General features: G+C 68.8%; 108 protein-coding genes (2 of these 108 running past the window's edge). 67 read left to right on the top strand and 41 right to left on the bottom strand.

Translation table 11 applies throughout. The features are described from left to right. Both ACV7NO_RS01105 and ACV7NO_RS01100 read right to left on the bottom strand, forming a co-directional pair. Positions 1-478: the beginning of a M14 family metallopeptidase gene (locus ACV7NO_RS01105; protein ID WP_463404197.1), read on the bottom strand. Its footprint begins 644 nt before the window's first position; 478 of the gene's 1,122 nt are visible here — the first part of the coding sequence; its start codon is at positions 476-478; its stop codon lies beyond the left edge, outside the window. 4 nt (positions 479-482) lie between these two features. Beyond that, positions 483-1,097, bottom strand: coding sequence for a DUF4136 domain-containing protein (locus tag ACV7NO_RS01100; protein ID WP_463404196.1), 615 nt, complete (start codon positions 1,095-1,097; stop codon positions 483-485). Positions 1,098-1,255: 158 nt separating this feature from the next. Between ACV7NO_RS01100 and ykgO the strand changes: the two genes are divergently transcribed. Next, positions 1,256-1,381 carry a type B 50S ribosomal protein L36 gene (gene ykgO, locus ACV7NO_RS01095; RefSeq protein WP_003046794.1) on the top strand — a complete coding sequence of 42 codons (126 nt, stop codon included), beginning with the start codon at positions 1,256-1,258 and terminating at the stop codon, positions 1,379-1,381. Positions 1,382-1,482: 101 nt separating this feature from the next. Beyond that, positions 1,483-2,097, top strand: a complete 615-nt coding sequence (locus tag ACV7NO_RS01090) for an HAD family hydrolase (protein WP_463407245.1) — start codon at positions 1,483-1,485, stop codon at positions 2,095-2,097. 158 nt (positions 2,098-2,255) lie between these two features. Here ACV7NO_RS01090 and pyk read toward each other — a convergent pair whose 3' ends face one another. Further along, entirely contained in the window at positions 2,256-3,707 is a 1,452-nt protein-coding gene (pyk, locus tag ACV7NO_RS01085) for a pyruvate kinase (protein WP_463404195.1), read from the bottom strand. Between the two features lie 71 nt (positions 3,708-3,778). Here pyk and ACV7NO_RS01080 point away from each other — a divergent pair, with 71 nt between their 5' ends. The 4 genes from ACV7NO_RS01080 (at position 3,779) to ACV7NO_RS01065 (ending at position 6,281) form a co-directional block, all read left to right on the top strand. Continuing rightward, positions 3,779-4,072 (top strand): DUF1244 domain-containing protein, encoded by a 294-nt coding sequence (locus tag ACV7NO_RS01080; protein WP_463404194.1) that lies wholly within the window; start codon positions 3,779-3,781, stop codon positions 4,070-4,072. Positions 4,073-4,170: 98 nt separating this feature from the next. Beyond that, entirely contained in the window at positions 4,171-5,478 is a 1,308-nt protein-coding gene (locus ACV7NO_RS01075; RefSeq protein ID WP_463404193.1) for a metal-dependent hydrolase family protein, read from the top strand. Between the two features lie 123 nt (positions 5,479-5,601). Further along, complete coding sequence (locus tag ACV7NO_RS01070) at positions 5,602-5,868, top strand: DUF2312 domain-containing protein (protein ID WP_254290349.1); 267 nt, start codon at positions 5,602-5,604, stop codon at positions 5,866-5,868. Between the two features lie 71 nt (positions 5,869-5,939). After that, positions 5,940-6,281, top strand: coding sequence for an endonuclease domain-containing protein (locus ACV7NO_RS01065; RefSeq protein WP_463404192.1), 342 nt, complete (start codon positions 5,940-5,942; stop codon positions 6,279-6,281). Positions 6,282-6,330: 49 nt separating this feature from the next. Here ACV7NO_RS01065 and ACV7NO_RS01060 read toward each other — a convergent pair whose 3' ends face one another. After that, on the bottom strand, positions 6,331-7,788 hold the full coding sequence (locus ACV7NO_RS01060) for a helicase HerA domain-containing protein (protein ID WP_463404191.1): 1,458 nt from the start codon (positions 7,786-7,788) through the stop codon (positions 6,331-6,333). A gap of 114 nt (positions 7,789-7,902) precedes the next feature. Between ACV7NO_RS01060 and ACV7NO_RS01055 the strand changes: the two genes are divergently transcribed. The 20 genes from ACV7NO_RS01055 to ACV7NO_RS00960 all read left to right on the top strand — a co-directional run bounded on the left by ACV7NO_RS01055 (position 7,903) and on the right by ACV7NO_RS00960 (position 28,805). Beyond that, entirely contained in the window at positions 7,903-8,448 is a 546-nt protein-coding gene (locus ACV7NO_RS01055) for a DUF1003 domain-containing protein (RefSeq protein WP_463404190.1), read from the top strand. 29 nt (positions 8,449-8,477) lie between these two features. Then, positions 8,478-9,221 (top strand): YebC/PmpR family DNA-binding transcriptional regulator, encoded by a 744-nt coding sequence (locus ACV7NO_RS01050; RefSeq protein WP_463404189.1) that lies wholly within the window; start codon positions 8,478-8,480, stop codon positions 9,219-9,221. A gap of 145 nt (positions 9,222-9,366) precedes the next feature. Next, the gene (ruvC, locus tag ACV7NO_RS01045; protein WP_463404188.1) at positions 9,367-9,876 is read left to right on the top strand and encodes a crossover junction endodeoxyribonuclease RuvC; all 510 of its coding nucleotides are present in this window, start codon (positions 9,367-9,369) and stop codon (positions 9,874-9,876) included. After that, complete coding sequence (gene ruvA / locus ACV7NO_RS01040; protein WP_463404187.1) at positions 9,873-10,469, top strand: Holliday junction branch migration protein RuvA; 597 nt, start codon at positions 9,873-9,875, stop codon at positions 10,467-10,469. The genes ruvC and ruvA overlap by 4 nt, the downstream gene beginning before the upstream one ends. Continuing rightward, positions 10,466-11,209 carry a ParA family protein gene (locus ACV7NO_RS01035; RefSeq protein WP_463404186.1) on the top strand — a complete coding sequence of 248 codons (744 nt, stop codon included), beginning with the start codon at positions 10,466-10,468 and terminating at the stop codon, positions 11,207-11,209. The genes ruvA and ACV7NO_RS01035 overlap by 4 nt, the downstream gene beginning before the upstream one ends. Beyond that, positions 11,206-12,243: a Holliday junction branch migration DNA helicase RuvB gene (gene ruvB, locus ACV7NO_RS01030; RefSeq protein ID WP_463404185.1), complete on the top strand. Its 1,038-nt coding sequence runs from the start codon at positions 11,206-11,208 to the stop codon at positions 12,241-12,243. The genes ACV7NO_RS01035 and ruvB overlap by 4 nt, the downstream gene beginning before the upstream one ends. 27 nt (positions 12,244-12,270) lie before the next feature. Next, positions 12,271-13,323: a TSUP family transporter gene (locus tag ACV7NO_RS01025; protein WP_463404184.1), complete on the top strand. Its 1,053-nt coding sequence runs from the start codon at positions 12,271-12,273 to the stop codon at positions 13,321-13,323. A gap of 117 nt (positions 13,324-13,440) precedes the next feature. Beyond that, positions 13,441-15,714 carry a phosphoenolpyruvate--protein phosphotransferase gene (ptsP, locus tag ACV7NO_RS01020; RefSeq protein ID WP_463404183.1) on the top strand — a complete coding sequence of 758 codons (2,274 nt, stop codon included), beginning with the start codon at positions 13,441-13,443 and terminating at the stop codon, positions 15,712-15,714. Between the two features lie 104 nt (positions 15,715-15,818). Then, positions 15,819-16,778 carry a helix-turn-helix domain-containing protein gene (locus ACV7NO_RS01015; RefSeq protein WP_463404182.1) on the top strand — a complete coding sequence of 320 codons (960 nt, stop codon included), beginning with the start codon at positions 15,819-15,821 and terminating at the stop codon, positions 16,776-16,778. A gap of 251 nt (positions 16,779-17,029) precedes the next feature. Then, entirely contained in the window at positions 17,030-17,947 is a 918-nt protein-coding gene (locus ACV7NO_RS01010; RefSeq protein ID WP_463404181.1) for a hypothetical protein, read from the top strand. A 175-nt stretch (positions 17,948-18,122) separates the two neighbouring features. Beyond that, entirely contained in the window at positions 18,123-19,079 is a 957-nt protein-coding gene (tilS, locus tag ACV7NO_RS01005; RefSeq protein WP_463404180.1) for a tRNA lysidine(34) synthetase TilS, read from the top strand. A 103-nt stretch (positions 19,080-19,182) separates the two neighbouring features. After that, positions 19,183-21,162, top strand: coding sequence for an ATP-dependent zinc metalloprotease FtsH (gene ftsH / locus ACV7NO_RS01000; protein ID WP_463404179.1), 1,980 nt, complete (start codon positions 19,183-19,185; stop codon positions 21,160-21,162). After that, entirely contained in the window at positions 21,159-21,530 is a 372-nt protein-coding gene (locus ACV7NO_RS00995; protein WP_463404178.1) for a hypothetical protein, read from the top strand. The genes ftsH and ACV7NO_RS00995 overlap by 4 nt, the downstream gene beginning before the upstream one ends. Positions 21,531-21,736: 206 nt before the next feature. Then, entirely contained in the window at positions 21,737-22,321 is a 585-nt protein-coding gene (locus ACV7NO_RS00990) for a F0F1 ATP synthase subunit delta (protein ID WP_463404177.1), read from the top strand. Between the two features lie 6 nt (positions 22,322-22,327). After that, the gene (atpA, locus tag ACV7NO_RS00985; RefSeq protein ID WP_463404176.1) at positions 22,328-23,857 is read left to right on the top strand and encodes a F0F1 ATP synthase subunit alpha; all 1,530 of its coding nucleotides are present in this window, start codon (positions 22,328-22,330) and stop codon (positions 23,855-23,857) included. Between the two features lie 131 nt (positions 23,858-23,988). Further along, positions 23,989-24,870 (top strand): F0F1 ATP synthase subunit gamma, encoded by an 882-nt coding sequence (locus tag ACV7NO_RS00980; RefSeq protein ID WP_463404175.1) that lies wholly within the window; start codon positions 23,989-23,991, stop codon positions 24,868-24,870. Positions 24,871-24,951: 81 nt separating this feature from the next. After that, positions 24,952-26,427, top strand: coding sequence for a F0F1 ATP synthase subunit beta (gene atpD / locus ACV7NO_RS00975; protein WP_463404174.1), 1,476 nt, complete (start codon positions 24,952-24,954; stop codon positions 26,425-26,427). Continuing rightward, positions 26,427-26,978 carry a hypothetical protein gene (locus ACV7NO_RS00970; protein WP_463404173.1) on the top strand — a complete coding sequence of 184 codons (552 nt, stop codon included), beginning with the start codon at positions 26,427-26,429 and terminating at the stop codon, positions 26,976-26,978. Before atpD ends, ACV7NO_RS00970 begins: the two co-directional genes overlap by 1 nt. Before the next feature lies 1 nt (position 26,979). Beyond that, positions 26,980-27,231, top strand: a complete 252-nt coding sequence (locus tag ACV7NO_RS00965) for an ATP synthase F1 subunit epsilon (protein ID WP_463404172.1) — start codon at positions 26,980-26,982, stop codon at positions 27,229-27,231. A 128-nt stretch (positions 27,232-27,359) separates the two neighbouring features. Next, positions 27,360-28,805, top strand: coding sequence for a hypothetical protein (locus ACV7NO_RS00960; protein WP_463404171.1), 1,446 nt, complete (start codon positions 27,360-27,362; stop codon positions 28,803-28,805). Between the two features lie 49 nt (positions 28,806-28,854). Here ACV7NO_RS00960 and ACV7NO_RS00955 read toward each other — a convergent pair whose 3' ends face one another. Together ACV7NO_RS00955 and ACV7NO_RS00950 are read right to left on the bottom strand one after the other, a co-directional pair. Next, a complete protein-coding gene (locus ACV7NO_RS00955) occupies positions 28,855-31,026 on the bottom strand; it encodes a primosomal protein N' (protein WP_463404170.1) in 2,172 nt (723 codons plus the stop codon). A gap of 41 nt (positions 31,027-31,067) precedes the next feature. Then, positions 31,068-32,552: a diguanylate cyclase domain-containing protein gene (locus ACV7NO_RS00950; protein ID WP_463404169.1), complete on the bottom strand. Its 1,485-nt coding sequence runs from the start codon at positions 32,550-32,552 to the stop codon at positions 31,068-31,070. Positions 32,553-32,662: 110 nt separating this feature from the next. On the opposite strand from ACV7NO_RS00950, the gene ACV7NO_RS00945 reads away from it, so the two are divergent. Then, entirely contained in the window at positions 32,663-33,574 is a 912-nt protein-coding gene (locus ACV7NO_RS00945; RefSeq protein WP_463404168.1) for a tyrosine recombinase XerC, read from the top strand. Positions 33,575-33,614: 40 nt separating this feature from the next. On the opposite strand, the gene ACV7NO_RS00940 is transcribed toward ACV7NO_RS00945, so the two are convergent. The 4 genes from ACV7NO_RS00940 to rsmI form a co-directional block, all read right to left on the bottom strand. Further along, positions 33,615-34,220, bottom strand: coding sequence for a DedA family protein (locus ACV7NO_RS00940; RefSeq protein WP_463404167.1), 606 nt, complete (start codon positions 34,218-34,220; stop codon positions 33,615-33,617). 148 nt (positions 34,221-34,368) lie between these two features. Beyond that, positions 34,369-35,322, bottom strand: coding sequence for a glutathione synthase (gene gshB / locus ACV7NO_RS00935; protein WP_463404166.1), 954 nt, complete (start codon positions 35,320-35,322; stop codon positions 34,369-34,371). A gap of 47 nt (positions 35,323-35,369) precedes the next feature. Further along, entirely contained in the window at positions 35,370-35,723 is a 354-nt protein-coding gene (locus tag ACV7NO_RS00930) for a YraN family protein (protein ID WP_463404165.1), read from the bottom strand. Then, on the bottom strand, positions 35,720-36,565 hold the full coding sequence (gene rsmI, locus ACV7NO_RS00925; RefSeq protein WP_463404164.1) for a 16S rRNA (cytidine(1402)-2'-O)-methyltransferase: 846 nt from the start codon (positions 36,563-36,565) through the stop codon (positions 35,720-35,722). The genes ACV7NO_RS00930 and rsmI overlap by 4 nt, the downstream gene beginning before the upstream one ends. Between rsmI and ACV7NO_RS00920 the strand changes: the two genes are divergently transcribed. Next, a complete protein-coding gene (locus ACV7NO_RS00920) occupies positions 36,564-37,766 on the top strand; it encodes a penicillin-binding protein activator (RefSeq protein ID WP_463404163.1) in 1,203 nt (400 codons plus the stop codon). The two genes, rsmI and ACV7NO_RS00920, sit on opposite strands and share 2 nt — an antisense overlap. Before the next feature lie 111 nt (positions 37,767-37,877). Here ACV7NO_RS00920 and hemW read toward each other — a convergent pair whose 3' ends face one another. Further along, a complete protein-coding gene (hemW, locus tag ACV7NO_RS00915) occupies positions 37,878-39,059 on the bottom strand; it encodes a radical SAM family heme chaperone HemW (protein ID WP_463407244.1) in 1,182 nt (393 codons plus the stop codon). Between the two features lie 195 nt (positions 39,060-39,254). On the opposite strand from hemW, the gene ACV7NO_RS00910 reads away from it, so the two are divergent. Continuing rightward, a complete protein-coding gene (locus ACV7NO_RS00910; protein ID WP_463404162.1) occupies positions 39,255-39,794 on the top strand; it encodes a CAP domain-containing protein in 540 nt (179 codons plus the stop codon). Continuing rightward, entirely contained in the window at positions 39,746-40,219 is a 474-nt protein-coding gene (locus ACV7NO_RS00905) for an NUDIX domain-containing protein (RefSeq protein ID WP_463404161.1), read from the top strand. Before ACV7NO_RS00910 ends, ACV7NO_RS00905 begins: the two co-directional genes overlap by 49 nt. A gap of 107 nt (positions 40,220-40,326) precedes the next feature. Here the strand turns inward: ACV7NO_RS00905 and rdgB are convergent, their stop codons facing one another. Together rdgB and rph are read right to left on the bottom strand one after the other, a co-directional pair. After that, entirely contained in the window at positions 40,327-40,953 is a 627-nt protein-coding gene (rdgB, locus tag ACV7NO_RS00900; RefSeq protein WP_463404160.1) for an RdgB/HAM1 family non-canonical purine NTP pyrophosphatase, read from the bottom strand. Then, positions 40,950-41,666, bottom strand: a complete 717-nt coding sequence (gene rph, locus ACV7NO_RS00895; RefSeq protein WP_463404159.1) for a ribonuclease PH — start codon at positions 41,664-41,666, stop codon at positions 40,950-40,952. The genes rdgB and rph overlap by 4 nt, the downstream gene beginning before the upstream one ends. A gap of 211 nt (positions 41,667-41,877) precedes the next feature. Here rph and hrcA point away from each other — a divergent pair, with 211 nt between their 5' ends. The 3 genes from hrcA (at position 41,878) to ACV7NO_RS00880 (ending at position 45,008) form a co-directional block, all read left to right on the top strand. Then, the gene (gene hrcA, locus ACV7NO_RS00890) at positions 41,878-42,921 is read left to right on the top strand and encodes a heat-inducible transcriptional repressor HrcA (protein WP_463404158.1); all 1,044 of its coding nucleotides are present in this window, start codon (positions 41,878-41,880) and stop codon (positions 42,919-42,921) included. A 35-nt stretch (positions 42,922-42,956) separates the two neighbouring features. Beyond that, positions 42,957-43,511, top strand: a complete 555-nt coding sequence (gene grpE, locus ACV7NO_RS00885; protein ID WP_463404157.1) for a nucleotide exchange factor GrpE — start codon at positions 42,957-42,959, stop codon at positions 43,509-43,511. Positions 43,512-43,778: 267 nt separating this feature from the next. Further along, positions 43,779-45,008, top strand: coding sequence for a threonine synthase (locus ACV7NO_RS00880; protein WP_463404156.1), 1,230 nt, complete (start codon positions 43,779-43,781; stop codon positions 45,006-45,008). Positions 45,009-45,044: 36 nt separating this feature from the next. On the opposite strand, the gene ACV7NO_RS00875 is transcribed toward ACV7NO_RS00880, so the two are convergent. From ACV7NO_RS00875 to ACV7NO_RS00865, 3 genes are all read right to left on the bottom strand, one after another. After that, positions 45,045-45,500, bottom strand: coding sequence for a hypothetical protein (locus tag ACV7NO_RS00875; protein ID WP_463404155.1), 456 nt, complete (start codon positions 45,498-45,500; stop codon positions 45,045-45,047). A gap of 100 nt (positions 45,501-45,600) precedes the next feature. Beyond that, a complete protein-coding gene (gene acs / locus ACV7NO_RS00870) occupies positions 45,601-47,535 on the bottom strand; it encodes an acetate--CoA ligase (protein WP_463404154.1) in 1,935 nt (644 codons plus the stop codon). Between the two features lie 67 nt (positions 47,536-47,602). After that, positions 47,603-49,039: a helix-turn-helix domain-containing protein gene (locus tag ACV7NO_RS00865; protein WP_463404153.1), complete on the bottom strand. Its 1,437-nt coding sequence runs from the start codon at positions 49,037-49,039 to the stop codon at positions 47,603-47,605. Between the two features lie 113 nt (positions 49,040-49,152). Here ACV7NO_RS00865 and ACV7NO_RS00860 point away from each other — a divergent pair, with 113 nt between their 5' ends. From ACV7NO_RS00860 to ACV7NO_RS00825, 8 genes are all read left to right on the top strand, one after another. After that, positions 49,153-50,679, top strand: coding sequence for an acyl-CoA carboxylase subunit beta (locus ACV7NO_RS00860; protein ID WP_463404152.1), 1,527 nt, complete (start codon positions 49,153-49,155; stop codon positions 50,677-50,679). Between the two features lie 84 nt (positions 50,680-50,763). Further along, positions 50,764-51,183 (top strand): methylmalonyl-CoA epimerase, encoded by a 420-nt coding sequence (mce, locus tag ACV7NO_RS00855; RefSeq protein WP_463404151.1) that lies wholly within the window; start codon positions 50,764-50,766, stop codon positions 51,181-51,183. Positions 51,184-51,231: 48 nt separating this feature from the next. After that, positions 51,232-52,020 (top strand): enoyl-CoA hydratase-related protein, encoded by a 789-nt coding sequence (locus ACV7NO_RS00850; RefSeq protein WP_463404150.1) that lies wholly within the window; start codon positions 51,232-51,234, stop codon positions 52,018-52,020. Positions 52,021-52,107: 87 nt separating this feature from the next. Further along, positions 52,108-54,261, top strand: a complete 2,154-nt coding sequence (gene scpA / locus ACV7NO_RS00845; RefSeq protein WP_463404149.1) for a methylmalonyl-CoA mutase — start codon at positions 52,108-52,110, stop codon at positions 54,259-54,261. 14 nt (positions 54,262-54,275) lie between these two features. Then, positions 54,276-54,830, top strand: a complete 555-nt coding sequence (locus ACV7NO_RS00840) for a TlpA family protein disulfide reductase (protein ID WP_463404148.1) — start codon at positions 54,276-54,278, stop codon at positions 54,828-54,830. A gap of 71 nt (positions 54,831-54,901) precedes the next feature. Continuing rightward, positions 54,902-55,954, top strand: coding sequence for a biotin synthase BioB (bioB, locus tag ACV7NO_RS00835; RefSeq protein ID WP_463404147.1), 1,053 nt, complete (start codon positions 54,902-54,904; stop codon positions 55,952-55,954). After that, positions 55,945-56,319 carry a lysozyme inhibitor LprI family protein gene (locus tag ACV7NO_RS00830; RefSeq protein ID WP_463404146.1) on the top strand — a complete coding sequence of 125 codons (375 nt, stop codon included), beginning with the start codon at positions 55,945-55,947 and terminating at the stop codon, positions 56,317-56,319. Before bioB ends, ACV7NO_RS00830 begins: the two co-directional genes overlap by 10 nt. A 396-nt stretch (positions 56,320-56,715) precedes the next feature. After that, positions 56,716-58,713 carry an ATP-binding protein gene (locus ACV7NO_RS00825; RefSeq protein ID WP_463404145.1) on the top strand — a complete coding sequence of 666 codons (1,998 nt, stop codon included), beginning with the start codon at positions 56,716-56,718 and terminating at the stop codon, positions 58,711-58,713. Between the two features lie 86 nt (positions 58,714-58,799). Here the strand turns inward: ACV7NO_RS00825 and ACV7NO_RS00820 are convergent, their stop codons facing one another. From ACV7NO_RS00820 to ACV7NO_RS00795, 6 genes are read right to left on the bottom strand one after another with little or no spacing between them, the layout of a single operon-like run. Continuing rightward, positions 58,800-59,417 (bottom strand): nucleotidyltransferase family protein, encoded by a 618-nt coding sequence (locus ACV7NO_RS00820; protein WP_463404144.1) that lies wholly within the window; start codon positions 59,415-59,417, stop codon positions 58,800-58,802. After that, positions 59,404-60,327: an XdhC family protein gene (locus tag ACV7NO_RS00815; protein ID WP_463404143.1), complete on the bottom strand. Its 924-nt coding sequence runs from the start codon at positions 60,325-60,327 to the stop codon at positions 59,404-59,406. Before ACV7NO_RS00815 ends, ACV7NO_RS00820 begins: the two co-directional genes overlap by 14 nt. 11 nt (positions 60,328-60,338) lie before the next feature. Continuing rightward, the gene (locus tag ACV7NO_RS00810) at positions 60,339-62,546 is read right to left on the bottom strand and encodes a molybdopterin cofactor-binding domain-containing protein (protein WP_463404142.1); all 2,208 of its coding nucleotides are present in this window, start codon (positions 62,544-62,546) and stop codon (positions 60,339-60,341) included. Between the two features lie 53 nt (positions 62,547-62,599). Continuing rightward, a complete protein-coding gene (locus ACV7NO_RS00805; RefSeq protein WP_463404141.1) occupies positions 62,600-64,840 on the bottom strand; it encodes a xanthine dehydrogenase family protein molybdopterin-binding subunit in 2,241 nt (746 codons plus the stop codon). After that, positions 64,840-65,826, bottom strand: a complete 987-nt coding sequence (locus ACV7NO_RS00800; RefSeq protein ID WP_463404140.1) for an FAD binding domain-containing protein — start codon at positions 65,824-65,826, stop codon at positions 64,840-64,842. The genes ACV7NO_RS00805 and ACV7NO_RS00800 overlap by 1 nt, the downstream gene beginning before the upstream one ends. Then, positions 65,823-66,335, bottom strand: coding sequence for a 2Fe-2S iron-sulfur cluster-binding protein (locus tag ACV7NO_RS00795; protein WP_463404139.1), 513 nt, complete (start codon positions 66,333-66,335; stop codon positions 65,823-65,825). The genes ACV7NO_RS00800 and ACV7NO_RS00795 overlap by 4 nt, the downstream gene beginning before the upstream one ends. A 44-nt stretch (positions 66,336-66,379) precedes the next feature. Here ACV7NO_RS00795 and ACV7NO_RS00790 point away from each other — a divergent pair, with 44 nt between their 5' ends. After that, positions 66,380-67,450 (top strand): glycerophosphodiester phosphodiesterase, encoded by a 1,071-nt coding sequence (locus tag ACV7NO_RS00790; RefSeq protein WP_463404138.1) that lies wholly within the window; start codon positions 66,380-66,382, stop codon positions 67,448-67,450. Further along, on the top strand, positions 67,450-67,728 hold the full coding sequence (locus ACV7NO_RS00785) for a hypothetical protein (RefSeq protein WP_463404137.1): 279 nt from the start codon (positions 67,450-67,452) through the stop codon (positions 67,726-67,728). Before ACV7NO_RS00790 ends, ACV7NO_RS00785 begins: the two co-directional genes overlap by 1 nt. A gap of 87 nt (positions 67,729-67,815) precedes the next feature. Here ACV7NO_RS00785 and ACV7NO_RS00780 read toward each other — a convergent pair whose 3' ends face one another. Next, positions 67,816-68,472, bottom strand: coding sequence for a TIGR02117 family protein (locus ACV7NO_RS00780; RefSeq protein WP_463404136.1), 657 nt, complete (start codon positions 68,470-68,472; stop codon positions 67,816-67,818). A 47-nt stretch (positions 68,473-68,519) separates the two neighbouring features. Here ACV7NO_RS00780 and phhA point away from each other — a divergent pair, with 47 nt between their 5' ends. Continuing rightward, positions 68,520-69,386 (top strand): phenylalanine 4-monooxygenase, encoded by an 867-nt coding sequence (phhA, locus tag ACV7NO_RS00775; RefSeq protein ID WP_463404135.1) that lies wholly within the window; start codon positions 68,520-68,522, stop codon positions 69,384-69,386. A 96-nt stretch (positions 69,387-69,482) separates the two neighbouring features. On the opposite strand, the gene ACV7NO_RS00770 is transcribed toward phhA, so the two are convergent. The 5 genes from ACV7NO_RS00770 to ACV7NO_RS00750 all read right to left on the bottom strand — a co-directional run bounded on the left by ACV7NO_RS00770 (position 69,483) and on the right by ACV7NO_RS00750 (position 74,539). Beyond that, positions 69,483-70,052 carry a hypothetical protein gene (locus ACV7NO_RS00770; RefSeq protein ID WP_463404134.1) on the bottom strand — a complete coding sequence of 190 codons (570 nt, stop codon included), beginning with the start codon at positions 70,050-70,052 and terminating at the stop codon, positions 69,483-69,485. Beyond that, a protein-coding gene (locus ACV7NO_RS00765) for an IS630 family transposase (RefSeq protein ID WP_463404102.1) occupies positions 70,052-70,994 on the bottom strand; the annotation gives its coding sequence in 2 pieces (ribosomal slippage) (positions 70,052-70,649 and positions 70,648-70,994; 945 coding nt in all). The genes ACV7NO_RS00770 and ACV7NO_RS00765 overlap by 1 nt, the downstream gene beginning before the upstream one ends. Positions 70,995-71,399: 405 nt before the next feature. Then, the gene (locus ACV7NO_RS00760) at positions 71,400-72,380 is read right to left on the bottom strand and encodes a 50S ribosomal protein L11 methyltransferase (protein WP_463404133.1); all 981 of its coding nucleotides are present in this window, start codon (positions 72,378-72,380) and stop codon (positions 71,400-71,402) included. After that, positions 72,370-73,065, bottom strand: a complete 696-nt coding sequence (locus tag ACV7NO_RS00755) for an SDR family NAD(P)-dependent oxidoreductase (RefSeq protein WP_463404132.1) — start codon at positions 73,063-73,065, stop codon at positions 72,370-72,372. The genes ACV7NO_RS00760 and ACV7NO_RS00755 overlap by 11 nt, the downstream gene beginning before the upstream one ends. 163 nt (positions 73,066-73,228) lie before the next feature. Continuing rightward, the gene (locus ACV7NO_RS00750; RefSeq protein WP_463407243.1) at positions 73,229-74,539 is read right to left on the bottom strand and encodes a methyl-accepting chemotaxis protein; all 1,311 of its coding nucleotides are present in this window, start codon (positions 74,537-74,539) and stop codon (positions 73,229-73,231) included. A gap of 225 nt (positions 74,540-74,764) precedes the next feature. On the opposite strand from ACV7NO_RS00750, the gene sdhC reads away from it, so the two are divergent. Genes sdhC through sdhA form a run of 3 tightly spaced genes read left to right on the top strand, consistent with a single transcriptional unit; the run spans position 74,765 to position 77,396 of the window. Beyond that, positions 74,765-75,196: a succinate dehydrogenase, cytochrome b556 subunit gene (gene sdhC / locus ACV7NO_RS00745; RefSeq protein WP_463404131.1), complete on the top strand. Its 432-nt coding sequence runs from the start codon at positions 74,765-74,767 to the stop codon at positions 75,194-75,196. Between the two features lie 14 nt (positions 75,197-75,210). Further along, positions 75,211-75,594 carry a succinate dehydrogenase, hydrophobic membrane anchor protein gene (gene sdhD / locus ACV7NO_RS00740; RefSeq protein ID WP_463407242.1) on the top strand — a complete coding sequence of 128 codons (384 nt, stop codon included), beginning with the start codon at positions 75,211-75,213 and terminating at the stop codon, positions 75,592-75,594. Beyond that, positions 75,594-77,396 carry a succinate dehydrogenase flavoprotein subunit gene (sdhA, locus tag ACV7NO_RS00735; protein WP_463404130.1) on the top strand — a complete coding sequence of 601 codons (1,803 nt, stop codon included), beginning with the start codon at positions 75,594-75,596 and terminating at the stop codon, positions 77,394-77,396. The genes sdhD and sdhA overlap by 1 nt, the downstream gene beginning before the upstream one ends. Positions 77,397-77,660: 264 nt before the next feature. Here the strand turns inward: sdhA and ACV7NO_RS00730 are convergent, their stop codons facing one another. Together ACV7NO_RS00730 and ACV7NO_RS00725 are read right to left on the bottom strand one after the other, a co-directional pair. Beyond that, positions 77,661-77,981, bottom strand: coding sequence for a type II toxin-antitoxin system PemK/MazF family toxin (locus tag ACV7NO_RS00730; RefSeq protein ID WP_463404129.1), 321 nt, complete (start codon positions 77,979-77,981; stop codon positions 77,661-77,663). A 7-nt stretch (positions 77,982-77,988) separates the two neighbouring features. Beyond that, on the bottom strand, positions 77,989-78,246 hold the full coding sequence (locus ACV7NO_RS00725; RefSeq protein WP_463404128.1) for an AbrB/MazE/SpoVT family DNA-binding domain-containing protein: 258 nt from the start codon (positions 78,244-78,246) through the stop codon (positions 77,989-77,991). Between the two features lie 111 nt (positions 78,247-78,357). On the opposite strand from ACV7NO_RS00725, the gene ACV7NO_RS00720 reads away from it, so the two are divergent. The 5 genes from ACV7NO_RS00720 to zapE all read left to right on the top strand — a co-directional run bounded on the left by ACV7NO_RS00720 (position 78,358) and on the right by zapE (position 82,471). Further along, a complete protein-coding gene (locus ACV7NO_RS00720; protein ID WP_463404127.1) occupies positions 78,358-79,332 on the top strand; it encodes a C13 family peptidase in 975 nt (324 codons plus the stop codon). A 46-nt stretch (positions 79,333-79,378) separates the two neighbouring features. After that, on the top strand, positions 79,379-79,966 hold the full coding sequence (locus ACV7NO_RS00715) for an ATP-dependent Clp protease proteolytic subunit (protein WP_463404126.1): 588 nt from the start codon (positions 79,379-79,381) through the stop codon (positions 79,964-79,966). Between the two features lie 88 nt (positions 79,967-80,054). Beyond that, positions 80,055-80,837: a succinate dehydrogenase iron-sulfur subunit gene (locus ACV7NO_RS00710; protein ID WP_463404125.1), complete on the top strand. Its 783-nt coding sequence runs from the start codon at positions 80,055-80,057 to the stop codon at positions 80,835-80,837. A gap of 13 nt (positions 80,838-80,850) precedes the next feature. Beyond that, positions 80,851-81,303: a PaaI family thioesterase gene (locus ACV7NO_RS00705; protein WP_463404124.1), complete on the top strand. Its 453-nt coding sequence runs from the start codon at positions 80,851-80,853 to the stop codon at positions 81,301-81,303. Between the two features lie 73 nt (positions 81,304-81,376). After that, positions 81,377-82,471: a cell division protein ZapE gene (zapE, locus tag ACV7NO_RS00700; RefSeq protein ID WP_463404123.1), complete on the top strand. Its 1,095-nt coding sequence runs from the start codon at positions 81,377-81,379 to the stop codon at positions 82,469-82,471. Here the strand turns inward: zapE and ACV7NO_RS00695 are convergent. Then, entirely contained in the window at positions 82,410-83,507 is a 1,098-nt protein-coding gene (locus tag ACV7NO_RS00695) for an acyltransferase family protein (protein WP_463404122.1), read from the bottom strand. The genes zapE and ACV7NO_RS00695 overlap by 62 nt on opposite strands. Continuing rightward, the gene (locus ACV7NO_RS00690; RefSeq protein ID WP_463404121.1) at positions 83,504-84,628 is read right to left on the bottom strand and encodes an acyltransferase family protein; all 1,125 of its coding nucleotides are present in this window, start codon (positions 84,626-84,628) and stop codon (positions 83,504-83,506) included. Before ACV7NO_RS00690 ends, ACV7NO_RS00695 begins: the two co-directional genes overlap by 4 nt. A 173-nt stretch (positions 84,629-84,801) precedes the next feature. Here ACV7NO_RS00690 and mdh point away from each other — a divergent pair, with 173 nt between their 5' ends. The 8 genes from mdh (at position 84,802) to ACV7NO_RS00650 (ending at position 94,489) form a co-directional block, all read left to right on the top strand. Then, positions 84,802-85,764, top strand: a complete 963-nt coding sequence (mdh, locus tag ACV7NO_RS00685; protein ID WP_463404120.1) for a malate dehydrogenase — start codon at positions 84,802-84,804, stop codon at positions 85,762-85,764. A gap of 53 nt (positions 85,765-85,817) precedes the next feature. Continuing rightward, a complete protein-coding gene (locus tag ACV7NO_RS00680) occupies positions 85,818-86,114 on the top strand; it encodes a GIY-YIG nuclease family protein (protein ID WP_463404119.1) in 297 nt (98 codons plus the stop codon). Between the two features lie 54 nt (positions 86,115-86,168). Beyond that, positions 86,169-87,053: a succinate--CoA ligase subunit alpha gene (gene sucD, locus ACV7NO_RS00675; RefSeq protein WP_463404118.1), complete on the top strand. Its 885-nt coding sequence runs from the start codon at positions 86,169-86,171 to the stop codon at positions 87,051-87,053. A gap of 154 nt (positions 87,054-87,207) precedes the next feature. After that, a complete protein-coding gene (locus ACV7NO_RS00670; protein ID WP_463404117.1) occupies positions 87,208-90,141 on the top strand; it encodes a 2-oxoglutarate dehydrogenase E1 component in 2,934 nt (977 codons plus the stop codon). 113 nt (positions 90,142-90,254) lie between these two features. After that, complete coding sequence (odhB, locus tag ACV7NO_RS00665) at positions 90,255-91,469, top strand: 2-oxoglutarate dehydrogenase complex dihydrolipoyllysine-residue succinyltransferase (RefSeq protein WP_463404116.1); 1,215 nt, start codon at positions 90,255-90,257, stop codon at positions 91,467-91,469. Between the two features lie 118 nt (positions 91,470-91,587). Then, the gene (gene lpdA, locus ACV7NO_RS00660) at positions 91,588-93,003 is read left to right on the top strand and encodes a dihydrolipoyl dehydrogenase (RefSeq protein WP_463404115.1); all 1,416 of its coding nucleotides are present in this window, start codon (positions 91,588-91,590) and stop codon (positions 93,001-93,003) included. A gap of 267 nt (positions 93,004-93,270) precedes the next feature. Continuing rightward, positions 93,271-94,209: a helix-turn-helix domain-containing protein gene (locus tag ACV7NO_RS00655; protein ID WP_463404114.1), complete on the top strand. Its 939-nt coding sequence runs from the start codon at positions 93,271-93,273 to the stop codon at positions 94,207-94,209. A gap of 31 nt (positions 94,210-94,240) precedes the next feature. Further along, positions 94,241-94,489 carry a hypothetical protein gene (locus ACV7NO_RS00650; RefSeq protein ID WP_463404113.1) on the top strand — a complete coding sequence of 83 codons (249 nt, stop codon included), beginning with the start codon at positions 94,241-94,243 and terminating at the stop codon, positions 94,487-94,489. Here the strand turns inward: ACV7NO_RS00650 and ACV7NO_RS00645 are convergent. Then, positions 94,458-95,606 carry a serine hydrolase domain-containing protein gene (locus tag ACV7NO_RS00645; RefSeq protein ID WP_463404112.1) on the bottom strand — a complete coding sequence of 383 codons (1,149 nt, stop codon included), beginning with the start codon at positions 95,604-95,606 and terminating at the stop codon, positions 94,458-94,460. The two genes, ACV7NO_RS00650 and ACV7NO_RS00645, sit on opposite strands and share 32 nt — an antisense overlap. A gap of 86 nt (positions 95,607-95,692) precedes the next feature. Between ACV7NO_RS00645 and ACV7NO_RS00640 the strand changes: the two genes are divergently transcribed. Beyond that, complete coding sequence (locus tag ACV7NO_RS00640) at positions 95,693-96,358, top strand: peptidylprolyl isomerase (protein ID WP_463404111.1); 666 nt, start codon at positions 95,693-95,695, stop codon at positions 96,356-96,358. A gap of 75 nt (positions 96,359-96,433) precedes the next feature. On the opposite strand, the gene ACV7NO_RS00635 is transcribed toward ACV7NO_RS00640, so the two are convergent. From ACV7NO_RS00635 to ACV7NO_RS00615, 5 genes are all read right to left on the bottom strand, one after another. Next, positions 96,434-97,285 carry a helix-turn-helix domain-containing protein gene (locus ACV7NO_RS00635; RefSeq protein ID WP_463404110.1) on the bottom strand — a complete coding sequence of 284 codons (852 nt, stop codon included), beginning with the start codon at positions 97,283-97,285 and terminating at the stop codon, positions 96,434-96,436. A gap of 189 nt (positions 97,286-97,474) precedes the next feature. Continuing rightward, complete coding sequence (locus ACV7NO_RS00630; protein WP_463404109.1) at positions 97,475-98,572, bottom strand: helix-turn-helix domain-containing protein; 1,098 nt, start codon at positions 98,570-98,572, stop codon at positions 97,475-97,477. Continuing rightward, complete coding sequence (locus tag ACV7NO_RS00625) at positions 98,569-99,816, bottom strand: MFS transporter (RefSeq protein WP_463404108.1); 1,248 nt, start codon at positions 99,814-99,816, stop codon at positions 98,569-98,571. Before ACV7NO_RS00625 ends, ACV7NO_RS00630 begins: the two co-directional genes overlap by 4 nt. 118 nt (positions 99,817-99,934) lie before the next feature. After that, positions 99,935-100,276 (bottom strand): hypothetical protein, encoded by a 342-nt coding sequence (locus tag ACV7NO_RS00620; protein ID WP_463404107.1) that lies wholly within the window; start codon positions 100,274-100,276, stop codon positions 99,935-99,937. Between the two features lie 67 nt (positions 100,277-100,343). Then, entirely contained in the window at positions 100,344-101,414 is a 1,071-nt protein-coding gene (locus tag ACV7NO_RS00615) for a helix-turn-helix transcriptional regulator (protein ID WP_463404106.1), read from the bottom strand. A 68-nt stretch (positions 101,415-101,482) separates the two neighbouring features. On the opposite strand from ACV7NO_RS00615, the gene ACV7NO_RS00610 reads away from it, so the two are divergent. Both ACV7NO_RS00610 and uvrA read left to right on the top strand, forming a co-directional pair. Continuing rightward, positions 101,483-101,662, top strand: coding sequence for a hypothetical protein (locus ACV7NO_RS00610; protein ID WP_463404105.1), 180 nt, complete (start codon positions 101,483-101,485; stop codon positions 101,660-101,662). 369 nt (positions 101,663-102,031) lie between these two features. Further along, entirely contained in the window at positions 102,032-104,929 is a 2,898-nt protein-coding gene (gene uvrA / locus ACV7NO_RS00605; RefSeq protein WP_463404104.1) for an excinuclease ABC subunit UvrA, read from the top strand. A gap of 21 nt (positions 104,930-104,950) precedes the next feature. Here uvrA and ACV7NO_RS00600 read toward each other — a convergent pair whose 3' ends face one another. Continuing rightward, entirely contained in the window at positions 104,951-105,481 is a 531-nt protein-coding gene (locus tag ACV7NO_RS00600; RefSeq protein ID WP_463404103.1) for a BRCT domain-containing protein, read from the bottom strand. A 230-nt stretch (positions 105,482-105,711) separates the two neighbouring features. Here ACV7NO_RS00600 and ACV7NO_RS00595 point away from each other — a divergent pair. Continuing rightward, a protein-coding gene (locus ACV7NO_RS00595; protein ID WP_463404102.1) for an IS630 family transposase occupies positions 105,712-106,654 on the top strand; the annotation gives its coding sequence in 2 pieces (ribosomal slippage) (positions 105,712-106,058 and positions 106,057-106,654; 945 coding nt in all). Between the two features lie 73 nt (positions 106,655-106,727). Then, positions 106,728-107,054: a hypothetical protein gene (locus tag ACV7NO_RS00590; protein ID WP_463404101.1), complete on the top strand. Its 327-nt coding sequence runs from the start codon at positions 106,728-106,730 to the stop codon at positions 107,052-107,054. A 263-nt stretch (positions 107,055-107,317) separates the two neighbouring features. On the opposite strand, the gene ACV7NO_RS00585 is transcribed toward ACV7NO_RS00590, so the two are convergent. Both ACV7NO_RS00585 and ACV7NO_RS00580 read right to left on the bottom strand, forming a co-directional pair. Then, a complete protein-coding gene (locus tag ACV7NO_RS00585) occupies positions 107,318-108,106 on the bottom strand; it encodes an SDR family oxidoreductase (RefSeq protein WP_463404100.1) in 789 nt (262 codons plus the stop codon). A gap of 113 nt (positions 108,107-108,219) precedes the next feature. Then, complete coding sequence (locus ACV7NO_RS00580; protein WP_463404099.1) at positions 108,220-109,365, bottom strand: acyl-CoA dehydrogenase family protein; 1,146 nt, start codon at positions 109,363-109,365, stop codon at positions 108,220-108,222. Positions 109,366-109,514: 149 nt separating this feature from the next. On the opposite strand from ACV7NO_RS00580, the gene ACV7NO_RS00575 reads away from it, so the two are divergent. Both ACV7NO_RS00575 and ACV7NO_RS00570 read left to right on the top strand, forming a co-directional pair. Then, entirely contained in the window at positions 109,515-110,342 is an 828-nt protein-coding gene (locus ACV7NO_RS00575) for an SDR family NAD(P)-dependent oxidoreductase (protein WP_463404098.1), read from the top strand. Then, positions 110,339-111,363: the 5' portion of an MFS transporter gene (locus tag ACV7NO_RS00570; protein WP_463404097.1), read on the top strand. Its footprint extends 463 nt past the window's final position; only the first 1,025 of its 1,488 coding nucleotides appear in the window; its start codon is at positions 110,339-110,341; its stop codon lies beyond the right edge, outside the window. The genes ACV7NO_RS00575 and ACV7NO_RS00570 overlap by 4 nt, the downstream gene beginning before the upstream one ends.

Genomic DNA, 111,363 nt, shown 5'->3' with positions numbered 1-111,363 from the left:
GCGTCGTGCCGCTGCCGATGCGCAGATAGTCGATCGCCTGCCCGTCGAGCGTGACGCCGAGTTCGCGGTGGACGACGCCCGGCGCGGCGGCGGTGCGCGCGATCAGGTCCGCGTGCATCTCCATGGTATAGGGTTCGAAATAGGCGAACCAGACCGGTGTCGCCGCTTCCGTCTTCGTATCAGGGGGCCAGTCGAACGATAGCACGCCGTCCTCGTAGCGTGTCTCGATCATCCGCCACGCCTTGCGATCGGTCGAGGCGCGGACCTTGTAGCCCGGCCAGCCTCGCGGATAGGCGGAGCTGCCCGCGTTGAGGATGCGAAACGTCGTCGGCCCCGCCACCTCCGCGGCGCGGAACGAGAACCATTGGTAGAAGTCCGAATCCGTGTCGCGGACGATCTCGAGGTCGATCGTGTCGCCGTCCTGCGCGACGACACGGATGTTGCCGCCGTCGAATGCGGCGTTGATGCTGACGGTCATCCTCTTACTTCACTTCGATCGTGCGGCCCGATTCGCCGGGGAAACCCTTGAACAATGCGCCGGCCAGCCGTGCGGCGATCGAATCGACGTCAGTGCCGGGGCGCGACGTGTCGGTGAGCGACTGCGCCTGGCCTTCCCAGATCGCGTCGCCGCCGTGGCGGATGCGCACCGACAGCTCGGTGACGACGCCGTTGCGCACGCCCGACCCGCCGACGGGGAAGTTGACGCCGCCGCCCAGGCCGACGCCGCCGCCGCGCCCGCCCGAAATCCCGCCGCCGCCGATCCCGATCGATACGGGCGAGCGACGGGGCGGGAGCGCGCGGACCGCGCGGGTGAAGCCGACGGTGGCGAGATATTCGGCCTTCGCGCCGGGGGCGGGGGCGGTGAAGCCCTGGCGCAGCAGCTCGGCCTGCACCGCGGCGGCATAGCTCTTGTACTCGATGCTGGCGGGCGCGGCGCCGGCGAGCGGCTCGACCGCGATCGTCCCGCGCTGCGCCACCGCGTCATAGTGGAAGCGCGTCGCCTGGACGGGAAAGCTGGTCGGCCCGGTGGCGCAGGCGGACAGCGTCGCCGCGAGCAGCAGCGCCGAACCGGCGGGCAGGAGGGTACGCATGGTCATGATCGGGTCGACCCTTGATGAGAGATTTCGTTGCGGGGGAGTAACGCCCGATCCGGCGCGACGTTTCAACCCCGCGCGCGAACCTTGACGAATCGCGTGCCGCTCTCTAGGCGCCGCCTCTTTCCCAGATACTCCAGACACTAGAAACGAAGGCGATCATGAAGATCCGCAATTCCCTGAAGTCGCTCAAGGACCGCCACCGGGACAACCGCGTGATCCGTCGCCGTGGCCGCACCTACGTCATCAACAAGACGAACCGCCGTTTCAAGGCCCGCCAGGGCTGATCCGGTGTCGGCCGGCACCGGCCCGCTCCCCCACCCGACCGCCTACAGGGTAGTCTGGCTGGGCGGTCGGGTGGGGGAGCGGGCCGGTGCGGTTGACTGACATGCGCCCGACGTCGGTGATCTTCGACATCGGGCACGTCCTCTACGACTGGGACCCGCGGGTCCTCTACCGGCGCCTCATCGACGACGATGAGGCGCTCGACGTGTTCCTGCGCGACGTCGCGACGTGCGAATGGCATTTCCAGCACGACGCCGGACGGCCGTTCGCGGAGACGTCGGCGGAGCTGACGGCGCTGCATCCGCAGTTCGCCGACGCGATCGCGGCATGGGGGCCGCGCTTTTCCGAACAGATCCCGGGGCCGATCGCGGGCATGCCCGAGCTGGTCGCCGAGCTCGATGCGTCGGGCGTGCCGCTGTACGCGATCACCAATTTCTCGGGCGAGTTCTTCGCGCCCTTCCGTGCGCAGGAAGCGGCGCTGTTCGATCGGTTCCGCGATATCGTCGTGTCCGGCGACGAGAGACTGATGAAGCCCGACGCCGCGATCTATCGACTCGCACTCGCCCGGTTCGGGGTGGCGGCGGGGGAGACGGTGTTCGTCGACGACAATGCGGCGAACGTCGCGGGCGCGGAAGCGGTGGGGATACGGGCGATCCGGTTTACCGACGCGGTGGCGTTGCGGGGGGCGTTGCAGGCGTTGGGGGTGTTGGGGGGCTGACTCCGCGAGTGGTCGGTGCGGATCAAAGATAACCCGTCACCCCGGACTTGATCCGGGGTCCCGCTATCTTCCGGTGAAGTTCGGGAAGAAAGAAGCGGGACCCCGGATCAAGTCCGGGGTGATGAAATCGGGAAATGTCGTGCGCTATGACATGGCCCTCAATACCCCTTCAGCTCGTCCCCGGCGATCCGCACGACATGCAGCACGTTGGTCGAGCCCGGGGTGCCGAAGGGGACGCCGGCCATCACGACCACGCGGTCGCCCGCCTCGGCGATGCCGTGGCGCAGTGCCATCCGCTTGGCCTTGGCGACCATTTCCTCGAACGACGCGACATCGCGGGTGTGGACCGCATAGGTGCCCCACAGCAGCCCCAGGCGCCGCGCGGTGTCGATCCGGGGGGTGAGGACGAGCAGCGGCACGCCGGGACGCTCGCGCGCGATCCGCCGGGCGGTCGAGCCCGAATTGGTGAAGCAGATGATCGCTTTCGCGTCGATCGTCGCGGCGATGTTCTTCGACGCCTCCGACAGCGCGTCCGCGGTCGTGGGATCGGGACGCATCACGGTGAAGTGGATGCGATCGCCGTGCATCGGATCGCGCTCCACCGCATCGCCGATCGCGTTCATCATCGCGACCGATTCGACCGGGAAGTCGCCCGCCGCGCTTTCCGCGGACAGCATGATCGCATCGGCGCCGTCATAGATCGCGGTCGCGACGTCGGACACTTCCGCGCGGGTCGGCGAGGGCGACTTTATCATCGATTCGAGCATCTGCGTCGCGACAACGACGGGGCGGCCCATCCGGCGCGATACCTCGACGATACGCTTCTGCAGCGGCGGCACCGATTGCGGCGGGAGCTCGACGCCGAGATCGCCGCGCGCGACCATCACGCCGTCGCACGCCTCGACGATCTCCTCCAGCCGCTCGATCGCGGCGGGCTTCTCGATCTTGGCGAGCAGCGCGGCCTTGCCCTCGATCAGCTTGCGCGCCTCCCACAGATCCTCGGGGCGCTGGACGAACGACAGCGCGATCCAGTCGACCCCCTGGTCGATCGCGAAGGCGAGGTCGCTGCGGTCCTTCTCCGTCAGCGCGGCCATCGGCACGACGACGTCGGGGACGTTGAGGCCCTTGTTGTTGCTGAGCACGCCGCCGACCTCGACGACGGTTTCGATCCGGTCCGCGTCGTGTTCCATCACGCGCAGCACCAGCTTGCCGTCGTCGAGCAGCAGGCGCGCGCCGGGCTCGATCGCGGCGAAGATCTCCTTGTGCGGCAGTTCGACGCGGCGCGCGTCGCCGGGTTCGGGCGAGCGATCGAGGACGAAGGTGGCGCCCGATTCGAGCAGCACGCGCCCCTCGGCGAAGCGGCCGACGCGCAGCTTGGGCCCCTGGAGATCGGCGAGGATCGTCGTCGGGCGGCCATAGGTGGCTTCCATGCTGCGGATCGCCTGGATCACCGCGATCTTCGACTGCTGATCGCCGTGGCTCATGTTGATGCGGAACGCGTCGGCGCCCGATTCGAACAGGGTGGAGATCATCTCGACGCTGCTGCTCGCGGGGCCGAGCGTGGCGAGGACGCGGACCTTGCGCGAGCGGGGGCTGATGGCCTTGGTCATGAAATCGGTTCCTGCCGTTGTCGCGGCTGCCTTAAGGCCTATCTCGGGCCGATCAACCTTGGAGCAGACGAATGGACCCGATCGACACGATCGACGACGCTACGGCCGCCGCCGCCTTCCGCCGGCTGGTGCGCCACCTGCGCCACCGCGACGACGCGCAGAATGTCGACCTGATGGGGCTGGCGGGGTTCTGCCGCAACTGCCTGTCGGACTGGACCGCGGAGGCGGGGGGGCTGGAGAAGGACGCCGCGCGCGAGGCGATCTACGGCATGCCCTACGCACGGTGGAAGGCGGAGCATCAGCGCGACGCCACGCCCGAGCAGCTGGCGCGGATGGCGGAGAGCGTGAAGAAGAACGCGGCCTGACCCTTGACCTCCCCTCCCGTTCGGGCTGAGCCTGTCGAAGCCCGCCGGCATGACCGGGGGACGCCCTTCGACAGGCTCGGGGCGAACGGGGAGAGACCATGAAGACGTTGCTGATGGCCGCACTCGCGGCATCGCTGGCCGTGCCGGCGCTGGCGCAGGCCGCTGCGCCCAGGATCACCTATATCCATGCCGGGCAGTTGCTCGACCGCCCGGGCAGCGCGCCGCGGGGAAACAGCACGATCGTCGTGCGCGACGGCAAGGTGGCGGAGATCCGCGACGGCTTCGTCGCGCCCGTGGCGGGCGCGACGCTGGTCGACCTGAAGGACCGCTTCGTCCTGCCGGGGCTGATCGACATGCATGTCCATCTGTGGGGGATCGGTGGCGATCCGATGCGCGCGCGGCTTGTCGAGGCGACCAACGACGTGGGCGACGACATGATGCAGGCGGTGGTCAACGCGAGGACGACGCTGCGCGCGGGCTTCACCACGGTGCGCGATCTGGGCGGCAACCCGCGCGGCATCCGCGCGCTGCGCGACGGCATCGCGCGCGGCGACGTAGAGGGGCCGACGATCGTCAATGCGGGCACCATGATCTCGATCACCGGCGGGCACGGCGACGGCACCAACGGGCTGGCGGAGGAATTCGCGGATGCGGTCCATGCGCATCAGATCAACACCTGCGACGGGCCGGACGACTGCCGTCGCGCGGTGCGCGCGCAGATCGGGCTGGGTGCGCAGGTCATCAAGTTCGCCGCGACGGGGGGCGTGCTGTCGAACGTCGCGGGCGGGCTCGGTCGTGCGATGACGCCCGAGGAGATGAAGGCGATCGTCGACACCGCGCATGGGTTCGGCCGCAAGGTGGCGGCGCACAGCCATGCGGCGGAGGGGACGAAGGCGGCGCTGGAGGCCGGCGTCGATTCGATCGAGCACGGCACCTTCCTCGACGACGAGGCGATCCGGCTGTTCAAGGCGAAGGGCGCGTATCTGGTTCCGACCGAGATCGCCCCGGTCGCAGCGCTCGCGCAGGCGCGCGCCGGCGCGCTGCCCGCCGCGACGATCCCCAAGGCGGAAGCCGCGGCGGCGGCGATGCAGGCGAACCACCGCAAGGCCTATGCCGCCGGCGTGAAGGTGGCGTTCGGCACCGATACCGGCGTGTCGAAGCACGGCGACAATGCGAGCGAGTTCGCGCTGCTCGTCGCCAACGGGCTGACGCCGATGCAGGCGATCCGCGCGGCGACCGTCTCCGCGGCGGACCTGCTCGGGCGCGACGACCTGGGCACGCTGGAGCCGGGCAAGGCGGCGGACGTGATCGCGGTGACGGGATCGCCGCTGGAGGACGTGCGCCGGCTGGAGAAGGTCGACTTCGTGATGCACCGCGGCGTGGTGGCGCGCAGGACGGGCGAGTAAGGCTTGAGCGGGGCGGCGCGGACGATTAGACGCGCCGCCTCACCCAGCAGGGTTAACGAAGCCGCCCCCTCGCGCGAATCACGGCGTCGCGAGGCGCGGGCGGCGCATCACGGGGACGAACACATGGCGGACGAACGGCAAGAGGGCATGGGCGGCGGTCAGGTCGCGGCGGACGAGCTGCGCCTGCTGATCGAGCGCGCCGAGCGGCTGGAAGAAGAGAAGAAGGGCATCGCCGACGACATCAAGGACGTGATGGCGGAGGCCAAGGGCCGCGGCTACGACCCCAAGGCGATCCGCAAGATCCTGTCGATCCGCAAGAAGAAGAAGGAAGAGTATCAGGAGGAGGAGGCGATCCTGGAGGTGTACATGCAGGCGCTGGGGATGATCTGACCTTGATCCGCCCTCTCCCGCCTTCGCGGGAGAGGGTTGGGTGAGGGCCTTCTTCTGCCGATGCTGCGGCGATGTACCCGCTTCGTCGACAGACCAGTCCGCATGCCGCGCGCCTCCGCCGCGAGGCGACGGATGGGGAGCGCGCGGTGTGGGCCGCGGTGCGCAACCGCCAGCTGGGCGGATTCAAGGTTCGGCGGCAGGTGACGATCGGGCGGTACGTCGTGGATTTCCTATGCGTCGAGGCGTGGTTGATCGTCGAGCTGGATGGCGGCCAGCATGATGTGGTGGTCGATGCGGAGCGGACGGCGCTGCTCGAGTCGCTCGGGTATCGTGTGGTGCGGTTCTGGAACCACGATGTCGCGGCAAATCTGGAGGGCGTTCTGGAGGCGATCCTCGGCGAATTGAAGACGTAAGGCCCTCACCCAACCCTCTCCCGCGAAGGCGGGAGAGGGTTGGGTGCGCCTACGCCGCTTCGGCGGGCTCGGTCGTCCAGCCCAGCCGGGGGATCGTGATCGAGCGTTTGCCCGACAGGTCGGTCCGCGTCACGAACAGTTCGCGCTGTTCGATATAGCCGATCAGGCGGCGGACGCGGCCGAGCGAACTGGTGCCGTAGGTGGTCGCGAGTTCGGCGTCCGACGGGCAGGGGCGCGCATCCTTGGCGGCGCGGGCGACGAGGAGGAAGGCGCCCATCATGTCATCGGGGAGCGTGCCCGCGAGTGCGAGCGCCTCGGCCCATTCCTCGGCATGGACGTCGAAGATTCCCGCGCGCGCGCAACTCAGCCGGCGGGTGAAGCCGGGCAGGTCGAGCGGCGGACGCGCGAGCCCGGCCATGCGGCAGCGGACCTGGAAATCCTGGAACAGCACCGAGGCGGGGCGGAACGCGGCCTCGCCGTCCGCGACGATCGCGCGCAGCGTGTCGGCATAGATCGCCTCGATCTCGTCGGCGTCCTTGGCGGGCGTGGGGGAGAGCGGCACGGGGGCGGGCGTCGCGATGGTCGCGGCGAGTTCGTCGGCGGGGACGAGGCGCGGGCGCGAATCGAACGCCATCGGGAGCATCGGCGCGTCGACCACCGGTTCGGCGAGCATGTCGGCGAGGTCGAACGGCTTCGCTTCGGGGAGCGGCGTCAGCTTGGGGCTGCTGCTGCGCGCGGAGGTGTCGACGGTGCCGATCTTCACCGTGATCGGGCGGCGCGAGACCGCGGGGCCGAGCGCCATGAAGGTGCCGCGCGGCAGGTCGCGGATCGCCTCGGCCTGGCGGCGCTCCATGCCGAGCAGGTCGGCGGCGCGCGCCATGTCGATGTCGAGGAAGGTGCGCCCCATCAGGAAGTTCGACGCCTCCGCCGCGACGTTCTTGGCAAGTTTCGCCAGCCTCTGCGTCGCGATCACGCCGGCCAGCCCGCGCTTGCGGCCGCGGCACATCAGGTTCGTCATCGCGCCCAGCGACGCGCGGCGGACCTCCTCCGCCACCTCGCCGCCGGTGGTGGGGGCGAACAGCTGCGCTTCGTCGACGACGACGAGGGCTGGATACCAATGCTCGCGCGGGGCGTCGAACAGGCCGCTGAGGAACGCGGCGGCGCAACGCATCTGCCCCTCCGCCTCCAGCCCCTCGAGGCTGAGGACGACCGAGGCGCGGTGCTCGCGGATCCGTGTCGCGAATCGCGCGACCTCCGCGACCGAATAGTCCGCCGCCTCGATCACGACATGGCCGTAGGGGCCCGCGAGCGTGACGAAGTCGCCCTCGGGATCGACCACCACCTGCTGGACCTGCCCGGCGGAACGCTCGAGCAGCCGGCGCAGCAGATGCGACTTTCCCGAGCCGGAATTGCCCTGGACGAGCAACCGGGTGGCCAGCAGTTCCTCCAGATCCATACCGACCGGCGTACCGCGCTCGTCGGTGCCCATGTCTACGCGAACGGTCATCGCCCAGCGTTTGGCCGATAGGGGGGACCGGGGGCAAGCGGTTTGCGGTGCTTGGCGGATCGTTCAGGTGCGTCTAGGCGCGCGATCGATACGGGAGCGATCAGGAGAATCACGATGGGCCTGCGCCCCAGCCAGATCACCGACCTCGCGCAGCGGCTGCTGGGCAAGCGCGACGATGCGCTCGATCCCGAGGAGCGGCGCGTCCTCGACAGCATCCATTCGGGCGCGATCGTCAGCCGCGATGCCGCGGACGAGGCCGACGCGCGCGCCAGCTTCGGCGAGCGGCTGTCGGACCGGGTGGCGGCGATCGGCGGATCGTGGGGGTTCATCATCGCGTTCACCGCGGTGCTGCTGGGCTGGATGCTGCTCAATTCGGACATCCTGACGCATTTCGGCGCGGCGTTCGATCCCTATCCCTACATCTTCCTGAACCTGATGCTTTCGACCGTGGCGGCGATCCAGGCGCCCGTCATCATGATGAGCCAGAACCGGCAATCGGCGAAGGACCGGTTGGCCGCCAGCCTCGACTACGAGACGAACCTGCGCGCGGAGCTCGACATCCTCAGGCTCCACCACAAGCTGGACGTCGTGGTGATCGAGCGGCTGGCGGCGCTGGAAGAGAAGATCGACGGTCTGGCGAAACTGGCGGAGCGGCCCTAAGGGGGAAGCCATCACGCAAAGAGGCACCGATGGCAGGCCATTCCAAGTTCAAGAATATCATGCACCGCAAGGGCGCGCAGGACAAGAAGCGCTCCGGCATGTTCTCCAAGCTCAGCCGCGAGATCACCGTCGCGGCGAAGATGGGGCTCCCCGATCCCGACATGAACCCAAGGCTCCGCGCCGCGGTGAACGCCGCCAAGGCGCAGTCGGTGCCCAAGGACAACATCCAGCGCGCGATCGACAAGGCCTCGCGCGGCGATGCGGAGAATTACGAGGAGATCCGCTACGAGGGGTTCGGCCCCGGCGGCGTCAGCCTCATCATCGAGGCGCTGACCGACAACCGCAACCGCACCGCGACCAACGTGCGGACCGCGGTGTCGAAGAACGGCGGCAACCTGGGCGCGAGCGGATCGGTGAGCCACGCGTTCGACCGCGTCGGTCTGATCGCCTATCCCGCGACCGCGGGCGATTCGGAGAAGGTGTTCGAGGCGGCGCTGGAAGCGGGCGCGGAGGACGTGACCTCGACCGAGGAGGGCCACGAGATCTGGACCGCGGTGGCGGATCTGCACGAGGTCGCCAAGGCGCTGGAGCCGGTGCTGGGCGAGGCCGAAGGCGCGAAGCTGGCCTGGCGCCCGCAGGTGATGGTCGACGTCGCCGAAGGCGATGCGGCGACGCTGTTCAAGCTGATCGACGCGCTCGACGACGAAGACGACGTACAGACGGTGTGGGGCAATTACGAAGTGTCCGACGCGGTTATGGAGAAGCTGGGTTGACGATCGATCCTCCCCAAGCACGCTTGGGGAGGGGGACCAGCCGCAGGCTGGTGGAGGGGGCTGGCGCGCCAGCGACGGCGATGCCGTCACCCCTTCCACCACGCTTCGCGTGGTCCCCCTCCCCATCTGCGATGGGGAGGACCACGTGACCGTCATCCTCGGCCTCGATCCCGGGCTCGGCACGACCGGCTGGGGAGTGATCCGTGCGGACGGCAACCGCATCTCGCACATCGCCAACGGCCAGATCCGTACCGATCCGTCGATGCCGTTGCCGCGCCGGCTGGCGGCGCTCCACGGTGCGCTGGGCGACGTGATCCGCGCGGAGAAGCCCGACGGCGCGGCGGTGGAGGAAGTGCTGGGCAATTCGAACCCGCAATCGACGCTCAAGCTGGGGCAGGCGCGCGGCGTCGTGCTGCTGGCGGCGGCGGGCGCGGGGCTGGTCGTCGGCGAGTATCATCCGTCGACGGTCAAGAAGGCGGTGGTCGGCACCGGCGGCGCGGAGAAGCGGCAGATCCAGGCGATGATGGCGGTGCTGCTGCCCGGCGTGAAGCTGACCGGGCCCGATGCGGCGGACGCGCTGGCGGTGGCGATCACGCATGCGCATCATCTGGCGAGCGCGCAGGCGATCGCGCGGCGCGTGGTGCCGATAGCATGATCGCGCATCTGAAAGGGCGGCTCGATTCGACGGGCCTCGACCATGCGGTGATCGATGTCGGCGGGGTGGGCTATCTCGTCGGCGCGTCGTCGCGGACGTTGGCGGCGATTGGGCAGGTGGGCGAGGCGTGCACGCTGTTCACCGAAATGCTGGTGGGCGAGGATTTCCAGCGCCTCGTGGGCTTTTCGAATGCCGCGGAGCGCGACTGGTTCCGGCTGCTGACCGGGGTGCAGGGCGTCGGCGCGCGGGTGGCGCTGGCGATCCTGTCGACGCTGGAGCCGGTCGACCTGGCACGCGCGGTGGCGGCGCAGGACAAGGCGATGGTGGCGCGCGCCAACGGCGTCGGCCCCAAGCTGGCCGAGCGGATCGTGCGCGAGCTGAAGGACAAGGTGGGCGGCGTCGCGATCGGGCTCGCGGGGAGCGCGATCGCGGCGCCGGTGGGGGCGGGCGCGGACGCGGTGTCGGCGATGCTCAACCTGGGGTTCCGTCCGGCCGAGGCGGCGGCGGCGGTGGCGTCGGCGGAGGAGGAGCTGGGCGAAGGCGCGACGCTCGACGCGCTGGTCCGGCTCGCGCTGCGGAAGGCGGCGAAATGAGCGGGAAGATCGTCGCGGTCTATAGCCTGAAGGGCGGGGTGGGGAAGACGACGCTGGCGGTGAACCTCGCCTGGGCGGCGGCGACGCTGTCCGCGCGGCGGACATTGCTGTGGGACCTCGACGGGCAGGCGGCCGCGTCTTGGATCATGGGCGACGATGGCGGCGAGGGAAGCGCGGCGCATGCGGCGATCACCCGTGACGTCGATCCCAAGCGGCTGATCCGCGCGACCGCGACGCCGCGGGTCGACCTGCTGCCTGCCGACGCGTCGCTGCGCAATCTCGACGTGGCGTTCCACGAGCTCGATCGCAAGAAGCGGCTCGCGAAGGTCGCCGAAGGGCTGGCGGGGGCGTATGACCGGATCGTGATCGATTGTCCGCCGGGGCTGACCGACACGTCGGACCAGATCATGCGCGCCGCCGACCTCGTCGTGGTGCCCGTCATCCCCGCGCCGCTGTCGCGGCGGGCGCTCGACGTGATCGCCAGCCATGTCGCGCGGCGGAAGGGGCCGCGCGTCGTGCTGGCGCCGGTATTCTCGATGGTCGATCGGCGGCGCGTGATCCACCGGGAGGCGCTGGCCGCGCACGCCGACTGGCCGGTGATCCCGATGGCGAGCGCGTTCGAGGCGATGACCGACCGGCGCGCGCCGCTGGGCGCGTTTGCGCCGCCGTCGTCGCCCGCGCTGGAGGCGGTGGCGACGCTGTGGCGCAGGGTCGACCGCGCGCTGGTGGGGCAGGCATGACCGATTCGGTGGACGACGACGACCGCATCATCACCCCGGCGCGACGCCCCGAGGACGTCGACGCCGCGCTGCGTCCGCGGCATCTCGACGAGTTCGTGGGGCAGAAGGCCGCGCGCGAGAATCTGCGCGTGTTCATCCAGGCGGCGAAGGCGCGGGGCGACGCGCTCGATCATGTGCTGTTCTTCGGCCCGCCCGGCCTCGGCAAGACGACGCTGGCGCAGATCGTCGCGCGCGAGATGGGGGTGGGGTTCCGGGCGACTTCGGGGCCGGTGATCGCGAAGTCGGGGGATCTCGCCGCGCTGCTGACCAATCTCGAGGATGGCGACGTGCTGTTCATCGACGAGATCCACCGGCTCCAGCCCGCGGTCGAGGAGGTGCTGTACCCCGCGATGGAGGATCGCGCGCTCGACCTGATGATCGGCGAGGGGCCGTCAGCGCGGTCGGTGCGGATCGATTTGCCGCGCTTCACGCTGGTGGGCGCGACGACGCGGCAGGGGCTGCTGACGACGCCGCTGCGCGACCGGTTCGGGATTCCGGTGCGGCTGCAATTCTATACCGTCGACGAACTGGAGCGCGTGGTGACGCGCGCCGCGGGGCTGCTGGGGCTGGCGATCTCGAAGGACGGCGCGACCGAGGTCGCGCGGCGCTCGCGGGGCACGCCGCGGATCGCGGGACGGTTGCTCAGGCGGGTGCGCGACTTCGCGAACGTGGCGGGGGTCGAGACGGTCGATGCGAAGGCGGCGGACGCGGCGCTCAACCGGCTCGAGGTCGATTCGATGGGGCTCGACGCGATGGACCGGCGCTATCTGATGATGATCGCGGACATCTATCGCGGCGGGCCTGTCGGGGTGGAGACGCTGGCGGCGGGCCTGAGCGAGCCGCGCGACACGATCGAGGAGGTGATCGAGCCGTACCTGATCCAGCTCGGGCTGGTCGCGCGGACGGCGCGTGGGCGATGCCTCAACGCGCTGGGGTGGAAGCATCTGGGCCTGAACCCGCCGGCGGGGGCGCAGGACGGGTTGTTCGATACCTAGGCGCGGAAGGGCGATAGGGGCGCTACCATGGTGGTTCTTCTCGTCTTCGTCGCTGCGATCCTGGCATTTCTGGTCAGTGCGGTGGCGGGGGGCGGCGCGGGACTGGTCCTCGTGCCGCTGCTGCGCCTGATCCTTCCGGTTGCCTCGATCCCGGGTGCGCTGTCGATCGGCACTGCGGCGAGTTCGGTGTCGCGCATCCATCTGTACCGCTCTTCGATACGCTGGGACGTGGTGCGCCGGTTCGTGCCTACCGCGCTGCCCGCCGCGGCAGCGGGCGCGTGGCTGCTGACGCTGTTCGCGCCGGTCTATGTCGAATTCCTGCTGGGGTGCTTCCTGCTCCTGAACCTGCCCGCGCTCTTTCGTCGCGATACCGGCGTGGATGCGCCGCCGATGCCGTTGGGGCGATTGCCGGTCCTTGGCGCGCTGGCGGGGCTGCTTTCGGGGTTTACCGGTGCAGTGGGCGTGGTGTTCAACCGCGCCTATTATCGGATGGGGCTGACCAAGACCGAGATCGTCGCCACGCGTGCGACCAACGAGGTCCTGCTCCACCTGCTCAAGATCGCGCTGTACGCGGCGTTCGGGCTGTTGCCGCGATCGGCGTTGATCGCCGGTGCGCTGATCGCGACCGCGGCGCTGATCGCGTCGCTGGCGTCGCGCTGGCTCCTGCCGTTGATGCGCGAGAGCGTGTTTCGCCGGATCGGCCTGCTCGCCATGGTGGCGTCGGGGATCGCGATGTTCAGCCTGTCAGGCAGCCAGATCCTGCGCATCCACGACGCCTGGGTCGCCTATGTCGCGCCGGGGGACGAACGCGAGATCCAGCTGTATTGGGGCGGCGCGCGCCTGTTCGCGGTCGAGCGCGAGACCGAGGGCCAGATCGTCGTCGAGCGCGTGGTTTCGCTGCGCCGCCTGCCCGCTGCCGTACGCGCGGCCCTTGCCACGCGCGCCCAGGGCCAGGCGGTCGCGATGGTCGAGGAGGTGTCGGGTCCGGGAATCCGATACTACGAGGTCTATTACGGGCAAGGGCCCGGACAGACGAAAGTCGAGATCGACCCGGACGGGCGGCCCCATCATAGCCGATAGACGCGGCCGACCTGCCCAGGCGAGACGCCAGCTGGTCGCCGCCTTTCGACACCGATGGCATCCGCGCAAGTTTTTGTTGCGTGGCACCCAGGCCCCCGGCCTGCTAACCGTTCGCATATGCCCTTGTCCGCCGCCGCTTCCGCCCGCGAGATCCTCGTCAACCTCCACGACGTGATGGCGGCGCGCACCAATGCGCAGGCCAAGCTCAATTCGGTCGTCCAGATCATCGGCGAGGCGTTGGATAGCGAGGTGTGCTCGATCTACCTGCTGCGCGAGGGCGTGCTGGAGCTGTTCGCGACGCGCGGGCTGGCGGAAGAGGCGGTGCACGTCACCAAGCTGGCGATGGGCGAGGGGCTGGTGGGGACGATCGCCGAGGAGGTCGAGGTGCTGAACCTCGACGAGGCGGCGAGCCATCCCGACTTCGTCTACAATCCCGAGACGGGCGAGGAGCGGTTCAGGAGCTTCGCGGGCGTGCCGATCATCCGGCGCGAGCGGGCCGTGGGCGTGCTGTCCGTCCAGCATGTCGATCCGCGCAAATATGCCGATGTCGAGATCGAGGCGCTGCAGACGGTGGCGATGGTGTTGAGCGAGCTGATCGCGAATGCGGGGCTGATCGACGCGCCCGGTGTCGCGGGATCGCGGGTGCAGTCGACCGCGGCGGAGCGGCTGCCAGGGCAGAAGCTGGTCGACGGGATGGCGGCGGGGTGCGCGGTGTTCCACCAGCCGCGCGTGACGATCGAGCATACCGTCGCGGAGGATACCGAGGCGGAGCGCCACCGCGTCTATGCGGCGTTCGACAAGATGCGCGAGGGCATCGACCGGATGGCGCGCGAGGCCGAGTTCGGCGTGGCGGGCGAGCATGTCGAGGTGATCGAGACGTACAAGATGTTCGCCTATGACGAGGGCTGGGCGCGGCGGATCAACGAGGCGATCGATTCGGGGCTGACCGCGGAGGCCGCGATCGAGCGCGTCCAGCAGCGTACCCGCCAGCGGATGCGCCAGATCGACGATCCGTTGCTCGCGGACCGGATGCACGACCTGGAGGACCTGTCGAACCGCCTGCTGCGGATCGTGTCGGGCCAGATGGGGACCGCGGCGCAGATGGGCCTGCGGCAGGACACGATCCTGATCGCGCGCAACCTGGGGCCGGCCGAACTGCTGGAGTATGACCGGCGGCGGCTGAAGGGCGTGATCCTCGAGGAAGGCTCGCTGACTGCGCACGTCACCATCGTCGCGCGCGCGATGGGGGTGCCGGTGCTGGGGCGGGTGCGCAATGTGCGCCGGGTGATCGCGGAGGGCGACATGCTGCTGCTCGACGTAACCGCGGGCAACGTGTTCGTCCGACCGTCGGGCGCGATGGAGGAGGCGTTCGACGCCAAGCTGGTGCTGCGCCAGAAGCGCAAGGCCGCCTATGCCGCGCTGCGCGACGTGCCGCCGGTGACGAAGGACGGCGACCGCATCACGCTGATGGTCAATGCCGGGCTGCGCGACGACGTCGCCGCGCTCGACCTGACCGGGGCGGACGGGATCGGCCTGTTCCGCACCGAGTTCCAGTTCCTCGTCTCCGCCACGCTGCCGCAGCGCGAGCGCCAGCAGAAGCTGTACAAGGACGTGCTCGACGTGGCGGGAGACCGCCCGGTGATCTTTCGCACCGTCGATATCGGCGGCGACAAGGCGCTTCCCTATCTGAAGGAAGAGGCGGAAGGGGAAGAGAATCCCGCAATGGGGTGGCGCGCGCTGCGGCTGAGCCTCGAGCGCGACGGGCTGATGAAGGCGCAGGCGCGCGCACTGCTGGAGGCGGCGGCGGGGCGCACGCTCCACGTGATGTTCCCGATGGTGAGCGAGGCGTGGGAGTTCGACGAGGCCAAGGCGCTGTTCGAGGCGCAGCGCGACTGGATCTCCGGACGCAACCGGCGACTGCCGAACGAGATCAAGTACGGCGCGATGCTGGAGGTGCCGGCGCTGGCGTACCAGCTCGACCTGCTGCTGCCGAACATCGATTTCCTGTCGGTGGGGACGAACGACCTGACGCAGTTCCTGTTCGCGGCCGATCGCGCGAACCCCAAGCTGGCGGACCGCTACGACTGGCTGAGCCCGTCGATCCTGCGGTTCCTGCGGCGGATCGTCGTGCCGACGCGCGATGCGGGGGTGACGCTGGGCGTGTGCGGCGAGATGGGCGGGCGACCGCTGGAGGCGATGGCGCTGATCGGGTTGGGCATCGAGCGGCTGTCGATCACCCCGGCGGCGGTGGGGCCGGTGAAGGCGATGATCCGCAGCCTCGATCGCGCGAAGCTGGCGGCGGCGATGGCGCCGTTGCTGGCGACGCCGCCGCGCGACATGCGCGGGGCGCTGGCGGCATGGGCGGCCGCGGAGGGCGTCGAACTGGCCTGATCGCCCGACCAAAACCCCGTTCGGCTGATTGACAGCAAGTTTGGGCTCTGTGAGACGGGGCGCACGGGGCACTTCCTTACAACCTCAAAAGTGCGGAGACTGGAATGAGCGACGCCGGACCCGGCGACGACACGGCGCGGCTTCCCGACACGGTCGGGGTGCGGCTGCGTGCGGCCCGCGAGGCGCAGGGGCTGTCGCTTGCCGAGATCGGGGCGCGGACCCGCGTTCCGCTCCGCCATCTCGAGGCGATCGAGGCGGCGAACTATGCGGGCCTGCCGTCGGCGACTTATGCGATCGGATTCGTGCGCGCCTATGCCCGCGTCGTCGGCGCGGACGAGGTGGAACTGGCGCGCGACGTCCGCGCCGAGATCGCAGCGACCCCGCGCGTCACCCCGCAATACCAGCCCTATGAGATCGCGGACCCCGCGCGGGTGCCCTCGCGCGGGCTGGTGATCGTGGCGGCGGGTCTGGGCCTTGCGGTGCTGGTGCTGGCGATCCTGTATTTCGCGACCGGATTGTTTCGCGGGACGGGCGGTGCGAGCGCGCCCGAGGCGGCGACGCCGCCGGTCGCGGTGGGCGTGCCCGCCGCCGCGCCGGTCGCGGCGCCCGCTGCGCCGACCGGCGGGCAGGTGCGGCTGACCGCGAACGGCGAGGTGTGGCTGCGCGTCTACGATGCGGACAACAAGACCTTGTATCTGGGTACGATGAAGCCCGGCGAGTCGTTCGACGTGCCGCAGGACGCCAAGGCGCCCAAGATCAATGTCGGCCGCGCGGACAAGCTGGTGGTGACGCTGAACGGTGCCGCGGTGCCGGCGCTGGGCACCGGGGAGCGCGCGATCAAGGACGTCGCGGTCGACGGCGCATCGATCGCGGCGCGACTGGGCGGCGCGACGCCGGTGGCCGCGCCGTCGCCGAGCCCCTCGGCAGCCTCGACCACCCGCGCGACGACGACGCGGCGACCTGCGACGACCAGCGCGCGCGAAACGACACCGCGGCCGCGCGCGAGCGCCTCGCCCGACGCGCCCGAGAACCTGCTGCCGCCGGCGTTCCGCAACGGGGCCTGATCGGGCTGGCGTAGGCGTCACCCTGGACCTGGTCCGGGGCCACTCATCCGGTGAGGCTGCGGCCTGAGGTTCGGGCGGGAGCGATCGCGGCAAGCTGGACCCCGGATCAAGTCCGGGGTGACGGGGTTTGTGTCTCGTTATCGCCTGACGGCAGCATTGCATCATGCGACCGGCGTCCTCGCCTTAAGGCTGGCGACAGCTTCGCGTTTCTAGCTATAGCGGGACAAACCACTGCACCGGGGGGTGATCCTATGCGCCAGTTCCTTTTCGCCACCGCCGCTCTCGCGACCGTGGCCGCCGCGATGCCCGCCGCCGCGCAGACGGGGCTCGACGGGCGCGTCGGCAAGCTGGAGAGCGAGATGCGCGCGGTGCAGCGCAAGGTGTTCCCGGGCGGGGGCACCTATCTGGAGCCGCAGATCACCCAGAGCCAGGCGCCCGCACGCGAGATCGGCAGTGCCGCCTCCGCGCCGATCGCGGACCTGACGCAGCGGGTGACCTCGCTGGAGGGGCAGATCGCGACGATGACGGGGCAGATCGAGCAGAACCAGTTCCGCCTGCGCCAGCTGGAGGACAGGTTCGCAGCGTACAAGCGCGAAACCGACGCCAAGCTGACGGAGGCGCAGCGCGCCGAGCCCGCGCCGATCGTGTCGTCCGGCCGCGACGCCGCCAGCGTCGCCGCACCGATCGCACGGCCGACGGTGAAGCCGGGTGCCGCTGTCGCCGTCAAGGAGACGGCATCGGCCGCACCGATCGCGGGGTTCGAGCGTCCGTCGACCGGGGACGCGGCGGAGGATGGCTACCTCTATGGCTATCGCCTGTGGCAGGCGAAGAAATATCCCGAGGCCGAGGCGGCGCTGAAGAAGGTGGTGGCGGACCATCCCAAGCATCGCCGCGCGAGCTATGCGCAGAACCTGCTTGGCCGGGCGTATCTCGACGAGGGCAAGCCGAGCCTCGCGTCGATCGCGTTCTACGACAGCTACAAGAAGTTTCCCGAGGGCGAGCGTGCGCAGGACAGCCTGGTGTATCTCGCGCAGGCGCTGGTGAAGCTCAAGAAGCCGGCGGATGCGTGCAAGGTCTATGGCGAGCTGAGCGACGTCTATGCGGGCAAGCTGACCGCGGCGCAGCAGGCCGAGATCGTGCGCGGGCGCGCGGCGGCGGCGTGCAAGTGACTGCGGCGCCCAATTGACGCCCTGTCCGTCATCCCGGCGAAGCATGTCCTGAGCGCCTGCTTGCAGGCAGTCGAAGGGGCCGGGATCCACGCCGTCTATCGAACCGAGACTGGCGGACTTGCGGCGAGGTGGATCCCCGGCATTCGCCGGGATGATGGACAGGAGTGAAGCGTAGATGAGCGACGACATCGCCCGCTTCGCCGCCGATGTCGAACGGCTGGTCGGCCCGCCCGACGGCGTTGCGCTCGCGGTGTCGGGCGGGCCGGACAGCATGGCGCTGCTGACGCTTGCCGCGGCGACGTTTCCCGGGCGGGTGAGCGCGGCGACGGTCGATCATCGGCTGCGCGGCGGGAGTGCGGACGAGGCGGCGATGGTCGCGGCGCACTGTGCCGCGATCGGGGTGCCGCACGCGACGCTCGTCCCCGATGCACCGATCGCGGGGGCCAGTTTGCAGGCGCAGGCGCGGGCGGCGCGCTATGCGGTGCTCGCGCGCTGGGCTGACGGCGCGCCGATCGCGACCGCGCATCATGCCGACGACCAGGCGGAGACGTTCCTGATGCGCGCCGCGCGAGGCAGCGGGCTGTCGGGGCTCGCCGGGATCCGCGCCGACGTGGCGATCGGCGCCGCGCGGGTGATCCGGCCGCTGCTCGACTGGCGGCGCGCGGAGCTGCGCGCGATCGTGCGACGGGCGGGGGTGCCCTTCGTCGACGATCCCGCCAATGCCGACGACCGGCACGACCGGACGCGGTTCCGCCAGCTGCTGGCGGGGCATGAGTGGCTCGATCCACCGCGGCTCGCGCGCGCTGCGGCGGCGCTGGCGGAGGCGGATGCGGCGCTGCGTGCGACCGCGGACTGGGTGTGGGATGCGCACGCCGAGATCGGCGACGCGAGCGTGACGCTGCGGGTCGACGGCGTGCCGCGTCCGCTGCTGCGGCTGCTCGCCAGGCGCGCGATCGGCGTGGTGCGCGCTGCTGCCGCGATCGACGCGCCCGCCTGGTCCGACGCCGCCAATATCGAGCCCCTGCTCGACGCGTTGGCGGGCGGCAGGCGTGCGACGCAGGCGGGGCTGCTGGTGTCGCCGGGCAAGCGTGGGTGGCGGTTTCGCCCCGCCCCGCCGCGTCGGGCGAATTGACGCCCGCCGCGGCGATCGCACCGATCGACGGTCCCTGCGTCGCTGTTCCATTGCCATTAACCTGCCTCCGCCTACATAGTGCGGTGTGAAAGGTCCCTCGCGCATGAACGACAACGACAAGCCCAACCCCGGCGGTAACGACAATGGGGGCGGCGGCGGCCAGAACCCGTGGATGAAGAGCCTGCTGGTGTGGGTCGGCATCCTGCTGGCGCTCGCGGTGGTCGTGACGCTGTTCGACGGGCGGTCGACCGCGGCGGCGGGGAATACGATCGCCTACTCCACCTTCCTCGACAAGGTCGACGAGGGGACCGTCAAGGACGTGACGATCTCGCGCGATACGATCGCGGGGACGCTGTCGTCGGGCGACAAGTTCCGCACCGATCCGGTCAGCGATCCGCAGTTGACCGACCGGCTGCGCAAGGCGGGCGTCCAGATCTCGGGCAAGCGCGACGAGGGCCCGTCGATCTGGATGGTGCTGTTGTATCAGTCGCTGCCGTTCATCCTGATGATCGGGCTGGCGTTCTTCGTGTTGCGCCAGATGCAGAAGGGCGGCGGCGCGGGCGGCGCGATGGGGTTCGGCAAGAGCCGCGCGAAGATGCTGACGCAGAAAGAAGGCAAGATCACCTTCGAGGACGTGGCGGGCATCGACGAGGCGCGCGAGGAGCTGGAGGAGATCGTCGAGTTCCTGAAGGACCCGACGAAGTTCGCGCGGCTGGGGGGCAAGATCCCGAAGGGTGCGCTGCTGGTCGGCTCGCCGGGCACCGGCAAGACGCTGCTGGCGCGCGCGATCGCGGGCGAGGCGGGCGTGCCGTTCTTCACCATCTCGGGCTCGGACTTCGTCGAGATGTTCGTCGGCGTCGGCGCGAGCCGCGTGCGCGACATGTTCGAACAGGCCAAGAAGAGCGCGCCGTGCATCGTCTTCATCGACGAGATCGACGCGGTCGGCCGTCATCGCGGCGCAGGGCTGGGCAACGGCAATGACGAGCGCGAGCAGACGCTGAACCAGCTTCTCGTCGAGATGGACGGATTCGAGGCGAACGAGGGCATCATCATCATCGCCGCGACGAACCGCCCCGACGTGCTCGATCCCGCGCTGCTGCGTCCGGGCCGGTTCGATCGCCAGGTCGTGGTGCCGCGGCCGGACATCGACGGGCGCGTCAAGATCCTCGAAGTCCATATGAAGAAGGTGCCGCTGGCCCCCGACGTCGATTCGCGCACGATCGCGCGCGGCACGCCGGGCTTCTCGGGTGCGGATCTCGCCAACCTCGTCAACGAGGCGGCGCTGACCGCGGCCCGCAAGGGCAAGCGGCTGGTCGCGATGGCCGAGTTCGAGGAGGCCAAGGACAAGGTCATGATGGGCGCGGAGCGGCGTTCGATGGTGATGACCGACGACGAGAAGCGGATGACCGCCTATCACGAGGCGGGGCATGCGATCGTCTCGATCCACGAGCCCGCGTCGGACCCGATCCACAAGGCGACGATCATCCCGCGCGGTCGCGCGCTGGGCATGGTGATGCGCCTGCCCGAGCGCGATTCGTACAGCTATCACCGCGACAAGATGTATGCGAACCTGGCGGTGGCGATGGGCGGGCGCGTCGCCGAGGAAATCATCTTCGGCTATGACAAGGTATCGTCGGGCGCGTCGGGCGACATCCAGTACGCGACGGGCCTCGCGCGCGACATGGTGACGAAGTGGGGCATGTCCGACCGGGTGGGCCCGGTCGAATATGCGCAGCCCGAGGGCGAATCGTTCCTGGGCTATTCGTCTTCCCAACCGGTGCGCATGTCCAACGCGACCGCGCAGCTGATCGACGACGAGATCAAGTCGATCGTCGAGGGCGGTCTGGCGCGCGCCAAGCAGCTGCTGACCGACCATGTCGACCAGCTCCACCTGCTGGCGGGCGCGCTGCTCGAATACGAGACGCTGTCGGGCGACGAGATCAAGCGGCTGATCGCGGGCGACACGATCGGACGGATCGACAGCGGCCCGAAGGCGCCGCAGGTGCCGTCGGCGGGGACATCGATCCCCAAGACGCGGCGGCCGTCCGGCCCGTTCGGCAACCCGGCACCGGCGGGCGCGTGAAGCCGGTTGCCGCGACGGTCGTCGCAGCCTCGATCGCGGTCGTCGCGACGCCCGCGGCGGCGGCGATCGACGTGTCGACCTTCCTCGCCAAGGCCAATGCGCTGAAGGCGAAAGGGCCGATGGCGCTGTTCTCGTCGGACCTTGGCCTGTTGAAACGCGAATCGGCGGCGGCCGCAGAAGCGCTCAAGGCGGACAAGGCGCGGCGCAAGGCGGCCGGACAGCCGCCGCTCTATTGCACGCCCGAGGGTGCGAAGATGGGCGCCGGCGAGTTCCTCTTCGGGATGGAGACGATCCCCCCGGCAGAGCGCGGAATGAGCCTGCAGGCCGGGATGGCACGGATGCTGGCAGCGAAATATCCCTGCCGCTGACCGCGGCGGCCGAGCGCTCCGAACGCGCATCGACGCCACCGCCCGGTTGCATCCCCCGCCCCCCGATGCTACGCGCCCGCCATCCCAGCGGTCCGCGCCCCACCCGGCGCGCGATTTCGCGCGGGGGCCATAGGAGTGGCCGGGGAGGGGACGATCTTCTCGCCGACACTTGCCCAACCCTTGTCGGTACGAGGAATTGACGTCGCGTGGAGACATCCAGCGGTAATCACGGCAGCGCCAATCAAGGCGGTAGCATTCAGGCGAGCCTGGGCGGTCGGTACGCGACCGCGCTGTTCGACATCGCGCGCGATTCGAAGACGATCGGCGAGGTCGAGGCCAGCCTGCGTGCGGTGCAGGGTGCGCTCGACCAGTCGGCCGAGTTCAAGGCGCTGACGCTGTCGCCGCTCGTCGCGCGCGACGCCGCCGCCAAGGCGATCGCCGCCGCCGCCGAGGCGATGGGGGTCGACCAGACCACCCGCAATTTCCTGGGCGTGCTCGCGGAAAACCGGCGGCTGGGGCAGCTGCCGCAGATCATCCGCGCGTTCCGCACGCTGGCCGCGCAGCATCGCGGCGAAGTCGCCGCCGAGGTGACGAGCGCGCATCCGCTCGACGACAACCAGGTGATCGAGCTCAAGCACCAGCTGCGCCAGCGCGTGGGGCGCGACGTCTCGGTCGATCTGTCGGTCGATCCCGCGCTGCTGGGCGGGCTGGTCGTCCGCATCGGCTCCCAGATGATCGATTCGTCGATCCGTACCCGTTTGAATGCGCTCGCCAGCGCGATGAAAGGCTGACGTAAGATGGACATCCGCGCCGCAGAAATCTCGAAGATCATCAAGGACCAGATCGCCAATTTCGGCACCGAGGCCCAGGTCAGCGAGACCGGCCAGGTGCTGAGCGTCGGCGACGGCATCGCCCGCATCTTCGGGCTCGACAACGTCCAGGCGGGCGAGATGGTCGAGTTCTCGAACGGCGTGCAGGGCATGGCGCTCAACCTCGAGGCCGATAACGTCGGCGTCGTGATCTTCGGGTCGGACTCGGAGATCAAGGAAGGCGACACCGTCAAGCGCACCGGCACGATCGTCGACGTCCCCGTCGGCAAGGGCCTGCTCGGGCGCGTGGTCGACGGCCTCGGCAACCCGATCGACGGCAAGGGCCCGATCGTCGCCGAGAAGCGCAGCCGCGTCGAGGTGAAGGCGCCGGGCATCATTCCGCGCCAGTCGGTCAGCGAGCCGATGCAGTCGGGCCTCAAGGCGATCGACGCGCTGGTGCCGGTCGGCCGCGGGCAGCGCGAGCTCATCATCGGCGATCGCCAGACCGGCAAGTCCGCGGTCGCGATCGACGCGTTCATCAACCAGAAGACCGCGAACGCGGGCGACGACGAGAAGAAGAAGCTGTACTGCGTCTATGTCGCGGTCGGCCAGAAGCGCTCGACCGTCGCGCAGCTCGTCAAGACGCTGGAGGAGAACGGCGCGATGGAGTATTCCATCGTCGTCGCCGCGACCGCATCGGAGCCCGCGCCGCTCCAGTTCCTCGCGCCCTATACCGGCACCGCGATGGGCGAGTATTTCCGCGACAACGGCATGCACGCGCTGATCGTGTTCGACGATCTGTCGAAGCAGGCGGTCGCGTATCGCCAGATGTCGCTGCTGCTGCGCCGTCCGCCGGGCCGCGAGGCGTATCCGGGCGACGTGTTCTATCTCCACTCGCGCCTGCTCGAGCGTGCGGCGAAGATGTCCGACGCGAACGGCGGCGGCTCGCTGACCGCGCTGCCGATCATCGAGACGCAGGCGGGCGACGTGTCGGCCTACATCCCGACCAACGTGATCTCGATCACCGACGGCCAGATCTTCCTCGAGACCGACCTGTTCTTCGCGGGCATCCGCCCGGCGATCAACGTCGGCCTGTCGGTCAGCCGCGTCGGCTCGGCCGCGCAGACCAAGGCGATGAAGAAGGTGTCGGGCTCGATCAAGCTGGAGCTGGCGCAGTATCGCGAGATGGCGGCGTTCGCGCAGTTCGGTTCGGACCTCGACGCGTCGACGCAGAAGTTGCTCAACCGCGGCGCGCGGCTGACCGAGCTGCTCAAGCAGCCGCAGTTCAGCCCGATGCCGTTCGAGGAGCAGACCGCGTCGATCTTTGCTGGCACGCAGGGCTATCTGGACACGGTGCCGGTCGAGGCGGTGGTGCGCTACGAGGCGGCGATGCTCGCCGATCTCCGCGCGAACCATGCGGGCGTGCTGACCAAGATCCGCGAGACGCGCGACCTGGGCGACGAGGCGAAGGCGGGGCTGAAGGCTGCGCTCGACGCGTTCGCCAAGACGTTCGCATAAGGCGACCAAGGACCGTACCCAACCCCGTTCGCCCTGAGCTTGTCGAAGGGCTGCACTTCTTGCTCGTCGAGTAGAAGAAAGAAGGACAGGGCTTCGACAAGCTCAGCCCGAACGGGACCAGTGGATTAGACATGGCATCACTCAAAGCCCTCAAGGTCAGGATCAACTCGGTCAAGTCGACCCAGAAGATCACCAAGGCTATGAAGATGGTCGCCGCCGCCAAGCTGCGCCGTGCGCAGGAAGCGGCGATCGCCGGGCGCCCCTATGCCGAGCGGCTCGAGGGGGTGATGGCGCGGCTCGCGTCGACGATCACCGTCAGCGAATCGAGCCCCAAGCTGCTCGCGGGCACCGGCAAGGATCAGGTCCACCTGATCGTCGTCGCGACGTCGGAGCGTGGACTTGCGGGTGCGTTCAACACCAACATCGTCCGTGCCGCGCGCAAGAAGGCGGAAGAGCTGGAGCGTGCGGGCAAGACGGTGCGCTTCTATCTGGCGGGCAAGAAGGGGCGCGTGCTCAAGCGCTTCTACCCCAATGGCATCGTGGTCGATCATGAGCTCGGGCAGCACAAGGTGCTCGGCTTCGAGCAGGCGCGCGAGATCGCGGACGACCTGATCCGCCGGTTCGAGGCGGGCGAGTTCGACGTGGCGCACCTGTTCTACGCCAAGTTCCAGTCCGCGCTGGTCCAGATCCCCACGGGGATGCAGATCATCCCCGTCGCGGTGCCGACCGGGTCGGTCGCTGCTGCCAACGATGGTGGCGCCGCGGTCGAGTACGAGCCGGACGAGGAGTCGATCCTGGCGGACCTGCTTCCGCGCAACGTCGCGATCCAGATCTTCCGCGCGATGCTGGAGAATGCGGCGTCGGAGCAGGGCAGCCGGATGAACGCGATGGACAATGCGACGCGCAACGCGGGCGACATGATAAATCGCCTGTCGATCCAGTATAACCGCACCCGCCAGGCCGCGATCACGACCGAGCTGGTGGAAATCATTTCCGGAGCCGAGGCGCTCTAAACTCCATTGTGCTCCCGCGAAGGCGGGAGCCCAGACTGGACCCCCGCCTTCGCGGGGGTACAACAAGAAGGCAGACGACCGATGGCAACCGCCGCTGAAGATATCCGCCAGACCACTGGCACGACCAACAATACCGGCCGCATCAGCCAGGTGATCGGCGCGGTCGTCGACGTGCATTTCCCCGATGCGCTGCCCGCGATCCTGTCGGCGCTCGAGACCGACAACAACGGCAACCGCCTCGTCCTCGAGGTCGCGCAGCATCTGGGCGAGAACACCGTCCGCACGATCGCGATGGACGCGACCGAGGGGCTGACGCGCGGCCAGACCGTGACCGACACCGGCGCGCAGATCACGGTTCCGGTGGGTCCTGCGACACTGGGCCGCATCCTGAACGTCATCGGCGAGCCGATCGACGAGCGCGGACCGGTCAACTCGGCGCACCATTCGCCGATCCACGCCTCGGCGCCGCTGTTCGTCGACCAGTCGACCGAATCGTCGATCCTCGTCACCGGCATCAAGGTGATCGACCTGCTTGCGCCCTATGCGAAGGGCGGCAAGATCGGCCTGTTCGGCGGCGCGGGCGTCGGCAAGACCGTGCTGATCCAGGAACTCATCAACAATATCGCGAAGGGCCATGGCGGCACCTCGGTGTTCGCGGGCGTCGGCGAGCGGACGCGCGAGGGCAACGACCTGTATCACGAGTTCCTCGACGCCGGCGTCATCGCCAAGGATGCCGAGGGCAATCCGCAGTCGGAGGGCTCGAAGGTTGCGCTGGTGTTCGGCCAGATGAACGAGCCCCCCGGGGCACGCGCCCGCGTGGCCCTTTCCGGCCTGACGATCGCGGAGTATTTCCGCGACGTGGAAGGCCAGGACGTGCTGTTCTTCGTCGACAACATCTTCCGCTTCACGCAGGCGGGCGCGGAAGTGTCGGCACTGCTGGGCCGCATCCCGTCGGCGGTGGGCTATCAGCCGACGCTGTCGACCGACATGGGCGCGTTGCAGGAGCGGATCACCTCGACCAACAAGGGCTCGATCACCTCGGTGCAGGCGGTGTACGTGCCCGCGGACGATCTGACCGATCCGGCGCCGGCGACGTCGTTCGCGCATCTCGATGCGACGACGGTGCTCAACCGGGCGATCTCGGAGCTGGGCATCTACCCGGCGGTCGATCCGCTCGACTCGACGAGCCGCGTGCTCGAGCCGCGCGTCGTCGGGCAGGAGCATTACGAGACCGCTCGTGCGGTCCAGTCGCTGCTCCAGCGCTACAAGTCGCTGCAGGACATCATCGCGATCCTGGGCATGGACGAGCTGTCCGAGGAGGATAAGCTCACCGTCACGCGCGCGCGCAAGATCCAGAAGTTCCTGTCGCAGCCGTTCCACGTCGCGGAGGTCTTCACCGGCATCTCGGGCAAGTTCGTGGCGGTCGAGGACACGGTCCGTTCGTTCAAGGCGGTGGTCGACGGCGAATACGATCATCTGCCCGAAGCGGCGTTCTACATGGTCGGCGGCATCGACGAGGCGGTCGCCAAGGCCGAGAAGATGGCGCAGGAGGCGTAATGCTCGCGCTGGCCCTGACGGTGGTGGCGATGCAGGCGGTGACGCCTGCGCCCGCGCCGTCGGGTCAGGGTGGGGTCGCCGTGGCAATCGATGCGTGCGACGCGTGGATCGAGCGGCCGGCGACATGGTCCGGTGCGATCGAGGCGTTCCCGGACAAGGCGGGATTCGCTGGGCGGATCGTTGCCGTCCCCTCGATCCCGCCCGCCGCGATGCCACCGGCGGACTGGCTGGTGGCGTCGCATTACTGGTACGCGGCGACCGAACAGGGCGGTATTTTCGTCACTGTGTCCGATCGCAAGCCGCTGTGTAACGCGGTCGGCGGCGCGGCGGGCGATGTCCAACCGGAGGTCGAGGCGGCGCTGGCACGGCCCGGCTTCGTTCGGCGCTGGACGGTCGTATCGGATACGGTCACGGACGACATGCGCAGCACGCGCTATGCCAGCAAGGCCACCCCAAAGCTGTGGATGATGGTGACGCGCGCGGTCAAGGCCGGGGAGCGTCGGGATCGACCGCAGGTGGCCGTCACTCTTCAGATGGATAGCGAAAAGTAAGATGCTCCACTTCGAACTCGTGACCCCCGAAAAGCTCGTGCGTTCGGAAGAGGTCTATATGGTCACCGTCCCCGGCTCCGAAGGTGATTTCGGCGTTCTCGAGGGGCACGCGCCGGTCATGTCGACGATCCGCGACGGCGACCTGCTCGTCCAGACGTCCGCGACCAGCGCGCCCGAGCCGATCGCGATCCGCGGCGGGTTCGCGGAGGTGAACGCGCGCGGGCTGACGGTGCTGGCCGAGCATGCGGGCTGAGGCCTTCGTCTTGCGATTGTCGCCGGGATCTGGTCATCCGCAGCGTATCAGTAGTGAGCGCCCCGGCTTTCGCTGGGGTGACGGTTTCCGGGCGGTTGACTTAACCCGCCGCTAACCAAGCGTGCAGCATGGTCCGCACCGTGCGCGACGCGTCCTCTTTTCCGACCCCGGCCGTCACGACGCTGCTGATCGCGGCCTTCGCGATCGCGCTTCGCGTCCATCTGCTCGGCGATCCGATCGCGGGGGTGGACGAGCAATTCTACCTTCTCGTCGGTGACCGGATGTGGGACCGGGCGGTCCCCTATGTCGACCTATGGGACCGCAAGCCCGTCGGGCTGTTCCTGATCTATGCCGCGTGCCGGGCGCTGCCCGGCGACGGGATTCTCGCCTACCAGCTCGTCGCCACCGCGTGCCTCGCCGCGACCGGATGCATCGCGGCGGCGATCACGCGGCGCGTGGTGTCGCCGCTGGCGGCGCTGGCGGCGGGGCTGGTGGTCGTGCTGTACGGCGTGCTGATCGGGGTCGGGTTCGGAGAGGCGCCGATCTTCTATGACCTGCCGATCGCGGGGGCAGCCTTTTTGCTGGCGTCGCGGGGCGATCCCGCGCGCGCGCGCGGCGTGGCGGCGATGGTGCTGGCGGGGCTGGCGATCACGATCAAGCCGACCGCGGCGTTCGAGGGGGTGGCGTTCGGACTGTATCTGCTCGACGCGGGGCGGCGCGCCGGGCTGACGCGCTCGGCGCTGGCGCGTCGCGCGGCGGTCGCGATCGCGGCGGGGCTGGCGCCGATGCTGGCGATCGCGGCGTGGTATACGGCGGCAGGGCAGTTCGATGCGTTCTGGTTCGCCAACATCGAATCGATCTTCCGCAAGCAGGGTGGCACCTCGCGCGAGAGCATGGCGGCGCTGGTGGCGTGCCTGATCGTTCTCGTGCCGCTGGCGGTGCCTGCGATCGTGGGAGCCCGGCGGATGGCCGGGCCCGCGCGACACCTGCCGGTCGCGTGGCTGGCAGCGAGTGCGGCGGCGTTCGTCGCGATCGGATTCTTCCATTTTCATTATGCGCTGCCGATGGTGACGCCGCTGGCGATCCTGGCGGCGGCAGGGCTCGGGCGGTGGAGCGCGCGGGGCGTCGTCGCGGCGGCGGGGGCGTTCGCGCTGGTGTCGGTCGCGTATGACAGCGGGCAGCGGGGACGGGACAGGGGAGACGTGGCGGCGCTCGCGGCGATGCTTCCGGCCTCGGTGCGGCGCGACTGCCTGTTCGTCTATGAGGGACCGACGATCCTGTATCATCGCACCGAAGCGTGCCTGCCCGGGCGCTATGTCTTTCCGGGGCACTTCACCGATCCGGCGGAGGCGGCGGCGCTGGAGCGTCCCGCGGCGGAGATCCTGCGCGCGACGCTGGCGCGCGCGCCGGCGGCGATCGTATCGGTTCCGCGTCTGCGCGAGGGCGGGGAGGCGACCGCGAACGACCGGATCCTGTCGGCGGCGCTGGCGCGGGACTATCGCGCGGTGGGCGCGCGATCGGTGCGGTTGTATGGCGGGCGGCGGGTCGAGGCGGTCGTCTGGGTGCGGCGATAGCGCGCGTGATGACGGAGCGATCCCGGCGTTCGCTGGGATGACGGGTGGCTTACAGGAAGCTGTAGGGATCGACGTCGACCGCGACGCGGACCTTTGCGGGCCAGTCGATCGTCGCGAGCCACGCGCGGATCACGTCCTGCACGTCGAGCGCGCGGCGGGCGTGGACGAGGAGGCGGTAGCGGTGGCGGCCGCGGAGCATCGCGAGGGGGGCGGGGGCGGGGCCGTAGACCGCCATGCCGTCGACCGCGGGCGCGGCGCGACCGATCGCGCGCGCGGTGTCGTGCGCGGCGTTCTGGTCCTCCGACGAGACGACGATCGCGGCGTAGCGGCCGAAGGGGGGCGCGCCCGCCTCGCGCCGTGCCTCGGTTTCCGCGGCGTAGAAGGCATCGGCATCGCCGGTGACGAGCGCCTGCATCACCTGCGCCTTGGGGCTGTGCGTCTGGATGAAGACGTGCCCCGGCTTCTCGCCGCGGCCGGCGCGGCCCGACACCTGCCGGATCTGCTGGAAGGTGCGCTCGGCGGCGCGCAGGTCACCGCCGTCAAGCCCGAGATCGGCGTCGACCACCCCGACGCAGGTGAGGTTGGGGAAGTGATAGCCCTTCGTCACCAGCTGCGTGCCGACGACGATGTCGATCGCGCCCGCCTCCATCCGCGCGACGAACTCGCCGGCCTTTGCCGGGCTCCAGATCGTGTCGCTGGTGACGATCGCGGTCTTCGCCTCGGGCCAGAGCGCCGCGACCTCGTCCGCGATCCGCTCGACGCCGGGGCCGCAGGCGACGAGCGACTCCTCGTCCTTGCATTCGGGGCACGCGCGCGGGGTCGGCTCGACATGCCCGCAATGGTGGCAGGCGAGCCGGCGGACGAGGCGGTGCTCGACCATCCACGCGGTGCAATTGGGGCACTGGAAGCGGTGCCCGCACGTCCGGCAGAGCGTAAGCGGGGCGTAGCCGCGACGGTTGAGGAACAGCAGCGACTGCTCGCCGCGCGCCAGCGTCGCGTCGATCGCCTGGACCAGCGGGGGGGCGAGCCAGCGCCCGCGCTCCGGCGGATCCGCGATCAGGTCGATCGCCGCGATCGTCGGCATTTCCGCAAGGCCGTAGCGGCCGGGCAGCTTCACCTCGGCATAGCGGCCGATCTCGACCTGCTGGCGCGTCTCGATCGCGGGGGTGGCGCTGGCGAGGATGACGGGGCACGCCTCGAACAGCCCGCGCATCACCGCGACGTCGCGCGCGTGGTAATGGACGCCCTCCTCCTGCTTGAAGCTCGTCTCGTGCGCTTCGTCGACGACGATCAGGCCGAGCCGGGCGTAGGGGAGGAACAGCGCGGAGCGCGCGCCGACCGTCACGCGTGCCTCGCCGCTGGCGATCGCGCGCCAGGCGCGGCGGCGCTGGGTGGAGCGCAGGCCCGAATGCCATGCGACGGGCTCGCAGCCGAACCGGTCGTGGAAGCGCTTGAGGAACGGCTCGGTCAGCGCGATCTCGGGGAGGAGGACGAGGACCTGCCGGTCGTCGCGGATCGCCTGTGCGACGGCTTCGAAATACACCTCGGTCTTGCCCGATCCGGTGACGCCGTCGAGCAGGGTCGGACGGAAGGCCTGCGCGGCGACATCGGCGGCGAGCGTGGCGGCGGCGGCGCGCTGGTCGTCGGACAGGACCGGGGGCGCGTGCTCGGGATCGGGGACGGGGAAGGGCGCGTCGATATCGACCTCGACCGCCTCGAGTGCGCCTGCGTTCACCAGCCCGCGGATCACCGCGTCGCTGACCTCCGCCAGCGCGGCGAGCTCGCGGATCAGGCCCTGCCGCTCGCCGATCTTCTCCAGCGCCTGCGTGCGTTGCGGGGTCGCCCGTGCGGGCGCCTCGCCGGTCGCGCGATACTCGACCGTGCGCCGGGCGCCCTCGAGCGCGGCGGTGGACGACAGCGCCATCCGCACCACCGCGGCGGGGGAGGCCAGGTAATAATCGGCGGTCCATTCGACCAGCCGGCGCAGCGGCGCGGCGATCGGAGGGGCGTCGGCGACCGCTAGCAGGTTGCGCAGGCGGTTGTCGCCGACCTCTGCATCGGACGGCATCCGCTCCGCCTCCCACACCACGCCGGTCAGCTGGCGGGGGCCGAGGGGGGCGACGACGATCGAGCCGGGCTCGACCTGCATGCCGTGCGGCACGCGGTAATCGAGCGGGCCGAGCGCGGCGTTCAGGACCAGGACACGGGCACGGCTGCTCATCGCACCGCATATGGGCGCTGTCGGCGGTCGCGGGAACCCCGTCAGACGCGGGCGACGAGCCGCGTCAGCGTGCGGATCGCGGATCGTGGCGGGCGGCCGCGACGTTCGCCGACACGCGCGCGCTTCGAGGCATAGAGCGCGGTGTCGGCGCGGTGCAGGAAATCGCGTGCCGATCCGTCGCCCTCGCCGTGAAACGCCGCGCCCACGCTGCCGCCGCACGCGATCGTCAGCCCGTCCGCGCTGGCGGATCCGCGCAGCGCGGCTTCAAGCCGCAGCACGAATCCGGCGGGATCGGCCGCCAGCGCTGCATCCTCGACGATCAGCGCGAATTCGTCTCCGCCAAGCCGCGCGGCGAAGCTGCCCGCCAGCCACGGCTCGCGCAGCCGGGCTGCGGTGCTGCGCAGCACGTCGTCGCCCGCGATGTGGCCGAGCGTGTCGTTGACCGCCTTGAACCCGTCGAGATCGACCAGCGCGAGCATCAGCGGAGTCGCGTCCGCATCGGCGCGCGCCATCGCGGCATCGAGCGCGCGGTTGAACGCGGCGCGGTTCGCGATCCCGGTCAGCGCATCCTCGTCGGCGGCCCGGCGCAGCGCCTGCTGGAGCCGATACGAATCGGTCACGTCCTGGACGATGCCGACGATCGCGACGGGACTGCCGTCGACGATTTCCATCTCCGCGTGCGAGCGCACCCGGCGGAGTGCGCCGTCGGCGCTGATGAAGTCGGTTTCGATGTCCGCAGGCTCGCCGCCGTCGCTGAGGCGGGCCAGCGCCGCCTCCACGACCCGGCGCGCATCGGGTGGATAATAGCTCAGCGCGGTCGACAACGACGGCTTGCTCCCGATTTCCAGCCCATGGATCCGGTAGACGTTATCCGACCATTCGACGGTCTGGTTCGCGAGGTCGAACCGCCACGATCCGATCATCGCCATGCGTTCGGCCTGGAGCAGTACGCGTTCCTGCCGCGCGAGCCGGATCGTCTGGAGATCGCTCTCAGCCGCGAGACGGACGGCGTCGCGAGCCAGCGCGCGCGCGGCGATCAGCGCCTGCGCCACGGCCGCGAGTTCGGCGAGCATGGTCCGCTGGCCTTCGGTCAGCGTGCGCGGGCGGGTGTCGATGACGCACAGCGTGCCGACCGACTGGTCGACGCCGTCGCGCCCCGCGACGCGCAACGGCGCGCCGGCGTAGAAGCGCGCGCCGGTATCGCCGGTGACGGCGGGGAAATGCGCGAACCGCGCATCGAGCGTCGCGTCCTCCACGACGAACGGATCGATGCCGCGGATCGTCGAATCGCAGAAGGTATCCTCGCGAGGCAGGGAAGGCGGGAAGTCGGTCGTGCTCGCGGTGACCCACAGGCGATCGCGATCGAGCATCGACAGCATCGCGACCGGGCAGCCGAACAGCCGCCCTGCCAGCCGTACCAGCATTTCCAGTTCGCGATCGGGCGCGCTGTCGAGAATCCCCAGCGCATCGAGTACCGCGAGCCGGTCCGCTTCTTCGCGTTCGGTGGGAGGGGTGAACGGAATCATCGGGCAACATCTAGAGAGGAAAGATTAATTTTGCTTGGATGGACCGTCCCGGGTCGCATCAGCACGCCGCATCCGGTTCCCTCACGGGGCGCGACCGGATAGACGGGTCCATGATGGATCCGCCGCCTACGCTACCCGCCGGCTATGCCGCGCATCTCGCGCGCGACCGGCGGCGTTCACCGCATACGGTGCGCGCCTATCGCGCCACGGCGGAGCGGTTCGTGGCGTTCCTGACGGAGCATCTGGGCGCCGTGGTCGATCGCGCGGCGCTCGGGCGGCTGACGGCGGCGGACGTGCGCGCCTATCTGGCGTGGCGGCGCGGGGCGGGGAGCGGCGACGGACTGGGCAACGCGTCCGCGGCGCGCGAATTGTCCGCGGTGCGCGGTTTCGTCGCCTGGGCGGCGGCGGGCGATGCGGTGTTGCCGCGGGTGAGGGGGCCGCGGGTGAAGGCAGGCGTGCCGCGCCCCGTCTCGCCGGACGAGGCGATCGCGCTGGCGGGGCAGGTTGCCGATAGCGCCCGGTTGCCGTGGGTCGGCGAGCGCGACTGGGCGATCCTGCTGCTGCTGTACGGCGCGGGGTTGCGGATCGGCGAGGCGATGGCGCTGACGGGTGCGGTGTTGCCGCTGGGGGCGACGCTGGCGGTTACGGGCAAGCGCGCGAAGACGCGGGTGGTGCCGCTGCTGGGGGCGGTGCGCGATGCGATCGAGGCCTATGTCGCGGCCTGCCCCTGGCCGGCGGCGCGCGAGGCACCGCTGTTCCGCGGGGTGCGCGGGGGGGCGTTGCAGCCTTCGGCGGTGCGCGCGGCGGTACGCGTGGCGCGCGGCACGCTGGGGCTGTCCGACCGGACGACGCCGCATGCGCTGCGGCACAGTTTCGCGACGCACCTGCTGGGGCGGGGGGCGGATCTGCGCGCGTTGCAGGAGCTGCTGGGGCATGCCAGCCTGTCGTCGACGCAGGTGTATACGCAAGTCGACGCGGCGCACCTGATGGACGTATATCGCGCCGCGCATCCGCGGGCCTAGCGCTGCACGCGCCTGCGGGTCAGCGCTTTGCCAGCCTAAGTCAACGCTTTGCGCGGGGCTTCCACGTCGCGACGCGCCAGGCATAGCCCGCGACGATCGCCACCGTGATCGCGATCGCGACCGGGCCGACATAGCGATCGAGCTGCGCGAACCGCGAGCCCAGAAGGATGCCCGCGCCCGCGAGGATGCTGTTCCATATGAGGCTGCCCGCGAACGTCCATACCAGGAAACGCCACAGCGGCATCCGCGTCATTCCCGCGGGAAGCGAGACGATCGTGCGGAAGGTGGGCATGAAGCGGAAGACGAAGACCACCCAGCCGCCGCGCTTCGCGAAGAAGCGGTGGAGCGCCTCGACGTCCGCCCATTCCATCGTCAGCCAGCGGCCATGGCGCTCGACGAAGGGACGGAAGCGTTCGTAGCCGATGTTGCGGCCGATATAGTACCAGAAGTAATTGCCCGCGGTCGTTCCCGCGGTGCCCCAGAGCACCAGCGGCACGACCGCCATGTCGCCGCGCGCCACCGCCATGCCGCCAAGCCCCATGATGACCTCGCTGGGGACCGGCGGCACGATGTTCTCGAGCGCCATCAGCAGGAAGATGCCGAAATAGCCGCCCCAGGCGATCAGATCGAGGATGAAGTCGGTCATGTGTGGGGATCAAGTCCGGGGTGGGGCGAGTCGTTCCCGTACCCCGGCGAAGGCCGGGGTCCAGACCCGGCACGGAGCGCCGAATACGCTGCCGCGCATGTTTCTTGATGGGGCTGGGCACCGGCCTTCGCCGGGGTCCGGTAGCGGCTTAACGCGCCGCGACCCGCGCCTCGATCGCGTCCCAGATCAGCGCGGCGACGTCGGTGCCGTCGAAGCGTTCGATCGCGACGATGCCGGTTGGGCTGGTGACGTTGATCTCGGTGAGCCATTCGCCGCCGATCACGTCGATCCCGACGAAGATCAGCCCGCGCTTCTTCAATTCGGGGCCAAGCACGTCGCAGATCTCGCGCTCCTTCGCGGTCAGCACGGTCTTCTCCGCCGAACCGCCGACCGCGAGGTTCGAGCGGATCTCGCCCTCGCCGGGCAGGCGGTTGATCGCGCCCGCGACGACGCCGTCGACCAGCACGATCCGCTTGTCGCCCTTCGCGACGTCGGGGAGGAACGCCTGCACCATGTGCGGCTCGCGCCACGTCTGGTTGAACACCTCCATCAGCGCGGACAGGTTCTCGCCCTCCGGCCCGACGCGGAAGATCGCCTTGCCGCCATTGCCGTGGAGCGGCTTCACGACGATCGCGCCGTGCGACTTCAGGAAGGCGCGCGTCTCGTCGAGCGAGCGGGTGACGAGCGTCGGCGGCATGAAGCGCGCGTAATCGAGGACGAACACCTTCTCCGGCGCGTTGCGGACCTGCGCGGGATCGTTGGCGACCAGCGTCTTGTGCGCGATCCGCTCGAGCAGGTGGGTGGCGGTGATGTAGCCGAGATCGAACGGCGGATCCTGCCGCATCAGCACCACGTCCGCCGCGTCGCCGAGATCTAGGTTCACCGCCTCGCCGAACGCGAAATGATCGCCGTCGACGCGCTGGACGGTCACCGGATGCGCCGTCGCCCAGAGCCGCCCGTCGGACCAGTTGAGATCCTCCGCGGCATAATGGAATAGCCGGTGCCCGCGCGCTTGAGCGGACAGCATCAGCGCGAAGGTCGAATCGCCCGCGATGTTGATCGAATCGAGCGGGTCCATCTGGACCGCGACGGTGAGGCTCATGCGTATCTCCCTGATCCCGGGCTATCTAGGGACGGCGCGGGGGGAAGTCACCCGATCCACGCATTCTCGATGTGCCGCGGCCGGATGCCGGGCGCGAGCAGGATCACGTCGATGCGGACATCCTCGCCGTTCGTCGCGTAACGCGGAACGAGCATCTCCGCCGCCGCGGCGACGCGGGCAAGGCGGCGCTCGTCGATCGCGAAATCGAGTTCGCCCGCCGAGGCGCGTGCCTTCACCTCGACGAATGCGACCAGCGCGCCCTTCCGCGCGACGAGATCGACCTCGCCGACCGGGGTGCGCACCCGCCGGTCGAGGATCTGCCACCCCTTCAGCCGCAGCCACCACGCCGCCAGCCGCTCCCCGCGACGGCCCGCCGCCTCAGCGACGCGGCGGTCCCTCATCCTTTTAGCACCAGCGCGCGCGCGTAGAGTTCGCGGCGGTCTACGCCGAGCGCCTTGGCCACCTCCCCCGCAGCCTTCGAGGCGGGGAGCCGGGTGAGCGCCTCCAGCAGCGCGGCGTCGGCGTCGTCGGCGGAGGCGGGGGGCGCTTCGCCGGGCGGGGCGACGACGACGACGATCTCGCCCTTCGGTGCGGCCTCCGCATAGCGCTCGGCCAGTTGCGAGAGCGTGCCGGTGACCGCCTCTTCGAACCGCTTGGTGATCTCGCGCGTCACCGCGGCCTCGCGGTCGCCGAGTTCCGCCGCCAGCGTGGCGAGACATGCGGCGAGGCGCGGCCCCGATTCGTAGAGCACCAGCGTCGCGCGGATCGCTGCGATCTCGCGGATCGCATCGGCGCGGGCCTTTTCCTTCGGCGGCAGGAAGCCGACGAACAAAAACCGGTCGGTGGGCAGCCCGGCCAGCGTCAGCGCCGCTACCGCCGCACAGGGACCCGGCACCGTGACGACGAGGTGCCCCGCGGCGCGCGCGTCACGCACCAGCTTGTAGCCGGGATCCGAGATCAAGGGCGTGCCCGCGTCGGAGACGAGTGCCACCACTTGCGTTCCCATCCGCGCGATCAGGCCGGGGCGGACCCCTTCCGCATTGTGATCGTGATAGGGCGTCATCGCGCGCTTCGTGCCGATGTGGCGGAGGAGGCCGGCGGTGACGCGGCTGTCCTCCACCGCGATCACGTCCGCGTTCGACAGGATATGCGCGGCGCGCGGCGACAGGTCACCGAGATTGCCGATCGGGGTCGCGACGATGTAGAGACCGGGCGGGAGAAGTTTTTCCACAGGGGATGTCATGGCAGAGGCCGCATACGCACCGCAACGGGTGACGTCGGTGATTCGGGGTCTTGCGATCGCAGGCGCGCTGCTTCTTGGCGCGTGCCAGACGATCGTTCCGCGTGGGCCCGTCGCCGCGCCCGACCAGCGCCCGACGCGCCCGACGACGACCCGCCCGGACCAGACCGGGGTGGAGGCGGGCATCCCGCGCGATGCGCAGCGCAACCGCGTCGCGCTGCTGGTGCCGCTGTCGGGGAGCAATGCGGGCGTCGGCCAGAGCCTCGCCAACGCGACGATGCTCGCGCTGCTCGACACCGGCAGCGACAAGGTGCGGATCACCAATTACGATACCGCGACCGGCGCGGGTGCCGCGGCGACGCGCGCGATCGCGGACGGTGCGCAGCTGATCCTGGGGCCGCTGCTGGCGGAGGACGTCCGCGCGGTCGCGCCGATCGCGCGTCGCGCCGGGGTGCCGGTGCTCAGCTTCTCGAACGATGTCGGGGTGGCGGGCGACGGAGCGTATGTGCTCGGCTATGCGCCGACCCAGTCGATCGACCGCGTCGTCGGCTATGCCAAGTCGAAGGGGGTGACCAACTTCGCCGGGCTCGTGCCCAACGCGCTGTACGGCACGCGCGCATCGACCGCGTTCCTGCGCGCGGTGGAGGGTGCGGGCGGGCGCGTCGTATCGCTCCAGACCTATGATCGCGGCGCGGGCGCACTGGCGGCGGCGGTGACGCGGATGGCGAAGGACGCGCCGTTCGACGCGGTGCTGATCGCGGACGGCGGCGGGACGGCGGCGACCGCGGTGCCGCTGCTGCGCCGCGCGAGCCCGTCGACGCGGGTGCTGGGGACCGAGCTGTGGAACTCCGACAGCGCGGTGGCGACGAAGGCGGCGCTGAACGGCGCGTGGTTCGCGAGCGTCTCCGACACGCTATACCGGCAATATGCGGCCAAGTATCGTTCGCGGTTCGGCAGCGCGCCGTACCGGCTGTCGAGCCTCGGGTACGATTCGGTGTTGCTGACGGTGCGGATCGCACGCGACTGGCGTGTGGGGGCGAAGTTCCCCGAGGCGCGGCTGCGTGCGGCGGACGGGTTCTCGGGGATCGACGGCGCGTTCCGCTTCGGCGCGAGCGGGGTCGCGGAGCGCAGCCTCGAGGTGCAGGAGATCCGGGGCGGGACGACGACGGTGGTGTCGCCCGCGAGCGGCGCGTTCGGAGGGTAGGTTTTCCTGCTACGAGGAAGGGGCCGCTGTCGTTTCGACTATCGTCGTTTGGGGCGAGCCCCCTCCACCACTCGCTGTGCGAGCGGTCTCCCTCCCCGCGTGCGGGGAGGATCAGGCGGCGATCCTGTCCCCCGCGCGGACGACGACGGGGAGGATCGAGTCGAGCAGGAGCATCCCCGCCTCGGTGACGGTCAGCTGGTCGCCGTCGCGCGCGATCAGCGCGGGGAGCCGGGCGATTGCGGGTTCGTCGACGAGGTCGGCGATCGCCATCGCGCCCAGCGTGGCGATCCGCGTCAGGTCGACGCCTTCGCGCAGCCTCAGGCCCATCAGCAGCGCCTCGGTCGCGCGCGTCGTTGGGGTGAGCGGGTCCTCGGTCTGGGTGCCGTGGCCGTTGCGGGCGACCGCGGCCAGCCAGTTCTCGGGCTTCCTGTGCCGCACCGTTGCCAGCCCCGAGCGTCGGCCGTGCGCGCCCGGGCCGATGCCGGCATAGTCGCGGTAGCGCCAGTAGGTGAGGTTGTGGCGGCTCTCCGCGCCCGCGCGCGCATGGTTCGAGATCTCGTAGGCGGGGAGCCCCGCCGCCGCGGTCGTCGCGCGCGTGGCCTCGAACAGCTGCGCACCGGTCTCCTCGTCGGGGAGGACGAGCCGCCCCGCCGCCGCCTCTGTCGCGAAGCGCGTGCCGGGCTCGATCGTCAGCTGGTAGAGCGAGAGGTGCTCGGTCCCGAACGACAGCGCGCGGCGCAGTTCGGCGTCCCACGCGTCGAGCGTCTGCGCGGGGCGGGCGTAGATCAGGTCGAAGCTGACGCGCGCGAAGCAGCGTTGCGCGGTGTCGAGCGCGGCCAGCCCCTCTTCCACGTCGTGCGCGCGGCCGAGAAAGGCGAGCGCGGCGTCGTCGAGCGCCTGCAGCCCGAGCGACACGCGGTTCACGCCCGTCGTTGCGAGATCGGCGAACCGCGCTGCCTCGACCGAGGAGGGGTTCGCCTCGAGCGTTATCTCGACGCGGTCGGCGAAGCCCCAATGGCGATCGGCTGCGTCGATCACCGCGGCGACCGTCTCGGGGGGCATCAGCGAGGGGGTGCCGCCGCCGAAGAACACCGATCCGACGCGGCGGCCAGGGAGCGCGGCTGCCTCATAAGCGAGATCGGCCAGCAGCGCGTCGCGCCACGCCGCCTGGTCGACCTGCGCGCGGACATGGCTGTTGAAGTCGCAATAGGGGCATTTCGAGACGCAGAACGGCCAGTGGACGTACAGTGCCAGGGGAGGGGGGGCGAGCGGAACGGGATTGTCGGGGGGCATGGCGGTGCCGATATGGCGGGGATGGACGACGAAAGCCACCTTGTGGACGGACGTAATCCGGATCCGTCCGGGTGCACCGACGTACCCCGGCGAAGGCCGGGGCCCAGCCCCACGCGAGATCATGCGTGGCAGCGCATTCGGCGCTTTGCGCCGAGCCTGGGCCCCGGCCTGCGCCGGGGTACGGTTGCGTTGGTAATGAGCGGGCTGCTCGCCCTCGCCGCCTGCGCCGCGGGTGACGGCCCCGAGCGCGTCGTCGAGCGGCGGCCGACCGAGGCGCCGGCTGCGCGGGGTGCGGCGCTGCTGCGCGAGACGATGCTGCGCGGGCACAACGCCGCGCGCGCGGATGTGGGCGTCGCGCCGCTCGTCTGGAACGACGCGCTGGCCACCTCGGCGCGCGGCTATGCGCAGGAAATGGCGCGCACGCGTCGTTTCGAACATGCCGTCCAGCCGCAGGATCCGACGCGCGAGGGGGAGAATCTGTGGACCGGCACGCGCGACGCGTACAGCTATGCCGAGATGATCGGCCACTGGGTCGCGGAGAAGCGCGACTTCGTCAACGGCGCGACGCCGATGTTCAGCCGGACGGGCAAGTGGGAGGACGTCGCGCACTACACCCAGATCGTCTGGCGGCGCTCGACCGCAGTCGGCTGCGCGACCGCGAGCAACGATCGCGACGACTATCTGGTGTGCCGGTATGCGCCGGCGGGAAATGTGGTGGGGGAGCGGGCGTTCTGACGGGCGGGGCGATCGTCGAAGTCGTGGGAGCCATCCCGCGCGAGCGCGGCCGCATCCTGCTCGGACTGCGGTCGCCGCATCGACCGTCCTTCCCGAATTGCCGGGATGTGATCGGCGGGCATGTCGAGCCGGGTGAAGCCCCGGTCGATGCGCTGGTCAGGGAATTGCGCGAGGAGATCGGGATCGTCGTGGCGTCGACGACACCCGTTCGTCGCCTCGACCCTGGATGCGTCGATGGCCGGCCGATGCTGCTTCATCTTTTCCTGGTCGATCGATGGGAGGGCGTGCCTTTCCTTGCCAACGACGAGCATAGCGCGTTGCGCTGGTTCGACCCGCACGAGGCGGCGCGCCTGCCCGGGCTGGCAGTGGCGAAGTATCGGCGCGTATTCGCCGACGTTGCGCGCCTGCCGTCCTCCCGGACTTGATCTAAGGTCCCGCTTCTTTCCGGGCGGCGAGCAGAAGCGGGCCCCCGGATCAAGTCCGGGGTGACGAACATGTGTGGGGGCGCAACGACCGAATGTCGTCCCGCTGCCTAGAACACCGCCGCCACCAGCTGGCGGAAGGCGTCCGCGCGGTGGCTGATCGTGTTCTTCACGCCTTCGTCCATCTCGCCGAACGTCGCGGTGTGGCCGTCGGGGACGAACATCGGATCATAGCCGTGGCCGAGCGTGCCGCGGACGGGGGACACGAGCGTGCCGTCGACGCGGCCCTCGAACCATTCGACATGGCCATCGGGCCAGGCGAGCGCGAGCGCGCAGACGAAGTGTGCGGTGCGTGCGGGGTCGTCGAGTGCGGACAGCTTGCCTTCGACCAGCGCCATCGCGGCGCCGAAATCCTTCGTCTCGCCGCCCCAGCGCGCGGAGAAGATGCCCGGATCGCCGCCCAGCGCATCGACGCACAGCCCCGAATCGTCGGCGAGCGCGGGCAGGCCCGACAGGTCGGCGGCGGCGCGCGCCTTCAGCTCGGCGTTCGCGACGAAGGTGGTGCCCGTCTCCTCGGGTTCGGGCAGGTCGAGCGACGCGGCGGACACCGGCTCGACGCCGTAAGGCTCGAGCAGCGCGCGGATTTCGCGGACCTTGCCCTCGTTGTGGCTGGCGATGACGAGCTTGCCGGGAGCGAGCTTGCGGATCGCCTGTGGCTCCTTGCCCTCCCCGCTCATGCGCGGACGGCTTTCTCTTGCGCGGCGAAGATCTCGCCGCAGCCGATGCGCGCGAGGCGGAGCAGGCGGAGCAGGGCTTCCTCGTCATAGGTCGCGTGTTCGGCGGTGGCCTGCGCCTCGGCGATGTTGCCGTTCTCGAGCAGGACGAAATTGCCGTCCGCGTCGGCGTTCGAATCCTCGATATAGTCGAGGTCGAGGACCGCGAGCCCCTTGTAGATCCCGCAGCTGATCGCGGCGACCTTCTGCGTCAGCGGATCGACCGAGAGCTTGCCCGACTGGAGCAGGCCGTTGACCGCGAGCCGCAGCGCGACCCACGCGCCCGAGATCGACGCGGTGCGCGTGCCGCCGTCCGCCTGGATCACGTCGCAGTCGAGCACGATCTGGCGCTCGCCCAGCGCCTTCAGGTCGGTGACCGCGCGCAGCGAACGGCCGATCAGCCGCTGGATCTCCTGCGTACGGCCGGACTGCTTGCCCTTCGCCGCCTCGCGACTGCCGCGGGTGTGGGTGGCGCGGGGGAGCATGCCGTATTCCGCGGTGACCCAGCCCTCGCCCTTGCCGCGCAGGAAGGGGGGCACCTTCTCCTCGATGCTGGCGGTGACGAGCACCTTCGTGTCGCCGAACCCGATCAGCACGGAGCCCTCGGCATGGCGGGTGAAGCGCGGCTCGATCGTGATCGCGCGCATCTGGTCGGGGGTACGGCCGCTGGGGCGCATGGAGATAATCCTGTTCAACGGTCCGCTCGTGCTGAGTAGCCACTGAGCGAAGCCGAAGTGGCGTATCGAAGGACGGTGCTTCGATACGGGTCTTCGACTTCGCTCAGCCCCTACTCAGCACGAACGGAGTGGAGTTGGGGGCGCTCTAGCTAGGCCTGTGCTTCAGCGCCACCCCGTTGACCTGCCATCGCCGACCCCCCAAGTCGTTCCGATGCCGCCCGCCCCCCCCGTCACCGAACTCAGCGACCGCGCGCGCGATATCTTCCGGCGCGTGGTCGACGGCTATCTGGAGAACGGCGCGCCGGTGGGATCGCGGACGCTGGCGCAGGCGGGGCTGAACCTGTCTCCTGCGTCGATCCGCAGCGTGCTGGCGCAGCTGGAGGATGCGGGGCTGCTCGCGGCGCCGCATACCTCGGCGGGGCGGATGCCGACCGACCTGGGCCTGAGGCTGTTCGTCGACGGGATGATGCATGCGCTGGAGCCCTCCGCGGAGGAGCGTGCGACGATCGAGGGGCGCGTGGGGCGCGGCGATCCGGTCGAGCAGGCGCTGTCGGCGACGACCGCTGCGCTATCCGGCCTGTCGGCCTGCGCGGGGCTGGTGATGGTGCCCAAGCGCGAGCAGGTGCTGCGCTCGATCGGGTTCGTGCCGCTGAGCCACGCGCAGGCGCTGGCGGTGCTGGTGAGCGAGGACGGCGGCGTCGAGAACCGCGTGATCGACCTGCCCGCCGGGGTGACGCCCTCCGCGCTGGTAGAGGCGGGGAACTATATGTCCGCGACGCTGGGCGGCCTGTCGCTGGCGGAGGCGCGTGCGCGGGTCGATCGCGAGCTGGCGGCGGGGCGCCTCGCGATCGACGGGGCGGCGCGCGCGCTGGTCGAGCGCGGCATCGCGGTGTGGAGCGAGGACGGCGATCGTCGCCCGGTGCTGATCGTGCGCGGGCAGGGGCGGCTGCTCGACGATGCGGCGGCGGCGGATCTGGAGCGGGTGCGCGAGCTGCTCGACGACCTGGAGGGCAAGCAGGAGATCGCGGCGCTCCTCGACTCGGCGCGCGCGGGGGATGCGACGCGGATCTTCATCGGCGCGGAGACCAAGTTGTTCGCGCTGTCTGGCTCGTCGGTGATCGCCAAGCCGTTCCGCGGACTCGACGGCCGCGTGGTCGGCGTGGTGGGGGTGATCGGGCCGACGCGGTTGAACTATGCGCGCGTCGTGCCCATGGTGGATTTCACCGCCGCAACACTCGCCCGCCTGATGGGTTGAGCCGGCTGAGAACCGTTTCGAAGACAGGGATTCCGATGACCGATACCAACGCGCCTAACGCCGCAGACCTGCGCGAAGACACCGCTGCCGAAGCCCCCGAAGTGGCGGAGCATGATCAGGCACAGGGGCGGGTGGCCGAGCTGGAGAACCAGCTCGCCGACGCGCAGCAGCAGACGCTGTACGCGCAGGCGGAAACGCAGAACGTCCGCCGCCGCGCGGAGAAGGACGTGGCGGATGCGCGCGCCTATGCCGCCACCAATTTCGCGCGCGACATCCTGTCGGTGAGCGACAATCTGGAGCGCGGACTCGCCGCGATCCCCGCGGAGCTGCGCGCGGACGAGAAGATGAAGGGTCTCGTCACCGGGCTGGAGGCGACGGGGCGCGAGCTGGCCAACGTGTTCCAGCGCAACGGGCTGACGCGGATCGCGGCGATGGGCGAGCAGCTCGATCCCAACCGCCACCAGGCGATGCTCGAGATGCCGAGCGACCAGCCGGCGGGTACGATCGTGCAGGAGATGCAGTCGGGCTGGATGATCAAGGACCGGCTGCTGCGCCCGGCGCTGGTGGCGGTGGCGAAGAAGGCGGATTGAGGGCGCATGGGAACGGCGCTGACCGCTCTTCTTGAGTATCTGTCAGCGTCTATTCCTACGGGAGGAGAGTGGCGACCCGCGCTCCTCTTATGGATTGCGCTGGCTCTTTGCTGTGCCGCTGCCGCTGCGATCTACATCTTGTGACCGTCACGGCGTGATAGTCGTCACCCCGAAGCGGGGTGTTCGTGTTCCTGTGCCCCCGCGAAGGCGGGGGTACAGTCTGGGTCGCCGTCTTCGCGGGGACACATCGTAGATCGGAACTGTCCCATGACCATCAACGCCAATCTCACCGCGGATCGTCCGACGTTCGTCACGCATCTCGAATGTTCGATGACGGGCGAGCGGTACGAGGCGGATACGCTCCACAACCTGTCGCGCGTTGGGCGGCCGTTGCTGGTGCGCTACGATCTCGAGGCGGTGCGCGCGAACCTGCCGCGGGCGCTGCTCGAGACGCGGCAGACCGATCTGTGGCGGTGGCGGGAACTACTGCCCGTCCGGCGGACCGACAACATCGTCAGCCTGGGCGAGATCGAGACGCCGCTCGTGCCGATCGCGCGGAGCGGCGGCGCGAACGTGCTCGTCAAGGACGAGGGGCGGCTGCCGACGGGCAGCTTCAAGGCGCGCGGGCTCGTCATGGCGGTGGCGATGGCCAAGGAGCTGGGCGTCACCCGGATCGCGATGCCGACCAACGGCAATGCGGGCGCGGCGCTCGCGGCCTATGCGACGCGGTGCGGGATCGAGACGATCGTCTTCTGCCCCGACGATACCCCCGAGGTGAACGTGCGCGAGATCGCGGCGCAAGGGGGCCGCGTCTGGCGGGTCAACGGGCTGATCGACGATTGCGGCGCGATCGTCGCGAAGGGTGCGGCGGAAGGGCGCTGGTTCGATTTCTCGACGTTGAAGGAGCCCTATCGGATCGAGGGCAAGAAGACGATGGGGCTGGAGCTGGCGGCGCAGTTCGGGTGGAGACTGCCAGATGCGATCTTCTACCCGACCGGCGGGGGCACCGGGCTGATCGGGATGTGGAAGGCGTTCGCGGAGATGGAGGCGCTGGGCTGGATCGGGCCGGAGCGTCCGCGGATGTATGCGATCCAGGCGTCGGGCTGCGCGCCGATCGTCCGCGCGTTCGAGGCGGGCGAGGAGCATGCCGAGCGGTGGGAGGATGCCTCGACCGTCGCGGCGGGGATCCGCGTGCCTAGAGCCGTCGGCGATTTCCTGATCCTGCGTGCGGTCCGCGAGAGCGGGGGCAAGGCGATCGCGGTCGGCGATCCCGCGATCCTGAAGGCGGTCGACGACTGCGCGCGCAAGGACGGGCTGCTGCTGTGCCCGGAAGGCGGCGCGACGCTGGCGGCGTACCGGCAGGCGCTGACGACGGGTGAAGTCGACGAGGACGAGCGCGTGGTGTTGTTCAACTGTGCGACGGGGTTGAAATATCCGATGCCGGCGGCGGACAACGCGCTCGACCGGCACGCGGCGATCGATTTCGACGCGCTCTGACGGAGCGCCGCCGACGTGGGCGGCGCTCCTGTGCGACTATTTCGGAAAGGTGACCTCGCCGAACATCGCATCGTCGAGGAAGGTGCGGTACTTCTCGTAACCCGCCACCGCGGCCTTGCCGTCGGCTTCGCTCAGCGTCGCAAGGACTTCCTTCTCAATCGCTTCGTCGCGCGCCTTGTTGGGCTCCAGAGCCGCCGCACTGGTATAATGGGTCATCGTCACGACGCTGGGTGACTGCTTGGTATATCCGTAGCGGACGAGCACCTTGTACTCGTCGATCATCCCGCGCTTCTTGAGGATCTCGAAATACGGGATCTGCGAACGGCGAAGGCCGGTCAGGTAATCATCGATATGATTGGGATCGACGTCGATTGCGTTGACTTCCCACATACCTTTGGTGGGTAGGTAGTCGACATATTGCTTGGCGACGAGCATCGACGCCGATGTCACCGTCGCGATGCCGGCGAGCGTGTATGCGATCTTGCGAATCATCATGGTCCCCTCTTGTTAGGCGGGGGCAGGAAGCCATGATGACCGGCAAACTCGCAAAAGATTTATAACGCTATTGTAACGAATCGGCGAGATGGATGCCTCATCCAACCCGGTTCGCCACCAGATCGTCGACCACCGCAGGATCCGCGAGCGTGCTCGTGTCGCCCAGCGACGAGACGTCGCCTTCCGCGATCTTGCGCAGGATGCGGCGCATGATCTTGCCCGAACGGGTCTTGGGGAGGCCGGGGGCGAACTGGATCGCGTCGGGGGTCGCGATCGGGCCGATCTCCTTCCTTACCCACTTCCTGAGTTCGTCGGCGAGCGCGTCGTGCGCGTCGACGCCGGCGTTGAGCGTGACATAGGCGTAGATGCCCTGGCCCTTCACGTCGTGCGGCATGCCGACGACCGCGGCCTCCGCGACATGCTCGTGGAGGACGAGCGCGCTCTCGACCTCGGCGGTGCCCATGCGGTGGCCGCTGACGTTGATAACGTCGTCGACGCGCCCGGTGATCCAGTAATAGCCGTCCGCGTCACGCCGGCATCCGTCGCCGGTAAAATAGGTGCCCGGATAGGTGGTGAAATAGGTCTGGAAGAAGCGATCGTGGTCACCCCACACCGTGCGCATCTGCCCCGGCCAGCTGTGCGTGATGACAAGGTTGCCGCTGACTGCGCCGTCGAGGACCGTGCCCGTCTCGTCGACCAGCTGCGGGCGGACGCCGGGGAGCGGCTTCGTCGCGGAGCCGGGCTTGAGGTCGGTCGCGCCGGGGAGCGGGGCGATCATCGCGCCGCCCGTCTCGGTCTGCCACCAGGTGTCGACGATCGGGCAGCGCCCCTCGCCGACGACGTCGTGATACCAGCGCCATGCCTCGGGGTTGATCGGCTCGCCGACGGTGCCGAGCAACTTGAGCGAGGAACGATCGGTCGCCTTCACCGGCGCGTCGCCGTCCTTCATCAGCGCGCGCAGCGCGGTGGGCGCGGTGAAGAGCGTGTGGACCTCGTGCCGGTCGACCACCTGCCAGATCCGCGACGCGTCGGGCCAGTTGGGCAGCCCTTCGTACATCAGCGTCGTCGCGCCGTTGGCGAGCGGGCCGTAGAGGATATAGCTGTGCCCGGTGACCCAGCCGATATCGGCGGCGCACCAGAACACGTCGCCGGGGCGGTAGTCGAAGCACAGCGCGTGCGTGTAGGCCGCCCACAGCAGATAGCCGCCGGTCGTGTGCAGCACGCCCTTGGGCTGACCGGTCGATCCGCTGGTGTAAAGGATGAACAGTGGGTCCTCGGCGGTCATCGGCTCGGGCGCGCAGTCGGTCGACACGCCTTCCGCCACGTCGTGATACCAGACGTCGCGGTCGCCCATCGGGACGTCGGCGCCGGTCGCCTTGACGACGAGGACGCGCTCCAGCCCGGGCGCGCGATCCGCGGCGGCGTCGACATTGGCCTTGAGCGGGATCGCCTTTCCGCCACGCCGGCCCTCGTCGGCGGTGACGACGATCCGCGATCCGCAATCCTCGATCCGCCCCGCCAGCGCATCGGGGGAGAAGCCGCCGAACACCACCGAATGGACCGCGCCGATCCGTGCGCAGGCGAGCAGCGCGAACGCCGCCTCCGGGATCATCGGCAGGTAGATGGTGACACGATCACCCTTCTCCACGCCCTGCGCCTTGAGCACGTTGGCGAAGCGGCAGACCTCTTGGTGGAGCTGCGCATAGGTGAAGCGGCGCGGTTCCTCGTGGGGGGAATCGGGTTCCCACAGGATCGCGACCGCGTCGGCGCGTTCGGCCAGATGCCGGTCGATGCAGTTGACGCTGGCGTTGAGCGTGCCGTCGGCGAACCAGGCGATGCGGAAATCGTCCTTCGCGTAGGACCAGTCGCCCGCGGTCTTCGGCGCCGCGATCCAGTCGAGCCGCTTCGCCTGCTCCAGCCAGAACGCGTCGGGGGTGTCGACCGAGGCGGCGTACATCGCGTCGTATCCGGCGGCATCGACGGTCGCGTTCTCCGCCCAGGTGGAAGGAACGGGGTAAACGTCGTCGGCCATCGCGCGCTCTCCTCAAAGATCGTCGGCGCCTTGCCAGTGCATCACGGGTAGGCGCAACATCGATTAGCTACACCACGCGGTAGGGAACCACCCGCCGTGTATCGGGATCGACCGCGATCGCGCGGTCGGTGGGCGGGAAGGCGCGCTGGTCGCAATCGTCGCGCGGGCACAGCCGGCACGAAATCCCGATCGGGGTCGGCGGCCCCGCGCGATCGACCGCGTCGGCATAGACGAAGTCGGCGGCGTGCACCGCCTCGCAGCCAAGCACGACGGCATAGCGGCGCGGGCTGCGCGCGAACCGGCCAGAGGGTTTGACGAGCCCCTTCGCCATCGAGACGTAGCGGACGCCGTCGGGCGTCTCGGCATGCTGGACCAGGATCCGGTCCGGAATCGCAGCGGCCTCGTGGACGTGCCACAGCGGGCACGCGCCGCCGAACCGCGCGAATTGCAGGCGGGTCGCGGAATGGCGCTTGGTGATGTTGCCCGCCATGTCGACGCGGCAGAAATAGAAAGGGATGCCTTCCGCGCCCGGCCGCTGGAGCGTGGAGAGGCGGTGGCACGCCTGTTCGAAGCTGACGCCGAAGCGGCGCGACAGACGGTCGATATCGTGGCGCACCGCGCGCGCGGCGGCACGGAAGGCGGCGTAGGGCATGACGAGCGCGCCCGCGGCATAGTTGGCGAGCCCGACGCGCAGGAGGCGGCGGGCCTCGCCGTCGAGATCGGTCGCGGCGACCACTGCGTCGATCTCGTCCGCGAATGCGATCGCGGCGAGACGGTGCGCGATCAGGAAGCGGCGGCTTTCGGGAGGCAGCGCGGCGTTGAGGACGAGCGTGGTGCCGTCGAGGCGCGCCAGCGGGGCGTCCTCGTCGGCATCGGCGGCGAGGGTGACGCCGTGGGCGTGGAGGAGCTGGACGAGATCGTCACTGGCGCTGTGCTGTACCCCGGCGAAGGCCGGGGCCCAGTATCGGGCGGCTTCCAACTGGGCCCCGGCCTTCGCCGGGGTAGAAGGAAGGAGCAGCCCCTCCGCCGCGCGATCGAGCGCGTCGACATAGTTGCCCGCCAGATGGAACCAGTCGCGCACCGCTTCCCATGGGAGCCGTGCGCCCGATCCGGCGGTCATCGCCTCCTCCGCGAGCGCCAGCCGGTCCTCCGCGGCGCGCTTGCCGGCGTGGAGCGCGACGAGCCGGTCCGCGATCTCGGGGCGTTCCTCCGCCAGCCGTGCGACGACTTCGGGCGACAGCGGCTGGAGCGACGGATCCGCGAGCGCCGCGCCGAGCGCCGCCAGCCGACGCGCGGGGCCTTCGCCCTCGATCGCCGCCAGCGCATCGGGATAATGTCGCGCGAGCGCTGCGGTCACCGCGCCGGTCAACGGACGTTCCCCACCCTCGAGCTGCGACAGGTAGCTGACCGACAGGCCGAGCCGCGCCGCCATCATGCGCTGATTGAGCCCCGCAGCAACGCGAAGCGCGCGCAGACGATCGCCGGCATAGGTCCGCGGCTTCATCCTGTCGGTGTAGTTCGCAAGTCATCCATTCGCAACTTCGCAAATTCACATTTGCCACGCGTTCCCCGGCGAGGCAGACACGGCCGACCGCGTCCGCATGGGAGGAAAGCCGCTTGTCGTCGACGATCGAAACGCTCGAGGCGAAACGGGCCGCGGCCAGACAGGGGGGCGGCGACAAACGAGTCGCCGCCCAACATGCAAAGGGCAAGCTGACCGCGCGCGAGCGACTGGACATCCTGCTGGACGAGAACAGCTTCGAGGAGCTCGACATGTTCGTCGAGCACAACTGCGTCGATTTCGGGATGGCGGAACAGGTCTGTCCGGGCGACGGCGTCGTCACCGGCAGCGGCACGATCAACGGCCGGCTGGTGTTCGTGTTCTCGCAGGATTTCACCGTGTTCGGCGGATCGCTGTCCGAACGTCACGCGCAGAAGATCTGCAAGATCATGGACATGGCGCTTAAGGTCGGCGCACCCGTGATCGGGCTGAACGACAGCGGCGGCGCGCGCATCCAGGAGGGCGTGGCGTCGCTGGGCGGCTATGCCGAGGTGTTCCAGCGCAACGTGCTGGCATCGGGTGTCGTGCCGCAGCTGAGCCTCATCATGGGGCCGTGCGCGGGCGGGGCAGTCTACAGCCCGGCGATGACCGACTTCATCTTCATGGTGAAGGATTCCAGCTACATGTTCGTCACCGGCCCCGATGTGGTCAAGACGGTGACGAACGAGGTGGTGACGCAGGAGGCGCTGGGCGGCGCCGTCACGCACACGACCAAGACGAGTGTCGCGGACAATGCGTTCGAGGACGATATCGCAGCGCTGCTCGCGGCGCGCGACTTCATCGATTACCTGCCGTCGTCGAACCGGGAAGGCGTGCCCGAGCGGCCGACCGCGGATCCATGGGACCGCATCGAGGACAGCCTCGACACGCTGATCCCGGCGAGCGCGAACCAGCCCTACGACATGCACGAAGTGGTGCGGAAGGTGCTGGACGAGGGCGACTTCTTCGAGACGCAGCCCGCGCACGCGGCGAACATCATCACCGGGTTCGGGCGGATCGAGGGGCGCACCGTCGGCATCGTCGCGAACCAGCCGATGGTGCTGGCGGGCGTGCTCGACATCAATTCATCGAAGAAGGCGGCGCGGTTCGTGCGGTTCTGCGATGCGTTCGAGATTCCGATCGTCACCTTCGTCGACGTGCCGGGATTCCTGCCGGGGACCGCGCAGGAGCATAATGGCATCATCAAGCACGGCGCGAAACTGTTGTTCGCCTATGCAGAGGCGACGGTGCCCAAGATCACCGTCATCACGCGCAAGGCGTACGGCGGCGCGTACGACGTGATGGCGTCGAAGCACCTGCGCGGCGACTTGAACTATGCGTGGCCGACCGCAGAGATCGCGGTGATGGGCGCGAAGGGCGCGGTCGAGATCATCTTCCGCGGGCGTACCCCCGACGAGATCGCGGCACGCACCGCGGAATACGAGGCGCGCTTCGCCAACCCGTTCGTGGCGGCGAGCAAGGGCTTCATCGACGAGGTGATCCTGCCGCACTCGACGCGGCGGCGGATCGCGCTGGGGTTGCGGAAGCTGCGGGGAAAGGTGCTGGAGAACCCGTGGAAGAAGCATGACAATATTCCGTTGTGACTTGGTGTGCTCCCGCGAAGGCGGGAGCACGGACTGGATCCCCGCCTTCGCGGGGATACAATTCGCGGGGATACAAGGAGAGAGATGACCCTAGGCCGCCTCAACCATGTCGGAGTCGCGACGCCCTCCATCGCCAGGTCGATCGAAACCTACCGCACGGTCCTCGGCGCCGACGCGATCGGGGTGCCGTTCGATCTGCCGGCGCAGGGGGTGAAGGTGTGCTTCATCGACGCGCCCAACACGCAGATCGAGCTGATCGAACCCTATGACGCGGCGTCGCCGATCGCGGGGTATCTCAAGAAGAACCCGGCGGGCGGGCAGCATCATGTGTGTTTCGAGGTGCCCGATATCCACGCGGCGGTCGCCGAGCTGACGGCGAAGGGCGCCACGGTGCTCGGAAGCCCGCGGATCGGCGCGCACGGAACGCCGATCGTGTTCGTGCATCCGAAGGATTTCGGCGGCGTGCTGGTGGAGTTGATGGAGACGCCGAAAGAGGCGCACTGAGATTTCCCCCGTCGACGGAAGGGGGATAAGGCACTGGGAGAGAGCAAGATGGCCGAGTACGAGACGATCCTGACCGAGAAGCGCGGCGACGTGCTGGTCATCACGCTCAACCGTCCCGAGCGGCTGAACGCCGCGCCGCCGCAGATGGCGGACGAGATCGCGGTCGCGCTGCGCAACCTCGACGGCGCGCGCGCGATACTCATCACCGGGCAGGGGCGCGCCTTCTGTTCCGGGGCGGACCTGCAGGCGCGGGGCGAACGCAGCGCGGTGAGCGGCGGGGACGTCAGCCACATGGCGCTGTCGCGGCACTACAATCCGACGATGCTGCTGCTGAGCGAACTCGACGTGCCCGTCGTCACCGCGGTCAACGGGCCGGCCGCGGGGATCGGGTGCTCGATCGCGCTGTGCGGGGATTTCGTGGTGGCGGCGAGGAGCGCGTATTTCCTGCAGGCGTTCGTCAATATCGGGCTGGTCCCCGATGGCGGGTCGACCTGGATCCTCGCGCGATCGATCGGCAAGGCGCGCGCGACGCAGATGATGATGCTGGGCGAGCGGATCCCGGCGGAGCAGGCCGCGGACTGGGGGCTGATCTACAAGGCGGTCGACGATGCGGCGCTGATGGACGAGGCGATGGCGCTGGCGACGCGGCTGGCGGCGGGGCCGACGGTGGCGATCGGCGCGATGCGGCGGACGATCAAGCTCGCGCTCGACGGGACGTTCGAGCAGGTGCTGGCGGCGGAAGCCGTGGGGCAGCGCCTCGCGGGCGGATCGCAGGATGCGCGCGAGGGGGGCAGGAGCTTCCTTGAGAAGCGCAAGCCGGCGTTCACGGGGAAATGATTCCGGCCCGTTTGCCCTGAGCGAAGTCGAAGGGCGGGATGCAGTGCTTCGACTTCGCTCGGAACGAACGGACTATGGATTAGCAATATGACCGATAAGCCCATTTCCGGTACGCCCAATCTCGCCCAATGGGCCGCCGCCGCCGCGAAGGAGGTGAAGGGCGCGGACCTGACCTGGCGCACGCCCGAGGGTATCGACGTCAAGCCGCTCTACACCGCGGCGGACGCGCCGGTGGATCCGGGCCTGCCCGGCTTCGCGCCGTTCACCCGCGGGGTCCGCGCGTCGATGTATGCGGGGCGGGCGTGGACGATCCGGCAATATGCGGGATTCTCGACTGCGGAGGAATCGAACGCCTTCTACCGGCGCAACCTGGCGGCGGGCCAGAAGGGGCTGTCGGTCGCGTTCGATCTGGCGACGCACCGGGGGTACGACAGCGATCACCCGCGCGTGACGGGCGACGTCGGCAAGGCGGGGGTCGCGATCGACTCGGTCGAGGACATGAAGATCCTGTTCGACGGCATCCCGCTCGACAAGATGAGCGTCAGCATGACGATGAACGGCGCGGTGATCCCTATCCTCGCCTTCTTCATCGTCGCGGGGGAAGAACAGGGCGTCGATCGCAAACTGCTCGACGGGACGATCCAGAACGACATCCTCAAGGAGTTCATGGTCCGCAACACGTATATCTATCCCCCCGAGCCGAGCATGCGGATCATCTCGGACATCTTCGGCTATACGTCGCGCGAGATGCCCAAGTTCAACAGCATCTCGATTTCCGGCTATCACATGCAGGAGGCGGGGGCGACGCAGCTCCACGAGCTGGCCTTCACGATCGCGGATGGCATGGACTATGTGAAATACGGCGTCGCGAGCGGCCTCGACATCGACAGGTTCGCGGGGCGGCTGTCGTTCTTCTTCGCGATCGGCATGAACTTCTTCATGGAGATCGCCAAGCTGCGCGCCGCGCGCGTGCTGTGGCATCGCGCGATGACGCAACTGGGCGCGCAGGACGAGCGTAGCAAGATGTTGCGGACGCACTGCCAGACATCGGGCGTCTCGCTGACCGAGCAGGACCCGTACAACAACGTCATGCGCACGACGATCGAGGCGATGGCGGCGATGCTGGGGGGGACGCAGAGCCTCCACACCAACGCGCTGGACGAGGCGATCGCGCTGCCCACCGACTTCTCCGCCCGGATCGCGCGCAACACGCAGATCGTGCTGCAGGAAGAAACGGGGATGACCAAGGTCGTCGATCCGCTGGGTGGCAGCTATTATGTCGAGAGCCTGACGCAGAGCCTGGTCGACGGCGCATGGGAGATCATCGAGCGGGTGCAGCGCGAGGGCGGGATGGCCAAGGCGGTCGCCGCGGGCTGGCCCAAGGCGATGATCGAGGAGGCGTCGGCGGCGCGGGCCGCGCGGGTCGATCGCGGCGAGGACGTGATCGTCGGCGTCAACAAATACACGCTGGCGCAGCAGGACGCGATCGACATTCTCGACGTCGACAACGTCGCGGTCCGCGAGGCGCAGATCCGGCGGATCGAGCGGGTGAAGTCGACGCGGGACGAGACGGCGTGCCGGACGGCGCTCAATGCGTTGCGCGAGGGGGCGAAGGGTTCGGACAACCTCCTCGCGCTCGCGGTCGAGGCGGCGCGTGCGCGCGCGACGCTGGGCGAGATCAGCCAGGCGATGGAGGATGTGTTCGGGCGCTATGGCACCCAGCCGACGCCGGTGAAGGGGATCTATGGCGGCGCCTATGCCGACGACGCGCGTTGGGAGCGGCTGACCGACGGGGTCGCCGCGACCGAGCGGCGGATGGGTCGTAGACCACGGATGCTGGTCGCGAAGATGGGACAGGACGGGCATGATCGCGGCGCCAACCTCGTCAGCTCGATGTTCGGCGACCTGGGGTTCGAGATCGTGCCGGGTCCGCTGTTCCAGACCCCCGCCGAGGCCGCCGCGCTCGCACTGGAGAAGGACGTCGACGTCGTCGGCGCGTCGAGCCTTGCGGCGGGGCACAAGTCGCTGATCCCCGAGCTGATCGGGCATCTGAAGGACGCGGGCCGCCCCGACATCAAGGTGATCGCGGGCGGGGTGATCCCCGCGCAGGACTATCAGGTGCTGCGCGACGCGGGGGTGCAGGCGATCTTCGGGCCGGGGACGAACCTGATCGCGGCGGCGGAGGAGGTGCTGCGGCTGCTGGGGCACAACATGCCGCCCGAAAGCGAGGCCGCGGAATGAGGCTGGTGCGAAGCATGTCCGCAGCGCTGGCCGTTGCGATCGCGATGCCCGTCGCCGCGCAGGACAGCGCGCCGACCACCGGCCGCTCGATCGCGACGCTGGCGAACGTGACGCTCACGTCGCGCGACGGACGCGCGATCCCGCTCGGGTCGCGTGTCCGGCCGGGCAAGCCGACGCTCATCTCGATATGGGCAAGCTGGTGTCCGCCATGCATCGCGGAGGCGCCGTCCCTGAACAGGATCCGCAAGGACCTGGGGAACGGCTATAATTTCCTCTACGTCAATCGCCGCGAGGGCGATCCCGACCCGACCCAGCCGCCCGCCGCCGTCGCGCAGTTCCTGACGCGCGCAGGCATGGGCGACGTCGATTACGTCGTCGCGGACGTCGACGCCTATCGCCGGATCGTGGGCAAGGACATGCGCGACATCCCCGAGGGCAAGGTGGGGATCCCACGTGTCTATCTGTTCGACGCCAGGGGGCGGCAGGTCCACACCGCCTATGGCTTTGGCGAGGGCGGTGGCGCCGAGCTGGAAGCGCGCGTGCGGCGCGCGATGGCGACCGCCAAATGACCGCGCTCGCCGACGCTGCGGCCGGACGCTATGCGACGACGCGAGACGACCTTGAGCCAAGGGCCTGCTTGATGACCGATACTCTCCTTCGCCCTGCCGGCGTGCATGCTGCGCCCGCCTCCATACCGACCGTGCGCACCGACTGGACCCGCGCGGAGATCGCCGCGCTGTTCGACCTGCCGTTCGACGACCTGATGTTCCGCGCGCAGACTATCCACCGCGCGCATCACGCGGCGGGCGAGGTGCAGCTGTGCACCCTGCTGTCGATCAAGACGGGCGGGTGCCCCGAGGATTGCGGCTATTGCTCGCAATCCGTGTCGGCCGACAGCGGGTTGAAGGCGGAGAAGCTGATGGCGGTGGAAACCGTGCTCGCCGACGCGGAGGCGGCGAAGGCAGCGGGATCGCAGCGGTTCTGCATGGGCGCCGCGTGGCGCAACCCCAAGGATCGCGACATGGACGCGATCGTCGCGATGGTCGAGGGCGTGCGCGGCATGGGGCTGGAGACGTGCATGACGCTGGGCATGCTCGAGCCGCACCAGGCGCGGCGGCTGGCCGATGCGGGGCTCGATTACTACAACCACAATATCGATACCTCGCCGGAGAATTACGGCAACGTCATCACGACGCGGACCTTCCAGGACCGGCTCGATACGCTGGCGAATGTGCGCGAGGCGGGGATCAGCGTGTGCTGCGGCGGGATCGTCGGGATGGGGGAGACGCGCGCCGATCGCGTCGGCTTCGTCCATGCGCTGGCGACGCTGCCGCGGCATCCCGAGAGCGTGCCGGTCAACGCGCTGGTGCCGGTGAAGGGCACGCCGCTGGGCGACATGCTCGCAGGCACGCCGATGGCGAAGATCGACGATATCGAGTTCGTCCGTACCGTCGCGGTCGCGCGGATCGCGATGCCGATGAGCATGGTGCGGCTGTCGGCGGGGCGCGAAAGCATGTCGGAGGCGACGCAGGCGCTGTGTTTCATGGCGGGCGCGAACTCGATCTTCACCGGTGACAAGCTGCTGACGACGGGCAACCGCGGCGACAGCGCGGATGCGGCGCTGTTCGCCAAGCTGGGGCTGGTGCCGATGGCGGGTGCGGAGCCGATGCGGGAGGGCAAGACATGCTGCTGATGCTGTTGCTCGCGGCGGCGACACCGGCGGGGTGCAATGCGCCGCGCAGCCAGTTGGCGATGACGCACTTTGCGGGGCTGGCGTTCCAGCAGGCGGATGCGGCCATGACCGCGCAGTGGAAGCGGACCTATGCGTACATGAAGGGCCGCGACGCGCAGGACACGTCGCGCGGCGGCTGCTTTGGCTACGCGGCGGCGCTGCTGGAAAGCCAGCGGGCGTGGTTGAAGTACCGCGATGCGCAATGCGTGATCGCAGGGGGTGAGTTCGCGGGCGGCTCCGCTCAGCCGATGGCGCAGGCGCAGTGCCGCACGCGACTGACGCAGGCGCGGACGGCGGAGTTGCGGGGGCTGGTCTGGGCGCGGTGATGCCGTTCGCTCACCTCATGCGCACCCGTTCCCCAGTCAAAGCCGGGGCCCGGTTTTGGCCCGCAGCTCCGATCGCGCTCTCGCGCGAGTCTCTTGATGGGGCTGGGCCCCGGCCTTCGCCGGGGTACGGGGAGCATTAATGGTCGGCATCCTCCACTCGCTAGTAGGAGTAGCAACTAGTCTAATGCTGTTCCTTGCGTTGCCGCTTTGGGTTTGGTGGTTTCAGACGCGAGTTACCGACTATTTCCCAGCGAACGCGAAGCCTCGCGCACGACGCTATATGGTGATCGGTTTGGTTTGGCTTTTCCTCACGATCTGGCTTTTGTGGCGTTATGTGCTGCCGGGATGGTGGATTGAAGCAACTCCCTCGGTCAGAGTGGAAAAGGTCTAATAGATATGTTCAAGAAAATCTTGGTCGCCAATCGTGGCGAGATCGCGTGCCGAGTCTTCCGCACCGCCAAGGCGATGGGGCTGGCCACCGTCGCGGTATATTCCGACGCGGATGCGCGCGCGCCGCATGTGCTGATGGCGGACGAGGCGGTGCGGCTGGGGCCGGCACCGGCGGCGGAGAGCTATCTCAAGGCGGACCTGATCCTCGCGGCGGCCAAGGCGACCGGGGCGGACTGCATCCATCCGGGCTACGGCTTCCTGTCGGAGCGCGAGAGTTTCGCGCGGGCCTGCGCGGATGCGGGAATCGCCTTCGTCGGGCCGCCGCCCAAGGCGATCGCGGCGATGGGGGACAAGATCGAATCGAAGAAGCTCGCCAAGGCCGCGGGCGTCAACGTCGTCCCCGGCTTCCTGGGCGAGATCGCGGACACCGACGAGGCGGTACGGATCGCGGGCGACATCGGCTATCCGGTGATGATGAAGGCGTCCGCGGGTGGCGGCGGCAAGGGGATGCGGCTGGCGTACGGCGAGCAGGACGTCCGCGAGGGGTTCGAGGCGACCAAGCGCGAGGGGCTGGCCAGCTTCGGCGACGACCGCGTGTTCATCGAGAAGTTCATCGAAAGCCCGCGCCATATCGAGATCCAGGTGCTGGGCGACCAGCATGGCAACGTCGTGTATCTGGGCGAGCGCGAATGCTCGATCCAGCGCCGGCACCAGAAGGTGGTCGAGGAAGCGCCGTCGCCCTTCGTGACGCCGAAGATGCGCAAGGCGATGGGCGAGCAGGCGGTCGCGCTGGCCCAGGCGGTCGGCTATTATTCGGCCGGGACCGTCGAGCTGATCGTGTCGGGCGCGGACACGACGGGGGAAGGGTTCTACTTCCTTGAGATGAACACGCGGCTCCAGGTGGAACACCCCGTCACCGAGGCGATCACCGGGCTCGATCTTGTCGAGCAGATGATCCGCGTGGCCTATGGCGAAAAGCTCGCCTTCGCGCAGGAGGACGTGACGCTTACCGGCTGGGCGGTCGAGAACCGTGTCTATGCCGAGGATCCGTATCGCGGCTTCCTGCCGAGCATCGGCCGGCTGGTGCGGTACAATCCGCCGGAGACGGGCGAGCCCGCGGGCGATGCGCCCTATGTCCGCGTCGACGATGGCGTGCGCGAGGGGGGCGAGGTGAGCATGTTCTACGATCCGATGATCGCCAAGCTCGTCACCTGGGCGCCGACGCGCGCGGCCGCGATCGATGCGCAGATCGGCGCGCTCGACGCGTTCGAGATCACGGGGCCGGGGACGAACCTCGATTTCCTGTCCGCGCTGATGCAGCATCCGCGCTTCCGTTCGGGCGCGATCACGACGGGGTTCATCGCGGAGGAATATCCCGACGGCTTCCACGGCGCACCTGCGTCGGCGGATCTGGTCCGCACGCTCGCCGCGGTCGCCGCGTTCGCCGCGACCGCGGAGGCGGATCGCGCGCGGCGGATCGACGGGCAACTGGGCCAGCGGCTGCGTCCCCCCGCCGACTGGGTGGTGCGGATCGACGGTGCCGACCACGCCGTCTCCGTGTCGACCGACGGGCTGAACGTCGACGGCCAGGACCTCGAGATCGGGATCGAATATACGCCCGGCGACCGGATGGTCGAGGTCGATGGCGAGACGCCGTTGGCGGTAAAGATCGCGCGGACGCGCACCGGCTTCACGCTCGCCACGCGCGGCGCGTCGCACACCGCGCGCGTGCTGCCTGCGCATGTCGCGCCGTACGCGCAGCACCTGATCGAGAAGATTCCGCCCGACCTGTCGCGCTTCCTGATCGCGCCGATGCCGGGGCTTCTCGTGCGGCTGGACGTCGCGGAAGGCGACAGGGTCGAGATCGGGCAGCCGCTCGCGGTGGTCGAGGCGATGAAGATGGAGAACATCCTGCGCGCGGAGAAGTCCGCGGTGGTCAAGACGCTGAGCGCCGCGGTGGGCGAAAGCCTGATGGTCGATCAGGTGATCCTGGAGCTGGAATAGCCACTGCCACGTTCGTCACCCCGAACTTGATCCGGGGGACCGCTACCGTCTTCGGGGCAGGCGAGGAGAAGAAGCGGGACCCCGGATCAAATCCGGAGTGACGGATTCTGATCGCCGCGCCCGGCGTCACCCACCAGCGCGCGCAGGCGGGCCAGATCCTCCGGCGTGTCGATGTCGATCAGCTCCGCCGGGTTCGTCACGACGTGGCGGCCGGCGCGGACGAGGTCGCGTGCGCCCTTGTCGCCCTGCAACGACAGGAGGAAATCGAACCGCGCCTTGCCGAACACGCCGGGGGGCATCGGATGCGTGCCGTCGCTGGAGACGACGACCGCGTCGGGGGCGGTCGCGGCGTCGAGCAGGCGATGGATATGCGTCGCGGTAACGCGCGGCATGTCGGCCAGCGCGACGACGATCGCCTCCGCACCCGCCGCCTTGGCATGGGCGACCCCCATCCGCAGCGATCCCGCCATCCCGGTCGCGGCATCGTCGTTGTGAAGCACGGTGAAATCGCGGCCCGCAAAATCGAGGCTGCACCCGTCGACGACGACGACCCGCTCGCGGAACGGCATGTCCTCCAGCGCGGTGACGACGTGGAGGCCCACGGGCTTGCCGAGGAAATTCTCCTCCAGCTTGTTGCGGTCGCCGAACCGCTGCGACCGGCCCGCGGCGAGCAGGACGAGGATGGCGTCCTCAACCGCGATCATGGAACGCCCCCACCATCGCCGCGGCGATCGACAGCGCGATCTCCGATGGCCCGATCGCGCCGATGTCGAGCCCGACGGGGGCATCGATCCGGTCGATCTTTCCGGGCGCGACACCTGCTGCCGCCAGCCGCTCGCGCCGCGCCGCGTGGCTGCGGCGGCTGCCCAGCGCGCCGACATACCCGGCGTCCGCGGCGAGTGCCGCGATGAGGCCGGGGTCGTCGATCTTGGTGTCGTGGCTCAGCGTCACCACCGCGGTCGCGGGGCCGGGGCGGTACGCCGCGATCGCCTCGTCGGGCCAGCGATCGTCGAGCGTGACGCCGGGGAAGCGCTCCGCGGTCAGGAAGCGCGCGCGCGGATCGATCACGACCGTCTCGATGTCGAGCGTCGCGGCGAGCGCGGCGAGCGCCTGCGCGATCTGGACTGCGCCGACGATCAGCAGGCGGCGCGGGGGATCGTAGCGGTTGGCGAACACCTTGGTCGTCTCGATCGCCTTCAGGTCGCTGTGGCCGGACGCGAGGTCCGTCGTGACGGTCAGCGCCTGTCCCTGGTCGCGTGCGTCGCGGATCCGGTCGAACAGTTCGGGATCGAACCCGTTCGCGGACACCGGCTGGACCATTACCGAAATCTCGCCGCCGCAGGGCAGGCCGACCTCCCACGCGCTGGCGTCGGCGACGCCGTAGGTCTTCACCTGGAACGGCGCGCCCGCGATCACCTGTGCCGCGGTGTCGAGGATGTCGCCCTCGACGCAGCCGCCCGACACCGATCCCTCGAACCGTCCGTCAGCGTGGACGAGCATGTGGCTGCCGCGCGGACGCGGGGCCGAGCCCCAGGTCGAGACGACGGTGGCGATCGCGAGCGGCGCGCCCTTCCACGCCTCCGCGGCAGCGAGCACGGAAGTGTTTTCGGCCATGACTCAGGTCCTCATACCGGCGGCAGCCCCGCCAGCAATGTGTCAAGCGTCACCGGCATGTCGCGGACGCGCACTCCGGTGGCATTGTAGATCGCGTTGACGACCGCGGCGCCCGCGCCCGAGATGCCCAGCTCGCCGACGCCCTTGGCACCCGCCTGGTTCGCCGAATCGTCGATCTCCTCGACGAAATGGACCTCGATCTGCGGTATGTCGGCGTTCACCGCGACATGGTACTCGCCGAAATCGGGGTTCATGAAGCGCCCGGTACGCGTGTCGACAACGCCGTCCTCGCCGAGCGCATAGGCGATCCCCCACGCCATCCCGCCGACGATCTGGCTCCGCGCGGTTTTGGGGTTGAGCACGCGACCGACGTCGAACACGCCGAGCATGCGGCGGACGCGGACCTCGCCCGAGACGGCGTTGACCGCGACCTCTACGAAATGGGCGCCGTGGCTGGCCTGGCTGGTGCGCTTGCTTTCGGCGCCGGGGCCGGTCCTGCCCATCGCGACGATCGCCTCGCCGCGGGTCAGGTCGGCGAGCGGCACGTGGCGCGCGCCGACGCCGACGCTGCCGTCCTGCAGCCGCAGTTCGTCGGGCGCGGCATTCATCCGCAACGCGAGTTCGGCGAGGATGTCCTCGCAGGCCAGCGCCGCCGCCGCGCATGCGCTGCCCGCGCCGAACGACCCGCCCGAGCCCGCGCTGGGTGGCAGGTCGGTGTCGCCCAGCCGAACGTCGACCGCGGCGACCGGCAGCCCGAGCATCTCGCCGACGGTCTGCGCCAGGATCGTGTAGGTGCCGGTGCCGATGTCGGTCATGTCGCACTCGACGGTCGCGCGACCGTCGGTTTCCAGCCGGACGCGCGCCTGCGCCTCGACGGTGAAGTTGCCGCGCAGCGCGGCCGCCATGCCGATGCCGATCAGCCACTCGCCCTCTCGCACGCTGGCCGGCGCAGGCATCGTATCGGGCCAGCCGAACCGGTGCGCGCCTTCGTCGTAACAGTCGAGCAGCCGACGCGTGGAGAAGGGCTTGCCGCTGAGCGGATCGATATCGGGCTCGTTGAGGCGGCGCAGCGCGATCGGGTCGATCGCCAGCGTCTCGGCGAGCTCGTCCATCGCACATTCCACCGCGAAGGTGCCCACCGCCTCGCCCGGCGCGCGCACCGCGCCCGTCGCGGGCAGGTTCACGCGGACGAGATCGGTGCGGAATCGCCGCGCCTCGCCCGCATAGAGCGGGAGCGTGCCGAACGGGATGGGCTCGAGGAAGGCGGCATCGTCGTTCTGCGCGGCGACGCCCTCATGCGCGATGCCGGTGATCCGCCCCTCGGCGGTGGCGGCGAGGCGGATCCGCTGCGTCGTCGCGCTGCGATGGTGGACGAGATAGGCGGTCTGGCGGCGGGGGAGCGCGACCTTGACCGGGCGGCCGATCGCCTCCGCCGCGATCGCCGCGAAGACGACCTCCGGGCCGACGCCGGTCTTTCCACCGAACCCGCCGCCGACATAGGGTGCGAGGACGCGGACGCGATCGGTGTCGATCCCGAGTGACTTCGCGATCGTCTTGCGGGCGCCGCCGATCACCTGGTTGCTGGAGCGGACGGTGAGCTTGCCGTCCGTGTCCCACCAGACGGTCGACGCATGCGGTTCGAGCGCGGCGGGGAAGTGGACGGGGGTGGTGTAGGTGCGGTCGATCGTTACCGCGGCATCGGCCATCGCAGCGTCGATGTCGCCCTTGTCGATCGCGGGGAGGAAGCCGAGCTTGTGATCGCGCTCGACGGGTTGCGCGGCGGTGTCGAAGCGCGCCTCACCGGGTTCGACCGACACGGTGACCAGCCCGGCCGCCTCGCGCGCGATCTCCGCATCCTCGGCGACCACGACCGCGACCGGCTGGCCCCAGTGGAAGATGCTGTCGCTCGCGAAGCTGCCCAGGCGTTGCGAATTGCCTTCGCCCGCGGGCATGCGCGCGTCGCCGTAGATCACGGCGATCACGCCCGGGAGCGCCTCCGCCGCCGCGGCATCCACGGTCAGGATCCGGCCCGACCCCGCGGGGACGCCGACGATGGCGGCATAGGCGGTGCCCTCGGGCGCATCCTCGAACGCATACAACGCGGCGCCCGCCACCTTGGCAGGACCGTCGACACGGTCGAGCGGCTGCCCCAGAATGCCCTGCTTCGCATTCACGAGGCCTGCCGGCCGCATCGCGCGGTCCATCATGCTATCCGCCATCGCCGTCGCTCCCCATCGTCACTGGCGCAGATATGGCGTGCCGACCGCCCCGATCAAAGAGCGGGGAGGCCGGCGAGCAGCTTGTCGCACGTGATCGGGAAGTCGCGCACGCGCACGCCCGTCGCGTTGTAGATCGCATTCGCGATCGCAGCCCCTGCGCCCGAGATGCCGAGTTCGCCGATCCCCTTGGCGTGGATCGGGTTGGCGTGGATGTCGCGTTCGGTCAGGAAATGGACTTCGAGCTGCGGGACGTCGGCGTTGGCGGGAACGTGATACTCGCCGAGATCGCGGTTGACGAGCTTGCCCGTGCGGGTGTCGTGCACGAGATCCTCGTGGAGTGCGCCGCCGATCCCGAACGTCATCCCGCCGAGGCACTGCGACCGCGCGGTCTTCTCGTTGAGGATCCGTCCCGCCGCGAACACGCCCAGCATCCGCCGCACGCGGACTTCGCCGGTGACGATATTGACGCCGACCTCCGCGAAATGCGCGCCGAACCCGGACTGGGTCGTCTCCTTCTCCTGCTTGCCGGGCGCGATTTCGCCGGTCGCCACGAGCCCGTCGCCGATCAACTCGACGAGCGCGACGCGGCGATTGTCCGCGGTCGCATAGCCATCCTTGAGCGTCAGCGCCTCGGGATCGACGTCCATCGCCTTCGCCAGCTTCTCGCGGAGAAGTTCGCAGGCGAGATACACCGCCGAGCCCGACGACGCCGCGCCCCACGACCCGCCCGATCCCGCGGCGGGCGCCAGATCGGTGTCGCCCAGTTCGACGCGGATGCGATCGACCGGAAGCCCGAGCATCTCGCCGGCGATCTGCGCGAGGATCGTGTAGCTGCCGGTGCCGATATCGGTCATCGCGCTTTCGACGGTCGCGGTGCCGTCGGGGGCGAGCGACACCTTCGCGGAGGATTGCTGGAGCATGTTGCCGCGACAGGCGGAGGCGACGCCCATCCCGACCAGCCACTCGCCGTCCCGAACCTGCGCGGGCGTTGCATTGCGCGCGTCCCAGCCGAAACGGCGCGCGCCGTCGTCGAGGCAGGCGGTCAGTTGGCGCGACGAAAAGGGCACCTGCTTTTCGGGATCGTCGGCGATGTCGTTGCGGCGGCGCAGCTCGATGGGGTCGACGCCGATCTTTTCCGCCAGTTCGTCCATCGCGCATTCTAGCCCGAGCATGCCGACCGCCTCGCCCGGCGCGCGCATCGAACCCGACAGCAGCAGGTTGAGCCGCACCATGTCGTGCGTGATGACGCGGTTCTCGCCGGGATAGAGGAAGTGCGTGCCGATCCCGACGGGCTCAAAATACTCCTCGCCCTCGAGATTGGAGACGAGCGATTCGTGGCCGACCGCGGTCAGCTTGCCCGCGGCGTCGACCGCGAGGCGGATGCGCTGTTCGGTGTTCGAACGGCGGACCGTCGCGTCGAATACCTGCTGGCGCGCCATCACCGCCTTGACCGGGCGGCCGAGCTTCTTCGACGCGATCGCGGCGGCGATACTCTCGGGCGCGATGCCGAGCTTCGACCCGAACCCGCCGCCGACATAGCGCGCGACGATCCGCACCTTCTTCGGCGACAGGCCGAGCGCCTTGGCGAGCTGCGACACGCCGCTCGTCGGCATCTGGTGCGCGGAATAGAGCGTCAGGACGCCGTCCTCGTCCCAGGTCGCGAGGCTGGCATGCGGCTCCATCGCGGCGGAGTTCATGCTCGGCGTCGTGTAGGTGACGTCGACGCTGGCCGATGCGTCGCGCATCGCGGCGTCGATATCGCCCTGCTTCGAGTGCGAGGGGATCTGGTCGTCGGCCGGCTTGTTGGTGTCGCCGCGGTTGGCTTCGAAATCATAGACGCCCTCGCCCGCGTCATACCGGATCGTCAGCCGCGCGGCTGCGTCGCGTGCGGCCTCGAACGTGTCGGCGACCACGATCGCGACGATCTGGCCGAAATAGTCGACCTGCTCGACGCCCTGGGTCGGCGCCTTCTCGACGCCGCCCTGCTGCGGGTTGCGGGCGAAGGTCTTGAGATCGGTGACGACGTCGATCACGCCAGGGATGGCGCTCACCGTGTCGGCATCGATCGACACGACCTTGCCCGAGGCGATCGTTGCGCCGACGAGCACGCCGTACGCGACGTTCTCCAGTGCATATTCGGCGGCATAGGTCGCCTGGCCCGCAACCTTGAGCGGGCCGTCGATGCGATCGAGCGGCTTGCCGATCACGCCTTGCGCGCCGGTATCGAGCCGGCTTTGCGGGGCGGGCTTGTCCATCGTGATCGAGAGCGTGTCGTGCTTGCCGAAGCCGAACATCAGCGTGTCTCCGTCAGGTCGCGAAGCACCGCGATGAGTGTCCGCCGGACGAGCGGGATCTTGAAGTCGTTCGATCCGAACCCGCGGGCGTCTTCGAGCAGCGCATCGGCGGCGGCGTTGAAGACCGCGTCGGACGGGGCTTGCCCGACCAGCACGGCCTCGACCGCCGGATCGCGCCAAGGCTTGGGTCCGAGCCCGCCGAACGCCAGTTGCGCGGTCGCGATCCGGCCGTCCGCGACCGTAACGACCCCGGCGACCGAGACCAGCGCGAACGCATAGGAGGCGCGGTCGCGGACCTTGCGATACGCCTGCCGCGCGCCCGCGACGGGGGCGGGGAGCTCGACATGCGTGATGAGCTCGCCCGGTTCGAGCACCGTTTCGATCTCGGGCGTCGTGCCGGGCAGGCGATAGAAATCCGCGATCGGGATGCGGCGCCGGCCGCCATCGCGCTTCAACGTCACGATCGTCGCACCGAGCGCCTGCATCGCGACGGGCATGTCGCCGGGGTGGGTCGCGATGCAGTGGTCGCTCGTGCCCAGCACCGCGAGGATGCGGTTGTAGCCGCCGATCGCGTCGCAGCCGCTGCCGGGTTCGCGCTTGTTGCACGCCGCGGCGGTATCGTAGAAATAATAGCAGCGGGTCCGCTGGAGCAGGTTGCCCCCCGTGGTCGCTTTGTTGCGCAACTGGCCCGAGGCTCCGGCGAGCAACGCGCGGCTCAGCACCTCGTAGTTCGCGATGACGCGGGGGTCCGCGGCGAGATCGCTGTTGGGCACCAGCGCACCGATCGTCAGACCGCCGTCCTCGCGCTCCTCGATCGTGTCCAGGTCGAGCCGGCTGATGTCGACCAGCGTCTCGGGTGTCTCTATCTGGAGCTTCATCAGGTCGAGCAGGTTGGTGCCGCCCGCGATGAACCGGACGCCCGCGCCGCCCGCGTCGCGAACGGCGGCCTCGGGCGTGTCGGCGCGCGCATAGGTGAAGGTCTTCATGCCGGCACCGCCTGCTCGTCGTCGGCCGCGACCTCGCGGATCGCGTCGACGATGTTGGGGTAGGCGGAGCAACGGCACAGATTGCCGCTCATCCGCTCGCTGATCTCGTCGTCTCCGAAGGTGGGCGCGGTCAGGTCGCGAGTGACGTGGCTGGGCCAGCCCTTCTTCACCTCGTCGAGCATGCCGACCGCGGAGCAGATCTGCCCCGGCGTGCAATAGCCGCACTGATAGCCGTCATGGCGGACGAAGGCAGACTGCATGGGATGGAGATCGTCGACCCCGCCAATTCCTTCGATCGTGGTGATCTCGTCGTCCTGGTGCATCACCGCGAGCGTCAGGCAGCTGTTGATGCGTCGACCGTCGACGAGCATCGTGCACGCGCCGCACTGGCCGTGATCGCACCCCTTCTTGGAACCGGTCAGCCCCAGATGCTCGCGGCACAGATCGAGCAGCGAAGTGCGGATATCCACCTCGGCGTCATAGGATTGACCATTGATCGTGAAATGCATCGGATCGCCCTCTCGTGTCGGGCATGGTAACGTCCCGGAGGATCATGGTTTCCTTGCGAATCAATCTCACCTGGCCCCTGCTGCTGGCGTCCGCCTGCGGCAGCGCGCAGGATAGGCCGGTGGATGCTCCGGCCGCCCCCTCGCTGTCACCCCCGATCGTGATCGCGCATCGCGGCGCGAGCGGGTTGCGGCCCGAGCATACGCTCGCCGCATATGAGCTCGCGATCGAACAGGGCGCGGACGTGATCGAGCCCGATCTGGTGCCGACGAAGGACGACGTGCTGGTCGCCCGACACGAGAATGCGATCGGCGACACCACCGACGTCGTCGACCACCCCGAGTTCGCGGATCGCCGCACGACGAAGACGATCGACGGCAAGACGCAGACCGGCTGGTTCACCGAGGACTTCACGCTCGCCGAGCTGAAGACGCTGCGCGCGAAGGAGCGGCTGCCGCTGCTACGCCCGAAGAACGCCGAGTATGACGGGCGCTTCGAGATCCCGACGCTCGGCGAGATCATCGCGCTGGCCAAGGCGCGCCACGTCGCGATCTATCCCGAGACGAAGCACCCCAGCTTCTTCGCGCAGATCGGCCACCCGACCGATCGCGCGCTGGTCGACGCGTTGAAGGCGGCGGGGTGGGATTCGCCCGACGCGCCGGTCTTCATCCAGTCGTTCGAGGTCGCGAACCTGAAGCGGATCAAGGCGATGACGCGGATCCGCCTGATCCAGCTGTTGGCGGGGGAGGGCGCGCCGGCGGACGGTGTGCAGACGAGCTATGCCGCGATGACGACGCCCGCCGGTCTGCGCGAGGTCGCGACCTATGCCTGGGGGATCGGCCCCGACAAGGCGATGCTGTGGGATGGCGCGACGCCGACGACGCTGGTCGCGGATGCGCATGCGGCGGGGCTGCGCGTTCACCCGTGGACGTACCGGGCGGAGAACTACTTCCTGCCCTCGCACTTTCGCGACGGGATCGACCCGCGCCGGCATGGCGACGTGACGGCCGAGATTTCGTCCGCGCTGCGCCTTGGTGTCGACGGATTCTTCACCGACTATCCGCTAGAGGGCGTCAGGGCGCGGGATGCGTTGCGTGGCGCCGGGGGACACAAGTGATGCGTAGAGTCGGACTGATCCTCATGGCGTGTGCCGCGCCGCTGGCGCTCGGCGGCTGCGTCAAGACCGTCGCCAGCGTGGTGAAGGCGCCGTTCCAGGTCGTCGGCCAGACGGTCGACTGGGCGACCACCAGCCAGGAGGAGGCGGACCGCAACTATGGCCGCAAGATGCGCAGGAAGGAAGCGCAGGAGGGTCGCGAACGGCGTGAGCACGAAAAGCGCTGCCGCAAGGACAAGGAGTCGTGCGCGGGCTATGACGGGTATCGCGCCGGGTATTGAGCGCGCCGCCCCCGGTGAAGGCTGGGGTTCTTTCGGAGCGCTGCTCCCGAGGATCGAGATCCCAGCTTTCGCTGGGATGACGGGATGTCAGAACCATCCCATGATCGTCACCGGGAACGGCGTCCACGCCCCGACCCGGACGCCGGCCGAGCGCAGCGCGGTGCCGGTCCACCAGTTGCAGGTGCGTATCGCGTCATAGTGCCCGTGCGCCTCGTAGAAGGCGTCGTAGCCCGCATAGCCGCGATGGCGGGCGCCGTGGCTGGCACGGGCGGCGCGGACGAAGGCGACCAGCCGGCGATACTCGTCGGCGCGCAGCAGCACGCGGCGAACATGCGCGCCGGCCACCGGCCGCGCGACATGCTCGACATGAAGCAGCGTGGCGTCGCTGCCGATCGCGGCGGCGAGCAGGGTTGCGGGGCGGACGCTCGCCCAGGTCGGCGTATCGAGGAAGAAGCGCCGTTCGCCCCAGCCGATCGCGAGATAGGGGTGACCGGCAAAGCGCGGATCGGCAAGGTCGGTCGCAGGCGAAAAGGTGCCGAGGTCGATTCCCGCGGCCAGCTTGGGAAGCACCAGTCCGGTATGGATGCCGTTGTCCTCGATCCAGATCGCGACCGTGCCCGCGTCGTGTTCGGCAGGGTGGCGCCACGCGGCATTGGCGGGGATCGCGCCGCCGACCAGCCCCGCCGCTGCATAGCCCCCGAGCAACAAAGCCAGTGCCGCCAGTAGCGACCTTATTAGTTTCATTCGTAACGACCTTGCGGAAATGGCATGTCCTGTCCTACCGTGTGCGCATGGCCGATCCAACGCTCGACACGCCCGCTTCCCCCGACTGGACCGTCCCGCAGGACTGGTCGCACTATACGCCCGAGGAGCATGCGACGTGGGACACGCTGTTCGCGCGACAGGCGAAGCTGTTGCCCGGCCGCGCGTCGGACGCGTATCTGCGCGGGCTCGACGTGCTCAAGCTGTCCAAGCCCGGCATCCCCGATTTCGACGAGCTGTCCGAACGGCTGATGACGCTGACCGGGTGGCAGGTCGTCGCGGTGCCGGGGCTGGTGCCCGACGATGTGTTCTTCGATCACATGGCCAACCGGCGGTTCGTCGCGGGCAATTTCATCCGTCGGCCCGACCAGCTCGATTACCTGCAGGAGCCCGATGTGTTCCACGACGTGTTCGGGCACGTCCCGATGCTCGCGGACCCGGTGTTCGCGGACTATCTGGAGGCGTACGGCAAGGGCGGGCAGCGCGCGATCCAGCACGATGCGCTGAAATATCTCGGGCGGCTCTACTGGTACACCGTCGAGTTCGGGCTGATCGCGGAGCCCGAAGGCTTGCGCATCTATGGCTCGGGGATCGTGTCCAGCTTCGCCGAGAGCAAGTTCGCGCTCGACGATCCTAGCCCCAACCGGATCGCGCTCGATCTCGCGCGGGTGATGCGCACCGACTATCGGATCGACGATTTCCAGCAGAATTACTTCGTGATCCCGAGCTTCGACGAGCTGCTGCGGCTGACCGTCGAGACCGATTTCGCGCCGCTGTACGAGGCGCTGAAGGCGCTGCCCGATATCGCGGTGGCGGAGGTGGTGGAGGGCGACGACGTGCTGACGCTGGGAACGCAGGCCCATGCGCGGGGGCGGGATCGAAAACTGAGTGTATAAGCGCAGTAATAAAAATTAAGATAATGTAAGAAAAAATGGCCCGTTAAATATTATTCAAACCTTTATGAAATCAATTTAAAACTTATCGTTTTCAATTCACAGAAACTTAGCTTCTACAATAAAGCGCTGCTTGCCAAGCCAAGTGAGATCTATTCCCGCTTGCTCCGCGAGAGAAGAGCTAAGTCCAAAAGTTGTATCTACGGAAACGCTTCGTTTTACTGATCCCTTCTTGGCGCCTTGGAATGCGGCCACGATTTCAGGAAACAATCCAAGCCAAAATGGCTTATCAACGGGTGGCATAATTTCAGGATCTTCATAACTTAACTCGACCGAGTGTTGCTTCGCAACTCCGGTTTCTGCCCTCAATGAAAAACGAGAGAAGAAGCTACTGCCGGCGCTACCCTTTTTATCTGATTCCACTTCGATTTTTATAAAAATAGCTTTGACGGTCGAACGAATAAATACAACCAAATCCGCTATCTGTTCGCTCACAATAACGTTGTGAAAATCCGAGGCAATAATAGCGATGTTTGATTTCTCATCGTCTGGGTGGATTGCATAAATTTGATCTACTTGAACTGGGAGGCCGTGCTCATCATGTAACGATGTAGAATTGCTAAGTTCTATCTTCTGGATGGTGTCAGAACCTTTAGAGTCGGATGACATCAAGCTGACCCATATCCTGAGTTGACGAGGTAGTTGCGGCATTCTGCGGGGGAGAAGGCATCGAGAAGCGTGCCGACGCGTCTCCATGTTGCCTCGTGGGATCGCTCGGCGGCCTTGCGCATGAGGTGTTTGATCTTGGCGAAAACCTGCTCGATCGGGTTCAGGTCCGGGCTGTAGGGCGGCAGGAACAGCAGCCTGGCACCGACCGCACGGATAGCGTTGCGGATGGCGGGTTTCTTGTGGCTGGAGAGGTTGTCCATGATGACGACGTCGCCGGGCGACAGCGTCGGCACGAGGCACTGCTCGATATAGTCGGTGAAGCTTTGCGCGTTGACCGGCTGGTCCAGCACGCACGGCGCGTCGATCCGGTCGCAGCGCAGCGCCGCCAGGAACGTCATCGTGCGCCAGTGGCCGTAGGGCACCTTGGCATGGAGCCGCTGGCCGACCGGTGCCCAACCGCGCAAGGGGGCCATGTTCGTCTTCACCCACGTCTCATCGATGAAGACGAGACGCGCCGGATCAAGCCGACCCTGGTATTTCTTCCACTGCGCCCGACGCCGGGCGATCGCGGGACGGAGTTGTTCGGCGGGCATCACGCTTTTTTTTGAAGCTCAGCCCCTCGACATGGGCGAACCGCCAGACCTGAACATAGTCGACCTTCACGTCGCGGCTCGCCAACTCCGCTACCAGTCCACGCAAGGTGAAGTCGCGGGTCATCCGCTCCAGCAGCCAGTCACGTGTCGCGCCGGACAGGATGTTGGATCGGCGACCACCCATCCGGCTCGGTGCGGCGCTGCCCGTATCGCGAAAGCGCCGCACCCATTTGATCGCCGAACTCGGCGCCACCCCGAAGCGTGAAGCAGCCGCGTGACACGACATGCCATCGGTGATTACCGCCCTGACCACCCGTTCCCGCAGGTCCATCGAATACGGCTTTGACATGCTGGCTGGCCTCCTTCGCCAGCCGGCACATTGAATCAGATCGCCAGCCCCATGGGAATCCTCAGCGATTCAGATCTACGTCATCACGCTCTAAGCCAAGCAATTCCATTCTGAACCCCAGACACCAAGCCTGCTCCGACCGCAATCGCTCCAACTCCAACAGGAATCACAGGCGCTACTACCACGGCCGCGCCTGCTACTTTCCAACCATTTTCTTTCACATTGCGAGTTGCCCAATCTGACCAACTCTCTTCGACAGCCGTCACATCTGGAATTATCTCGACAAGACGGGTTTGCATTGAGATTCTTTCGGGTTAAATTATTTTTATGATCGCGCTTAATTTCCAATTGGTAAATAGTTTTGCGGCCAAAAACTATAAAATTCTCATCTGACGATTTTTGCTTCTACAGATCGAGCGCCCACCCATCCCGCCCCTTGGGATCGAACGGTGCGCTCGGCACGAAGCGGTCCGCGCCCGCTGCCAGCCGGAGTACGCTCCAGTCGCCGCGGCGATCGACCGTCTCCAGCGTGCAGCCGCAGGCGGCATAGGCGGCGACGACCGCGTCGCGCTGCGTCTCGAGCAGGCCCGCCAGGATGATCGTCGCGCGGGGGGCGGCGATGGCGGCGATCTCGGGGGCCATCGAGACGAGAGGGCCGGCGAGGATGTTGGCGATGAGGAGGTCGTAGGGGGCGCCGGCGACGATGGCATCGTCGAGCGCGCCGTCGGCGACGATCAGGTCGACGCCGTCGACCGCGTTGACCACCGCGTTCTCGCGGGTGACGTCGATCGCGATCGCGTCGATGTCGGTCGCGACGATCTGCGCGTCGGGCCAGAGATGGCGGGCGGCGAAGGCGAGGAGGCCGGTGCCGGTGCCGACGTCGATCACCTTCGCGAAGGTCTGGCCGGCGAGCGCGTCGAGCATCGCGAGGCAGCCGCTGGTCGTCTCGTGGTGGCCCGTTCCGAACGCGCGGCCGGCGTCGATGCGCAGCGCGTGCGCGCCCGGGGGCGGGGCGGCGTCGTGCGCGCCGGTGTGGACCCAGAAGCGGCCGACATGGAGCGGCTCGAGCCCCGCCTGGCTCATCGTCACCCAGTCCTGCGCTGCGAGCGGCTCGACCAGCGGTGCGGCGTCGCCCGCGCTCGGCACCAGCGCGCGCAGCTGCGCGAGGATCGCGGCGTCGGGGCGGGCTTGCGTGAACGCCTCCAGCCGCCAGTGCTCGCGATCGTCCTCGACCGTCTCAGTCGTCATCAGCACCGCGTCGACCGCGAGATCGTCGGCGGCGTCGATCGCCTCCGCCTCGGCGCGGGTGCAGGGGAGCGTGGTGCGCCAGCTTTCGGGTTCGTTGGCGGGTTCGTTGGCGGGTTCGTTGGCGGGTTCAGCGGACATAGGAGGCCCCGTTCACGTCGATCACCGCGCCGGTCATCGAGGGCGGCGCGTCGAGCGCGAGGTAGCGCGCGACCGAGGCCACCTCTTCCGGGTCCGCGACCTTGCCGAGCGGGATGTCGGCGAGAAGCCTGTCGCCGCCGCGGCTGGCCAGATAGTCGTCGGCCATCCCGGTCATCGTGAAGCCGGGGCAGATCGCGAAGGCGAGGATGCCCTCGCGCGCGTATCCCCGCGCGATCGTCTTGGTCATCGCGACCATGCCGGCCTTCGACGCGGCATAGTGCCAGTGCGCGGGCGAGTCGCCGCGGTAGGCCGCGCGGCTGGCGACGTTGACGATCCGGCCGGGCTTGCCGGTGGTCTGCCAGTGCCTGACCGCGAGGCGGCAGAGCTGTGCGGAGGCGGTGAGGTTGACCTGCATCGTCCGCTCCCACGCGGCGAGCCACGCGTCGTCGTCGGCATCGATCGGGTTCGCCTCGAAGATACCGGCGTTGTTGACGAGGACGTCGATGTCGCCGCCCAGCGCGTCGCGCGCGCGGCGCCACAGGTCGGCAGGGGCGGCGGGGTCCGCGAAGTCGGCGGCGAGTGCGCCGGTGGTCGACTGGCCGACGACGGTCGCGCCCGCATCGGCGAGGGTGGCGACGATCGCCGCGCCGATCCCGCGGCTGGCTCCGGTGACGAGGATGGTCATACAGACGCGTCTAGCGCGTGACGGGGGTCTCGCCAATGTCGGCCACGTCATCCCGGCGAAAGCCGGGATCGCTGGCCGCCGGGTCTGCCCTTCGCGGCACGCGACCCCAGCTTTCGCCGGGGTGACGAAGGGTACGGGTGACGCGCAGCGAAGGCGGGGGGGGCTAAGCGGCGACCTTCGTCGCGAAAGCGCCGGCGCTTTCCTTGAGCGCGCCGAGTTGGCCGTCGAGCGAGCCGAAGCCCGCGCCGACGCTGTCGATCTCGCGCGCCACCGCTTCGGTGTCCTCGCGGATCGAGGCGATCGTGTTCGACATCGAATCGGCGGCCAGCGCGGTCTCGTCGACCGCGGCGGTGATCGCGGTGACGGTCTGCGCCTGTGCCTCCATCGCGACGCGGATACGGTCCGCGCTGATCTGGACCTCGGCGACGGTCGCCTTGATCCCGGCATTGGTGTCGACGGTGACGCGGGTGGCGGACTGGATCGCGGCGATCTTGGCGGCGATGTCGTCGGTCGCGCGCGCGGTCTGGTTGGCGAGGCTCTTCACCTCCTGCGCGACGACCGCGAAGCCGCGGCCGGCATCGCCTGCACGCGCCGCCTCGATCGTGGCGTTGAGCGCGAGCAGGTTCGTTTGCCCTGCGATGTCGCGGATCAGCCCCAGGATCGATTCGATCGACTTGGCGTGCTCGCTGAGCGTCTCGCTCATCCCCACGGCCTGCCCGGCCTGGACGCTGGCGCGCGTGGCGATCTCGGCCGCGGCCTCGACCTCGGCACGCGCGTCCTCGATCGCGCGGATGAGGCCTGCCGCGGTCGACGCGGCCTCGCGCATCGCGACCGCGGACTGTTCGGCGGCGGCGGCCACCTCGCTCGCCTTGCCGAGCACGCCGCGCGCCGAGGTTGACGCGCCCGATGCCTGGATGCGCAGCGTGCCGCTCTCCGCGGTGGCGGTCTCGACGGTCGAGGCGATGCCGTCCTGGAAGTCGGCGACGAGCCGCTCGCGCCCGGACTGCGAGGCATAGGCATCGAATCCGGCAAACAGCTCGACCGTCAGCTCGGTTTCCATTCCGAACAGTCGCATAAGCGTCTCGATGAAGCGGGGACGGCGCGGATCCTCGGTGGCGACGCGGCGCAGCAGCACCGTCATGCACGCCAGATCGCTGGCGCACGACATCGCCAGCACGTCCATCGTGGTGACGTTCGAGGCATAGGCCGCGGCGACCGAGCGTTCGAGCGACTCGACCCATTCCTTGCCCGCCAGGTTGCAGAACCGCGCCTGGAGATAGCGGCGCCCGGCGATGCGGCGCGCCTCGACGTCGAGCGGGGTCCATTCGGTCGCACTGGGATTGGCCTTGCGCCAGTGCGCCCAATAGGCCTCGACCACCTCGTCGGCGTCGGGCTCGATGATCGACCACAGCTCGACGGCGTTGTTGGCGAGCGCGCCGTCGCTCGAATCGAACGCGGCGATCCGCGAGTGCATGTCGATCGTGGCGGCGACGGTGGTGGGCGGCGGGAGATCGATGGACAAGGGGGATGCTCCGGTGAAATTCCTGACCGACGGCGTAGCGCGCGAAGGGTTAAGGGCCGGTTAGGGAGGGGCGGGATCCCGGATGCTTGCCCCGGCGCTTGCATCACGCGGCGCGTCGCCTCATAGGCTGGCCGCAAAGTCATCGTCTTCACGCTCTTGCCGAAGGATCCAGGCGCTTTGGCCACCAAACCCGCGCATGCCCGCCCCCGCAGTCCGCATCTGTTCAGCGGCCCGATGGCGATCCATTATCGCTGGTCCGCCGCGATGCTCGTCTCGATCCTCCACCGCGCGACCGGCGACGGGATGGCGACGATCGGGACGATGCTGTTCGTGTGGTGGCTGGCGGCGCTGGCCGCGGGCGAGCGCGCGTATGCGACGTTCGTGGGCACGTTCACCACCGATGCGGGCGGCCTCAACGTGCTCGGCTGGATCGTCGGCGTCGGGCTGACCTTCTCGATCCTCCAGCACATGGCATCGGGCGTGCGGCACCTGGTGATGGACACGGGCGCGGCGTTCGAGCTGAAGGCGAACCGCAATTTCGCGCGTGCGACGCTCGCCTTCTCGATCACGCTGACGGTGGTCTTCTGGTTTCTGATGGGGACGAAGTGATGGCGGGCAACGCGATGAAGGGCGGCACCCCGATCGGCCGCGTCCGCGGGCTGGGATCCGCGCATGAGGGCGTCCACCACTGGTGGCACCAGAAGCTGACCGCGGGGACGAACATCTTCCTGATGGCGTGGCTGCTGTTCTCGCTGCTGCGCCGGCCGTCCTATGATTACGCGTCGATGCACGCGTGGCTGCACTCGGCCTGGGTCGCGGTGCCGATGATCCTGCTGGTCGTCTCGGTCTTCTATCACTTCCGGCTCGGGCTGCAGGTGCTGATCGAGGATTATGCGCACAATGTCGGGCGGGTCGCCGCGATGGTGCTGCTCAACGTCTTCGTCGTCGGCACCGGCGGCCTCGCCATCTTCTCGATCCTCAAGATCGCCTTCGGAGCAGCCGCCTGATGCCTGCCGCCTACAAGATCATCGATCATACCTATGACGCGGTCGTCGTCGGCGCCGGCGGCTCGGGTCTCCGCGCCGCGATGGGGATCGCCGAGTCGGGCCTCAAGACCGCGTGCATTACCAAGGTGTTCCCGACCCGCTCGCACACCGTCGCCGCGCAGGGCGGGATCGCCGCGTCGCTCGGCAACAATTCGCCCGATCACTGGTCGTGGCACATGTACGATACCGTCAAGGGCTCCGACTGGCTCGGCGACCAGGACGCGATCGAATATATGGTGCGCGAGGCGCCCGCCGCGGTCTACGAGCTGGAGCATGCGGGCGTGCCGTTCAGCCGCAACGACGACGGCACGATCTACCAGCGCCCGTTCGGCGGGCACATGCAGAACATGGGCGAGGGTCCGCCGGTCCAGCGCACCTGCGCCGCCGCGGACCGTACCGGCCATGCGATGCTCCACGCGCTGTACCAGCAGAGCCTGAAGTACGAGACCGACTTCTACGTTGAGTATTTCGCGCTCGACCTCATCATGGAAAACGGCGTGTGCCGCGGCGTGATGGCGCTGTGCATGGAGGACGGCTCGATCCACCGCTTCCGCGCGCACAACGTCGTGCTGGCGACCGGCGGCTATGGCCGGACCTATTTCTCCGCGACCTCGGCGCATACCTGCACCGGCGACGGCGGCGGGATGGTGCTGCGCGCGGGACTGCCGCTGCAGGACATGGAGTTCGTCCAGTTCCACCCGACCGGGATCTACGGCGCGGGCGTGCTCATCACCGAGGGCGCGCGCGGCGAGGGCGGGTATCTGACCAACTCCGAGGGCGAGCGCTTCATGGAGCGCTATGCGCCGAGCGCGAAGGACCTCGCCTCGCGCGACGTCGTGTCGCGATCGATGGCGATGGAGATGCGCGAGGGCCGCGGCGTCGGCAAGAACGGCGACCATATCTGGCTCCACCTCGACCATATCGACCCGAAGGTGCTCCACGAGCGGCTGCCGGGGATCACCGAGACGGGCAAGATCTTCGCGGGCGTCGACCTGACGCGCCAGCCGCTGCCGGTGACGCCGACCGTCCACTACAACATGGGCGGCATCCCGACGAACTTCCACGGCGAGGTCGTCAACCTGATCGACGGCAACCCCGATGCGGTCGTGCCCGGGCTGTTCGCGGTCGGCGAGGCGGCGTGCGTCTCGGTCCATGGCGCGAACCGGCTTGGGTCGAACTCGCTGATCGATCTGGTCGTCTTCGGGCGCGCGACGGGGCTGCGGATCCGCGACCAGCTCAAGGTCAACACGCCGCACAACCCGCTGCCCAGGGCGTCGGAGGAGATGGCGCTGACCCGCCTCGACACCTTCCGCAACGCCAGCGGCGGATCGCCCACCGCACAGATCCGCAGCGACATGCAGCACACGATGCAGAAGCACTGCGCGGTGTTTCGCGACAACGCGCTGCTGGGCGAGGGACAGGCGAAGATCGCCGCGACCTACCAGCGGATGCAGGACGTGGCGGTCAAGGATCGTTCGCTGATCTGGAACACCGACCTCGTCGAGACGCTCGAACTCGACAACCTGATCTCGCAGGCGGTGGTGACGATGGAGTCGGCGGCGAACCGCAAGGAATCGCGCGGCGCCCACGTCAACGAGGATCACCCCGACCGCGACGACGCGACCTGGATGAAGCACACGCTGACGACGTTCGCGGGCTGGGGCGGCAAGGACGGCGCGACCGCGATCGACTATCGCCCGGTGCACGATTACACGCTGACCGACGATATCGACTACATCAAGCCGAAGAAGCGGGTGTATTGAGCGAAGCCACCATCTGGCTGATCTATTGTACCGGGGTATTGCCGGGATGGATTTTGCGTAGATGTGGCAGACGGCGCATCTGGCTGTGCACAATGATAGCGGGAATGTGGACGGCTGCAATATGGGCGGCCGTTGGTATTTGGACAGGCGGCGATGCGTCGGACCCATGGTTTGGCATCGGCCTCTGGATCTCATTCTGCTTTGGAGCGATATTCGGACTCGGTGGCGTAGCCATTACTCTCTGGCACGAGTAATAACTCTTCGTCAGTGAGTGAACATCTCCGTCAGTACGCCAAGTAGAGCGCGTAGTGTCGCTGCATCGATCTTGCCCAGCCGCGCGACCAGGCGTTCGCGATCAATCGTCCGCATCTGATCGGGCAGGATGAGCCCGTCCTTCCGCCGGAAGCGGACCGGCACCCGGAACGGGGCGGGGCGGCTGCCCGAGGTCATCGGCGCGACCAGCATCGTCCGCATATGCGCGTTCATCTCGTCAGGCGAGACGACGACGCAGGGTCGCGTCTTCTGGATCTGGCTGCCGACGGTCGGGTCGAGCACTGCGAGCCAGACCTCGCCCCTCCTGACCATCAGGCATTCACCATTTCAGGTCGCGGTCGTCCTCGGTGCCGAACCCGCGCCATGCGCGCTCGTCGTCGGTGTCCGCCGTGGCGATCGCGGCGGCGGCCTCACCCCAGCCGGCGCGCGAGGGCGACGAGACCGGTGTTCCGATCAGCTTGCCGTCCTCCACCCGAAGATCGATCTCCGCGCCGACGCCTAGCCCGATCTCGCCCAGGATCGCGCGCGGCAGAATGACGCCGGTGGAATTGCCCATCTTGCGGAGTGCGGTGTGCATAGCACCGTCATATCATGCTTGCGACGTTATCACAAGGTTATAACCATGGCTTGAGGCCGGTGGTTGACTTCGTCGTGCGATCCCCCCGACACTCAACGCGAAGGGGGCCCGATGCGATCGATCCGAGACCTGCTGGCGACACTGGCCGCGCTCGTCGCGGTGCCGGCGGCGGCACAGACCTACGCCCCGCCCGCGCATACCCAGCCGACGCCGTTCTTCGCGACCGCAACGCCCGAGCAGATCGCATACCTCGCCAGCACCGCCGCCACGCTCGAACGCGATCGGCCCGCCGCCGCGTTGCTCGCCGAGCATCGCCGGCTCGCCAAGGCGCTCGCCGCGCTCGCGCCGCAGCGCAAGGGCGTGGTCGATGCCTATGTGCTGGTGGTCGGGCTCGACAGCGACGCGGTGTTCGGGCGCGAGGCGCGGGAGGCGGCAAAGGTGCTGGCGCATCGCTATGGGGCGGAAGCGCGCACGATCCTGCTTGCCGGCGGCGACGGTACTGCGGACAGCACGTATCCCATGGGGTCGCCCGCCAATATCGACATCGCGCTGGCGCGGATCGCGGAGGCGATGGACCCCGCGGAGGACGTGCTGATCCTCTATACCACCAGCCACGGCGCGCCGTACGGCATCGTCTACAACGACGGCGACCAGGGCTATGGCGCGATCTCGCCGTCGCATCTGTGGGGGGACCTGTCCGCGCTGGGAATCCGTAACCGGATGATTCTGGTCAGCGCGTGTTTTTCCGGCGTGTTCGTGCCGATGCTGGCGTCGGACACGACCGCGATCGTGACGGCGTCGTCGGCGGAGAAGACATCGTTCGGATGCCAGGCCGACAGCGACTGGACCTTTTTCGGCGACGCGCTCGTCAATCACGCGCTGCGCAAGCCGCAGCCGCTCGCCGCCGCCGTCGCGGAGGCGGTCGCGTCGATCGCGGGGTGGGAGGCGCAGGGCAGGCTCACCTCGTCCGATCCGCAGGTGTCGATCGGCGCCGGCGCGGCGCGCTGGCTGGCGGTGCTGGAGGCGAAATTGCCGCCTGCGACCACGCCCGTCGGCCGGCCCGCGGTGTCGCTGCTCGACAAATAACCGCGCATCCGCGGAACATGCACCGGCGCGCGCTGTTTGGCGCGCCATGACCCAGAACCAGACCGCTCCGACCAGCCGCGCACAGCTCTATCCGATGCTCGCGGTCCCCCACATCCAGCTGCACGGCGTCGTCGACGATTCGATGTACACCAGCTTCAAGGCGCAGCTCGCCAATGCGCCGGCCGACGGCCCCGTCGTGCTGTCGATCACGACCCTGGGCGGCGATCCCGAGATGGCGCGCGCGATGGGCGATTCGATCCGGCTGCTCAAGGCCTATACCGGGCGCGACGCGCTGTTCCTGGGCAAGGTGGCGGTCTATTCGGCCGGCGCGACGCTGATGAGCGCGTTCCCGGTGCAGAACCGGTTCCTGACGCACGGCACCCGCCTGATGATCCACGAACGGCTGATGAACTCGACCGTGAACCTGTCGGGTCCGCTGTCGACGCTGCCCGCGGTGCTGAAGGCCAAGCTCCACGAGATCCAGGAATCGATCCGCATCCAGGACGAGGGCTTCGCGCAGATCGTCGAGGGCAGCACCGTGACGCTCGACGACCTGAAGGCACGCGCGCCGTCCAACTGGTATATCGAGGCGGAAGAGGCGCAGAAGCTGGGGCTGGTCCTCGACGTCATCTGATCCGCGGCCCGATCGATACGGCACAAAGGGTTGCGCCGCGACGCCGCAGGGCTTAGCCGCAAGGCAGCATAGAAGGAGCGTCGCGGCGATGGCCGAGTTCACCCTGCCGAAGAACAGCAAGATCAAGGGCGGGCAGAAGCACGCCTCGCCTAACCCCGGCGGGCGGATGAAATCGTTCAAGGTCTATCGCTACGATCCCGATTCGGGTGAAAATCCGCGCTATGACACGTTCGACGTCAATCTGGACGAGTGCGGGCCGATGGTGCTCGACGCGCTCATCAAGATGAAGGGCGAGCAGGATTCGTCGCTGACCTTCCGCCGGTCGTGCCGCGAGGGTATCTGTGGGTCCTGCTCGATGAACATCGACGGCAAGAACGGGCTGGCCTGCACCACCGCGATCGACGACGTGAAGGGCGAGGTGAAGATCACACCGCTGCCCGCGATGGACGTGGTCAAGGATCTCGTCCCCGATTTCACGCACTTCTACGCGCAGTACGCCTCGATCAAGCCGTGGCTCCAGACCGTCACCCCCGCGCCCGCGGGCAAGGAGCGGCTCCAGAGCCCCGAGGACCGCGCCAAGCTCGACGGGCTGTACGAGTGCATCCTGTGCGCGTGCTGCTCGACCTCGTGCCCCAGCTACTGGTGGAACAGCGACAAGTTCCTGGGGCCGGCGATCCTGCTCCAGGCGTATCGCTGGCTGGCGGACAGCCGCGACGAGATGACCGGCGAGCGGCTCGATCAGCTCGAGGATCCGTTCCGGCTGTATCGCTGCCACACGATCATGAACTGCGCGAACGCGTGCCCCAAGGGGCTGAGCCCCGCCAAGGCGATCGCGGAGATCAAGAAGATGGAAGTCGAGCGGGTCCTCTGATTTCGGTCGCAGCGTGACCGGGAAGCCCGACTTCCTCTACGAGGATCATCCCGATCATCCCGGCTGGAAACGCTGGGGATTCAGGGACGCGACGCGGTACAACGCGTTCCTGGGCGAGATGATCGTGCGCGTCGATGGCGGCATCGCGCGGGTGCGGATGACGCCGGGGCGCGAGCATTCCAACCTGTCGGATCGCGTCCACGGCGGTGCGCTGCTCGGCTTCGTCGACGTGGCGTTGTTCGCGGCCGCGCGCAGCTTCGGGCTGGTGACCGCGGGCACCGCGGTGACGCTCGACCTGTCGACGCAGTTCATCGGCGGCGGGCGGCTGGGCGAGCCGATCGAGGCGCAGGTGGAGCTGCTCAAGGAAACCGGGCGCCTGCTGTTCCTGCGCGGGCTGGTGGTGCAGGTCGATGAGACGGTATGCGCGTTTTCGGGAACGATCCGCAAGCCGTCGGCCCCTCGCTGATCCGCCGTTTGCCCCGAGCTTGTCGACGGGCCGTCCTTTCTCTTAAGGCGCAGCCCGAACGGAGATCGAAGCCATGCCCAACGTCCTCGAGGCCTATGAAGCGCTCGTCGCGGCGGGCGAACTGCGCGCCGACGCCGAGCAACGCGCCGCGGCGGTTCGGCTCGACGCGCTGGCGGCCGAGCTAGAGACGCCGCGCAAGGCCGGGATCTTCCGCCGCCGGATCGTGCCGGCGCGCGGATTGTATCTCTGGGGCGGGGTGGGGCGCGGCAAGTCGATGCTGATGGACCTGTTCTTCCGCCATGTCGCGATCGGGACCAGGCGGCGCGTCCACTTCGCGGAGTTCATGATCGAGGTGCACGGCCGGATCGCGATCGAGCGGCGCAAGGAGGCGGGCGACCCGATCGCGCCCGTCGCCGCGGCGCTGGCGGCGGAGGCGACGCTGCTGGCGTTCGACGAGATGATGGTGACGAATTCGCCCGACGCGATGATCCTGTCGCGACTGTTCACCGCGCTGATCGAAGCGGGGACGACGATCGTCACCACCTCGAACCGCGCGCCGGGCGAGTTGTACAAGAACGGCCTGAACCGCGAGCATTTCCTGCCGTTCATCGCGCTGATCGAACGGCGGCTCGATGTGCTCGCGCTCAACGGACCCGTCGATTACCGGCGCGACCGGCTGGGAAGCGTCGATACGTGGCTGGTGCCAAACGGCGCGGCGGCGACCGCGCAGCTGTCCGCGGCGTTCTTCCGGCTGACCGACTATCCGCCCGAGGATCGCGAGCATGTGCCCGCCGAGACGATCGCGGTGCAGGGGCGCACGCTGAACGTGCCGAAATCGCTGAAGGGCGTCGCGGTGTTCGCGTTCAAGAAGCTGTGCGGGGAGGCGCGGGGGGCGGCGGACTATCTGGCGATCGCGCGGCGCTATCACACCGTGATCCTCGTCGGCGTGCCCGTGCTGGGGCCCGAGAACCGCAACGAGGCGGCGCGGTTCGTCCAGCTGATCGATGCGCTGTACGAGCACAAGGTGAAGTTGCTCGCCGCCGCCGATGCCGCGCCCGATGCGCTGTATCCGGCGGGCGACGGGCGGTTCGAGTTCCAGCGTACGGTCAGCCGGCTCGAGGAAATGCGCTCGGAAGACTATCTGGCGGCCGGGCACGGCGCGGACTGAGCAGCGCGGCGAGGCGGCGGCGGAGCGCGGGCTCCGCGGTGCGCGCGATCGCGTCCGCCAGCGCGACCATCGCGAGTGCGGCCAGCGCCATCGCGAGCACGGGCGGGGCGCCGAGGCGGACCAGCACGACGATCGTCGCCGCGCCCACGATCTGGTTGACGAGATAGAGCGGGTACGTCGCCCGGCCTAGCCGGGCGAGCAGAGGGCGCGCGCGCAGCCAGGGTTCGATCGCGCCGGCGCGCGCGACGATCGCGATTCCGGCGAGGAAGATCGCGACGGGGATGGCAGGCGTCGTCGCGACTCCGCCCGCGCCGTTCGCCGCGATCGCGCGTGCGCAGACCTCCGCGAGCGCCACCGCCAGCGCGGCGACGATCGCGCACCGGCGCGCCGGGGTCGCGGCGCCGGTGTGGATCGCGATGCCGAGCGCGAAGAGCCCGCCATGCGGGAGCAGGATAAGCGATGCGGGGGTCGCCATCCCGTCGGCGATCTGGCCCGATGCGATCGCCCAGAGCCAGTATGCGCCGCTCCACGCGGTCAGCGCATGGCCCACACGGTCGATCCGCCAGCGGAGCGTCGCGGCGACCAGCAGGTAGAAGCTCACCTCGACCTGAAGCGTCCACCAGACGCCGTCGATCCGCGGGCCGAACGGGAGCATCGCGAGCGATGCCGCCCAGCGCGCCGCGATGTCGCGCAGCGGCAGCGTGCCGGAGGCGGCGAGGATCGCTGCGGTCAGCGTCGCGCAGACCAGCGCGGCGGGGAGCAGGCGAAGGATCCGCGCGCGGGCGAATGCCGCGCGGTCCACCCCGGCGAGCGAGGTCGCGATGACATAACCGGAGATGACGAAGAAGATCTCGACCCCGATCCAGCCCCACGCGGTCCACGCCGCCGCGCCGGTCGGCAGCGCCGTCGCGCCGAACGTCTGCGTCGCGGAAGATGCGGCCAGCGGGAAGACGGTGCCGACATGATAGGCCAGCACCGTCAGCGCGCATGCGAAGCGCAGCAGGTCGATCGCGTGGAGGTGGCGCGGCGCGGTCATGCGGGCACGGGCGCCGGGCGGATCGCAAGACCGGCGATCGCGCGCGCCATCGCGCGGCGCAGGCGCGGCTCGACATGCCGGGTGATGCCCCAGGCGAGCACGATCATCGCGATCGCGACGCCCACCATCGCGACATAGCCCGGCACCCCCGCGCGTACCGCGGCGGCGATCCACACCGCGCCGATGCTCTGGTGAAGCAGGTAGAGCGGATAGGTCGTCAGACCGAGCACCGCCAGTCGCGACGCGCCGGGCGCGCGGGCGAGAACGGGTTGCAGGCGGTCGGCGAAGAGGATCGCGGTGCACGCCAGCGCGAACGCGGCGACCGGCGCGGAGGGCCAGGCGACGACCCGGAGCGACCGCGCGGTGGTATAGGCGCTGGCGGTGATCTCGACCGCGCCGGTGATCGCGAACAGGGCTGCGAGCATCAGCGTCGCGCGCGTCGCGCTTCCGCCGCGGATCGCCCAGGCGAGGCTGCCGAGCGCGAAGAATGCGCCGTAGCGCACGACGTTGGGCACCTGCGCGAGCAGTCCCGCCTCGCGCCCGGACGCCAGCGTCGCGATCCAGTAGGCGACCGAGGCGAGTCCGAGCGTGGTGGTGACGCCGCGGATCGCGCGCGCGCCGCCGCCGAGCGCGATCGTCGCGGCGACCAGCGCGTAGAAGCAGACCTCCGCGAACAAGGTCCACCAGGACGGGTCGAGCGGATGGCGCATCGGCACGAACGCGACGGCGGCGAGCCACCGGTTCGCGACCGTCGCGGCGGGGTACGCGCCCGCCAGCAGGAGCGTCGCCGCGGTCAACGTCGCACACAGCCATGCCGCCGGCGCGAGTCGCAACACGCGGCGTCGGACGAACGCACCTGCGCCGATGCCCTCGCTCGACATCGCGATGACATAGCCCGAGACGACGAAGAAGATCTCGACCCCGACCCAGCCATAGGCCGCGACCGCGCGGAGTCCGCCGGGCAGGGCGACGTCCGGCGCGATCACCGCGAAGGGCGCATCGGGCACGACGGGGAAGGCCGCGGCATAGTGGAACGCCATGACCGCGACCGCGCAGGCGAAGCGGATCAGGTCGATCGCGAGAATCTGCGTCGAAGGGGTTCGCGTACCGGGCCGGTTCATCGGCGCGATGCTATCCGCAACGCGTTAAAAACCCGTGCGTCGATCTTATTGCTATTGAGAACTGTTATACAATTGAATTGGAATGGGGTGGCTTTAGCGGTTGTGCCTCGCGCGCAAAGCGCGTAGGCGGCGTGACCATTCGCACCACAACGACACAAACGAAAGAGGATCGGATGGCCCGCAAGAAGATCGCGCTGATCGGCGCCGGCAATATCGGCGGCACGCTCGCCCATCTCGCCGCGCTCAAGGGCCTTGGCGACATCGTGCTGTTCGACGTGGCGGAAGGCGTGCCGCAGGGCAAGGCGCTCGATCTCAGCCAGTGCGGGCCGGTCGAGGGCTTCGACGCGACGATCACCGGGTCGAACGACTATGCGGATATCGCGGGCGCGGACGTCATCATCGTCACCGCGGGCGTCGCGCGCAAGCCGGGCATGAGCCGCGACGACCTGCTGGGCATCAACCTGAAGGTGATGAAGGCGGTCGGCGAGGGCATCAAGGCCAACGCGCCCCACGCCTTCGTGATCTGCATCACCAACCCGCTCGACGCGATGGTGTGGGCGCTGCGCGAATTCTCGGGCCTGCCGCACCACATGGTCGTCGGCATGGCGGGCGTGCTCGATTCGGCGCGGTTCAGCCACTTCCTCGCGGACGAATTCAAGGTCTCGGTCAAGGACGTCACCAGCTTCGTGCTCGGCGGGCACGGCGACACGATGGTGCCGGTCATCAGCTATTCGACGGTGTCGGGAATCCCGGTGCCGGACCTCATCACGATGGGCCGGTCGACGCAGGAGAAGATCGACGCGATCGTCAAGCGCACTCGCGGCGGCGGCGGCGAGATCGTCGCGCTGCTGAAGACGGGCTCGGCCTATTACGCGCCGGCGACCAGCGGGATCGCGATGGCGGAGGCGTATCTGTACGACCAGAAGCGCGTCCTGCCCGCGGCGGCGTATGTCGATGGCCAGTACGGCGTGAACGACCTGTACGTTGGCGTGCCGGTGGTGATCGGTGCGGGCGGCGTCGAGCAGATCGTCGAGATCGCGCTGGACGACGAGGCGAAGGCGAACCTTGGCGTGTCGGTCGATGCGGTGAAGGAGCTGCTGACGGCGTGCCGGGGGATCGATAGCTCGCTGGCTTGACCTAGCGTTTTCTACCCCGGCGGAGGCCGGGGCCCAGTAGCGGGGCCTTTTCGATGGACGAACAGGCCAGCGTCTACATCATGGCGAGTGCGAGAAACGGTACGCTGTATCTCGGCTCGACGGTGAACCTGGCGAAGCGGGTGTGGGAACACCGCAACGGCGTCGTCGAGGGTTTCGCCAAGAAGTACGGTTGCAAGATCCTCGTCTGGTACGAGGTCGTCGGCAGCCGGGAAGCCGCCCGGCAGCGCGAGCTGCAGATGAAGGAGTGGAAGCGCGCGTGGAAGGTGCGGGAGATCGAAGGGTTCAACCCGGATTGGGAAGACCTGTACGATCGTATCGCCCGGCCATGACCGCTTTCCCAACTGGGCCCCGGCCTTCGCCGGGGTGGTAGGAACGGAGATACGATGAGCATCCTCGTCGACAGGAACACCAAGGTCATCACACAAGGGATGACCGGGAACACCGGCAGCTTCCATACGCAGGCGGCGCTGGATTACGGCACGCAGATGGTGGCGGGCGTCACGCCGGGGAAGGGTGGCACCACCCATCTCGGCCTGCCGAACTACAACACCGTGGCGGAAGCCGTCGCGGCGACGGGCGCGACCGCTTCGGTCGTGTACGTGCCGCCGCCCTTCGCCGCGGACTCGATCCTCGAGGCGATCGACGCGCAGGTGCCGCTGATCGTGTGCATCACCGAGGGCATCCCGGTGCTCGACATGGTGCGCGTGAAGCGGTCGCTGTCGGGCAGCAAGTCGCGGCTGATCGGGCCGAATTGCCCGGGCGTGCTGACGCCGGGCGAGTGCAAGATCGGGATCATGCCCGGTTCGATCTTCAAGAAGGGTTCGGTCGGCGTTGTGAGCCGTTCAGGCACGCTGACCTACGAGGCGGTGTTCCAGACGTCGAACGCGGGGCTGGGCCAGACGACCGCGGTCGGCATCGGCGGCGATCCGGTGAACGGCACGAACTTCATCGACGTGCTCGAGCTGTTCCTGGCGGACGAGGCGACCCAGTCGATCATCATGATCGGCGAGATCGGCGGATCGGCCGAGGAAGAGGCCGCGCAGTTCCTGCGCGACGAGGCCAAGCGCGGCCGGTCGAAGCCGATGGCTGGTTTCATCGCGGGCCGCACCGCACCGCCGGGGCGTCGCATGGGCCATGCCGGTGCGATCGTGTCGGGTGGCCAAGGCGGCGCCGAGGACAAGATCGCGGCGATGGAAGCGGCGGGCATCAAGGTGGCGGCCTCGCCGTCCGAGCTGGGCTCGACCCTGCTCGAGGTTCTGAACGGGTAAATGGTTTCCCTCCCCCGGGCGGGGGAGGGAGGGAGCGCCGCAGGCGCGGAAGGGTGAGGGTGATACGGCCCTCCCGCTTCACCCTCATCCTTCCACCACCCTGCGGGTGGCGGGCCCCTCCTTCTCCCGCCGGGAGAAGGGATAGGAAGTGACTATGGGTTACGAAGGCCAGGATTTCGCGGATGTGGCGGCGGGCGTCAGCCCCGGCTTCATCGAGGCGCTCCACGCACGCTACCAGGCATCGCCCGAGACGGTCGAGCCGGGCTGGCGCGCCTTCTTCGCGGAGCTGGAAGGCGCCGCGCAGGGGCCGAGCTGGGAGAAGGCATCCTGGCCGCTGACCTCGACCGACGACCTGACCGCGGCGCTCGACCCGACGCAGATGGAGCCGGCGCCGAAGCCCGCCAGGGGCGGCGCCAAGCCGGCCGCGGCGCCTGCCGCCACGCCTTCGAAAGACGACATCATCAAGGCGGCGGGCGACAGCATCCGCGCGATGATGCTGATCCGCACCTATCGCGTGCGCGGCCATCTGGCGTCGAACCTCGATCCGCTGGGGCTCGCCAGCCGCGAGATGCCCGCGGACCTGACGACCGAATATCACGGCTTCACCGATGCCGACATCGATCGCCCCGTCTACCTGGGCGGATCGATGGGGCTGCAATGGGCGACGATCCGCGAGCTGGTCGACACGCTGCGCGCGAATTACTGCGGCAATGTCGGCCTGGAATACATGCACATCGCCGATGTTGACGAGCGCCGGTTCCTGCAGGACCGGATGGAGGGCAAGGACAAGGCGATCGAGTTCAGCCCGCTCGGCAAGAAGGCGATCCTGTCGAAGGTGATCGAGGCCGAGCAGTGGGAGAAATTCCTCGGCCGCAAATATGTCGGCACGAAGCGTTTCGGGCTGGACGGCGGCGAGAGCATGATCCCCGCGCTGGAAAGCGTCATCAAGTACGGCGGCGCGATGGGGATCAACGAGATTGTCGTCGGAATGGCGCATCGCGGGCGGCTCAACGTGCTGGCGAACGTCATGGCCAAACCGCTGCGCGTGATCTTCCACGAATTCGCGGGCGGTTCGGCGAACCCCGACGACATCGGCGGATCGGGCGACGTGAAGTATCACCTGGGCACCAGCACCGATCGCGAGTTCGACGGGCGCAAGGTGCACATGTCGCTGGTCGCGAACCCGTCGCATCTGGAGGCCGCGGATCCCGTCGTGCTGGGCAAGACGCGTGCGATCCAGACGATCGCGGGCGACCTGAAGGAGCATGCCGCCTCGCTGCCCGTGCTGATCCATGGCGACGCCGCGTTCGCGGGGCAGGGGATCGTGTGGGAGTGCTTCGGCTTTTCCGGCATCCGCGGGTACAATACCGGCGGATGCGTCCACTTCGTCATCAACAACCAGGTCGGCTTCACGACCAGCCCGCAGTTCGCGCGCTCGTCGCCCTATCCGTCCGACGTGGCCAAGGGCGTGCAGGCGCCGGTGTTCCACGTCAATGGCGACGATCCCGAGGCGGTGACCTTCGCGTGCAAGATGGCGATCGAGTACCGCCAGACCTTCCACCGCGACGTCGTGATCGACATGTGGTGCTACAGGCGGTTCGGGCACAACGAGGGCGACGAGCCGTCCTTCACCCAGCCGCTGATGTACAAGGCGATCAAGGATCACCCCCCGGTGAGCGCGATCTATGCGAAGCGGCTGGCGGCGGAAGGCGTGATCGACCAGGCGTGGGTCGACGACAATGTCGCGCAGTTCACGACGTTGCTCGAGGGCGAGTTCGAGGCGGGCGCGAGCTACAAGCCCAACAAGGCGGACTGGTTCGCGGGCCGCTGGTCCGGCTTGTCGGCGCCGGTCGACGCGGAGAATGCGCGGCGGAGCGTCGATACGGGCATCGAGCCCAAGCTGTTCGATTCGATTGGTCGCACGCTGACGACGGTTCCGGACAGCATCCAGATCCACAAGACGCTGGCGCGCGTGATCGACGCCAAGCGCGAGATGTTCGCGAGCGGCGCGAATTTCGACTGGGCGACTGGCGAGGCGCTGGCGTTCGGATCGCTGTTGTCGGAAGGCTATGGCGTCCGCCTGTCGGGGCAGGATTCGGGGCGCGGGACGTTCTCGCAGCGTCACGCGGTGTGGGTCGACCAGACCGACGAGCACAAGGTGATCCCGCTCCAAGGGATCGAGCATGGCCGGTTCGAGGTGCTCGATTCGCCGCTGAGCGAGTATGGTGTGCTCGGGTTCGAATATGGCTATGCGATCGCGGATCCGAAGACGCTGGTGCTGTGGGAAGCGCAGTTCGGCGACTTCGTGAACGGCGCGCAGATCATGATCGACCAGTTCATCACCTCGGGCGAATCGAAGTGGCTGCGTGCCAACGGGCTCGTGATGCTGCTGCCGCATGGCTATGAGGGGCAGGGGCCGGAGCATTCGTCGGCGCGGCCCGAGCGGTTTCTGCAGGCGTGCGCCGGCGACAACATGCAGGTCGCCAATTGCACGACGCCGGCGAACTATTTCCACCTGCTGCGCCGGCAGATGCACCGCAACTTCCGCAAGCCGCTGGTCGTGATGACGCCCAAGTCGCTGCTCCGCCACAAGCTGGCGGTGTCGAAGGCGGCGGATTTCCAGGGCGAGAGCCATTTCCGCCGGATCCTGTCGGATACCAACGGCGCGGCCGACGCGGCGACGACGCGGCTGGTGCTGTGCAGCGGCAAGGTGGCGTACGACCTGATCGAGGCGCGCGATGCCGCGGGCGACACGACCACGCAGATCGTGCGCGTCGAGCAGCTCTATCCGTTCCCGGGGGATGCGCTGGCCAAGCGCGTCGCGGCGATGCCCAACCTGGAAGCGGTGATCTGGGCGCAGGAAGAGCCGAAGAACAACGGCTACTGGTTCTTCGTCGAGCCGTTCATCGAGGAGTCGCTGAAGGCGGCGGGCTGTCGCGTGGCGCGCGCGCGCTATGCGGGCCGCGCGGCGTCGGCGTCTCCCGCGACCGGGCTGATGAAGCGGCACCAGCTCGAGCAGGCGGCGCTCGTCGCCGACGCGCTGGGGCACAGCGTGCGCGGCGAGGTGCGGCGCACGCGCGGGACTTGAGACAGGCTGCGTGGCCGGACCCGGTCACGCAGCGCGATGCAACCAAGCGCAACGCTCGATGACGAACGTTCCGCAACTGGACCCCGGCCTTCGCCGGGGTACGAGGGAATAAGATGGCAACCGAAGTTCTGGTCCCGACACTGGGCGAATCGATCACCGAGGCGACGCTGGGCGAGTGGCTCAAGCAGCCGGGCGACGCGGTGGCGGCCGACGAGCCGATCGCGAGCCTCGAGACCGACAAGGTCTCGGTCGAGGTGCCCAGCCCCGTCGCGGGCGTGATGGGTGCGCATGCGGTGGCGATCGGCGATACCGTCGCGGTCGGCGCGATGCTGGCGACGATCGATGCGGCGGGCGCAGCACCCGCGACCGCACAGGCACCGCAGCCCGCCGAGACGAAGTCGCCGGAGCCGGCCCCGGACGCCGAGGCGAGCGGTGACGGCCCCGCGGCGCTCAGCCCGTCGGTGCGGCGCGCGGTGCTCGAGCACGGCGTCGATCCCGCGACGATCAAGGGCACCGGCAAGGACGGCCGCCTGACCAAGGAGGACGTGACCGCCGCGGCCTCGTCGAAGCCGGCCGCCGCGCCTGCGCCCGCCGCGACGCCGACCCCGTCGGTCGCTGCGTCCACCGGTCGCAAGGAGGAGCGCGTCAAGATGACGCGGCTGCGCCAGACGATCGCCAAGCGGCTGAAGGAAGCACAGAACACCGCCGCGATGCTGACGACGTTCAACGACGTCGACATGACCGCGGTCATCGAGGCGCGGACCAAGTACAAGGACCTGTTCGAGAAGAAGCACGGCGTGCGGCTGGGCTTCATGGGCTTCTTCGTGAAAGCCGCGACGATGGCGCTGAAGGACATCCCGTCGGTCAACGCCAGCATCGAGGGCGAGGAGATCGTCTATCACGATTATGCCGACATCTCGGTCGCGGTGTCGTCGCCGGGCGGGCTGGTCGTGCCGGTGATCCGCGATGCGGACCAGCTGTCGGTCGCGGGCATCGAGAAGACGATCGGCGACTTCGGCAAGCGCGCCAAGGACGGCACGCTCAAGATGGACGAGATGAAGGGCGGCACCTTCACGATCTCGAACGGCGGCGTGTTCGGCTCGCTGATGTCGACCCCGATCATCAACCCGCCGCAGTCCGCGGTGCTGGGACTCCACCGGATCGAGGACCGCCCGGTCGTCGTGAACGGGCAGGTCGTGGTGCGGCCGATGATGTACTTGGCGCTGTCGTACGACCACCGGCTGATCGACGGGCGTGAGGCGGTGACCTTCCTCGTCGCGCTCAAGAACGCGATCGAGGATCCGACGCGAATCCTGATCGACCTGTAAGAACGTCCCGCAAGACCCCATATTCCGTTCGGACTGAGCTTGTCGAAGTCCTGTCCTTCTTGAACGGTCGCTAAAGAAGAACAGCCCTTCGACAAGCTCAGGGCGAACGGAGTGTGTGATGGCTGACCAGCAGTACGACTATGACGTCCTCGTGATCGGGTCTGGCCCCGGCGGTTACGTCGCGGCGATCCGTGCGGCGCAGCTGGGCCTGCGGACCGCGTGCGCGGAGAGCCGCGAGACGCTGGGGGGCACTTGCCTGAACGTCGGGTGCATCCCGTCGAAGGCGCTGCTCCACGCGTCCGAGCTGTTCGAGGAGGCGACCGGCGGGCATCTCGCCAAGTTCGGCGTCGAGATCCAGGGCGCGACGCTCAACCTTGAGGCGATGCACGCCGAAAAGGCGAAGGCGGTCGGCGAGCTGACCGGCGGGATCGAATATCTGTTCAAGAAGAACAAGGTAACGTGGCTCAAGGGCCGCGCCGCGTTCAAAGACGCGCACACCGTCGACGTCGGCGGGCAGAGCGTGACCGCGAAGGACATCGTGATCGCGACCGGATCGTCGGTGACGCCGCTGCCGGGCGTCGAGATCGACCAGAGCGTCGTCGTCGATTCAACCGGCGCGCTCGCGCTGCCCAGGGTGCCGGAGCACATGGTGGTGATCGGCGGCGGCGTGATCGGGCTGGAGCTGGGCAGCGTCTGGCGGCGGCTGGGCGCCAAGGTGACGGTCGTCGAGTATCTCGACCAGATCCTGCCCGGCTTCGACGGCGAGGTCCGCAAGGAATCGGCCAAGCTGTTCAAGAAGCAGGGCTTCGAGCTGATGACCGGCACCAAGGTGACCGGCGTCGCCGTGCAGGGCGACAAGGCGAGCGTCCAGGTCGAGCCCGCGGCGGGCGGGGATGGCCAGACGCTGCAGGCCGACGTCGTGCTGGTCGCGATTGGCCGTAAGCCGAACATCGACGGGCTGAACCTCGAGGCGGCGGGCGTGAAGCTGACCGAGCGTGGGCAGGTAGCGATCGATCACGACTTCCGCACCAATGTGGGCGGCGTGTGGGCTATCGGCGACGTCGCGCCGGGGCTGATGCTGGCGCACAAGGCCGAGGACGAGGGCATCGCGGTCGCGGAGAACATCGTGGGGCAGACGGGAATCGTGAACCACGACGTGATCCCGTCGGTTGTCTACACGATGCCCGAGATCGCGGGCGTCGGGCTGACCGAGGAGGTCGCGCGCGAGAAGGGCGCAGAAAACGGGAATGGGGTGAAGGTCGGCAAGTTCCCGATGATGGCGAACAGCCGCGCAAAGACGAACCGCGACACCGACGGCTTCGTCAAGGTGATCGCGGACGCGAAGACCGATCGCGTGCTGGGCGTGTGGGTCGTCGCGAGCCTTGCAGGCACGATGATCGCGCAGGCGGCGCAGGCGATGGAGTTCGGCGCGACCAGCGAGGACATCGCCTATACCTGCCACGCGCACCCCACGCATTCGGAAGCGATGAAGGAAGCCGCGATGGCGGTGCAGGGCAAGCCGATCCATATCTGAGCCGCCCGCGCGTCGCGCCGATGTCGCGACGCGCCCCGGAGTGGCGAATACGAGGGAGTGCGAGTGCATGCCCCGTCGCGATCGCTGGAACCACGTTTCCCCTCAGGGGTTCGCCATACCATGTCCCATGCCGGGACGCGTAACTCTGGACTGCGGTGGGTTCGCGGCCTAGAGAACGCGCTCGTGGGGGAAGCGATTCTTACAATGCGACGGGGAGAGATAGCCGGGGGGACGAACAGTCCAGGTATCCCCGATTCCGTTTTCGCGATGCCGCCCGGCCTCCGCGTGCGGTACGAGCAGCCCGCCGCCACGCTGGGTGAGTACATCACCGGCTATCACGTCTATGTTTCGGACAGCGATCTGCCGCGGATCGACTGGTTCCTGCCCGCCACGGCGAACCTGCGGATCACCTTCGATGCCGGGCCTGTCGAGGTGCGGATCGGCAATCATCGTTTCGGCCCGCTTCCGCAGGCGACGATATTCGGCCCCACCAGTCGCGCGCTGGAAGCGACGACGCAGGGCGGGATCATGATCGGGATCGGTATCAGCGCGCTCGGCTGGGCCAGGCTCGCGCGTCGGCCCGCCTTCGATATTCACAACCGGGTGGTGCCCGCGGTCCAGATCCTGCCCGCCCCGTTCCTTGCCGATCTGATCGCGGCCCTGGATCATGCGGACGGACGTTCGATCGCCCCCGTGCTCGACGCGCATTTCGCAGCGATCCTGAGCGTACCGCATCGCGACGAGGAGGTCATCCGAGGACTGTCCGCGGTGATCGTCGACGATATCGACCACGATATCGCGACCGCAGCGGCGATGGTCGGCGTGCCGAGCGCGCGACTGCGCCGCGTGGCGCTGCGGCATTTCGGATTAACGCCCAAGCTCCTGTTCCGCCGCGCGCGGTTCCTGTGGTCGTACCTCCAGATCGTCGCATCGGGCGATATCGAGGATTACGACGCGATCGACCCGACCTATTTCGACGCATCGCATTTCCTGCGCGATGCACAGACCTTTCTCGGCACGACGCCGCGACGGTTCGCCGCGCGGCCGGCGGACTTCCTCCATGCCAGCCTGCGCGCGCGCCAAGCGGTGCTGGGCGCCGCGACACAGGCGCTCCACGACCCGACGCGCCGTCGCGAAGCGGACGCGGTGCAGGGATTACATTATCGTCATCCGTGCATCATCCCCACGCCATCTGCGGTGGCGTAGCGTCCGTCCTCCACATGAAGGAGGATTCGCGATGACCAGGATGTTCCCCGGCCCGGTACTCGGCGCCGTATTGGGCGCCGTCGCCATGATCGCCATCGCCGGACCGGCCGAGGCCGCGGGCTGTCTCAAGGGGGCTGCGGTCGGCGGGATCGGCGGCCATTTCGTCGGCAAGGGGCATGCGGTGCTCGGCGCGGCGGCCGGATGCGCGATCGGGCATCACCGTGCCAAGGTCGCGGCGCGCAAGGCGGCTACCGCGCCAGCCGCTCCTCGGGCGCGCTGAACCGCGAGCGTCCCTTGTCGCCATCGGGCACCGTGGTCGCGAAGAAGGCGACCCCGGTGCCCGTCGCGCGATCGAGCCACAGACCCGAGCGGAGCGCATAGGCTTCGCCTGCGTGGCCGACATGCGGGCGGCCGTCGGCGAACAGATCGTCGTCGCATCCTGCGCGCGATGTCGGGATCGTCTGCGTCGCAAGGCCGTAGCGGCAGTAGAACCCGTTCGACGTGTCGCCGTTCGTGCCGTCATAGGTCCAGGCCGGTGCCTCCAGCGTCGCGATCGAGGCGGGGGACAGGAAGCCGTCGCCCCCGCGGAGCAGCATCGTGCCGATTCCGGCCAGCCCGCGCATCGAGATCCTGAGCCCGCCCTGCGGCCCGAACACGCCGGCATTCTCGCCGACGCGATAGCGCGCGATGTCGCATGCCTCGCCTGCGCGCACGACGAGCGGGCAGGGGTCGCCGCGCGGATCGTCGCGCGCGACGCTGCCGTCGGCACGGTACAGCACCACCGCGCGCGTCCGCGCCGTGTCCGAACAGCCGAACCAGTTGTAGCAGGCGTCGATCTTCAGTGGCGCGAAGACGGTGCGGGCCATGACGCGATCGAACCGCTCGCCGATCGCGCGTTCGATCACGGTCGCGACGACGGGGAAGTTGAGGTTGGTGTAGCGGAAATAGGTGCCCGCCGCGTGCGCCGCGTCCCACGCCTTCGGGTTGGCGACCCAGTCTTCCAGTCGTACGCCCAGCGGGACCAGATAATCCGCGCCGTCGGTCAGCGAGGAACGATGCGACAGCAGCCGCCGCAGCGTGATCGGCACGTCCGGGAAGGCGGGGTTGCGCAGCCGCCAGCCGAGCGTGTCCGACACGTCGCGATCGAGATCGAGCATGCCCGCCTCGACCAGCCGCATCACCGCGAGCGCGACGACCAGCTTCGAGACGCTCGCGACGCGGACCGGATCGTCCGCGGTCGCGCGGCGCTTCGTCGCGCGGTCCGCTGCGCCCTGGGCGTGGATCGTGGTGGTGCCGGTCGCGTCGAACCCGACGCGCACCTCGGCAGGGCGGGTCGCGCAGGCCGACAGCGTCGCCGCCGCCAGCAGGATCGCGCCGCGCATGATCGTGGTCGTCATCCCCGTCTTGTACCCCGACCGTGGCGATGGTCCAGTCGCGCGGGCGTCTTGCGACCCCGATGTGCGCACCTTAGGTCAGACATGTCATGATCCCAGCCCGTCTCCGCTCGCCCTTCCTGCTCGCCCTCGCTGTGCTGGCGGCCCCGGCCCCGGCCGCGCCCGCAAAGCCGGCGCACGGCACCGTGCGCGTACGGTTCGAGACGTCGATGGGGGCGATCGTGCTGGCGCTCGATTCGCGGCACGCGCCGGCGACCGCGCGCAACTTTCTGGCCTATGTCGACGATCGCCGGTTCGACGACACCACCTTCTACCGCGTCGTCCAGACGCGGGGGGCGCCGACGACGGGGTTCATCCAGGGCGGGATCCGCACCGATGCGCGCCGGATCCTGCCGCCCTTCCCGCTGGAGACGACGACGAAGACCGGGATCCGGCACCTCGACGGCACGATCTCGATGGCGCGGCACAGCGAGCCGGGATCGGCGGGGGGCAATTACTTCATCACGCTGGGCGCGTTGCCGTCGATGGACGCGCGCCCAGGCAATCCGGGCTATGCCGCGTTCGGCCGCGTCGTCGGCGGGATGGACGTCGTCCGGCGGATCCATGCGCGGCAGACCGGGGTCACGGTGCAGGGGGCGAAGGGCCAGTTGCTGCGCCAGCCCGTTCGCGTGCTGACCGTCCGCCGGCTCGATGGCACCGCCCGCCCGACCGGCGGGGTGAAGCCGTGGCTGATCGAGGCGAAACCGAAGCGGTAGGCGCCGGTGTGATCGCCATGGCGCGAGAATGCCGCCCCGGTCTTATGTCCGAAGTGACGATCCCGCAGCGGCCGATCAGGAGGCCATCAGCCGGTCGACATAGCGACGCGGGGTGGTGCCGAGGAACTTGGCCGCGTCGCGCAGGAAGTGCGAGGCGTCGAAATAGCCGTGGTCGCTGATCGCGTCGCCGCCGATGTCCGGCGCCGACAGCCACTGCGCGAACGCCTGGCAGAAGCGCGCGCGCATCACGAGCAGCTTCGGGGGAAAGCCGAAATGACGCATCGCCATGCGGCGCAGCTGCGCCTCGGTCATCGCCATCTGCTCCGCGAGTTCGCTGACATTCGTCGTCGTGCCACGCTCGACCGCAGCGTCGAGGGCGCGGACGCTGTCGGCCTCATGGTGGCGTTTGCGATCGGCAAGGTCCGCGAAGACCGCCTCCAGCGTCGGAACGACGGTATCGACCGTGAGGGCGGGCACGACATCGGCGATGCGGGCGTGGACCTCCGGGGCGACCTGCGCGAGCGGAGTGATCCGGTTGGCCAGCTTGTTCGCGGCGACGCCGGCCACCGCGTTCCAGCCGGCCGGGGTCAAGGTGATGTCGACCATCAGCGCGCCGTTGCGCGCGAACACCGGCGCACGGCTCGTCGGCCCGACGAGCGCGATCGACGGCAGCCGGGCGTAGCGATGGTTGCCGATCGCGCCGGCGCCGCCATCCTCCGCCTGCACGATGCGGATCCTCGCGGCGCCCGGCAAGCGCGAGACGACCCGGCCGGGCCGTACCGGACAGGCCGACTCGGTATCGCTGGGGCGGGAGACCGCGTGGCCGCTGATCGCGTGGCTCAGTGCCGCCGCCGGAATCGTACGTTCGACGGGCTGCCCGGCCAATGCCGCAAGGACGACGTCGATGGCGCCGTCAGGGTCGGCCATGGAAATGGAATGCAGCACCGTATCGATCTCCGCCAAGGTGGCGAGCGGCAAGAGGGCGCGCGTGACATGCTGCCGAAAGCCGCTCCCCTTGCGCGAGCGGGTTACAGCGTCACGATGGCCGTTCCATGCCTGCGCGTATCACCGGTGAGACGCGACGGTGGCGATCGTGGCCGGGATATCGTGGCGGGATCAGGCGCCCTCCCCGCCGTCGATGTCGCGCAGGTTTTCCTGCCACCGCACCATCTGTCGCGCCGCATCGTCGCGCGGGTGCATCGATGTCATCGCGGCGCGATATTCGCCCGGGCGCATCCCGTACCGCTCGAGGAACAGCCGGCTGGCATGCGCCTCGCTCTTGAGCCCGACATCGAACACCAGCTGCGCGAACGACCGGTCGTTCGCCGCGTCGCCCAGTGCGACGCGCAACGCCTCCAGCCGGCGCGTGCGGATATAGCCGGCGATCCCGCCCTGCGCGCGGAATGCCCGGTACAGCGTGGCCCGCGCGACTCCGGCGCGGGCGATCACCTGATCCGCATCGAACTCCGGATCGGCGATGTTGGCGTCGACCAGCGCGCGCACCCGCCCGATCCGGATCGCGTCGCGGATCGCCACCGCGGATGGATCCGCCGCGTCGCCCGCGGTTCCGATCGCTGCGGCGATCAGGGTGATCAACGCATGCGCCGCGGGGATCGCGGTGGCGTCGGCCAGCGTATCGAGCCGGCGCAGCAGGGCGGTGACGAAGTCGATCAGCAGCGCCGCCTCACCCGCGCCGACGAAGCGGCCGTGCATCCCCTCGGTCGCACCGATCGTGCCGACGAACCGGCTTCGCGCGATGCTCGACGTCACGACATGGGCGTGGCGGCTGCGGTTGCGCATCGGCGCGAGCGTGTCCGCCACTACGCCGCATCCCGGCGGGATCGTCCGCCACCCTTCGCCGGTATCGATCTCGAACCCGCCCGACACCACCAGGGTGATCGTCAGGTGATCGAACCCGTCGAGCGCGACACGGTCCGCGCTGCGCGTATGCGCGACGTCGTTCAGGTGCCGGGAGAAGATGTTGATGCGATCAAGTCGTAGCGCGGAAACACGGGCCCGGAAATCCGGGCCGGTCTGCTCGGCGTCCGCCCCGCGCGCGTAGAAGCGGCGGTAGCGCTCGAACCCTGTATTCGGGCCGGTATCGGGGCCGGCATCGGGGGACGCCTCGTCGCTGTCGAACGCAAGCGTCTCGACGCCGGTCGGCGCCGCGAGCGGGAGTGGCCACCCCTCGCCCGACCGGGTGTCGTCGCTCATCGCGCCACCGACCAGGATCGCGGGACTAAGAGTGACGCGACCGCGATCGCGGCCGCGCCGATGCCGACCGCCAGCATCGCGCGGCCGATCGACGCCGGATCCTGCGTGCTCGCCATCCCGACCAGCCACGGGCCCATCCCCGCGCCGACCACCGTCGTCACCGCCAGATATGCGCCGTTCACGCCGCCGCGGCGCGCAGGTTCGACGGCGGCCTGGATCGCGAACAGCGTGAGGAACGTCGCGCTGCCGCTGGCGAGGACCGCGACGAACGCAGCGGCCGCGGACAGCGCGGACGTCGCACCGGTCGCCATCACCCATAGCGGTGCGAGTGCGATAACGAGCGCCACCGCCGCGGCGGGCAACGGCGCACGCGCGATCCGCGGATCGCGCGTCGCCAGCCAGCCGCCCAGCGCCTGCGCCGCCGGCGCGCCGACCATCGCGATCACACCCGCCAGCGTGGCGGCCTGGGCGGGGGAGAGTGCATGTCGCTCGGCGAGGAACAGCGGATACCAGGTCGCGGTCGCCTGCGTGGCGCCGACCGCGGCGGCGCCGACCGCGAACATCGCGGCGAAGGCGGGCCAGCGCCGCGCCGGGGGCCCGGCGGCCCGGTCCATCGCACCGGGCCTGGCCGCCGGCAGAATGCGAAGCAGCGCGATCGCGATCATCGTCTGCGGCACCAGCAGCGCCAGCGCGGGCCATCGCCACGTATCCGCAGTCGACCCTGCGATCATCGTCGCGATCGACAGGATCGCGCCGGCCAAGACGAGTGCCGCCCCGCGACCGAAGCTCGACGCCATGGTGAAGCCGGCGAGCGCCGCCGCGCGGTCCCGCGCCTGCGTACCCGACATCAGCAGCGAGACGGCGGGTGCGAGGAACGCGGCCTGTCCCACGCCGAGCAGGACGCGCGAGGCGAGCTGCGCCGCGACCGAAGGCGAAATGGCCATCGTCACCGTGGCCGCGACCACCAGCGCGAAACCGCCGGCGACGAGGATGCGGCCATGTCGGGCCCCCCGATCCGACGCCAGCCCGAACGCGAACGACCCGAGGCCGAACGGAACCGCGAGTGCGGGCCCCAGCAGCAGCCCGAGCGTCGCGTTGTCGAACGTGCCGGCCTGCTTCAGCACCGGCGCGATCCCCGGCAGAAGGAACCGCATCGCGAACCCGGCGAGGTTCGCAGCCGCCAGGACCAGGACGAGCGAAGCGCCTGGCGAGCCGATGGTCGCCCGATCGATTCGCGACGTCATTGCCCAAGCCTGTCCGGACGATACGACCACATTCGAACCCTTTAGGGCCCGACCGGAATGGAGCAAGGGGGCGCGATGGCCCCGTTCCGTATCGGTCCGGGGCGATCGCGGTGGGCCTCTAGCGTGGACGGGACAGGAACCGCGCGATGACGCCGTCCACCGCGTTGCCGACCGCATCGGCCAGCGCTTGCGGGTCCGGGATGCCCACGGGCGGGGGCGTACCGGGGGCGGGCGCGGGCGGTTCGCCCGTGGTCGGGGCGGGCCCGTGCGACGGACGCGGGCGCTGCGCCGCCGCCGCGATCGCAGCGGCGGCGATCGACAGACCGCCTGCGATCATCGCCTGTCCCTCGGCGGTCGCCGCCTTGGCCAGGATCGTGTTGCCGGCGCGGCGCAGGTCCTTGGGCAGCTTCACCCCCGCGATCGTCTTGGGGATCCGCTTCTTCGTCTTGTCCTTGGCCATGCGTGCCTCCCGCGAACGTGTATCGCGAATATAATACACGTCGCGTGTGCGGCAAGGGACGAAGGGGTCAATCCGCCAGCCGATGGAGTTGTGCGATCAGCTGGCCCTGGCGATTCACCCCGGTCTTGGCGAAGATGTTCTTCACATGGCTGCGCGCGGTCGCGATCGACGTGCCCGTGGCCGTGGCGTGATCCTCGACCGAACCGCCTGCGATCAAGGTTTCGAGCAGGGCGCATTCGGCCTGGGTCAACGCATGAAGCGCGCGTGCGCGCCCGACCGCGCGTCGCTGCCGGGCCGCCGCCGACGAGGTGCGCACGACGCAGCGCCGTACGCCGCCGTCCAGTCCACCGAGCGGATCGACGAAGACCAGTGCGTCACCCATCGCCAGTGTCGTGCTTGTGGCATGCACCGTCGTGGTCGCGCTCGCGATCGCCTTGCGGAAGGCGGGCTGGTGTGCAGGATCGACAGCCGCCAGCCGGACCTGGCCCGCGGCATCCGCGCGGACGATCACCGGCAGGCCGGCAGGCGCGGCTGCGCTCGACCACAGGACCCGTAGCGCGGCATCCACGACGACGTTGCAGGCATCGTCGCCGTCGAACAGCGATTCCAGCGTATCGATCCGCGCGCGTTGCGCCGCGATGCGCGACCGCGTCGCGAGCGCGCGGTGCAGGTGCGGGACCAGCCGGGTGAGCCGGGCGACGTTCCCCTCGGTATCGACGGATCGTCCGGCCGCGCGCAGGAACGTCATCGAATACCGTGTATCCGCCGCGTCTATCATCAGGCCGGTGCAATGGACGGCGTCGGTGACCGTGCGCAGATAGTCGCGGTAGAAGGCGGTCTCGACCAGCGTCGCGCGGGGAACCAGCCGATCGAGATCGACCGCGACGAACGGCGTGGCCCGCCGGCCCGCGTCCAGCCACGGATCGACGTGGTGGAAATGCTCACGGTAGATCGGCTCCGCCAGCGCGGAATAGCCGCGCAACGCGACGACCGAGGGCGTCTCGCCGAGCGCGATCAGCGAGGCGGTGGGCGTGCCGAGATGATCCCCCAGCCGCGCGATCATCGCATCGGGATCGTCGGCGTCGACCAGCGTGTCGTAGATGTCGCCGACGATCGCGTCGTGGCGGGCGAGCGGCATCGAGATCCTCCGTCGAGATGCCCGGCCCGCGTTGGGCGGAAACGGTGCGAGCGTGGAGGAGACCGGGGATGGCGCGGGGAGTCAATCTCCTCGCGCACCGCGTCCTGTCCGGTTCCGACGCATCGTCGGGCCGCCGCCGGCTCTGCGACGGGGCGATCGGGGTGAAGCTGGTGGCGGTCGGCATCGCGCCCGCGGCGATTTGGGCGAAGAGGGCCTGTGCGCCCGCACCGGTGCCGCCGCGGTCGTAGCAGAGCCGCCCGGTCGCATTGCCGGGCAGCCTGTTGTCGGACGCATCGCCGATGCCGTTCAGCGTGCTCGTACCGGTCAGGAAGAGGTGTTCGAGCCTGGCCCGCAGCATGTAGCCGCTGCGGCTGTAGACCGTATCGATCCCGTCAACCGGGTTTTCGACCCCCTGATCCCGCGAACCGTTGATGTGATAGCTGTCGTCGCCCGCGCCGCCGACCAGCATCGTATAGTCGGCGCCGATCAAGGAAGCCGGCGCACCGACATCGTATGATGCTGTCGATCCTGCGTACCGCGGACATATGGCGCATGAGACTTGGTGTCCCTATTTTGCACTCTAGCCCATTGCCCGGAACAGAAGTAGAACCCACCCCATGCTGACCAAGATCTCCGTCCGCGGCGCGCGCGAGCATAATCTCAAGGATGTGTCCGTCGACATTCCCCGGGATACGCTGACGGTCATCACCGGGCTGTCGGGGTCGGGCAAGTCGAGCCTCGCGTTCGACACGATCTATGCCGAGGGGCAGCGGCGCTATGTCGAGAGCCTGAGCGCCTATGCGCGGCAGTTCCTCGAGCTGATGCAGAAGCCCGATGTCGATCATATCGAGGGGCTGAGCCCGGCGATCTCGATCGAGCAGAAGACGACGTCGCGCAATCCGCGCTCGACGGTAGCGACCGTGACCGAGATCTATGATTACATGCGGCTGCTGTGGGCGCGCGTCGGGGTGCCGTACAGCCCGGCGACCGGCGAGCCGATCGCGGCGCAGACCGTCAGCCAGATGGTCGACCGGGTGCTCGCGCTGCCGGAAGGGACGCGGCTGTACCTGCTCGCGCCCGTCGTGCGCGGGCGCAAGGGCGAGTACCGGAAGGAGATGGCGGAGTGGCAGAAGGCGGGCTTCACCCGCGTCCGCATCGACGGCACCGTCCACGAGATCGACGAGGCGCCCGCGCTCGACAAGAAGTTCAAGCACGACATCGAGGTGGTGGTCGACCGGCTGGTGGTACGCGGCGACATCGCGACGCGGCTGGCGGAGAGCTTCGAGACCGCGCTGAAGCTGGCGGAGGGCCTGGCCTATGTCGACCCCGCCGACCCGGTCGAGCCCGCGACGCCCAAGAGCGCGATCCTGGGCGATCACGCGCCCGACGGGCGGATCGTGTTCAGCGAGAAGTTCGCCTGCCCGGTCAGCGGGTTCACGATCAGCGAGATCGAACCGCGGTTGTTCTCGTTCAACGCGCCGCAGGGTGCGTGCCCGGCGTGCGACGGCCTGGGTGAGAAGCTGATCTTCGACGAGGACTTGGTCGTCCCCAACCATGCGCTGAGCCTCAAGAAGGGCGCGGTGGTGCCTTGGGCGAAGTCCAACCCGCCCTCGCCCTATTACATGCAGGTGCTGGGCTCGCTGGCGAAGGCGTTCGACTTCTCGCTCGACACGGCGTGGGGCGAACTGCCCGAGGCGGTGCGCGACACGATCCTGTACGGGACGAAGGGCAAGCCGGTGACGCTGACCTTCATCGACGGGAAGAAGGCGTACGACGTCAAGAAGCCGTTCGAGGGCGTGATCGGCAACCTCAACCGCCGGATGCTGTCGACCGAGAGCGCGTGGATGCGCGAGGAGCTGTCGAAATACCAGTCCGCGCAGGCGTGCGAGGTGTGCGGCGGCGCGCGGCTGAAGCCCGAGGCGCTGGCGGTGAAGGTGGCGATGCAGGACATCAGCTATGCGACGCACCTGTCGGTGGTCGACGCGCTGGCGTTCTTCACGGACCTGCCCGCGCATCTGGGCGACCAGCAGAATGCGATCGCGGAGCGGATCCTGAAGGAGATCGTCGAGCGGCTGGGGTTCCTCAACAATGTCGGGCTCGATTACCTCAACCTCGACCGGACGAGCGGGACGCTGTCGGGGGGCGAGAGCCAGCGGATCCGGCTGGCGTCGCAGATCGGATCCGGGCTGTCGGGGGTGCTCTACGTGCTCGACGAGCCGTCGATCGGGCTGCACCAGCGCGACAACGACATGCTGCTCAAGACGCTGCGGCGACTGCGCGACCTAGGCAACACCGTGCTGGTCGTCGAGCATGACGAGGATGCGATCCGCACCGCGGACTATGTCATCGACATGGGGCCAGGCGCGGGGGTGCATGGCGGCGAGATCGTCGCGCAGGGGACGCTCAAGCAGCTGCTGAAATCGAAGACAAGCATCACCGCGGACTATCTCAACGGCACGCGCGCGGTGCCGCTGCCCGAGGAGCGGCGCAAGGGCAACGGCAAGAAGCTGACGGTGCACAACGCAACCGCGAACAACCTGACGGGCGTCACCGCGAGCATTCCGCTGGGCACCTTCACCTGCATCACCGGGGTGTCGGGATCGGGCAAGTCGAGCTTCACGATCGACACGCTCTATGCCGCTGCCGCGCGCGAGCTGAACGGCGCGCGGATCCTGGCGGGCAGGCACGACAGGATCACCGGGCTGCAGTATCTCGACAAGGTGATCGACATCGACCAGTCGCCGATCGGCCGCACCCCGCGATCGAACCCGGCGACCTATACCGGCAGCTTCACGCAGATCCGCGACTGGTTCGCCGGACTGCCGGAAAGCGCGGCACGCGGGTACAAGCCCGGGCGGTTCAGCTTCAACGTCAAGGGCGGACGGTGCGAGGCATGCCAGGGCGACGGCGTGCTCAAGATCGAGATGCACTTCCTGCCCGACGTCTACGTCACGTGCGACGTGTGCCACGGCGCGCGCTACAACCGCGAGACGCTGGAGGTGAAGTTCAAGGGGCACTCGATCGCCGACGTGCTCGACATGACCGTCGAGGACGCCGCCGAGTTCTTCAAGGCGGTGCCGCCGATCCGCGACAAGATGGCGATGCTCGTGGAGGTGGGGCTGGGCTACGTCAAGGTCGGGCAGCAGGCGACGACGCTGTCGGGCGGCGAGGCGCAGCGCGTGAAGCTGGCGAAGGAGCTGTCGCGGCGCGCGACAGGCAACACGCTGTATATCCTCGACGAACCGACGACGGGGCTGCATTTCGAGGACGTGCGCAAGCTGCTCGAAGTGCTCCACGCGCTGGTCGAGCAGGGCAACACGGTGGTGGTCATCGAACACAATCTCGACGTCATCAAGACCGCGGACTGGGTGCTCGACCTGGGGCCGGAGGGCGGGGTGAAGGGGGGCGAGATCGTCGCCGAGGGGACGCCCGAGACGGTCGCGAAGGAGAAGCGGAGCTTCACGGGCAAGTATCTGGCGCCGTTGTTGAAGCGCGGGGTGAAGGCGGCGGCGTGAGCCTTGGCGCGCTCCGCCATCCTACAGGTGGCGTGCCCAGTGCGCTTCGGAGACGATGGAAACCGGCACGCCGGCGGCGCGCATCTCGGACGCCTTCAGGATCTTGTTGCCGAACGACGAGTGTTTCCATGATTCCGTCGCATAGAAGCTGATGACCAGCACGTCGGTGCGGCGGGTCAGCGGGCCGCACAGGCCACCGCGCTCTTGCACGACGGCCTCGCAATGCTTGCGTTGGCCGTAATTGAATGTCCCGGTAAAGCAGTAAGTCTTGCCGCCGAACACGAGGGCTGGTTCCGGGTCACATAGCGGAAGCGTCGTAGCCTTGAGGACTTCCCCGAGTTCAAAATCACGATTCGAGAAACTGTTGAGCGTATCAAGCAGATCCCGACACTCCTCGGCGTTCGCGATACCGTCTGCCAGAACGCCGATGATTCGATCGTAGAGGATCCGGATTATCGGTTGATCGGTGATGGCGACATTGGCTGCGAGCCACTTCTGCAGAAACTCGACCTCGGTTCGGTTCAGCGCGCCATCGGCGGCGACGCCCCGCACGATCCGGTCAGTTCGTCGCGTTGACGAGACGTGATCCGATCATTGCCGACACGCGCGTAGAAGGCCCCGTTGCTCATCGATCCTGGCTCCCTCATCGCTACGGTGCTGGATCGTCGAGAATATCGCAAGCGGACCTATAGAGCGTGATGACGTAGATCTGAATCGCTGAGGATTCCCATGGGGCTGGCGATCTGATTCAATGTGCCGGCTGGCGAAGGAGGCCAGCCAGCATGTCAAAGCCGTATTCGATGGACCTGCGGGAACGGGTGGTCAGGGCGGTAATCACCGATGGCATGTCGTGTCACGCGGCTGCTTCACGCTTCGGGGTGGCGCCGAGTTCGGCGATCAAATGGGTGCGGCGCTTTCGCGATACGGGCAGCGCCGCACCGAGCCGGATGGGTGGTCGCCGATCCAACATCCTGTCCGGCGCGACACGTGACTGGCTGCTGGAGCGGATGACCCGCGACTTCACCTTGCGTGGACTGGTAGCGGAGTTGGCGAGCCGCGACGTGAAGGTCGACTATGTTCAGGTCTGGCGGTTCGCCCATGTCGAGGGGCTGAGCTTCAAAAAAAAGCGTGATGCCCGCCGAACAACTCCGTCCCGCGATCGCCCGGCGTCGGGCGCAGTGGAAGAAATACCAGGGTCGGCTTGATCCGGCGCGTCTCGTCTTCATCGATGAGACGTGGGTGAAGACGAACATGGCCCCCTTGCGCGGTTGGGCACCGGTCGGCCAGCGGCTCCATGCCAAGGTGCCCTACGGCCACTGGCGCACGATGACGTTCCTGGCGGCGCTGCGCTGCGACCGGATCGACGCGCCGTGCGTGCTGGACCAGCCGGTCAACGCGCAAAGCTTCACCGACTATATCGAGCAGTGCCTCGTGCCGACGCTGTCGCCCGGCGACGTCGTCATCATGGACAACCTCTCCAGCCACAAGAAACCCGCCATCCGCAACGCTATCCGTGCGGTCGGTGCCAGGCTGCTGTTCCTGCCGCCCTACAGCCCGGACCTGAACCCGATCGAGCAGGTTTTCGCCAAGATCAAACACCTCATGCGCAAGGCCGCCGAGCGATCCCACGAGGCAACATGGAGACGCGTCGGCACGCTTCTCGATGCCTTCTCCCCCGCAGAATGCCGCAACTACCTCGTCAACTCAGGATATGGGTCAGCTTGATGTCATCCGACTCTAGGCAATAAGTGGAACGTGGAGAGTGGAACGCGGGCGCGTGATGCCCGTTCACCTGCGCATGACCAAACCAGCCAAACGCCCCCACCGCGACAGCCACGGCCGCTTCGAGCCCGCGCATCGCAATCGTAACATCGCGATCGGCGCGGCGACCGCAGTCGGTGCGCTGGCGAGTGCGGTCGGGGCAGCGCTGCATTTCGGGTTGCTCGACCGGTTCTTCGGGCACGGGCCGGGGAATGCCGAGCATCCTGCGCCCGATCTTGCCGCGGACAAGCCGCATCCCGGTGCGGACCACCGCGCGCCCGACGCGTTCCGGCCGGACCCGACCGCGCCAGTGCCGGAATCGGAACGCGAGGGTCTTCGGCCCGCGACCGGACCGGCCCGGTGAGCGATCGTGGGACCACGGAGAGGTAGACCGGAGCGTCGGACTGAGGCGGTCACACGCCGTCCAGTATTGTGATGCTACCGACTTCACGTCGCTTCCGCGGCGCGGTGCTTCGCTCGCGGATTTCGGTCGTGATGAAGCGGGACCCCGGATCAAGTCCGGGGTGACGTGGAGGAGTGGGGATGGCCATCGGCCGAGCCGGCGCTGGTTGACGGCTGGATTCCGGGAATAGCCCGGCATGACGGTCATAAAGTGTATCGCTGTCTCTATGCGTCGATGCTGGTGCCCGTCGACGCGTTGACCAGCCCGCCATCGACCGCGATCGTCTCGCCGATCACATAGTCGCCGGCTTTCGAGGCGAGGAAGATAGCGGTGCCGGCCATGTCCTCGGCGACGCCGATGCGTTGCGCGGGGATGGCCTTGGCGACCGACTCGCCGTGGTCGCGCGCGGCGCGGTTCATTTCGCTGGGGAAGGCGCCGGGGGCGATCGAGGTCACGTTGATATGGTCCTTCACCAACCGCGCGGCGAGGCGCTTGGTGAGGTAGATCAAAGCGGATTTCGAGGCGTGGTAGGAATAGGTTTCCCACGCGTTGAGGCGCAGGCCGTCGATCGAGGTGATGTTGATGACCTTGCCCGGCCGCGCGGCGCTGGCGGCGGCCTTGAGCAGCGGATGGAGCGCCTGCGTCAGGAAGAAGGGCGACTTCACGTTGAGGTCCATCACCTTGTCCCAGCCGCTTTCGGGGAATTCCTCGAACGGGACTCCCCAGGCCGCGCCGGCATTGTTGACGAGGATGTCGAGACGCTCCTCGCGTTCGCCGAGCGCGGCGGCGAGCGCCTTGCAGCCGTCGACGGTCGCAATGTCGGCAGGGAGCGCGATGCAGTTCGGGCCGAGTTCGGCGGCGGTTTCCTCGCAGGCGGGGGCCTTGCGCGACGAGACGTAGACCTTCGCGCCCTGGGCGACGAAGCCGGCGGCGATCATCTTTCCGATCCCGCGGCTGCCGCCGGTGACGAGCGCGACGCGGCCGTCGAGCCGGAACAGGGTAGTGGTATCCATGACGTCTCTCCCATCGGTGATGTCGTCATCCCGGCGAAGGCCGGGATCTCGTGCCAGGCGTGTCGCCCTCGCGGCGCGAAACCCCGGCTTTCGCCGGGGTGACGTGTGGTGATTCACCCCCCGCGCTTGATCGTCTCGCGCGCGATGATGATCTGCTGGATCTGGCTGGTGCCCTCGTAGATGCGGAACAGGCGGACGTCGCGGTACAGGCGCTCGATCCCGTAATCCGCGATATAGCCCGCGCCGCCATAGATCTGGACCGCCTTGTCGGCGACGCGGCCGACCATCTCGCTGGCGAAATATTTCGCGGCGGCGGACTCCATGACGACATCCTCGCCGCGATCCTTGCGCGCGGCCGTCTCCAGCACCAGCGCGCGCGCCGCCAGCGCCTCGGTCTTGCAGTCGGCGAGCATGCCCTGGATCAGTTGATGCTCCGCGATGGCTTTTCCGAACTGGGTGCGGGTGGTGGCGTAAGCGACGCAGTCCGCGATCAGCCGCTCGGCGACCCCGACGCACACCGCGGATATGTGGAGCCGCCCGCGATCGAGCACGCGCATCGCGATCTTGAAGCCCTCGCCCTCCGCGCCCAGCCGGTTGGCGGCGGGGACGGGGACGTCGTCGAAGATCACGTCGGCGACTTTCGCGCCCTTCTGCCCCATCTTCTTCTCGGGCTCGCCGATCGTGATGCCGGGGAGCGACTTCGGGACGAGGAACGCGGAGACGCCGCGCGCGCCGGCTTCGTCGCCGGTGCGCGCCATGACGGTGAACAGGTCCGCCTTGTCCGCATTGGTGATATAGCGCTTCGTACCCGACAGGCGGTAGACGTCGCCGTCGCGGATCGCGCGCGTCTTCACCGCGCCCGAATCGGAGCCGACATCGGGTTCGGTCAGCGCGAAGCTGGTGACGATCTCGCCGCTGGCGATCCGGGGGAGCCACTCCGTCTTCTGTTCGGGGGTGCCGGCCATGACGAGCCCCTGAGACCCGATCCCGACATTGGTGCCGAAGGTGGAGCGGAAGGCGGGCGTGGTGCGCCCCATCTCGATCGCGACGCGGCATTCCTCCGCCATGGTCAGCGCCAGGCCGCCATGCTCCTCCGCGATCGACAGGCCGAACAGCCCCATCTCCCGCATCGCGTCGACGATCCCCGGCGGGATCGCGTCGTTCGCCTCCACTTCGCCTTCTAGCGGGCGCAGGCGCTCGGTGACGAAGCGGCGGACGGTATCGATCAGTGCATCGAAGGTTTCGGGATCGAGGGCCATGCGGGTCTGTCTTTCCTGAGCGTCGCGGCACTGGCTACCCGTCCCGGCGAGCGGCGGCAAGTCCGGCAAACCCGAAATTCGAACCGAGGCGCATTGACGATGCAGGTGCCCATACTATGCTGCCGAAAACACGGACACAGGAGAGAATGATGCGCTTCCAGGGCAAGCGCGCCGTCGTGACCGGCGGCGCCTCGGGAATCGGCCGTGCGACGGTGCTGCGGCTCGTCGAGGAGGGCGCCGAGGTGTGGATCGGCGACGTCGACGAGGCGGGCGGCAGCGAACTGGCCGATACGTCGAACGGGCGGATCCGTTTCCTGCGCACCGACGTGACCGACGCCGCCCAGATCGAGGCGCTGATGCTGGCGGCGGACGCGGCGGGCGGCGTCGACGTGGTGTTCAACAATGCGGGTGCAGGCGGCGCGCGCGAACCGATCGACCAGATCTCGCCCGAGGACTGGGACCGGACGCAGGCGCTGCTGCTGCGCTCGGTCGCGCTGGGCATCCGCTATGCCGCGCCGCTGATCGCCAAGCGCGGGGGCGGGGCGATCGTCAACACCTCCAGCGTGTCGGCGCTGGGCACCGGTTATGCGCCGACCGCCTATTCGACCGCGAAGGCGGGCGTGCTCCACCTGACGAAGCTGGCGGCGGCGGATCTGGCGAAGCATCGGATCCGCGTCAACGCGGTGGTGCCGGGGTTCATCACGACCAACATCTTCACCCGCCATCTGGACGTGCCCGAGGCGAAGCGCGCGCAGGCGAACGTCGCGATCGCCGCGATCGCCGCGCGTGCGCAACCGGTCCAGCGCGCGGGCACCTCTGAAGACATCGCGGCGGCGGTCGCGTTCCTGGCGAGCGAGGACGCTGCGTTCGTGACGGGCACGCATATCCTGGTCGACGGCGGCATGACGATCGGGACGCAGGCGAGCTGGGACGCGACACAGCCCTCGCTGTTCGACGCGCTGGACGCGTTCAAGTGACCGACCCCGCAATCGCGCCGGGCGTCGTCGGCGCGGCGGCGGTGCCCGACCGGCGTCGCCTCGCGAACCGGACGATGGCGAGCTACGGGTTCGGCGCGGTCGCGTACGGGGTGAAGGATTCCGGGTTCGGCACGTTCCTGCTGCTGTTCTACAACCAGGTGGTCGGGCTGCCCGCGGCGACGGTGGGGTTCGTCGTGATGCTCGCGCTGCTGATCGACGCGTTCGTCGATCCGACGGTGGGGCTGATGTCCGATCGGACGCGGACGCGCTGGGGGCGGCGGCATCCGTGGATGTATGCCGCCGCGCTGCCGATCGCGCTGGGCTGGATCGCGCTGTGGAACCCGCCGGTGATGGGCGAGGCGGCGACGCTCATGTGGCTGTTCGTGACGGCGGTGGTCGTGCGTAGCGCGGTCAGCAGCTACGAGGTGCCGTCGCAGGCGCTGACGCCGGAGCTGACCTCGGACTATGACGAGCGGACGCGGATCATGGCGTATCGCTATCTGTTCGGCTGGGCGGGCGGTCTGCTGATGCTGTTGAGCGCCTACATGATCTTCCTCGCGCCGACGCCGCAGTTCGCCAACGGTCTGCTCAACCGCGCGGGCTATGCCGGGTTCGCGCTGTTGGGGGCGGCGGCGATGTTCGTCGCGATCCTCGTCTCCGCGCTGGGCACCCACCGCGAGATCGTCCGGCTGCCGAAACCGGTGATCCACGACCAGACGGTCGGCACGACGCTGCGCGAGATGGGGCAGACGCTGAACAATCGCGCGTTCGTGATCCTGATGCTGGCGGGGGTGTGCGCCTATACGATCCAGGGGATCGGCTATGCGATGTCGAACTATCTCTACAGTTATGTGTGGGGATTCCGCGGATCGATGTTCGTGTACCTCACGATCGTCCTGTTCGCGGGCGTCGTCGTCGCGTTCGTCGCGGCGCCGCGGATCGGGAAGCGCGCGAGCAAGCCGCATGCCGCGATGATCGCGGTGCTGATGGGGGCGACCTTCAACACCGCGCCCTATTGGCT

This window comes from Sphingomonas sp. Ell38C01 (assembly GCF_055231975.1).
The sequence above is the reverse complement of the archived record's forward strand: the minus strand, read 5'-3'. Positions and strand labels throughout refer to the sequence as shown.

What these genes read in the sequence shown, in the direction of transcription:
- ACV7NO_RS00980 (WP_463404175.1), top strand. Translation starts at nt 23,989, where the DNA reads ATGGCATCACTCAAAGCCCTCAAGGTCAGGATCAACTCGGTCAAGTCG.
- ACV7NO_RS00955 (WP_463404170.1), bottom strand. Translation starts at nt 31,026, where the DNA reads ATGAGCAGCCGTGCCCGTGTCCTGGTCCTGAACGCCGCGCTCGGCCCG.
- ACV7NO_RS00580 (WP_463404099.1), bottom strand. Translation starts at nt 109,365, where the DNA reads ATGGCCCTCGATCCCGAAACCTTCGATGCACTGATCGATACCGTCCGC.
- ACV7NO_RS00640 (WP_463404111.1), top strand. Translation starts at nt 95,693, where the DNA reads ATGATCCCAGCCCGTCTCCGCTCGCCCTTCCTGCTCGCCCTCGCTGTG.
- ACV7NO_RS01055 (WP_463404190.1), top strand. Translation starts at nt 7,903, where the DNA reads ATGGGCCTGCGCCCCAGCCAGATCACCGACCTCGCGCAGCGGCTGCTG.
- ACV7NO_RS00840 (WP_463404148.1), top strand. Translation starts at nt 54,276, where the DNA reads ATGTCCGCAGCGCTGGCCGTTGCGATCGCGATGCCCGTCGCCGCGCAG.
- ACV7NO_RS00910 (WP_463404162.1), top strand. Translation starts at nt 39,255, where the DNA reads ATGAGCGGGCTGCTCGCCCTCGCCGCCTGCGCCGCGGGTGACGGCCCC.
- ACV7NO_RS00760 (WP_463404133.1), bottom strand. Translation starts at nt 72,380, where the DNA reads ATGTCCGCTGAACCCGCCAACGAACCCGCCAACGAACCCGCCAACGAA.
- ACV7NO_RS00800 (WP_463404140.1), bottom strand. Translation starts at nt 65,826, where the DNA reads ATGAAGACCTTCACCTATGCGCGCGCCGACACGCCCGAGGCCGCCGTT.
- ACV7NO_RS00810 (WP_463404142.1), bottom strand. Translation starts at nt 62,546, where the DNA reads ATGGCGGATAGCATGATGGACCGCGCGATGCGGCCGGCAGGCCTCGTG.
- ACV7NO_RS01035 (WP_463404186.1), top strand. Translation starts at nt 10,466, where the DNA reads ATGAGCGGGAAGATCGTCGCGGTCTATAGCCTGAAGGGCGGGGTGGGG.
- ACV7NO_RS00945 (WP_463404168.1), top strand. Translation starts at nt 32,663, where the DNA reads ATGATGGATCCGCCGCCTACGCTACCCGCCGGCTATGCCGCGCATCTC.
- ACV7NO_RS00920 (WP_463404163.1), top strand. Translation starts at nt 36,564, where the DNA reads ATGGCAGAGGCCGCATACGCACCGCAACGGGTGACGTCGGTGATTCGG.
- atpA (WP_463404176.1), top strand. Translation starts at nt 22,328, where the DNA reads ATGGACATCCGCGCCGCAGAAATCTCGAAGATCATCAAGGACCAGATC.
- scpA (WP_463404149.1), top strand. Translation starts at nt 52,108, where the DNA reads ATGACCGATAAGCCCATTTCCGGTACGCCCAATCTCGCCCAATGGGCC.
- rdgB (WP_463404160.1), bottom strand. Translation starts at nt 40,953, where the DNA reads ATGAGCGGGGAGGGCAAGGAGCCACAGGCGATCCGCAAGCTCGCTCCC.
- uvrA (WP_463404104.1), top strand. Translation starts at nt 102,032, where the DNA reads ATGCTGACCAAGATCTCCGTCCGCGGCGCGCGCGAGCATAATCTCAAG.
- ACV7NO_RS00680 (WP_463404119.1), top strand. Translation starts at nt 85,818, where the DNA reads ATGGACGAACAGGCCAGCGTCTACATCATGGCGAGTGCGAGAAACGGT.
- rsmI (WP_463404164.1), bottom strand. Translation starts at nt 36,565, where the DNA reads ATGACATCCCCTGTGGAAAAACTTCTCCCGCCCGGTCTCTACATCGTC.
- gshB (WP_463404166.1), bottom strand. Translation starts at nt 35,322, where the DNA reads ATGAGCCTCACCGTCGCGGTCCAGATGGACCCGCTCGATTCGATCAAC.
- ACV7NO_RS00830 (WP_463404146.1), top strand. Translation starts at nt 55,945, where the DNA reads ATGCTGCTGATGCTGTTGCTCGCGGCGGCGACACCGGCGGGGTGCAAT.
- atpD (WP_463404174.1), top strand. Translation starts at nt 24,952, where the DNA reads ATGGCAACCGCCGCTGAAGATATCCGCCAGACCACTGGCACGACCAAC.
- ACV7NO_RS00780 (WP_463404136.1), bottom strand. Translation starts at nt 68,472, where the DNA reads ATGAAACTAATAAGGTCGCTACTGGCGGCACTGGCTTTGTTGCTCGGG.
- ACV7NO_RS01070 (WP_254290349.1), top strand. Translation starts at nt 5,602, where the DNA reads ATGGCGGACGAACGGCAAGAGGGCATGGGCGGCGGTCAGGTCGCGGCG.
- ACV7NO_RS00715 (WP_463404126.1), top strand. Translation starts at nt 79,379, where the DNA reads ATGACCCAGAACCAGACCGCTCCGACCAGCCGCGCACAGCTCTATCCG.
- ptsP (WP_463404183.1), top strand. Translation starts at nt 13,441, where the DNA reads ATGCCCTTGTCCGCCGCCGCTTCCGCCCGCGAGATCCTCGTCAACCTC.
- hemW (WP_463407244.1), bottom strand. Translation starts at nt 39,059, where the DNA reads ATGCCCCCCGACAATCCCGTTCCGCTCGCCCCCCCTCCCCTGGCACTG.
- ACV7NO_RS00965 (WP_463404172.1), top strand. Translation starts at nt 26,980, where the DNA reads ATGCTCCACTTCGAACTCGTGACCCCCGAAAAGCTCGTGCGTTCGGAA.
- zapE (WP_463404123.1), top strand. Translation starts at nt 81,377, where the DNA reads ATGCCCAACGTCCTCGAGGCCTATGAAGCGCTCGTCGCGGCGGGCGAA.
- ACV7NO_RS01015 (WP_463404182.1), top strand. Translation starts at nt 15,819, where the DNA reads ATGAGCGACGCCGGACCCGGCGACGACACGGCGCGGCTTCCCGACACG.
- ACV7NO_RS01075 (WP_463404193.1), top strand. Translation starts at nt 4,171, where the DNA reads ATGAAGACGTTGCTGATGGCCGCACTCGCGGCATCGCTGGCCGTGCCG.
- phhA (WP_463404135.1), top strand. Translation starts at nt 68,520, where the DNA reads ATGGCCGATCCAACGCTCGACACGCCCGCTTCCCCCGACTGGACCGTC.
- ACV7NO_RS00805 (WP_463404141.1), bottom strand. Translation starts at nt 64,840, where the DNA reads ATGTTCGGCTTCGGCAAGCACGACACGCTCTCGATCACGATGGACAAG.
- ACV7NO_RS00750 (WP_463407243.1), bottom strand. Translation starts at nt 74,539, where the DNA reads ATGCACTCGCGGATCGCCGCGTTCGATTCGAGCGACGGCGCGCTCGCC.
- ACV7NO_RS01025 (WP_463404184.1), top strand. Translation starts at nt 12,271, where the DNA reads ATGGTGGTTCTTCTCGTCTTCGTCGCTGCGATCCTGGCATTTCTGGTC.
- ACV7NO_RS01090 (WP_463407245.1), top strand. Translation starts at nt 1,483, where the DNA reads ATGCGCCCGACGTCGGTGATCTTCGACATCGGGCACGTCCTCTACGAC.
- ACV7NO_RS00590 (WP_463404101.1), top strand. Translation starts at nt 106,728, where the DNA reads ATGACCAAACCAGCCAAACGCCCCCACCGCGACAGCCACGGCCGCTTC.
- ACV7NO_RS00930 (WP_463404165.1), bottom strand. Translation starts at nt 35,723, where the DNA reads ATGAGGGACCGCCGCGTCGCTGAGGCGGCGGGCCGTCGCGGGGAGCGG.
- ACV7NO_RS00625 (WP_463404108.1), bottom strand. Translation starts at nt 99,816, where the DNA reads ATGACGTCGCGAATCGATCGGGCGACCATCGGCTCGCCAGGCGCTTCG.
- ACV7NO_RS01080 (WP_463404194.1), top strand. Translation starts at nt 3,779, where the DNA reads ATGGACCCGATCGACACGATCGACGACGCTACGGCCGCCGCCGCCTTC.
- ACV7NO_RS00725 (WP_463404128.1), bottom strand. Translation starts at nt 78,246, where the DNA reads ATGCACACCGCACTCCGCAAGATGGGCAATTCCACCGGCGTCATTCTG.
- pyk (WP_463404195.1), bottom strand. Translation starts at nt 3,707, where the DNA reads ATGACCAAGGCCATCAGCCCCCGCTCGCGCAAGGTCCGCGTCCTCGCC.
- ACV7NO_RS01065 (WP_463404192.1), top strand. Translation starts at nt 5,940, where the DNA reads ATGTACCCGCTTCGTCGACAGACCAGTCCGCATGCCGCGCGCCTCCGC.
- ACV7NO_RS00720 (WP_463404127.1), top strand. Translation starts at nt 78,358, where the DNA reads ATGCGATCGATCCGAGACCTGCTGGCGACACTGGCCGCGCTCGTCGCG.
- grpE (WP_463404157.1), top strand. Translation starts at nt 42,957, where the DNA reads ATGACCGATACCAACGCGCCTAACGCCGCAGACCTGCGCGAAGACACC.
- ACV7NO_RS00790 (WP_463404138.1), top strand. Translation starts at nt 66,380, where the DNA reads ATGGTTTCCTTGCGAATCAATCTCACCTGGCCCCTGCTGCTGGCGTCC.
- odhB (WP_463404116.1), top strand. Translation starts at nt 90,255, where the DNA reads ATGGCAACCGAAGTTCTGGTCCCGACACTGGGCGAATCGATCACCGAG.
- mdh (WP_463404120.1), top strand. Translation starts at nt 84,802, where the DNA reads ATGGCCCGCAAGAAGATCGCGCTGATCGGCGCCGGCAATATCGGCGGC.
- ACV7NO_RS00880 (WP_463404156.1), top strand. Translation starts at nt 43,779, where the DNA reads ATGACCATCAACGCCAATCTCACCGCGGATCGTCCGACGTTCGTCACG.
- sucD (WP_463404118.1), top strand. Translation starts at nt 86,169, where the DNA reads ATGAGCATCCTCGTCGACAGGAACACCAAGGTCATCACACAAGGGATG.
- ACV7NO_RS01060 (WP_463404191.1), bottom strand. Translation starts at nt 7,788, where the DNA reads ATGACCGTTCGCGTAGACATGGGCACCGACGAGCGCGGTACGCCGGTC.
- ACV7NO_RS00635 (WP_463404110.1), bottom strand. Translation starts at nt 97,285, where the DNA reads ATGGCCGACCCTGACGGCGCCATCGACGTCGTCCTTGCGGCATTGGCC.
- rph (WP_463404159.1), bottom strand. Translation starts at nt 41,666, where the DNA reads ATGCGCCCCAGCGGCCGTACCCCCGACCAGATGCGCGCGATCACGATC.
- ACV7NO_RS00630 (WP_463404109.1), bottom strand. Translation starts at nt 98,572, where the DNA reads ATGAGCGACGACACCCGGTCGGGCGAGGGGTGGCCACTCCCGCTCGCG.
- ACV7NO_RS00620 (WP_463404107.1), bottom strand. Translation starts at nt 100,276, where the DNA reads ATGGCCAAGGACAAGACGAAGAAGCGGATCCCCAAGACGATCGCGGGG.
- ACV7NO_RS00950 (WP_463404169.1), bottom strand. Translation starts at nt 32,552, where the DNA reads ATGATTCCGTTCACCCCTCCCACCGAACGCGAAGAAGCGGACCGGCTC.
- acs (WP_463404154.1), bottom strand. Translation starts at nt 47,535, where the DNA reads ATGGCCGACGACGTTTACCCCGTTCCTTCCACCTGGGCGGAGAACGCG.
- ACV7NO_RS00815 (WP_463404143.1), bottom strand. Translation starts at nt 60,327, where the DNA reads ATGGCCGAAAACACTTCCGTGCTCGCTGCCGCGGAGGCGTGGAAGGGC.
- ACV7NO_RS00940 (WP_463404167.1), bottom strand. Translation starts at nt 34,220, where the DNA reads ATGACCGACTTCATCCTCGATCTGATCGCCTGGGGCGGCTATTTCGGC.
- ACV7NO_RS00655 (WP_463404114.1), top strand. Translation starts at nt 93,271, where the DNA reads ATGCCGCCCGGCCTCCGCGTGCGGTACGAGCAGCCCGCCGCCACGCTG.
- ACV7NO_RS01050 (WP_463404189.1), top strand. Translation starts at nt 8,478, where the DNA reads ATGGCAGGCCATTCCAAGTTCAAGAATATCATGCACCGCAAGGGCGCG.
- ACV7NO_RS00650 (WP_463404113.1), top strand. Translation starts at nt 94,241, where the DNA reads ATGACCAGGATGTTCCCCGGCCCGGTACTCGGCGCCGTATTGGGCGCC.
- ACV7NO_RS00695 (WP_463404122.1), bottom strand. Translation starts at nt 83,507, where the DNA reads ATGACCGCGCCGCGCCACCTCCACGCGATCGACCTGCTGCGCTTCGCA.
- ACV7NO_RS00645 (WP_463404112.1), bottom strand. Translation starts at nt 95,606, where the DNA reads ATGACGACCACGATCATGCGCGGCGCGATCCTGCTGGCGGCGGCGACG.
- ACV7NO_RS00615 (WP_463404106.1), bottom strand. Translation starts at nt 101,414, where the DNA reads ATGCCGCTCGCCCGCCACGACGCGATCGTCGGCGACATCTACGACACG.
- ACV7NO_RS00875 (WP_463404155.1), bottom strand. Translation starts at nt 45,500, where the DNA reads ATGATTCGCAAGATCGCATACACGCTCGCCGGCATCGCGACGGTGACA.
- ACV7NO_RS00850 (WP_463404150.1), top strand. Translation starts at nt 51,232, where the DNA reads ATGGCCGAGTACGAGACGATCCTGACCGAGAAGCGCGGCGACGTGCTG.
- ACV7NO_RS00795 (WP_463404139.1), bottom strand. Translation starts at nt 66,335, where the DNA reads ATGCATTTCACGATCAATGGTCAATCCTATGACGCCGAGGTGGATATC.
- tilS (WP_463404180.1), top strand. Translation starts at nt 18,123, where the DNA reads ATGAGCGACGACATCGCCCGCTTCGCCGCCGATGTCGAACGGCTGGTC.
- ACV7NO_RS00755 (WP_463404132.1), bottom strand. Translation starts at nt 73,065, where the DNA reads ATGACCATCCTCGTCACCGGAGCCAGCCGCGGGATCGGCGCGGCGATC.
- ACV7NO_RS00825 (WP_463404145.1), top strand. Translation starts at nt 56,716, where the DNA reads ATGTTCAAGAAAATCTTGGTCGCCAATCGTGGCGAGATCGCGTGCCGA.
- ACV7NO_RS00770 (WP_463404134.1), bottom strand. Translation starts at nt 70,052, where the DNA reads ATGTCATCCGACTCTAAAGGTTCTGACACCATCCAGAAGATAGAACTT.
- ACV7NO_RS00690 (WP_463404121.1), bottom strand. Translation starts at nt 84,628, where the DNA reads ATGAACCGGCCCGGTACGCGAACCCCTTCGACGCAGATTCTCGCGATC.
- sdhD (WP_463407242.1), top strand. Translation starts at nt 75,211, where the DNA reads ATGAAGGGCGGCACCCCGATCGGCCGCGTCCGCGGGCTGGGATCCGCG.
- ACV7NO_RS00575 (WP_463404098.1), top strand. Translation starts at nt 109,515, where the DNA reads ATGCGCTTCCAGGGCAAGCGCGCCGTCGTGACCGGCGGCGCCTCGGGA.
- ACV7NO_RS00585 (WP_463404100.1), bottom strand. Translation starts at nt 108,106, where the DNA reads ATGGATACCACTACCCTGTTCCGGCTCGACGGCCGCGTCGCGCTCGTC.
- lpdA (WP_463404115.1), top strand. Translation starts at nt 91,588, where the DNA reads ATGGCTGACCAGCAGTACGACTATGACGTCCTCGTGATCGGGTCTGGC.
- ruvA (WP_463404187.1), top strand. Translation starts at nt 9,873, where the DNA reads ATGATCGCGCATCTGAAAGGGCGGCTCGATTCGACGGGCCTCGACCAT.
- ACV7NO_RS00730 (WP_463404129.1), bottom strand. Translation starts at nt 77,981, where the DNA reads ATGGTCAGGAGGGGCGAGGTCTGGCTCGCAGTGCTCGACCCGACCGTC.
- ACV7NO_RS01010 (WP_463404181.1), top strand. Translation starts at nt 17,030, where the DNA reads ATGCGCCAGTTCCTTTTCGCCACCGCCGCTCTCGCGACCGTGGCCGCC.
- ruvB (WP_463404185.1), top strand. Translation starts at nt 11,206, where the DNA reads ATGACCGATTCGGTGGACGACGACGACCGCATCATCACCCCGGCGCGA.
- ACV7NO_RS00820 (WP_463404144.1), bottom strand. Translation starts at nt 59,417, where the DNA reads ATGATCGCGGTTGAGGACGCCATCCTCGTCCTGCTCGCCGCGGGCCGG.
- ACV7NO_RS00710 (WP_463404125.1), top strand. Translation starts at nt 80,055, where the DNA reads ATGGCCGAGTTCACCCTGCCGAAGAACAGCAAGATCAAGGGCGGGCAG.
- ftsH (WP_463404179.1), top strand. Translation starts at nt 19,183, where the DNA reads ATGAACGACAACGACAAGCCCAACCCCGGCGGTAACGACAATGGGGGC.
- ACV7NO_RS00785 (WP_463404137.1), top strand. Translation starts at nt 67,450, where the DNA reads ATGCGTAGAGTCGGACTGATCCTCATGGCGTGTGCCGCGCCGCTGGCG.
- mce (WP_463404151.1), top strand. Translation starts at nt 50,764, where the DNA reads ATGACCCTAGGCCGCCTCAACCATGTCGGAGTCGCGACGCCCTCCATC.
- ykgO (WP_003046794.1), top strand. Translation starts at nt 1,256, where the DNA reads ATGAAGATCCGCAATTCCCTGAAGTCGCTCAAGGACCGCCACCGGGAC.
- bioB (WP_463404147.1), top strand. Translation starts at nt 54,902, where the DNA reads ATGACCGATACTCTCCTTCGCCCTGCCGGCGTGCATGCTGCGCCCGCC.
- ACV7NO_RS00960 (WP_463404171.1), top strand. Translation starts at nt 27,360, where the DNA reads ATGGTCCGCACCGTGCGCGACGCGTCCTCTTTTCCGACCCCGGCCGTC.
- ACV7NO_RS01100 (WP_463404196.1), bottom strand. Translation starts at nt 1,097, where the DNA reads ATGACCATGCGTACCCTCCTGCCCGCCGGTTCGGCGCTGCTGCTCGCG.
- ACV7NO_RS00670 (WP_463404117.1), top strand. Translation starts at nt 87,208, where the DNA reads ATGGGTTACGAAGGCCAGGATTTCGCGGATGTGGCGGCGGGCGTCAGC.
- ACV7NO_RS00970 (WP_463404173.1), top strand. Translation starts at nt 26,427, where the DNA reads ATGCTCGCGCTGGCCCTGACGGTGGTGGCGATGCAGGCGGTGACGCCT.
- sdhA (WP_463404130.1), top strand. Translation starts at nt 75,594, where the DNA reads ATGCCTGCCGCCTACAAGATCATCGATCATACCTATGACGCGGTCGTC.
- ACV7NO_RS00610 (WP_463404105.1), top strand. Translation starts at nt 101,483, where the DNA reads ATGGCGCGGGGAGTCAATCTCCTCGCGCACCGCGTCCTGTCCGGTTCC.
- hrcA (WP_463404158.1), top strand. Translation starts at nt 41,878, where the DNA reads ATGCCGCCCGCCCCCCCCGTCACCGAACTCAGCGACCGCGCGCGCGAT.
- ACV7NO_RS00865 (WP_463404153.1), bottom strand. Translation starts at nt 49,039, where the DNA reads ATGAAGCCGCGGACCTATGCCGGCGATCGTCTGCGCGCGCTTCGCGTT.